The sequence below is a fragment of the Colwellia sp. 1_MG-2023 genome (assembly GCF_030546755.1).
In the GTDB taxonomy this organism is placed as follows: domain Bacteria; phylum Pseudomonadota; class Gammaproteobacteria; order Enterobacterales; family Alteromonadaceae; genus Thalassotalea_H.
Genome location: NZ_JAUOPE010000014.1, coordinates 1 through 115,343, shown reverse-complemented (window position 1 = coordinate 115,343; position 115,343 = coordinate 1). Strand labels below are relative to the sequence as shown.

Here is a 115,343-nt window from a genome sequence, read left to right as displayed (position 1 = left end):
TAACATTAACGGGCTCAGCACCAGTAACTGTCGTGTTAGAAATAGCTAGTGTAAGTGTAATTTCATCAGTAGTAGTACCTGTATCATTGTCAGCGGCACCACCTGAACTAAGGCTGCCATCTCCGCCACCACAGCCGATGAGACCAATGAAAAACATAATGAAACTTAAGCGTCTAAATAGCGCCATAAAAGCATCTCCCTGATGATGTTTTTGTTGTAAGCACCTTAATATTAACCGAAAAAAAACAAAAAGGTCACTAACTTATTAAAAAAAGCTTTTCTTCCGAGGTTTTTAATCCACCAAATAGCTGATAACCTTATGACTGAAACACTTATTAACTTTATAAAAAATTATAAAAATATGACAAATAAACATACTTCAAGTTTAACGACACGCATTGTTATCGGCATGGTGTCAGGGATCCTACTCGGTTTTTTATTACAACAATTGATGCCAAACGGCTCTGACTTTGTAATACCACTTTATATTTTTGATTTATCACTTCGATCGCTCTTTGTTGATGGTATTTTTAATGTTGGCGGGCAAATATTTGTTGCTAGTTTAAAAATGCTTGTCGTGCCTTTAGTGTTTGTTTCACTAATTTGTGGTACTTGTTCTTTAAAGGACACTTCAAAGCTTGGCAGAATTGGTGGTAAAGCAATTGCTTTATATTTAATTACAACGGCTATTGCGATCAGTTTTGCCATGAGTTTGGCATTATTATTAAGTCCAGGTGATGGGGTTAATATGACAGCTAACACCACGTTTGCAGCGAAAGAAGCGCCTTCTCTGGCTCAAGTTTTCATTCAAATGTTTCCTAGCAATCCTTTTGCTGCTTTTGCTCAAGGCAATATGTTACAGGTAATTGTCTTTGCTTTATTATTTGGTATTGCCATTGCACTTTCTGGTGCTGCTGGTGAACGTATTTCTAAATTATTTGAAGACTTGAACGTTGTCATTATGCGCTTAGTAACCATTTTGATGAATTTAGCGCCTTATGGGGTTTTCTGTTTATTAGCAAAATTATTTACCGATCTTGATATCAGCACGATTAAAAACCTTGGTATGTACTTTGGGGTGGTATTTTTTGCTTTAGTAATTCACGGCACGATTACGTATTCAGTGATATTGAAATTATTCACAGGACTTAATCCGGTTATCTTTATCAAGAAAATGCGCGATGCTATTTTATTTGCATTTTCTACCTCAAGCAGTAATGCCACGATTCCGGTAACAATGGAAACCGCCACGAAAAAAATGGGTGTTGATAACTCGATTGCATCATTTACCGTGCCATTAGGCGCTACCATTAATATGGACGGTACGGCGATTATGCAAGGTGTTGCAACTGTCTTTATTGCGCAAGTATTTAATGTTGATTTATCGCTTTCTGATTTTCTGATGGTAATTTTAACCGCAACGTTAGCTTCTATTGGTACAGCAGGTGTTCCTGGCGTTGGGTTAATTATGTTGGCCATGGTTCTCGAGCAAGTTGGTTTACCGGTTGAAGGTATTGCCATTATTATCGGGGTTGACCGTTTATTAGATATGACAAGGACTGCGGTCAATGTTACCGGAGATTGTATGGTAACGACTGTTGTAGCTAAATCAGAACAACAATTTAATGAGTCAGTATTTTTAGATGAAAATGCTGGCCAGAAAATTGAAGAAATTGACTTTCAGCAACTGAAAAAAGAGAGTTAATACAAATATCTAAGATGATAAAATAACTGTTATAAATGAAAAAAAGGTGCTTTACGCACCTTTTTTTGTCATAAATGTATGAGCGATGATTTCCTAACTATACAGCTTTCAAACAATTATCTCGTAATGATATAAAGTTTTTCTCTCAAATAACTCACCTTAAATGTTCGCTGCGCAAAGGTTTTATCTGCTAATTCATGCTCTGCGATACATTTAACATTAAAGCCAGTAAATAAACGATTAATGTCTTGCTCAAAGAGTGAAAAAGGTGGGCCTGACAACTCTTCTTGGGGAAATTCTAACGAGATCAAAAACAATCGACTGTGTTGAGTAATAAACGTTGCTAAGTGATCAGCGTATGCTTGCTGCATCGTTTTAGGTAGAGCAATAATGGCTGCACGATCATATATCCAATCAAAGTCAGAAAGTTGCTCTGCTGACAGTTTGAAAAAGTCTCCTTGCAATAAAGTGATATTTTCAAAACTATATTGTTTAAAAGCTGCTTGCGTCTGTGTATCGCTGATTTGAGTTGGCGTGACTTCAATAGACTTTTCTCGAAAGAAATCTCGACAAGCAATATCGCTAAGTTCCGCCCCTACTACGTCAAAATGTTCAGCAAGCCACACCATATCATCAGACTTACCACATAAAGGTACTAAAACGCGTTGTTGTTTTCCCGTTTGACACTCATCTGTTTTTGACGACATCAAAGGCAATAACTGCTGAGAAAGAAAAGGATGTATCGACGTTTGATGAAATCCTAAACTATTTTTTTCCCAGCAAGCATGCCAAAAAGAAGCTTTCATATAATTAAAGTTTAACTTGGAAAAATTCGATTATTTTGCCAAAGTTTTCCTAAAAAACTTTCCGCAGATAGCGATGCTGCTTTCGAAAACTTTTCGGCTAAACCTTTCTTTGTTGCGTATTTTACCGCAATAACTTTACTCGTTTTATTTGCTTGGCATAAATAATCATCGCTAGTAGTCACGACATCCACTAAACCAACCTCTATCGCTTTTTTACCTGACCATGTTTCACCTGTCGCTACTTTCTCAATATCTAACTGCGGGCGGTTTTCACTTACATGTGCTTTGAAAAGCTCGTGCATTTCTTCAATTTCTTCAACAAACTTTTCACGGCCTTCATCAGTGTTTTCACCAAACATGGTTAATGTACGTTTGTATTTTCCAGCCGTTAATTGTTCAAATTCAACATCATTTTTCTTTAAAATTTTATTGAAATTTGGAATTTGAGCAATAACGCCAATTGAACCTAATATAGCAAAAGGTGCAGAAAGTATTTTATCAGCCACACAAGCCATCATATAGCCACCACTGGCAGCAACCTTATCAACCGATACCGTTAGGGGGATTTTTGCTTGGCGAATTCTGTCTAATTGTGACGCGGCTAAGCCATAACAATGCGCCATTCCACCTGCACTTTCTAACCGAATAAACACTTCATCTTTTTCAGTAGCCACTAATAAAATAGCGGTAATTTCTTCACGTAGTGCTGATACTTCTTTTGCATCAATACTGCCATTAAAGTCGATAACGAAAAGTTTAGATTCATGCTCTGGTTCGTTACCATCAGCTTGCTTTTTAGACGCCGCTTTGTCAGCTTTCTCTTTTTCTTTCGCCTGCTTTTTCTCTTGTTTCTCTTTTTCTTTCAATTGCTCTTTCGTTAACAAATGATGGTTCATTTCATCTTCAATATCGTGCAGTTGTTCAGAAATATCCGTGATTTCCAACTCTCCTTTCTTTGCCCCTTGCTTGATGGCCGATGAAGCGATCAAGGCAATAATGGCGGCAAAGGCAAGCACAAAAGTAATGGTTTTCGCAAAAAACAAACCATATTCATATAAAAATTCCAAAGCGACTCTCCAAGGTACGGGTAATTATTTAACAGATAAACGTTTTAACATTTTATTTTATATCTATTAAATGGGGATGAAATTTCATAAAAAAAGCCCTCTAGTTAGAGGGCTTCATAAACATTAACAAAATGCCATTAATCTACTGATATTAATGAACAACTTCTGTATCAGTTACTATGATCATTTGACCATCTGTAGCATAAAATCCGGCCATTTGAGATTGCATCTCTTGAGTCGTACGGCCACTTAATGCTGCATCTGGTGAAGCATCATTCGGTCTTGGGTCTAAAATTGAGCCATGATGACCATTCACAAATCTAACAGCACCCGACCCCATCGTTGTTTCTGAAACGCTAGGTAAGCCAAGTAAGGCAATTGCAGGTTCAGTTCCACCTAATGGTGTAAATGGCGCAGTGTTAGTAACGACTTGGTCCGGCAAGTTATCCATACCATTACCGACTACTTCAAATAATAATGTAGGTGTTTGCGTGGCAGCTAAAGCATTAACATAGTTTATAGGATCACCAGAGCCAGTTACCGTTTGAGCAATTAACGTAAATTGCGCAAAACCAGCTTCTAACGCTCCTTTTTGGCTATCATCTAAACTTGCATAAAAGCCTTCATATACCGCAGATAGTTGATCTTGGGTATAACCTGCTGGAAATTGTGCATCAACAAATGCTTTAAAATCAGCTGAAGATGCATAGGTTAAATTAGACTTCGCTAACGTTGAAAACGCAGGTGAAGACATACCAAAATTCGCTAACATTAATCCCGGCATTGCTAAAACATTACTGGTAATTTTAGTTAATACATCGACTTGAGGCGCTAACGGAGTATTTGCCAATGCTAAAGCATTAATACCGTATATCGCACCTAATGAATGACCTAAGAAATGCACTTTCGAGCTATTAATGTTAATTGGGTTGCCTGAAACATCAACACCACCAAAGAAGTTAAGTCCTAAGCGTAAACCAAAGATATCGAAAGCACTTTGACGAGTGTTATCTCTCATGGTTAACATGCTAGCTAAATTTACATAATGTAACGCGCTGACAGAAGAAGCGCTGATATCATCTTGGCCATTGCCAGTTAAATCAAATCCTCGACTACCATGTAACGGATAATCAATAGCAGCGGTAGCAAAACCATTAATGGATAACATACCAGTTGCTAATAACATCGCTTCTTTTGTTGAAGTAATACCGTGTTGCATAATAACTACAGGCCAACCATCAGCAGGCTCAGCAATAGGATCCATGCCAAAACTTGCTCTAACTGGGTTTACCCAAGCTAAATCAGGTGTAGTCATTTGTACATCAATGGGCATTGAAGCCGTTTGTTTTGGAACTGGATTATATTTAGTTAAGTTACGCTCAGTATCAATACCTAAATCACGTAATCCAGGAGCAGCTAATCCACTTGCCGCAGAAATGGCCATACACATGGCATCTGTTTCACTGATTGGATCCGCAGGGATTGCCGCAGGATTTTGAGCCGCTAATCCTGCTAGCATAGCACCAGAATCACATAAACCTGTCCACCAAGTATTAGTAGGTGCGAGTGGGTTTTCAGCAGATGGTACCCCTAAGTAATAAGGGAGCGTAATACTGCCTTTCATATAATTTGCCGCAGAATATAATGGCACAGCTTCAGCAGGGATTTGACCGGCTAAAACATCAGCAACTGATAAACCTGTATCAGCCATACCAATTGACGGATAAATACCTTGCTGTAAATTATTCGCCATCAAGCTTTTCAAGGTAAAAAGTACGTCTGTTGTTGACTGTGTTGTCATGGCCATAGTGTAAATGATTGAATCATCTTCAACGCCGGCACTGATAACAGCATCTTCATAACTATTAATGACTGCTTGTAAACCACGTTGAGCATCATCACCTAAAGGTTGAGTTGCAGCATCTTGACGCATTAATTCATAATAAGTAGAACCGGCAACAGGATTACCTTCAAGATCTTGTAAACTATTCGTCATAGCAACGAGGTAAGTAGTTGCGCCTTTTAAAGGTTTTAGCGGTACAAAGGCAACATCATTACCGGATGCTTGAGTGATAAAATCTTCTGAAAAAACCAATTCTTTTACGATTTTACACGCTAGACCACGAGAAACCGTAGCACAATCAGCGTCAGTGGCATCGCCTCCCATAATAGCTTCAAAGACTCTTACAGAAGATGAATTTAATGCTGAACTTGGATCCAAAGAAGCGCCATCAGGAAATTCAATACCTAAAACAAATGGTTGTGCGGTAGCCCAGCCATCTAATGCACTGGCAGCAACGAAAGGATCCGAGCCATCGGTGGGATCTTCTACCGGAATTTCTAACGTACCATCTTGCGTTCCTTGAAAAATCAAATCATTAGGTACAGATAAGCCATCAATTCCTAGCGATGGATCAAAAATAACGCGACCTGGAATAACAACAGAAGAACCATTTTCTGCAATTTCATTTTTTACATCTTGAACCGATTCATCATCGCAAGCCGATAACCCTAAGGTTGAGGCAATTGCGAGACTTAGAACTAGTTTATTCATTATTTCTCCCCAGATACTAGTCTTTATTTTTAGTTATTATAGGTGATGATATTGAGCAAGCATCAACTAGTTAGACCAGTTAAACTTAACCCAAGAATTCACTTAGTGCTAGCGGTTTTTTAAAATATTGCTAAATTCTTGGCTATTTTAGGTAATATCATCAACATTTTACTCGTCAGTGTTTATCTCAAAGAGTAGAATACCCCCACTATTTTTTCTATTTATTTTTCTTATGTTTAATTACACACCATCCGAAAATTGCTTACAAAATAAAACTATCTTAGTAACTGGTGCCGGCAGTGGTATTGGCCGACAAGCTGCACTAACTTACGCAACATTAGGCGCGACCGTAATACTATTAGGAAAAACAGTAGAAAAGCTTGAAAATGTTTATGATGAAATAGTGTCACTTGGTGGTGCTGAACCTGCCATCATCCCGTTAGATTTAAAAGGTGCAACTAAGCAAAACTATATTGATATGGCATCAACGATAGCGAATCAATTTGGCAAGCTTGACGGTGCATTATTTAATGCTTCAATGTTAGGAGAACTTACGCCTTATAGCCAAATTCATGAACAAATTTGGCATGATGTAATACAAGTGAATGTCACTGCACAACATTTAATGGCACAAGCATTAATACCAACTTTATTGCTAGCAGATAATGCTTCTTTAGTTTTTACATCATCAGGCGTAGGCAGCAAAGGACGAGCGTTTTGGGGGCCGTATAGTGTCTCTAAATTTGCTACTGAAGGCTTAATGCAAGTCATTGCTGACGAATATGATGAATCAACACTCAGAGTTAATGCAATTAACCCTGGTGCAACTGCTACCCCAATGCGTGCCAGAGCTTATCCTGCTGAAAACCAGGAAACATTATCAACCGCTGAGCAAATAATGCCACTGTATGTATATTTGATGTCAGACGATAGTAAAAGTGTTACTGGCGAAGTACTGAATGCTCAGTAATAAATAAGCGCTTTGACGATAAATTATAAAAAAAACCGACATTACGTCGGTTTTTTAGTTAGTGCATTTTAGTTAGTACATTATTTGCTATTACAAATAATCAACCATTCACTTCTTAACGAAGTTCACGCCTTAAAATTTTACCAACATTACTTTTCGGTAACTCATCCCTAAACTCAACATGTTTCGGTATTTTATAATTGGTTAAATTAATACGACAATGCGCGATAATGTCTTCTTTAGTTAACGACTTATCCTTTAAGACAACATATACTTTTATGACTTCACCACTAATTTCATGCGGAACACCAACTGCAGCAGCTTCCATGACACCTGCATGAGAAACAATAATTTCTTCAATCTCATTTGGAAAGACATTAAAACCGGAAACAATAATCATATCTTTTTTACGATCGACTATCTTAAAAAAGCCATTTTCATCCATAGTGGCAATATCACCCGTTGCCAGCCAGCCATCTTTCAGTATTTCATCAGTCGCTTCTGGACGGTTATAATAGCCAGTCATCACTTGCGGGCCTTTAACCCACATTTCTCCGGGTTCATCAATTCCCGCATCGCTACCATCATCTTTAACAATTCGAATATCTGTTGAAGAAGCAGGTAAACCAATAGTGCCAGTATAATGTTTTTGATTATAAGGACATAAAGTAACCAGAGGAGCACATTCTGTTAAACCATATCCTTCTAGCAATCGTGTATTGGTCACTTCTTCCCATTTTTCAGCAACAGGACGTTGCACTGCCATACCGCCGCCTAACGATACTTTTAAGTAACTAAAATCTAAATCGGCAAAACCTGGCGTATTTAACAAGCCATTAAATAACGTATTTACACCAGTGAGAGCAGTAAATTGATACTTTGATAACTCTTTGATAAAGCCAGGCATATCTCGTGGATTGGTGATAAGTAAATTGGTACCACCCAAAGTAATAAATGTTAAGCAGTTCGCGGTTAAAGCGAAGATATGATAAAGCGGAAGCGCTGTTACGACGAGCTCTTTACCCTCTTCTAATTGTGGCTTGATAGCAGCTTTAGCTTGTTGAAGGTTAGAAACCATATTTCGATGCGTTAACATTGCACCTTTGGAAACACCTGTAGTTCCCCCTGTGTATTGTAAAAATGCTAAATCATCACCCGTAAGTAATACAGGTGTATACGGCAATGCCAACCCTTTACTTAAGACCTCATTAAAACGAACAGTATCAGCCAGTTTGAAACTAGGAACCATTTTTTTTACGTATTTTACGGCAAAATTAACAATCGCACCTTTAACCATGCCTAAGCGATCACCAAGTGAAGTTAAAACAACATGTTCAACAGGCGTTTTATCTATAACTTGCTCGAGCGTATGCGCAAAATTTTCAATGATCAAAATGGCTTTTGTGCCAGAATCTTTTAATTGATGCTCTAATTCTCTTGCTGTGTATAACGGGTTTACATTTACGACCGTTAACCCTGCTAATAAAGCGCCAAAAAGTGCAATGGGATATTGCAAGCAATTAGGCACCATAATGGCAAATTTATCGCCTTTTTTTAGCCCCATCTCTTGTTGTAAATATGCAGCAAAGGCTTTGGCTTGTTGTTCTAATTCAGCGAAAGTGATTTCAGCACCCATATTAATAAAAGCAGGACGGTTTGCGTAAATACCTACATATTTATTAAATAATTCAACTAAAGAAGCATACTTGTCAGGATCTATTTCATGTGGAACTCCTGGTGGGTAACTTTTTTCCAACCAAATTTTATGAGTGGCACTTTGCACTTGCTATCTCCTCTTCGTATTAGCAACTTTAACTCTAGACTGTTTTAGTGAATTTTGTATGAGTTTAGTTTTATCACTTTACAATTTATTATAGTAATTTTGAGTGAGTCTAGAATTTATTATTTTTAAACGCTTGTTTGAATTATGAAGTTTTACTTGAATACTGGCCTAATGTCTATAATTTTTCGACGCTTTCACAACATTCATCAGAAAAACTTAAATATCCTTCTGTTTTTCTAAAAATGACTCAATAAAGCGTGCTGTTTTTTTAGCTTGTTCCATATGAATATGGTGGCCTCCGCTTAATTTATGTGCACTAAATTCTTTAAATAAAGGCGCATAATGTGCCAAGCCCAGCTCAACAAATTCAATCCCTTTATCACCATAGATAAGTTGCACTGGTGTAGAAATATCTTTGATAAATTGTTTTGCTTGAGAAAAAGTTAAACGATAAGGCGAAGTATTTCTTAATCGACTATCAGCCCGCCAAGTGATTCCTTCCTCGTGCGTTATACAACCGCGTTCAACAATTATTTTTGCATCTTGATAACTAAGATCAGAAACACTTCTCCGTGCTGTAATAGCTGATTCGAGATCCGTATGAATGGGTTTTCTTTTGGTTTTCAGTTTAAGCCGACTCAACATTCCTTTACGCAGTTGCTCCGTCGTTTCTTCGGACTTTGCACTAATAAAACCAATAGAATCAATTAAGGTTAAGCTTTTTACTTTTTCAGGGAAGGCTGCAGCAAAAGCAGAAGCTATCATTCCGCCCATCGAATGGGCCACAATATCAACTGACGACCATTGATTAAATTCAAAGAGTAACAACAAGTCATAAACATAGTCGATAAAATGATAATGAGCATCTTGGCCGCGATGGGCTGAATGTCCATGCCCTGGCCAATCAATCGCGATGATTTGATGTTCATTGAGCTCATTCATTAGTGGCACAAAACTAGCCCCGTTATCTAACCAACCATGTAAACACAAAACAATCGGTCGGTTAACCTGTCCTTTCTTTAAACCACAGAGTTCAATTTCTGCCAAAGGATACCTAATTTCTTCAATGGCTTGATTACCTTCGACTGAATTAATTACTGATTGAGTCGGCTTTACTTGTTTAGTCATTAATTACTTTTTTTCGATGAACTTGCCTGCTTAACATTTTTATTAATCGGATAAAAAATAGGTGAGTAATGACGAGGACGAGGCGCATACCAAAGCGAAGGCGTATACCACATTGGTTGATGAGTAACATTTACATCAATTTTTTTGATTTCTTTCCATAAATGTACGTTATTTGCCGTTAACACTGGGTAGTCATATTCGTGCTCGCCAATTTTCCCCGACTCATTTTTAGCAATCGTTCCTACAGCAGTAATGCTTCGCCCTTCTTTATAAATAACAGGGTCAAGAAAACCAGCATAGTAAACTTTAAAACGCCCCTGAGTTTGATCTTTTTGCAATGGACGAGTTGAAGAACTTAATTGAAAATGGACCACTTCAAGCATAGTGTTGTCAGCGTTATTCTCTATTTTAGCAATGACACCACCCCAACGAGCATTATTGCCAAGATGAGCAACATTATTATCTTTCACATCGGTAAAAGTGGTTAAAGCAACACTTTCATCGACTCGTAATGATTCTGGAATATTGACACAGCCAGAAATAAACGTAGCAAGCGATAATACAACTAACAGGTTCTTTAACATAATAACTTCCTTTGAATTTTAACGCGTCTTTTATTAGTTGAATAAAGGTTAACGAATAAAAGAACTAAATAACAAAACAATTAAATACTTTAAAGACAAATATTTTTATCGACGTTTTACTTGGGCTAATTTTAGTACACCAATAACACCTAACATAAACCAAAGACAAACCCATAGAATTTCAGGCATCCCCGTTAATTGTGCTAATGAAGCGCCATCACCTAATGAACGACCATCAATCAAATACCATGGGCTTTTAAGACTATTTAATAAAACGCTACAGCCAATTAATTGCAATAGCATTTGAAAATATTGTAAATTCTCAAGTTTAAACTTTAACACTATTATCATCAATAAAACCGACATAATAGAAAAACTCAGTAAATCTCTGATCCAAAAGATTAACGTTGTTAATAACAGTATCAGTATTAATGCACTAAAAAGCTGCGCAATACGTTGGTGCATTGCCGCAACATAATAAATAGCAACGCCCCAAAACACAGCGCCTGCATAACCAAAAAAGCTTATTAACAACCGACTCCCACCTCTTGTGGTACACAATCCGGCACCATTAGGAAACAGTTGGATATTGATTATACTACCGCCAGTCAATAATGCTGCAATACCATGGCTGATTTCATGAAAATAGCTTTCAAACCATTTTAACGGTAAAGAAATAATAGGAATTTCAACCACAAGGGCAGCAGAAAGGAAAATGATCCAAAAACGATATTGATTAAAAAAAGAAGTTGAGTTTAACTTTTCAGGCATGAAATAAAAGTGAATTAACGCAATACATTACGCATATAAATCAACACCAAAGGTTTCTTGAATACTGTCTCTTTGCGCAATACCACCAACAGATTGATACGCAGAGACTGCCGTTATATTTTGCTGAGAAGGTTGATCATAACCCGCTCGTTGCGACTGTGTGGCTTGGTCTTGTCGAGCATGAGTGTCGGCATTTAACTGTTGGTTTTGTTCCACCAACTCAATGGCGGCTGGATCAATATCCAAACGCTCACTAGGATTATTTTGCTGAGTATTTTGCGAATTTTTTTGACGAGCTTTTTCTTGTTCTTGCTGCACCACTAAACGATCACGCTGTTCATTGACGCGAGTTTGTTGGTCACCGCCTATATTTAAAGCGGTATTTGGGGTAAAAGAACTAGCACTATTAATTTGCATATCTTAAATTTATCAAACTTTCCCAAAAATACAAAATATAATCATAAAATAATGGTTTTATTCTCTACCCGGTAACTTCTTCCAAGAAACCGTATCACGAACATAAACCGGTTGTGCATGTTCAGCGCTCACGGCATTTCCTGCTTGAAACTCCTGTTTAGCAATGGTTAACATCGCGCTGGCATTTGGAAATAAGATCTCAGTAGAATCAGGATTCGTTTTTAACGAAGATAATTCAGCCGGGTATGCATCCCAACCAGAGCCTACTCCATACGCTTGTTGAGTATGCGCTTTTAGATATTCAGCTAAATCTGCCGGCGGTAATACGGTTTCATCAACAACAGCTGTCATCACTCCTTTATCATTGACTTGATAAAAGCCTGCGTATACTTCTGACATTCTGGCATCTATAACCGCAATCACTTCCGTTTGTTGATATTTCTCATAGGCTTGTTGCGCCATTGTTTGTAATGTTGAAACGCCCACAACAGGAAGTTCTGCAGAAAAAGACAAGCCTTGTGCAACACCTACACCAATACGAACGCCGGTGAAACTTCCAGGGCCTCGGCCAAACACCAAGCCATCTAGTTCAGATAATTTAGTCTCGGCTTGTTTTAATAAGCGATCGACCATAGGTAACAAAACAACACTGTGTGATTGTGGGCATAGTTCAAATTCACTATGCAAGTTATTTTCAAGGCTTAACGCAACTGAACATGCTTCTGTGGAAGCATCTATCGCTAAATATTTTGACATACTATTCTTTTTCAATGGTTAAATTTTTTGACGTAAGGGTCGCTAAAAACTGACTCGCTTTTTCAATGTTTCTGCTTCGCCTCATATCCGGTAAGCTTTTTAAAAAAACTTGCCCATAAGGACGGGTTACTAATCTATCGTCACATATTACCATGACACCTTGGTCGGTAACATCACGAATTAACCTTCCTACCCCTTGTTTTAGTGCAATAACCGCTTGAGGTAACTGAATTTCACTAAAGGGATCACCACCTTGACGACGAACATCTTCACTGCGCGCTTGTAACATAGGATCGTCTGGTGAAGCGAAAGGTAATTTATCAATGATCACACAGGTTAATTTATCTCCCCTGACATCAACCCCTTCCCAAAAGCTGGCGGTCGCTAATAATACGGCTGAATCCTTTTCAATAAATTCATCTAGAATTTTGCGCTTACTCATTTGGCCTTGCACAAGGAGAGGATTATCGATGTGCTCAGCTAATATTTCTGCAACTTGGTTTAACATCCGATAACTTGTAAATAATAAAAAACACGCCCCTTGGCTTGCTTCAATTAATGGCATTGCAATATCAGCAAGTGCTTGGGCGCGTTGAGGATGATTCGCAGCAGGTAAGTAACGAGGCACTATCAATTGTGATTGATTCAAGTAATCAAAAGGGCTATCAACCAACAACGTAGTCGCTTGGCCTAAACCCAGTTGATCTGAAAAGTGCTCAAAGCCATCATTTACCGCCAAGGTTGCCGAGGTAAATACCCAACCAGCATTCGAGTCTTTAATATAATCGTTAAACTTGTCTGCGACACTTAATGGCGTTAAATGTAACACAACATGACGACGTGTGGTTTCATACCAAAAACTCATGCCACTCTGTTCTACATTGGCCATTATCTCGTATTTTGACAGTACATTTACCACACGTTCAAAGCAATTATCAATCGCTTCATTACGTGAAACACACAACTTTATTACTTGATATAAAAAATCTAAGTCGGTTTTTAAATTCTTAAAAGCCTTATTAAAGCGAGGTAAGTTAATTTTTTCTCGCCAATTGCCTCGCTCAGGATCATGATTAAATAACAACCTAAATTCTTGTGCCGTTTTTTGGCATTTTTCCGCCGCTTTTCCTAATTGTTTTACGTCAGTAAGTTCGGTATGAAATTGCTGAATAACATCAGAGCATAAATCTAAAATTTGCCGAGTAGAAAACGCTTCGCCAAAATACTCACTGGCAATATCAGGAATTTGGTGTGCTTCATCAAAAATCACCACATCAGCTTTAGGAATTAATTCGCCAAACCCAGTATCTTTTAATGCCATGTCAGCAAAAAACAAGTGATGATTAACGACGACAACATCAGCATCAATTGCTTTTTTTCGAGCATTAATTAAATAGCAATCGTCAATATGCGGACAATCTTTAGCTAAGCAATTATCAACAGTACTTGTTACATAAGGAAAAATTCCAGAATCTTCTGCAACGTTCACTAACTCGCCAATATCACCACTGGTTGTTGAATTGGCCCACTTTCTGACATTAACAAAATCAGCAAGCATCGCCGCATCAAGTTGGCCACGCTCTTTAACATAAAGTTCAAGTCGGTAAAGGCATAAATAATTTGCTCGACCTTTTAATAAAGCAATTTGCGCATTAGTCGCCATTGCTTTTCGAATAAGTGGGATATCTTTATGGAAAAGTTGTTCTTGAAGGTTTTTAGTCCCTGTTGAGACAATAATTTTTTTTTCAGATAATAAGGATGGAATTAAATAAGCGAAAGTTTTCCCCGTTCCTGTGCCTGCTTCTACAATCAAACTCGTTTTATTTTCAATCGCTAATTCAACTTCCATCGCCATATCAATTTGAGCTTGGCGAGGGGAATAGCCATTGAGAATTTTAGCCAATAAGCCAGATTGAGAAAAAGCATGTTCTACAGGAGACATATCGTGAGGTTAACTCATTCGATAAAAATATTTGTCGCCATTATACTGATTCCGACAAAAGTTGCATCGAATAACCTTGCTGTTTTACTTCTTTTAGAGCATCAAGAAGAAAGCTTAACCGCAGACTCCCTTACTTTTAAATTAACCCCGCTTTCAATTAAAAATTGATAAAAATCAGAAAGATTACAATTTTCTACTTGTTGACAGACAATGCCATATTTAATAATCGCCCTTTTGTTACTTTGCAATGCAGCTTGTTGAAGCCAAAATAAGGCCAGCGTTAGGTCTTTCTCCGTTTCAATGCCTTCTAGGTACATTTGTGCTAAACGGATCTGCCCTTTTGGAAAGCCTAATTTTGCTGATTGAGTAAAATATTGAAATGCTTTACTGAAACCTTGCTCGTCGTATGGATCTTCAAAATATGCGACACCAGACAGATATTCTCTTTTACCTAAAATAAAGCTGCTTGAGTTTTCAGCAGGTCTTGAAGGACTGACGAAATTTCCAAATACTTTATTTTGAAAAGGACGTTTTACGAGGTAAATAGCGCCTGTATCTCTTAATGTTTGAATGTCATGATGGGAAAAATTAAATCTTTCCGGTTGAAAATACTCGGTATACCTTAATTGACCAAAACGAATACTATCTGCTGCTTTATGTTTACTTGGAAATAATAAATCACCGTAACGTAAAGTGATCACATCACCAGTAATATCAAAAACTTTAGCAATTCTATATTTTTCTTTGGGTCTTAAACTTTCATTAAATAATCGGAAATCTAAAAAATAAATATCATTAATTTTAGGCGCTGAAATAAACTTATTTGAAAGCGTTTGCTCTTCGTGATGTTGTTGATACTTTGATAAAATCAATGAAGCAATCATGATTACGACAGTAAACTTTAGCAAGCGACTTATGTACGTATTAGAAGAAAATAAATTTTTTGGAGCATAGTTATGCAATAGGTATTTTTTCATTTGGCCGAAAAAATTATCTGTCGATACGTTTGTTTGATGATAAACCAAAGTTACCCAACACCACTATTGCTCAATTAATAACCTAGTAATATCAGTAATTAAATCTAACATCAACAAGTAAATACTAAAACCTTCGTATTTTAGCTAATAATACTCTTCCAGCTAAAAAAACAACTAATAATAAATACAACGAATAAAAGTATGAATTAATAAGTAAGGTTATATACATTTAAATAACGACATGTAAAAAGCTCAGTCGCTAATTCAAACTAGATAAAAATATCAAGGTGTTTGATGTTTTCTTCATCGTCGTCATGCGCTTTTTTGGGGTGCAAAATATCTTGCTTATCCGTGATTACAGATTCTGTAGGAATGATATTTTCGTCAGTAAACTCATCTTCTTCAGCCTTGATTGTCGTTGTCTCATCATTTGAACCCTGTCCCTGCTTTGCTTGCTGACTATCCTGTTTTGAATCATGCTGCTTTTTACCTTTAATAAAATACAAGTCATGATTTTCTACATGATCATGATCTTCTTTTAATTTTTGAGTTTCCGCATCTTTTTTTAACGCTTTCACTCTAAGCTTTTCAGGCTTTATCGGCGTTGGTCTAACTTTTGTTAATACGGTCGTAAAAATATCCACAGAACCCACCTACCCAATTAATAACATTAACGACTCAATTAATCCTTTTTACCTACACCCTATATCGGCAAGTATAATAAATAACTTACTCTTAGACGATAAATTCATAAAACGATCACATTTAACACTTGCCCTAAATTAAAATTACCAGTAATGTAAATAGCAATTAGAAGTAATGACAGCACGAATAAAACAAGTATATTCGTCAAGTCAACATTACAATACAAAGACAACAAACGAGAGTTAAATAATATGAACCTTAACAGCATCCATCATCATCACCATCATACGGATTAGCTGCTCAGGTTTATTCGCTGAGGGGCTATTGACCTTTCAGTGGATTAGTTAGTAAAAATATCAGTTTCTAAACCCCCGAAAGAGTCAAACTCTCTCGGGGGTTTTTCGCATTTTATGGCTTTGAAAATTGTATATACACATATGGTTTTAAAGATTAAAAACAAGTTTTCACAAAATTAGCATTTATATAGGAAGTAGTAACATGACAACCGAAACAAGATTACGTATCGCGATGCAAAAGTCAGGACGCTTAAGCGATGATACCCAAGCCTTATTGAAAAAATGTGGCTTAAAACTTAACGTATCAGATCGTCGTTTACTTGCTCATGTCACCAATTTACCGATAGATATCATGCGAGTACGTAGTTCAGATATTCCCGGTTTAGTGATGGACGGCGTCTGTGATTTAGGTATCGTTGGAGATAATACCTTAGAAGAAACCGCGTTAGAACGAGAATTGATGGGGCAAAAGCACCAATATATTCGCACTACAGGTTTAAACTTCGGCGGCTGTCGCTTATCAATCGCCATGCCTGAAGGCTTCAATTATCAGGGCATACAAAGTTTAGATGGTTTGCGTTTTGCCACTACCTATCCGCAATTATTAAACCGTTTCGCCAAAGCCAATGGCATTAATATTGATTTTTGTTTATTAAAAGGCTCAGTAGAAGTAGCACCACGTGTTGGCTTAGCGGACGGCATTTGTGACTTAGTTTCTACCGGTGCAACTCTTGAAGCTAACGGTTTAGTTGAAGTGGAAGAAATTTTTAAATCAAAAGCTTCGTTGATCCAAACGGCATCAACATTGTCACCTGAAAAACAAAATATTCTCGATACTTTATTACCTCGTATTCAAGGAGTTATGAAAGCGAAAGAAAGTAAATACATCATGCTGCACGCGCCAAAAGATAAAATTGCTGAAGTGAGCGCATTAATGCCAGGTAAAGAAACGCCAACTATTTTACCACTTGCTGGTCGTGATGATTTAGTCGCTGTGCATGTAGTAGCAACTGAAACGTTTTTCTGGGAAACCATGGAAAAACTTAACTCGCTTGGCTGTAACTCAATTTTAGTTATGCCAATAGAAAAAATGATGGGCTAATCGTCACGGTATTGATAGCAGTTAGGAACGGGAAACAATGAAAAACGAAATGATCAACTGGCAGGCCTTATCAAAGCAAGAGCAACAAAATGCGCTTGCCCGTCCTGCCATCAGCGAAAGTAGGTTATTGTCGCAACAAGTTGAAAATATATTATCCAATGTACGCAACAATGGTGATAAAGCACTTTTTGAATTAACTGAAAAGTTTGATGGCGTTAAGCTCAACAAACTATCTGTTAGCCAAGCACAAATTAACGCAGCCAAAAAAGCGTTAACCCCGAAAAGATACCAAGCAATTAAAACGGCTTATGAGCAAATTAGACGATTTCACCAAGCGCAAATCGCAGAAGATATCACGGTAGAAACCACTCCTGGCGTTCGATGTACTTTAAAGACGGAAGCAATTGAAAGTGTTGGTTTATATATTCCAGCTGGTAGCGCACCATTGCCGTCAACGGTATTAATGTTAGGTGTACCAGCACAACTTGCACAATGTCCTCGTACTGTTTTAGTGTGCCCGCCAGATAAGCAAGGAAATTTAGCCAACGAAGTATTAGTGGCTGCTGATTTATGTGAAATAGATGAAATATATAGTGTCGGTGGCGCGCAAGGTTGTGCAGCGTTGGCGTTTGGCACAGAAACGATTCAGGCGGTAAATAAAATATTTGGTCCGGGTAATAAATACGTTACTGAGGCGAAAAAACAACTTTCTCAACAAGTGAACGGGTTTGCTATCGACATGCCTGCCGGCCCTTCTGAAGTGTTAGTGATTGCCGATAAAAACGCCAATGCTGCGTTTGTTGCCGCCGATTTATTGTCTCAAGCCGAGCATGGTCCAGACAGCCAAGTAATATTATTATCTGACAGCCAATCATTGATTGAAGCGGTACAAAGCCAATTACTTGCTCAAGTGGCTATTTTATCTCGTCGCTCAATAGCCGAACAAGCATTAACGCAAAGTCGCTTAATTTTAACAAGTAATTTGGCTGAAGCGGTTGAGGTGTCTAATCTTTATGGTCCTGAACACTTAATTATTCAAACCGAAAATGCACAAGATTTACTGAATAAACTTAGAAATGCAGGCTCTATATTTGTTGGCGCCTACACTCCAGAATCGGCCGGTGATTATGCCAGTGGTACTAATCACGTATTACCAACCTATGGCTATTCCAAAGTTATCTCTAGCTTGTCATTAGCGGATTTTTCTAGGCGCTATACGGTGCAAGAAATCACAAAAACCGGTTTGTCTAATTTAGCAGAATGCATTACCGAGTTAACTGACGCTGAAGGGTTAGACGGTCATAAACGGGCTGTGACTATTCGACTAGAAGAGCAAGGAGCCTAACATGACAATTGCTAAAAAGCTTGCCAGAGAAGAACTGGTTGATATGGTACCATATCAATCTGCACGCCGCTTGTATGCAGGCGGCAGTGAGTTTTCGTCTAAAATTTGGCTCAACGCAAATGAAGCGTCCGGGTCTGGTACTTATCAAGTAAATAGTGACTGTATTAACCGTTACCCAGATTTTCAACCAGACAATTTAATTAATGCCTATAGTGAATATACTGGGCTTAACAATAGTAATATATTAGCAACCCGCGGTGCAGATGAAGGCATTGAATTATTAATCAGAACATTTTGTAAAGCATATCAAGACAGCATTTTAATCTGCCCTCCCACGTATGGCATGTATGCAATAAGTGCTGAAAATCATGGTGCTAACATTATTAAAGTACCGCTAATTGCTGAAACATCGCAACTTGATTTAACGGCATTAAAAGCACAAGTAGGCAAAGTAAAAGTGGTCTTTTTATGTTCGCCTGGTAATCCAACCGGAAATTTATTAACAGAAGATTCGATTAAATCGGCGTTAGATATGTTTGGTGACAGCGCCATTGTGGTAGTGGATGAAGCTTACATCGAATTTAGTCCTGAAAATACGGCAATAAAATGGCTTGAACAATATCCGCAATTAGTGGTGTTAAGAACCCTTTCTAAGGCTTTTGCATTAGCTGGCTTACGTTGTGGTTTTACCTTAGCTAATGCCGATATTATTGAAATGTTAAGTAAAGTAATTGCGCCTTACCCTATTTCTGCACCTGTTGCTGAAATAGCCAGTTCGGTATTATCAGCACAAGGATTAGAACAAGTCAGCATTCGCGTAAAAGAGACCAATCTTTTACGAGAGCAATTATCAACTTGGCTACAAGCACAATCTTGGTGTCAGAAAGTCTATCCAAGCGATGCAAATTTTGTCTTATTTAAGACCACAAACCCCGAGACTAAAGCGTTTATTTTTAACTGCCTCGAGCAACAAGGCATTTTAATTCGCGATCAATCAAAACAGCTACAATTAGCCGATTGCTTACGGATCAGTATCGGCAGTGAACGTGAGTTATCCATTTTAAAGCAAACTATCGCCAACGCGATAAATAACAAATTGAAAGAAGAGAAGTAATCATGGCACTGAATGCTAAAAACCAAAATATATTATTTATCGATCGAGACGGTACGTTAATAGAAGAGCCGATCACAGATAAACAAGTCGATACTCTTGAAAAATTAGTTTTTGAACCTAACGTGGTGCCCGTTTTATTATCATTACAAAAAAAAGGCTATCGTTTAGTCATGGTTTCTAACCAAGATGGTTTAGGAACAGACAGCTACCCACAAGCTGATTTTGATTTACCTCATGATAAAATGATGGATATTTTTTCTTCACAAGGCGTGCAATTTGACGAAGTATTACTTTGTCCTCATTTTGATGAAGATAACTGTAGCTGTCGCAAACCTAAGTTAGGCTTGGTGAGTGATTATTTACAACAAGGAAAAGTAAATTTTGCCAATTCATTTGTCATAGGCGACCGAGATACCGACATGCAACTTGCTGCCAATATGGGCATTCAAGGCATCAAGTATAATCGTGACTCGCTCAATTGGGATGATATCGCAGAGCAATTATTAACCCAATCTCGTACGGCAAATATTGTTAGAACCACAAAAGAAACCGACATTAATGTTGCCGTTAATTTAGATAAAGTTGGTGCAGTAAACATTAAAACTGGTTTGGGATTTTTTGATCACATGCTTGAACAAATCGCGACACACGGTGGCTTTTCAATGGAGATCAGTGTTGATGGCGACTATCACATTGATGAACATCACAGTGTTGAAGACACCGCATTAGCGCTTGGCCAAGCATTAAAAGAAGCACTTGGCGATAAACGTGGCATTGGCCGTTTTGGTTTTGTTTTACCTATGGATGAATGCCGAGCAGAATGTTCTATTGATTTATCTGGTCGTCCATGGCTTGAATTTGACGCGAATTTCACCGATAAAAATGTCGGTCAAATGTCAACGCAAATGGTGTCTCACTTTTTCCGTTCATTAGCTGATTCAATGGCGATAACATTACATTTATCAACCACAGAAGGTAATTGTCATCACCAGGTTGAAAGTTTATTCAAAGTATTTGGTCGTGCTTTACGTCAAGCTATCACGGTAAGTGGTGACGTTTTGCCTAGCTCAAAAGGAACGCTTTAATGGCGAGTGCTGCTATAACACAACAAAATATCGTAATTGTTGATACTGGATGTGCCAACCTTTCATCGGTTAAATTTGCCGTTGAACGTTTAGGTTATCAAACAACAATTACCGACGATGTTTCATTAATTAAACAGGCTGACAAAGTGATTTTCCCTGGTGTAGGTAGTGCTAAACACGCCATGGAAAACATCGTCAAAAAAGGCTTAGTTGAAACGCTCCAGCAATTAACTCAGCCTGTTTTAGGCTTTTGCTTAGGCATGCAATTGATGACCCAATCATCGTCAGAAAACAGTAACGGCGAAACAGTAGAATGCTTAAAGTTAATACCAACCGAAGTAAAACCACTTGATGCACAATCATTACGTTTGCCTCATATGGGTTGGAATACCTTAACTTCGGTGAGCGATCATCCCGTTTTTGCGGGGATCAATGTCGGCGATTATTTTTATTTTGTTCATAGTTTTGCTGCGCCAATAAGCGAATTTACCGTCGCAAGTTGTCATTATGGTTCAGAGTTTTCTGCCGCTATCGCCAAAGATAATTTTATTGGTTGCCAATTTCACCCTGAACGTTCAAGTGAGTTAGGCAGTAAAATAATCAAAAATTTTTTAGCCCTGAAATAAATTATTAAGAGATATAACATTATGATGATCCCAGCAATTGATCTGATAAACGGCGACGTAGTTCGTTTATTTCAAGGTGATTACGCTCAAAAAACCAATTACCAATATACTGTGCAAGAACGTCAACAAACCTACGCGAATTCTGGCGCTACAGTCATGCATTTTGTTGATTTAGACGGCGCAAAAGACAGTACAAAACGTCAACTTGACACTTTAAAAACGGTGGTAAAGCATCCAAGTATGACCATTCAAGTGGGCGGCGGTGTTCGTTGTGAAGACGATGTAAAACAGCTTCTTGATTTAGGCGCCGATCGCGTGGTGATCGGTAGTTTAGCGATAAAACAGCCTGACTTAGTTAGTGAATGGCTAAAAACTTATGGCAGCGACAAAATCGTCTTGGCACTTGATATAAAAATTGATGAACAAGGAAATAAAACCTTGCCTACTCATGGCTGGATAGAAGACAGCGGGGTTAATTTAGAAGACTTATTAGCACAATATCAAGATGCCGGTATTAAACATGTACTGTGTACTGATATCAGTAAAGACGGAACATTAACCGGCACAAATGTCGATTTGTATTATGAAGTTTGTAAAAACTACCCTGATATACAATGGCAAGCTTCCGGTGGCATTGGCAGCTTAGACGATATAAAAGCATTAATTCCCACAGGAGTAAGCGGCGTAATTTTAGGTCGTTCATTACTTGAAGGTAAATTTACCCTTGAGGAGGCAATCGCATGTTGGCCAAACGCATAATACCTTGTCTTGATGTACGAGACGGAAAAGTAGTAAAAGGGGTACAATTTCGTAACCATGAAATCATTGGCGATATCGTGCCACTTGCACAAAAGTATGCTGAAGCAGGTGCAGATGAATTAGTTTTTTACGATATTACGGCAAGTTCGGATGCCCGTGTTGTAGATAAAAGTTGGGTCAGTAGAATTGCAGAAGTGATTGATATTCCCTTTTGTGTCGCCGGCGGTATTAAAACCGAGCAAGATGCCAAAGAAATATTAATGATGGGCGCTGATAAAATATCAATTAACTCTCCTGCCCTTCGTGATCCATCACTGATTTCACGCTTGGCAGATGTCTTTGGACAACAATGTATCGTGGTTGGCATTGATAGCTTTTACGATAAAGAAACTAATGTTTATCAAGTGTATCAATTTACCGGTGATGAGCATAAAACACAGCAAACCAAATGGACCACCTTTGATTGGATCAAAGAAGTTCAAACGCGCGGCGCAGGTGAAATTGTTTTAAACTGTATGAATCAAGACGGTGTCAGACAAGGTTACGACCTTGAGCAATTAACCAAAGCACGTGAAGTATGTAATGTGCCATTAATTGCATCAGGCGGTGCTGGCGAAATACAACATTTTATCGATGTTTTTCAACAAGCCGATGTTGATGGTGCCTTAGCGGCAAGTGTCTTTCATAAAGGTATTATTCCTATGGACATTTTAAAACAAACGTTAAATCAGAATCAGGTAGCAATTAGACTATGTTAGTAACTCAAGAAAACCTTCAAACATTAGCATGGGAAAAAATGGAAAACCTGATCCCTGCTATTATTCAGCATCACAAAACCGGTGCTATTTTAATGCAAGGTTACATGAACCAAGCGTCATTAGCACAAACATTAAGCACAGAAAAAGCGACGTTTTATAGTCGTTCAAAACAAAACTTATGGGTGAAAGGCGAGACGTCAGGTCATTACCTTAACGTTAAACAAGTGCTTGCTGATTGCGATAAAGATAGTTTACTAATTGCTTGTGAGCCTATCGGGCCAAGCTGCCATTTAGGTACAGAGTCATGTTTTCCAGAGCAATCACTCACACAACAAAACTTTTTAAGTCAACTTGAAGAAGTGATAAAAAGCCGTAAAAACGATGCTCCAGAAGACAGCTATACTGCACACCTTTTCTCTCGTGGCACCACTAAAATGGCACAAAAAGTAGGAGAAGAAGGCGTTGAAGTTGCCCTTGCTGCTGTCGCTGAAACCAAAGAAGACTTACTTGGCGAATGTGCTGATTTGTTTTATCACACTTTAGTTCTACTGCAAGATCAAAACATTGATATGGCAGAAGTGATGGAAGTGTTGCAAAAAAGACATCAAAAATAATCCCGCGCTTACATGTAAAACTATTACTCAAAGGCATCTTCTAAAGAATAGGAGATGCCTTTATTTTTTTGCAAGGCTATACTGATATCAATCTATTAATATTTACCTTACATATAACGCATTAATTTAGGCTATTTAATGTTAAAAATCTTCACCTATAAATTGTGTTTTTTTATTCCTTTCTTTGTGCTGCAAAGTCTATTTTTCTCTTATGCAAGTCATGCTGAAAAAGTGACTATTTTCATCCGAGATGATGTCTATTACGATTATGAAAAGTTTGTCGAGGGTAGAGATATCTTATCGATTAAGAACTTTTCAGGTAAAACAATTCGTCGTGATGTCGTTGACATGATAATTGCACAACAAGCTCTGAAAATCGGCGGTTTCGAGCACACTTTTGAATACGTTCCAGGCAAATTAAATTTTCGAAATACCAAGCTTCTCGAAGAAGGAAAATTACTGATCAGCTTTGACTCTTACTGGTTATCTGATGCAGAAAAATTAGCCCACGAGGTTTATATCTCACTGCCCTTAATTAACAAAGGTGAATATATTGCGGGCATCTATACCAATCCAAAAAATAAAGCGGTGCTGGCAATCAAATCACTCGAAGATTTATCTCAATTTACAGCCGTATCCACGCCAAGATGGGCAACTGATTGGAAAACTCTACAAGCATTACCCTTAAAAGACTTAATACGTGAAGATGAATGGCTTAGTCAGGCAAGAATGGTGAACTTAGGTTGGATAGATTTTATGCTAATGGCATTTCATTCAACAGCAGATAAATCCTTTACCATGGATAAAATTCATTTAGTGCCGGTTAAAGATATTGGCATTGAATTAAAAGATAGTCGACACTATGTGATTAGCAAAAAGCACCCACTAGGCGCTGAAGCAACCAAGGCTATCGATATCGGCTTAAAAGTACTAAGAAAAGAAAAACGTATCAGCCGCGCGTATCAACAAGCAGGTTTCTTTGTTGATAAAAATATAATCCATATTTTAAATAAATAACTCCCTTCTAGCCTTAAACGAGAAAGTTTTTCTCTGTACTCGTTTAAATAAATCTCCCTTATTCTTACTTCAAAATGTCACATTTTTATCAAATATAATTGAACTTTCATTAACAAAAATGTAATATACGCGCCCTACTATTTACGGAACTTATTAACGGCTAAGGAATAGCAATGTTTAAATATTGGTCCATTAAAAAATACGGTACAAAATTACTACCTTATTTAGAAAGAAAGTTTGGTAAGCGTGACTTTTATAGTGCGTCTGAGATTAGAACAATTGTGTATACAAAAGATTTTAATCCTAAGTATTTACCACTCGGTTACATATTATTTCTTGATCCTAAAGACGTTCAACAAACATTTTATATCGAATTTCCTCAACTAGATATTAATGAATATAAACAAGAAATATTGAATTATTTAGATAAAAAAAGCTATCAAGGCTATTTGCAAGTTTTACACAACGCAGCATAGCGCTTCACTTTCAAGCTTAATCGTCTATACAAAACACATCAAACATGGTCAAATGATTTTATTTGATCATGTTTTTTTATGTCTATACAAAACTCTTGGCAAGTTAAAACCTTTAAACAATTATCTCTTGATGAATTATATGATGCATTAAAATTACGTATCGATGTATTTGTCGTAGAACAAACCTGCTTTTACCCAGATCTTGATGATCTCGACCGACACCCAGAGACTCGACATATCTTTTTGTATAATGATAAAAATGAAATGATTGCCTATTCTCGAATTTTAGCGCAAGGGGTTTGTTATCAAACATCGCCTGCAATAGGTCGTGTTATTGTTGCAGAGCAAGCAAGAGGTCAAGGAATTGCCCATCAATTGATTCAAAAATCTTTAGAGGTGTGCTCTATGATCTTCCCTAAACAATTAATTAAAATATCAGCGCAAGAACACTTAGCACAATTTTATAACCGTCATGGGTTTATCAGCTGCTCTGAGATGTATTTAGAAGATGGTATTCCACACATATCAATGATAAAAACACCTTAGTATTTACTTAAGAATCAACGAGTAAATACTAAAATGTCGGGAGTTATCAGTTCTTATTAGAGCGTGATGAAAAATCTAATATTTTCAATCGCCAATATTATTATCGCGAGGAAACTCGTCAACATACCTAATTGCCTAAATTTACTAGGGCCTGTTGAGTGAGTGATGCCAATACTATGCAAAATTCTGCCAATAAAAAATGCGGCGCCCACGGCATGTAATAACAATTGAGCACTACCGTTTATTTCAGCACAAGCCAGTAATAAAATCACTATTGGCGTGTATTCGGCAAAATTGCCATGTACTCTAATTGCTTGTGCTAGAGGCTCATGCCCTCCATCCCCTATGCCAGTTTTAAATCGATAGCGAAGTTTAATAATTCGCACCGCTAATACGATATAAAGCAAGCCTAATAATGAAAGATAAAGTCCTGTTATTGTAAGATTTAGCATAAGTTATCCATAAATTTAAAAAGAAAGTAATAGCACTAGTTTACTTAAATTACCCTGATTAATAAGTAATTAAATGTGAAAATTAATGACAAAATGTATTTCAATAGTATTTTCGTTTGAGCATTAAAAAAGCCAGTAATAATCATTACTGGCTTTACAAAATTAGATTAGCAGCTTTTCAAACAATTAAGCTAATTCTTTTGCTAAAAGCGCACTCACTTCTTCAACGGGTTGTGTTCCATCAATCGTTAAATATGAGCAAGCACCTGATGATGCTTCTGCTTGATAATAATCAACCAAAGGTTTAGTTTGTTCGTGGTAAATACCTAAACGCTTACGTACCGTTGCTTCTTCATCATCTGGACGAATAGATAACTCTTCGCCAGTTTCATCATCCTTACCTTCTTCTTTAGGTGGATTATAAACAATGTGATAAACACGACCAGAGCCAGCATGAACACGACGTCCTGCCATACGCTCTACGATAACTTCATCAGGTACATCAAACTCAATAACGCTATCAACGGCAACGCCATTTTCTTTCATCGCATCCGCTTGAGGGATCGTACGAGGAAAACCGTCTAATAAAAATCCTGCTTTACAATCATCTTCTGCAATACGTTCTTTCACTAACCCGATAATTAATTCGTCAGAAACTAATTGACCCGCATCCATCACAGCTTTCGCTTTTTGACCAAGTTCAGTACCCGCTTTAATAGCAGCACGAAGCATATCGCCAGTTGAAATTTGTGGAATACCAAATTTAGCCATTAAAAATTGTGCTTGAGTACCTTTACCAGCGCCCGGAGCACCTAACAAAATTATTCGCATAGAATGTTGCCCTATATGTTTAATATACTTATTTGGCTGTAAAACTACTTATTATGAAGAAAATACTCATGTATTTACCTAATAATTTAACAGCCAAATCAGTATGCTTTATTCTTTTTTTAAAGTTGCCACACTATACATATTCACTTGTTGTCTAACAAGTAGCATTTCAAGGTATACAACAAAAAAGGGGCAAAAAAGCCCCTTTTTTCTACTAAAGTCTAATCAAACATTTGTTTGATTTTTCCATTTAAACGTTTCAACAATTTAAATGGATCCAATAGGTGATTTACTTAGTTAAGCTCAACATTAATTTATTTAAACGAGAAACGAAGCTAGCAGGATCTTTTAAGCTACCGCGCTCAGCTAACATGGCTTGTTCAAATAATACTTCTGTCCATTGCTTGAATTTTTCATCATCTGTTTCATCAGCAACATGTTTTACTAATTCATGCTCAGCATTGATTTCAAAAATAGGTAATGTTTCTGGTACTTCCTGACCTACCGATTGCATTAATTTAATCATTTGGCTACTCATATCATGCTCATCAGCAACAATACAAGCAGGCGAGTCGGTTAAACGTTGTGACAATTTAACGTCTTTTACTTTGCCTTCTAACGATGTTTTAATGCGAGAAACCACTGAATCAAACTCTTGCTCAAGTTTTTCTTGTGCTTCTTTTGTCGCTTCATCTTCCATTTCACCTAAATCTAAACCGCCACGAGTAACTGATTGCAATTGCTTGCCATCAACCTCTGTTAAATGACTCACTAACCATTCATCGATACGGTCAGACATTAATAACACTTCAATGCCTTTCTTGCGGAAAACTTCTAAATGCGGGCTGTTTTTCGCCGCTTCAAAGCTATCAGCAACTACATAATAAATTTTATCCTGGCCTTCTTTCATGCGTTCAATGTATTCAGGAATTGAAACATTTTGTACGGCGGTGTCAGTTTCTGTAGAAGCAAAACGTAATAATTTAGCCACTTGCTCTTTATTAGCGTGATCTTCAGCAGGACCTTCTTTTAATACTTGACCGAATTCATTCCAGAAAATTTGATATTGCTCTTTATCTTTATTACCAAGCTTTTCAAGCATTTTAAGCACACGCTTAGTACAGCCTTTACGAATAGCTTGAGTAATTTTGTTGTCTTGTAAAATTTCACGAGAAACGTTTAACGGTAAATCATTTGAGTCTAATAACCCTTTTACAAAACGTAGGTACGTTGGCATAAACTGTTCAGCGTCATCCATAATAAAAACACGTTGAACAAATAATTTTAAGCCGTGCTGTTTTTCACGGTTGTGCATATCAAATGGCGCTTTACTTGGAATATAAAGCAAAGACGTATATTCAGTTTTCCCTTCGACTTTGTTGTGCTCCCATAAAAGTGGGTCACCAAAATCATGAGAAACATGCTTGTAAAACTCTTTATATTCATCATCAGATACTTCTGACTTTTCACGCGTCCATAATGCTGTTGCTTTGTTAACTGCTTCCCACGTTGCCGGAATAGCTTCACGAGCTTCAACAGCAGGTGTTGTTACATTGCCTTCGTCATCTTTTACTTCTGCAACCGCTTCAACAGCAGGAACTTCAGGTGTTAGCATTTCTACTTTCACTGAAATATGATCAGAGTATTTTGTCACAATAGATTTTAAACGCCAGTCATCCGCATATTCTGACTCTTCTTCTTTTAAGTGAAGAATAATGTCGGTACCGCGGTTCGCTTTTTCTATTTTAGCGGTTGTAAACTCACCTTCACCCGCACTTGTCCACTCAACACCTTCATTGGCAGGTACACCAGCAGCACGAGAACGAACTGTGACATGATCTGCAACAATAAATGCCGAGTAAAAACCAACACCGAATTGCCCAATCAGCTGAGAGTCAGACGCTTGGTCGCCAGAAAGTTGTGAGAAAAACTCAGCGGTACCTGATTTAGCAATCGTGCCTAAGTGCTCAATGATTTGCTCTTGAGTCATACCAATACCGTTATCAGAAATGGTAATAGTATTATTTTCTTTATCACAACTAACACGAACGCGTAAGTCACCATCACCTTCATATAAATCCGCTTGAGATAACGCTTTAAAACGAAGTTTATCAGCAGCATCAGCAGCATTTGACACTAATTCTCGTAAGAAAATTTCTTTATTTGAATATAACGAGTGGATCATCAATTGAAGCAATTGCTTCACTTCAGTTTGAAAACCATGAACTTCTTTTTGGTCTGTGTCTGACATATGTAAAACTTCCTACATTAACTATTTTAAACGATTGGTTAGCGCGAATAAGTTAATAAACGCGTTGATAGTTAACATGTGGGGTTTAGGAAAGTTATTTCAAGGAAAAATTTTTGCTATTTAAGGAATTATTTAAAATTAATGAGGATACAAAGCTTTATGGGACTGTCTAATTTTCTCAACAATATATTCAGGCGTATCTTTACTTAATGCCATACATATTGGCGCTTGATTCATTTCATCAAAAGTATACACTTTTTCTACGGCGTCTTTAGGTAAATCAAGTTCATTTATCATTTGAAAAATAGCCATTTCAGCTTCAACAATCAGATCTACTCTATTTTTAAGTAGCATTAATATATTCGAATCATTGGTTGCAGTTAATTGAAGATTTACCCCTTCTTTCATCCCTTTACTAATGAAAAACTCATGAGGAAAAGTCCCTCTGGTTAAGTTAATCGAATAATTTGCCAGATCACTGGCTGAATTTATTTTTATATCTTCTCGATTTGCCAACTTATACACAGAATGAATTGTGCTTTTGCCTATTGGGCAAATCCAATGAAATAAATTTTCTCGAATTGGCGTGCGAAAAATAGAGTAAATTAAGGTGTTTTTGTGGGTTCTTGCGTAAGAAAAAGCACGTTGCCAAGGATAAAGGTTTATTTCGTAAGGAATATTAGCATCAGCTAAAATAGCTTTGACTAACTCAGTAGAGGTACCAACAATTTCGTTATTTTTATCGAAATAATTAAAGGGAAACCAAGTTTCTGTCACAACAGAGAGTTTAAATTCAGCATCTTTTACTTGTGTGGCATCACCTTTTGCTATGCTGCCTTGAACACACAGCATAAAACAAAGCCCAACAATGATTTTAAAGCACTTTTGTAAAGGGTTATTATTCATATTTATTGGCACTGTGTTCCTTTAGCATTAGTGTATGTGTTGTTGATAAAAAAACTCTCTTACAAGCTTGTTAGTCACTCCTTGATTTTTTAATTCGATCAGCGATTGTTGAAATTGATAAGCTTTGTTGTTTGTCGTTAAAACATATTCCCTATTAACTAAAGATTTATCAGATAGCGGATCAAATGCAGTATTGTATTCCTCCAAAGCAAATTGAGATTTTCTTGAAAAACCAAGATGCAAAACCGTGGGATTTTCATTGATACTATAAACTTTTATATTCTCGTTCGGATTTTGAGCTAAAAAATAATTAATGTTATCTTCATTATAAAAATAAAAGTCGACTTGTTTTTTACTAATTAAATCTACAACTTGTGCTAATGATAAATCGTAACCAGAGCGCATGAATACACCGTATTTTTCACCATCAATAGGCTTAGCTCCATGAGCAATGAGTAAGGTTTTTCCTTTCATTTCTGCTAACGACTTAACAGGTTTCGTATCAACATGAGAAATTATCGCAGATCGACTTTTCAAACCGCTATCAATAAAATGAAGGTACTCTTCTCTTTCATCCGAGTAACCTAATCCTGGATAAAAATCAATTTCACCAGATTTCAACATATGTAAAACACGCTTTTTAGGTGCCCGAATTACTTTAAGCTGACAGCCAATATTAGCTAATGCTTTGCTATATAAAGCATAATAAAGCCCTTCATGGCTTGGTGCTTCAGCAATAAAAGGTAAACGTTCAGAAGTGCGATAGCCCATAACAACTTCACAAGCTTGGCTAGAGGAAATAACGAAAAATAGCAATAAAAGGTAACGCTTTAAAACCATAGACAATATTTTCGATGAATCTTTATATTAAATAATAGAGTAACAGAGCTGAAAGAAAAAGTTCAATAAACAAATATCTTGGAAAAAGTCCGAAAACGTCAAAAATAATCACTTACTTAACACTTTCAATCATCGTTTGTTAAACAATGCAGGCGTTATATTAAAAATGGTAGTTTTTACGTCCAGAAAGCGCATGTGAAAGCGTGTTGCCATCAACAAACTCTAATTCACCGCCAACAGGAACACCGTGGGCGATTCGAGAGATGGCTACTTGGTATTTTTTAGACAATTCAGCAATATAATGTGCCGTCGCCTCGCCCTCTACCGTAGGATTTGTCGCTAAAATAACTTCTTTGAATTGATTTTTAGCAAGCTGAGACTCTAAAATATCAAGCCCCAAATCATCAGGACCTATACCATCTAATGGCGATAAATGTCCCATGAGAATAAAATATAACCCTTGAAACTCTCCGGTTTGTTCTATGGCAATAACATCAGCAGGTGTTTCCACGATACAGAGTTGTTCACTAATTTTTCTTTTTGGGCTTAAACAAATCTCACAAAAATCCGCTTCGGTAAAGGTTCGACATTGTTGGCAATGGCCTATATTATCCATAGCTGAAGCTAAAGATTCTGCTAGTTTTTTACCACCAATTCGATTTCTTTCTAATAAATGAAACGCCATTCGTTGTGCCGACTTAGCACCAACACCAGGCAAACATTTAAAAGAATGGATAAGCTCTTGTACCAAAGGACTAAATTTCATAAATCTCAACAACGCTTGGTAGAAAAGCCGATAGTCTAACTGAGTTTCACAATAATATTAATCATTTTAAATGCTGAATTGGCCTTTAAAGAAAAATTTAATGTGCCAACCACTTCTTCGAAACTAATATGTTATCTTCAATTAATATACTCGCTTCAAACATATCTCCTTTATGAATAACGCCAACGCCTTTTGGTGTTCCTGTCATCACAACATCACCATCCTGCAAAGTCATAAACGTTTGAATTTCTGCTAAAATTTCATCGGGTTTGTACATCATCAATTCCACACCACCTTGTTGTATTATCTGGTTATTGATTTTAAGTTGTACGCACATCGTCGACGCTATATTTTCTATGGCAATAAATTCACTAAATACTGCCGAACCATCAAAAGCTTTAGCTCGTTCCCATGGTAACTTTTTAGCTTTTAATTGACTTTGCAAGGCTCTTTTTGTCAGATCTAACCCTACTCCAACTGCGGAAAAACGCCCCTGTTGATAAACAAAACAAATTTCAGCCTCGTAATGCAATGGCTCTTGGTGACAGGCTGTTAAAGTCGTTGAAATTGCTGAATTCGGCTTTAAAAAAATAACCATTTCATCAGGGATTTCATTGCCTAGTTCAGCGATATGTTCTACATAATTACGTCCTATGCAAACAATTTTACTTGGTACGATAGATTCATTCTCGAGTGAAATATTTTTCATGCGTATTACTTTCATTAATTTAATTTGATTTAGTTTGATTTAGTTTGATTTAGTTTGATTTAGTTTGGGAATCTGTATGGTAGTGAAATAAAAAATAAAGCACACCTATAATATTAAAGTACTGGTTCAGTCACTAAATACTCATTTAGTACTTTAAAAAGCATATTTTGCTCGGTGGGTTTTGGTACCCAAGCATTAAATCCTTTTTGTAAATAAAGTTCAACATCGGTTGTCATTACATTTGCCGTTAAAGCGATAATTGGCGTTAAATTGTCTTGTTCTCTGATCTGTTGACAAGCACTAATACCATCAAGTATCGGCATTTGAATATCCATAAATATTAAATCAGGTGAACACGATTTATGTGATGCTATTGCCTCGACTCCATTACTAGCAACGACAAGATTTGCGTGTGTTGCGGCTAACATTGTTTTTATGATGGTTTGATTGATCCGGTTATCTTCAACAATCAAAATAGTTTTATTTATAAGTGTTGGTGTTTCTAAATCTACGGTATTTTTTGCAACACTTGTTGTTTTTTTCAATGGTAATAAAACCGTAAAAGTACTTCCAAGGCCAATTTCACTGTGCACGCGAATAGTTCCACCCATTAACAGGAGCAACGATTGAACAATAGAAAGTCCGAGCCCTGTGCCACCAAACTTGCGGGTGATAGAAGAGTCTTGTTGTTCAAATCGTGAGAAAAGTGTTTTTTGATTTTCTTCAGTCATACCTATGCCAGTATCGGCTATTTCAATACAAATGTTTGCCGTGTTTTCCACCATTTGCTCATGACAATGAATGGTAATATTACCTTTCTCAGTAAATTTAAATGCATTCGATAATAAATTAATTAAAATTTGCTTAATTCTTATGTCATCTCCAAGCCAATACGGATGTATATTTTCTATCGTCCAAAAAAAATTTAAGCCTTTATCTTGTGGTATGTTTTGCACATTTTGAATGGTCTTTTCAAATAGCTTTGGAAAATCAAAGGGCTTTATGTCTAATGCTAACTTTCCTGCTTCAATTTTAGAAAAATCTAAAATATCATTAATCACTACAAGCAAACTTTCACCAGATGAAATAGCGTTTTCAACGTGATCTTTGCCTTTTTCAGATAAGCTCTCCTGTTTTAGCAATTGTAATGAACCATAAATACCATTTAGCGGTGTTCGAATTTCATGGCTCATGTTTGACAGAAAGTCACTTTTTGCTTTATTGGCGGACTCGGCATTTAATTTTTCGATTTGCAACGCTTTATTTTGTAAAGCGATCATTTCGATATTTTTCGCCAAATCATTATTCGTCTGTTTCAACTCATGGGTTTTACTTTTTACTAAGCTAAATAAACGCTTATTAAAAAACAATACTAAAGCTAAAGAACAAAATAAAAAGGCAATAAAAGATAATAAGTAATAATATATCTGGCGTTCTTCTTCAGCTGACTTCGCCAAATAATCATCAATTAATAATCCTTCAGATGATGCGTTTTGAGGCACCATTTTTAAGGTTCGGTAAATATTAGCAATTCGTTGAAATCTTTCAGGATAAATAGTCCCTATAGGAATCAACTCTGGGCTGATCATGCGAGCGGTATTTCTGGCTTCATATTGCAACTTATCATTCGTTTGTTGGAAATTATATTTACTTTGAATAAGAGCAATGATTTCATCTTGATTTTTCAACGCATATTGCCAGCCTTTAATACTAGCTTCTTTAAAAGCTAATGCTTTTTCAGGAGAGTTTTTAATATATTGCTCACTGGTAAATAAAAGATCGCCATAGAAATCAATGCCATAATTCACGGGATCGATAATATTTACTTTAATGCCTTTATCGGCAAACCATTTCGGCTGATTAGTTAAATAAACAGATAATGCATCCACTTTACCTTCTAATAAAGTTTCATTTTTAAAGCTATGTGGCACATGGGTAAATTGTTCGCTACTAATTCCAAGCATTGAAAACATAGCCGTTAAAGGAGCATCATCAATGCCTTTTTGATACATTACTCGTTTATTAATTAAATCTTCAGGCGATCGAATATCAGAGGATGATAAGGACAAAATAACTAATGGACTGTGTTGAAAGATACTCGCTAACACCACCACTGGGTTACCTTTCATTCGATGTAAAACAATACTTGAATCTGAAATGCCAAAAGTTGCACGCCCCGAAAGCACCTCTTCAACAGGTGATGTTTTTTTATTATGCTCTCTAATCTCTACATCAAAACCTGCTTCCTGATAATATCCCTGCTCAAGGGCGGCATAAAAACCAGCAAACTGAAATTGATATTCCCATTTTAATTGCAATACTACGGGATCGTTTGCAAGGGATTTTAATGAGGAAAAAACCAGTAAAAAAAACACTAAACATTTTGACATGTATACAACTTACCAATCTATTTTGATTATGATGATAATTTAATAATAGAGCACACTATCTATTTTTCATTAATTATTATCATATTAGATGTTATCAAATTAATAATTAATGAACATGATACCACTTCAAATAATGCTACGATAAATGACTAACAATAAATGCCTGATAATCAGATTGACTATAACTTAACAACAACCATAGTAAAACAATGAAATTTCAAAGGTGTCAACTCATTGTTTTATTTACTTTTTTATCTCAAGAAGGGCTTGCTCAGCCCTGTCACACTTTAACTAGATAAAAGTGGATGTAGGAGACTGGCTAGCATCCAAAGGTAAAACTGTCACCATTAAGTCGTGAAAGCAGGTCAGTGATAAAACCATAGAAGGGTTTGATGAATATAATAATCTGTGGTGAAAAAGGGTAAAGTTTCACGCTAGAATTTCACAAGCATGATTGCTATTAAAACTCATCAACTAGCGCTTTTTTTATACCAACGAATTAATTCTTTTTGATCAGCGGGTGCATCAAATCCGTCATGTATTAAACTAGTTGCTTGCTCAGCTAATAATTGTTCTGCTTTATTCTCCACTTTTTCTAGCATGGCGTAAAACTGCAATAACTCTTCTTCAGATAAAACACTTTCTAACTGTTTTGAACGCGCTTCCATCGCTCTAACAACCTGATGATAAATCGTTTTCCCTTTGTCGTTTAACAGTAAGTTTTTAACATTTTTTTTGTGGGAATCCGCTTGGGTTTTAATGAGATCTAATGATAAAAGCTTTTTTACCGCTCGACTTACCGTATAAGAGTCTAAACGTGATTGATAAGCAATATCAGCCGACTTTATCGGCATATAAGAACCAATATTAAGTAACACGCGCATTTCTCTTGGATCAAGCTCAGATAGGTTTCTAATTTTCCAGTCACGATTCAACGCGAGTAAATTACTTACCACCGCTACCCGAAAAGGTAAATGGTTAGAAAGGTCTAACGGATTTTCATTGTCTTTAGTCAATTCAAAGGCTTGACTTCTAGCTGAAGGTTTAATGTTTATCACCTGTTAGTTTATTATGTCTTGGTTATATTCAATGATATATTACGGCACCGTTTCGCCATTTCTTGCTTCGAATAATCGGTACCAATCTTCCCGTGAGTAATCTAAATCGAAGGCCACTTTTGCAGCATCAATTCGAGCGGGTGTTGTTGAACCAATAATCGGAAAAATACCTGCAGGATGTAATAACAGCCACGCTAAAATTATTTGCCAAGGTTCACAATGATATTTTTGCGCTTGTTGATTTAATTCATCTGCTATGCGTTTTTCATCTTCAACCTTAAAGGTATTGCCCCAAGCAGGATAAGCGACACCACCTAATGGGCACCAAGCGATTGGGGTTATTTTATGTTGTTGGCACTGATCTAATGTGCCATCAAGTAGCGTGTCAATGTTATGAATATTAATTTCAACTTGATTAGCCACCAAAGGCATCGACATCACTGAGCGCAATAATTCAACCTGACTTGGTTTAAAGTTACTCACACCAAAATGCTTCACTTTGCCGCTAGCTTTTAAAATAGCAAAAGTTTCAGCAACTTCATGAACATTCATTAAAAAGTCGGGGCGGTGAAGCATAAATAAATCAAGTTGTTCAACACCTAGGCGACCTAACGAGCCATTAACACTTTCTATTATATATTGCTTAGAAAAATCATAACGTGTCGGCGCATAATCACTTTGCTCTTTTTTCGGTCGAATGCCCGCTTTGGAAGTGATCAGAATGTCATCTCTTAAGTTCGGAGATTCTCTTAGTATCTCACCAAATAAACTTTCACACGCGCCGCCGCCATAAATATCAGCATGATCAAAATGATTAAAACCAGCTTCTATAGCACTAAGAATGGCTGCTTTTCCCTTTTTCCGGTCGGCTGAGCTATTATCTCCAGAGATACGCATACAGCCATAAATAAGACGAGAAGAAGTAAATGCTGTATGTTTTAAATGCTTAAATTGCATAATATAACCTTAAGAGAATCCGAGAATTAATGATTAAAATAAGTATTCAACTATTGGTAAATACCTTTGCCATATTAACGTATATCTTTAAGATTTTGCTAATAAATATATCGCATGAAACGATTAAATTAACTATAAGCCATTCATCACTAAATCAAACGATGACTTATCTAAATAATTTGCACGTCGATTTTTCCTTTGTCGAAAAATATATTTATATCATGCCAAGTGAAATAATAACGCTCTCATTTTTATATCGTATACTCATTTTTTTGATTGATAACAAAGATAGTCCTGCACATCACAAGCATAGCTTGATATATTAGTCGCCATTAGAATAAAACACTTTTTAAAAGGCTGTATTGTGGAACATTTTGTTTGGAACATAGATCCCGTTATGCTTGCTCTTGGACCTATTACCATTCATTGGTACGGTGCCATTTTCGCGAGTTCAATTTTTGCTGGTTTGTCTTACATGAAGTGGATATATCAACAAGAAAATCAGAATGTTGAATCCCTCGATAATTTATTAGTCTATGTCGTTATTGGGATTATTGTTGGCGCTCGACTCGGACATTGCTTCTTTTATGAGCCGAGTTATTACTTTGCCAATCCACTCAAAATACTTGCGATCTGGGAAGGCGGTTTAGCAAGTCACGGTGGCGGATTGGGCGCGATTATTGGCAGTTATTTATACACGAAAAAAAATCCACTCAATTTTCTTTGGTTACTCGACCGATTAGCTATAGCAACCGCCCTGTTTGGCATTTTTGTACGCAGCGCCAATTTTGTCAACGCCGAAATAATAGGTAAAGCAACCGATGTGCCTTGGGCGGTTATTTTTCAGCGTGTTGATAATGTTGCCAGACACCCTGCACAACTTTATGAAGCTCTCGCTTACGGTTTAATATTTATTACCTTAACCTTCGTTTATAAGCTGACCAAAGCAAAAACCTATCAAGGTATGTTATTGGGCATGTTTTTGATCATGACCTTTACGGCACGGTTTATTATTGAATTCTTTAAACAACAACAAGCCGCTTACACCATGGAAACATCCTTAAATACCGGACAAATGCTCAGTATTCCGTTTTTCATTGTCGGTGTTGTGTTAGTTATTTGGTCGATAAAAAATAAGGTTAATGGGTAAACATGGCAAAAAAATACTATGTCGTTTGGAAAGGTGCTAAAACGGGTGTGTTTGATAACTGGGCCACGGTGCAAAATTTGACAGCTGGTCGTAGTGATGCTCAATTTATGGGCTTTCCATCTCAAGCCGAAGCAGAGGCTGCTTTTGCTGAAAGTTATACCAAAGCGTTAATGAAGCGCTCATTATCAAAAGCTGGCAGTTCATCGTCTTCAACATCATCTACTGCACCGATAAAAACGAGTTCAGCAAAACCGGCAAGCACTTCCCGAACGGTCAGTAATGATGCTGATATTAACATTTATTGTGATGGCGCTTGTTCACCTAATCCTGGCAAATCAGGCACTGGCATTGCGGTTTATCAACAATCATCACTGATTGAGCTTTGGTACGGTTTATATGAAGCAAATGGTACAAATAATACCGCTGAATTAAACGGCATGCTTGAAGCCTTTAAACTGGCTAAGACGTTTATTAAGCAAGATAAACATGTGCAAGTGTTGTCTGATTCAAAATATTCAATCGACAGCATTACCAAATGGGCGGCTGGTTGGAAGAAAAAAGGCTGGAAAAAAGCCGATGGCCAACCGATTAAAAACCCCGAATTAGTACAAGCGTGTTTTACGCTTTATCAAGAAATTAAAAACAATATCACTATCAAACATGTAAAAGGCCATGCCAACATCGAAGGGAATGAATTGTCTGACAGAATGGCGGTGTTAGGTAGAATGAAGCAAGAGGCTCGTTTAGTAAAATATACTGGCGAATTAAATATTAAAGAAATATTGGCGATGCCGTCTGGTTAAAAATCAAAAAACGGTCAGTATTAACTGACCGTTTTTTGTTGTAAAACTTAGCTAATAGTAATTATTTAATCAGCACTTGCTATGCTTTTAGCAAATTCTCGGGCTTTTTCTAAATCTTCGGGCGTATCAACCCCTTCTACGGGTAAACGAGATTCAGCAACATCAACATGTATTTTTTCACCTTGCCAAAGTACACGAAGCTGTTCAAGCGATTCAACTTGCTCTAACTGACTTGCTGGCCAGTTAACATAGTCTTTAATAAAGCCGGCACGGTAAGCGTAAATACCGATATGTCTTAAGTAAAAATCACCAATATCGGTAATATTGTCATTATTTAAAAATCGTTCACGATCATAAGGAATAGTCGCTCTACTGAAATACAAAGCATAGCCATCTTTATCACATAACACTTTAACCGCATTAGGGTTTAATGCTTCTTCAACATCGTTGATATGCACAGCAAGGGTTGCCATTCGGGCTTGTTGTTGGTTAGTGCGTTGTTGATTAGCTAAGTTTTTAGCCACTTGCGCGATGTTTTCTGAGGGAATAAAAGGCTCATCGCCTTGCACGTTTACAATCACCTGATCATCATCAAATTGATAGTGTTCCATTACTTCGGCTAAACGCTCAGTGCCTGATTGGTGATCAGCACGGGTTTTACAGACTTCGCCACCAAAACGCGTCACAACCTCGGCAACCTCATCATTATCGGTTGCTACTATCACTTTTTTAGCGCCACTTTTTTCTGCTTTTTCGACCACCCATTGGATCATTGGTTTACCTTGGATATCAGCTAATACTTTTCCCGGTAAACGAGATGATTGATAGCGCGCAGGGATCACAACAACAAATGACATAATTATTCCTATTTATAATTGACGAGAAAACGTTTAAACGTTTTCATCTTCGCTCACGCGTCGCGCTTCGCTTTCTAATAACACCGGAATATCCTCAACAATGGCGTACGCTAAACGGTCAAAATTGCAGACTAATTCTTTCTGATCTTTTTTATAATCCAATTTACCTTTGCAAACAGGACACGCTAAAATTTCCATTAACTTAATATCAAAAGCCATTTTTCTTCTCTTTTTATTTGTTCAATTATTTCATTGTTTAAACATTGAATCGTGAAAGATCATTTTCAATATTTAACGTTTAACTTTTCAATCTTGTATACACCATTAAATCGGATTAAGTAACTTCGTCAACTCGGTGATCAGCGTCTCGTTAGCTTGCTCAGAAAAACGTGCCTCAACTGGCAAATACCACCAATTTTCTTGCGCAAAATCAGTACACTTTACCGCATCTTTTTCTGTCATTAATAGCGGTAGTTTAAGATTTTTTTCATCAGGTTCTTTAGCTTGCATTGGCTGATCAATATCGTCAAACAGAGGGTGCTGATACGCTTGATGATCAACAAAACCTTGCTCCTTATTTATCGAAAAACCAAGTTCAGTTAAATAACTAAAAAAACGTTGCGGGTCGCCAATTCCAGCAATCGCATTTACCTTTGGCTGCTCTTTGATAAAAACAGCTAAATCTTTTACTTCACCACTTTTCACATTAACCATGCGATGGGCGGTTAATTGCATAAAGTGTTTAACGGTTTTACTCTTCGTTATACTCTTATTTAACTGATTCGCTAAGTCTTGGTAATCATCACTGTTCACGCCGTTTACGATTATCGCATCTACGCTATTTAATCGTTCTGTGGTTTCACGCAAAGGGCCAGCAGGTAATAACAAGCTATTGCCAAACAAACGTTTGCCATCTACCACTAATAGTTCGTAATCACGTTTTAATCGATAATGTTGCAAACCATCGTCACTAATGATGATTTGACAGCCCTGCTCAATTAAAAGTTTGGCTGCAGCAATACGATCAGCGCCAACGACAACGGGCACCTGGCAGCGTTGGTAAATAAGTATTGGTTCATCGCCAGCTTCAAGTGCGCTACTTTGCTCAGTAAGCAAATAAGGATAGTACGGAGCTTTGCCGCCGTAACCACGACTCAAGACACCAACGTTAATTCCTTGCTTTGAAAGCTGTTCTACCAAATATAACACAACTGGCGTTTTTCCATTACCGCCGACGCCAATATTGCCTACCACAACAACAGGACATTCAAGGCGAATACTTTCTTTGATTCCGAGCGAAAATAACAGACGTCGCAAAGCAGACAATAACCAAAACAGTAAGCTAAGAGGCAACATTAGCGGTACTAACCACCATTTGGCGGCATGACCTTGAAACCACACTTTTTCGATTAAACGCATGAACTGACCATTCGCCTAACTTTCCATTTATTCATTTTCTTAAGCATCTGCAGAGCCAAATTGAAAACGGTGTAGTTGGGCATAAGCCCCCTCTTTTGCAAGTAAGGTTTGATGATCGCCCTGTTCGATAATTTTACCTTGTTCCATTACGATAATTTTATCGGCGCTTTCAATAGTTGATAAACGATGAGCAATCACCAAACAGGTTCGATTTTTTTGCAATTCGGTCAGCGCATCTTGTATATGTCGCTCTGACTCTGTATCTAACGCACTGGTTGCTTCATCTAAAATCAAGAATGGCGCATCACATAACAAGGCACGAGCAATGGCGACACGTTGACGCTGTCCTCCAGATAATAACGCGCCGTTGTCACCTATATTGGTGTCTAGGCCTTGCGGTAAATTGTCAGCAAATTCTAAGACATGCGCTTTTTTCGCCGCCGCGGTTATTTCTGCTAGCGTCGCTTCAGGTTTACCGTAAGCGATATTATTAGCCAAAGTATCGTTGAAAAGAACAACCTGTTGAGACACATAAGCGAATTGTTTGCGTAAATCTTTTAAGCGATAATCAATAATATTGGTGTCATCAATTAATACTCGACCTGATGTTGCATCATAAAAACGCAACAATAATGAACTGGCTGTTGATTTACCGCTACCAGAACGCCCCACCAACGCGATAGTTTCACCCGAATTTGCAGCAAAGTTAATATTAGTTAACGCTGGTTTTTCATCCCCCGGATAAGCAAAATTAACCGCTTCAAAAACTAACTTTCCTTGCGCTTTTTCAATGGCAATAGTGCCACGATCTTTTTCTTTATCTTCATCTAAAAGCGCAAAAATACTTTCAGACGCTGCCATGCCTTTTTGAAATTCGCTATTCACATTGGTTAATAATTTCAGGGGTCTTAGTAACATCGTCATATAAGTTACGACTCCCATAAATACACCGGCAGTTAAGTTTTCAACAAATCCATCAAGATTGGCTAAATAAAGCACAAAGGCTAAGGCAAACGAGGCAATAATTTGGATCAGTGGCACACTGGCGGATTTAGTCGCCACCATTTTCATTTGTTGTTGACGATTGTGTTTATTGATTTGACCAAAGCGTTCATTTTCTCGGGTTTGACCATCAAAAGTCAGTACCACTTTATGACCGTTAAATGTTTGCTCGGCAGCTTTGGTTACTTCCCCCATCGCATTTTGAATATTCTTGCTGACTTTTCGAAAACGACGAGACACAACAGTAACAATAACCGCGATAATCGGGGTTATCACTAAAAAGATCGCAGATAACTGCCAACTTTGCCAAAACATTAACACTAAAAGACCAAAGACAAACGCTCCTTGCTGCACTAGCGTTAAAAGAGATTTACTACTTGCTTGCAGTACTTGCTCGGTATCAAAAGTAAGTTTGGAGATTAGCGTGCCGGTCGAAACTTTATCATGATAAGCCACCGGCATTGACATCACATGCTCAAAAATACTTTGTCTTAGATCGGTAACCACATTATTACCCACCCAAGCTAAACAATAATTACTGAGAAAATGAAAGATGCCGCGAAAAATAAAACACACCACAACAAAAACGGGTGCCCATTTCATAAATTCAGGATTAGCGCCAGATAAACCCTCATCAATTAATGCCGGTAGTTTAGAAAGAAAATAGACATCAATTGAGGCATAACCTAGCATGGAAAAAATAGCAAAAATACCCGCACTTTTATAGGCTTTGGCATAGCCCATTAAACGTTTAAAGTTTTGCCAAGTATTTTCTTGGGCTTGATGATGCTCACCACTCGTGTTTTCTGAGCTTGTATTTTCTGATTTAGTGTCAGCTTGACTCGACATTCAATTCTCAATGACTTAAATATTAATTACTTAGCTATTTTAGCCTTAATTGCTGCTGCAACCAAGGCAAGATTTCGATGGGATAAATAAATTAGTCAAAAAAGTAATGTTAATAATGAAACACCTATTCGACTGAAGAGGAATATTTTATCGCTATTAGCTTTACAGTAAATGATGTTTTGCAACTTTTATTCGCACATCTTAATTCGCAAACCAGAACGGCCAAAGGTCTTGTCGTTGAGTTTTCACCTCTATATTTTCTGGTGTGATAATAAATTGGATCATGCCAAGTTCAGCTGTATTAAAGGTCGTTATATCGTGTTGATGATATCGCTCAACCACTTCTGCAACAGGCATTTTCCAGCGATTTAAGTAACCTGCGCTAAAGACTGCATACATAGGTGAAACCTGTTGAATAAAAGTATTTGATGAGGATGTTTTCGAGCCATGATGCGGCACAATCAAAATATCTGCTTTAAGTATTGTTTGATTCTCCCTCTCCTTTAAAACATATTCGTCAATTAATGTTTGTTCAATTTTTTGAGAAATATCACCCGTTAATAAAACACTGGTTTTACCATCAGATATTTTAATCACGCATGAATCATCATTATCACTGGCTTGAGGAGTATTAGGCCAGAGAAACTCGATCGTTAAATGCTGCCAAATAAGCGTATTTCCCGCCAAGCAGTGAGCACTTTTAATATTGAACTTGGGCTTTTTTAACGCAGCTTTTTTTTGATACTTATTCTGATATTTCTTTTGATATTTGAGCTGTGCTTTATCCTGAGAGTCATTAATAATATTATTGTTATCTGCACTATAACTATCTTTATTGTAATAAAGCTCAGCAACCTTAAACTTATCGGTTAACAAAGATAATCCTCCTGCGTGATCGTTATCATCGTGACTAATTACCAATTTATCAATCCTTTGATAACCTTGGCTGATCAAATACGGCTCTATCACCGCCTCAGCCATTGAAAAACCACTCGGGAAGCTTGCGCCTGTATCGTAAACCATCACTTGATTTTGCTTAACTATATCTGCCCTATTTTGGTCATGAATAAAAAGAGTATTTTTCTTAGCAAGATTAGTTTCAATGATAATCGAAAGTCCTTGACCGACATCCATCACATTAACTTGCCAAGATGCATCTTGCACATCTTGTTTTGCAAAAGAGGTTAATCCCAATATGACAAAAACACTGCAAAAAAGCAGTGCGATCCCCTTATTCATATCAAGAATAAAGAAAAAGAAAATAAAACAGGTAAGCGCAATTAGATAGCACCACTGTATAACCGAAACAGTAATCGTTGCGACTGAAAAATCACTCAGCCAAGTTAAGTATTGCCAAAGTAACGATAAACTTAGCAGTGATGCATCGATAAAAAACCGTGCGATAACCTCACTCACTGGCGCAAAAACAACCGCTAATAAACTTAACGGTATTGAAGTAATACTCATCCAAGGTACAGCGACTAAATTTGCCGGCAATGCTAATAACGACAATTGATGACTAAACTGAACCGTAATAGGCATCATCAAAAATATCAGGCCAATTTGTAGGTAAAACAAAGCCGTTAACCACTGTTTGCTTTTGTTTAACCAACTTTTTTCTGTGACTTGCTGCTTAGAAAAAACCCGACGAAAACGCCATAACAACACAAAAATGGTACAAACGGCATATAAAGATAACCAGAAACTACTTGAAAATAAGCTAAAAGGAGTAAAAAGGATGATGAAAAAAATTGTCAGGAGAATTAACCGTGTAACACTGAACTTAATCCCTATCGCTTTGGCTGCCCAATAAAACAAAAGCATGATTAATGCCCGTGAGGTAGGCACAGAAAAGCCCGCTAAATAACTATAAAATAATACCAAGATTAACGTCAGAGAAATAACGATAACTTGATGATTGCTCAGTAACGCTTGTTGTTTCAACTTTCCAGGAAGTAATAAACTTAAAGGTAAAATAGTGATTAGCCAGCTAAAAAGTAGATAACCTCCGCCCGCTACTAGGCCTAAATGTAAACCAGAGATTGCAATAAGGTGTTGAGTGGCGGTATTTTTTAAGACATGCCAATGACTTTTGTTGAGTTGACTTCGTTCACCAAACATTAATGCTAAAGCAATCGGCGATAGTTCATGCGCCGGCATCAGCGCCGTTATTTTTTGATACAGCAGATGACGGAGCGAAATACTATTTTCGAGCAAAATATTGTTATTAACATTCGCATTATTCGTGAATAGTGTTTTAGCCTGCTTAGATTTCTGAACAAAATTAGTCTTAGGCAAAGATACAGGTATAGATGTAGTTTTAACATTTCCTTTATCGTTCAACACATAACCCGTGGCAACCAAATGGTTTTTCCGTAACCAGCTTTGATAACTAAATCCACCGCTATTTGCTAACCCATGTGCCGGCTTTAACCGAACCTTGAATTGCCATTGTTGCCCTTGAACCAAATAGTTAACCTGTTGATGAGCTGAGCTTTTCCATGCCAGTCTTACGCTCTGCTCACCTTCTAGCTTTTCGTCATTCACATGAGAAATATCAAAGTTAAAGCGCTGTGTGTTATTACTAAGTCGAGGAATGGTCGAGATCTTGCCCTTAACAATTAATGCAGCGCTAGCACTATTTACTTTTGTCGGTGTAAAACTAAATTTTGCTTCTTGGTATATAGCGCCGTGATACAATAACCACGCACCGCCCAATAAAAATCCCGTATATTTACGCGTTTTGGGCCAGCAAAATAGTGCGCTTGCAAAAACTAAACTCAAAACAACGCAAAATATAGTTGGCACTGTTGTCAAAAACAGTGACAATAGCGCACCAAGAAAAAATGTGATTAACCACCAATCCATAGTGATTGCTTTCCATAATTTGTGAGTGTATGCCTAAAAAATTCATTAAAAAATTTATGCCTGATCACCATACAATCAAAAACAATAAGCATTTACAGATTTTTGGCGATCTACTTCACAACGGAAATTTATGGCATTTAAACAGACGTTCAGTCGCTAAAGCTTTTGCTGTCGGTTTATTCTTTGCATTTATTCCGGTGCCTTTTCAAATGGTTTTATCAGCAGGCATAGCCATTATAGTACATGCAAACTTGCCGCTTTCAATTGCCATCGTTTGGATCACTAACCCATTGACAATGCCGGCAATTTTTTATTTTTGCTACCTGGTAGGCACTTGGATACTTGGTGCATCAGAAAAAGCCTTTGTTTTTGAAGCTAGCTGGCAATGGCTCGTTGATAGCGTTTCCACTATTGGTCCCGCTTTTATCTTAGGCTGTGGTGTATTAGCTACAGTATTTTCAATTATTGGCTACTTTGGTATTCATGCGCTTTGGCGTTATTCAGTAGTTAAAGAATGGAAAAAACGACTGACTCGAAAAGTGACCAAGTAATATAAAAATCCAGCAGTTCAAAAATCCTAATAATAAAAGAATCCAAGTAAGTCCCATCATAATTTAACTGAAGTGATTAATGTTGTGTTGTTAACACGCTTTCGCCTTCTTTTAAATTCTCACATGTATCGTCTTACCTGCAATAAAAAACCATCAACCATTGTTATTTTATCTACTTTTCACAATGGGAAAACCTCACCTTTATCCTGATCTAAACACCCAAATGTAAAAATTCAGTTAAATTATATTGTATACAATTTAAAAATATAGTAATTTATCGGCAGTACATTTATTAAACAAATTAATTTTTCGATATCTGTTTACAAAGATAACTCGATAGAAGATGTACTTAATAACTATAAAAAAATAGAAGGTTAAATGATGATAAATAAAATAATGTTAGCAACGAGTCTCTTGCTAGTTGGTGCAAATACCAATGCAAGCCAAGTGAATAAGCCGCCACAAAAAGCACCTCAAATCGCGCAGCATCACCATGGGATTCATGAAAAAATAAACGAGAAAGCACCGACTAAAAAGTCAAAATATCAAGTTGAGCCCCATAAATTTAAACCAATAGATAGCCCCCCTCACCATTATAAAAACAATACATCGCAAGATAATCTTAAAGCTAATCAAACAGCAAACGCTACAGGCTGTGATTTAAGTCAGTTTTCAACAAGTAACAGTAATAACTTAATCTCTCAGCTCAAAAGCCAAGGGGTAAATTGCGTTAATGATCTGTTTACAGCGTCTGAAAACATCCAAATGAATGCTTTTACATCAGAGAATATGGTGGCCGTTGCCAACCATGTAAAAACATTATCTGATAACTATAATGGCGGCGGTGATGCTGATATTGAAGCCTTGTTTTTATATCTACGTGCCGGTTATTACGTAGAATTTTATAACGACAACGTCACGTTAGCCTCTTGGGTGACTGCTTCGGTAAAAGATGCAATCGATGCATTTGTTAACAATGCTAATTTTTATCAAAACAATGACGCCCATGGTAAAACGCTTTCTGAAGTAATTATCACCATGGATAGCTCTGAGCAGCAGGATGTTTATTTACCGGTTGTGAAAGAATGGTTGGCTCGTTGGGATCAATCCTACGCGGATAAATGGTATATGCGTGGCGCGGTCAATGGCATTTTTACTATTTTGTTTCGCGGCCAATATAATAACAACTTTACCAACTTAGTAGCGAATGACAGTGAATTAGTGACTTTGCTAAAAGATTTTGTTTTACAAGAATGGATGGTTAATAGCGATGCTGAATATTTAGCTGCGAATGCCGCACGAGAGTTAGGTCGATTAAAAATGTATAACGGCACGATTCAAACCAATGTCAACACAGCTCTATCGGCAGTATTTAATGCTAATTACCAACTTTATGGCTATGGCGATGCAATTTGGTTAGGCGCTGCTGATACTGCAACCTATTATGGCGATTGTAGTAGTTTTAATATTTGTGGCTATATTGATCAACTTGAAGCACAAGCATTGTCACAATTGCACGTTTGTAGTCCGACAATAAAAATTCGTTCGCAAAACTTAACAAGCATTCAACAAACTTCTGCTTGTCAAACCATGGCCGCCGAAGAAAGCTTTTTCCACAGCAGTTTACAAACTAACAATACGCCGATTCCCGGAGACAACAATTCGCAGCTTCAAGTAAATATTTTTGATAGCTCAAATGATTATGGAAAATACGCCGGTCATTTATTTGGCATCAACACTAACAACGGTGGTATGTATTTAGAAGGCGATCCTTCAAATGTGAATAATATTCCCAACTTTATTGCATACGAAGCCAGTTACGCAGAGCCTGACCATTATGTGTGGAATTTAGAACACGAATATGTGCATTACCTTGACGGTCGTTTTGATTTATATGGTGATTTTTCAACGCCAACGGAAGACGTTGTTTGGTGGTCTGAAGGTATTGCTGAATATATTTCAAAACAAAACAATAACCCAGCGGCTATCGATACCATTTTTGATGGTTCAACTTATAGCTTAGCACAAGTGTTTGCCACCAATTACGACGGTTTTGATCAAGACAGAATTTATCGCTGGGGTTATTTAGCCGTTCGCTTTATGTTTGAAAATCATTTTACCGAAGTTAAAGCAATGATAGCAGAAACCAGAGCAGGAAATTGGAGTGCGTACAAAAATAGAATCAATACTTGGGCGGCAAACTACAGTATTGAATTTACCAACTGGACACAAGGGTTAAGCAATAACCCAAGCGATAATATAGCACCAACCGCATCATCTAATGGCGCATACAGTGGCACAGTTAATCAATCAATCGACTTTTCAAGCCAAGGCTCAACAGATACAGACGGTACCATTGACAGTTATTTATGGAACTTTGGTGACGGCTCAACAAGTACTTTAGCTAATCCTAGCCATAGTTATAGCAGTATTGGTAATTATACCGTTTCACTGACCGTTACTGATAATAATGGTGCAGCACATACTGACTCAACAACGGCAGCAATCACCGATAGTAATACCAGTAATGTGTTAATTAATAAAGCGTGGTTAAATATTTCAGGTGACGAAGGATCAGAATCACTTTTCACCATTAATGTACCTGCCGGTGCTACCAGCTTACGTTTTGATACATCAGGCGGAACAGGTGATGCCGATATGTATGTGAAATTTGGCAGCGCGCCTACGACGTCAGATTATGACTGTCGACCATATCAAGGCGGTAATTTAGAAAGCTGTATCATGGATAACACACAATCAGGCATTTATTACGTAATGATCCGTGGCTACAATGCTTATCAAACCTATTTAATGGCAAGCTTTGAAGCACCAAGCACCACGACTATTATTGATGCCTGTGCGACGCAATCGCCTATCACCAGCGGTAGAGTTGAAGCAGATCAAGCCGTGTGTTTAGGTAATGCAGCAAATATCTGGTTAAGTGTGAGTGATGTTAATGCCCACAACAGTATCGCAATTATCACCGGTCATGGCAGAAATAATTTAGATATTGAGTTTAGTAATACCGGCTGGCCAAATGGTACTAATAACGATGGCGCTTCAGCAAACCCAGGTAACAACGAATGTATTTATTTAACGAATTTAACACAATACTGGGGATATATTAAAGTTTCGGGTGATGCTGAAAATGCATCTTTAGTCGTGCGATACGATACCAGTGGTTGTCAGTAAAACGGTTCAGTTATTAGTCTAAAGTTAACTTAACCACCTAGTAACTTAGTAACTTGATCAGTAAAGCCATATTCACTCACCCAGCTCTTTGAGGAATATGGCTTTTTCTTTCTTAAAGCGAACGCAATTAGGTGAAATGAATTAAAGTTGGCCAAGCACTTGCGCAGGATCTACTTTCGTGGCACGCCATGCCGGATAAAGTGTCGCAATAAAAGTCAAAAATAATGCCGTTGAAATAGTAACAACCACATCACTTTGATTGACATAAGTAGGTAAGAAGTCGATAAAATAAACATCACCTGATAAGAATTTTACGCCGATAAAGTTTTCAATCGCCGTCGAGAATTCGGTTAAATTTTTAGCTAAATAGACTCCTAAACCACCACCGACAACACAACCAAGTAAACCATTGGTAATGCCTTGTAAAATAAACGTTAACATAATGGTAGATGAACTTGCCCCCATGGTTTTTAAGATAGCAATATCACTTTTTTTCTCATTTACCGACATGATCAAAGTTGAAACGATATTAAAACTCGCCACCGCTATCACCAAAACTAACACCACAAACATCACCATACGAACCAATTGAATATCGTTATATAAATGACCTTGCGTGCGTGTCCAATCATAAATATATAAATAACTATCAAGGGTATAAGCAACATTTCGTGCGATTAGTGGCGCATTAAAAACATCATTCACTTTCAACCGAATGCCTTGTACTTCTCCTTGTTGAAAATGAAGAATATCACTGGCTAGTTTTAAAGACACATAGGCTTGATTACTGTCTATTTCACCACCAAATTTAAACACTCCTACGATAGTTAAATTTCGTTTTGTTAGCGCACTAATTTGTTGATTCGTTTGCTTACCCCGTTTTAATGGAGGCAAAAGCATTTGTACGGTATCACCAAGCTCAAGATTTAGCTTTTTAGCGATTCCTGCGCCTATCACTACGCTGTTTTCTTGGTTTAAATCTTGCCAATTGCCTTCAGAAATATAATCACCAATACTTGAAACGGTTAATTCTAGTTGCGGATCTACCCCTCTTAATTCTAACCCTTTTAAATTAGCTCCTTTTTGCATCATGCCTTGCATTTTGATCACAGGTGCTGCGCCAATTACTTCAGGGTTTTTATTAATTTGCTCAATAACGGCTTGCCAATCTTCCATCGGCTCATTCACAGAAATTAATTCACTGTGCGGCACGATAGAGAGTAGATGCTGAGCCAATACTCTCTCAAAACCGTTCATGGCGGAAAGCACTAAAATTAAAATCATAACACCTAAAGTAATGCCAAGTGTTGACGAGGCTGAAATAAACGAGGTAAAGCCTTTACCTTGTCGATTGGCAATATATCTTACCCCTAAAAAAACACTTAACGGCTTAAACATTATTCGCTATCCGCTAATGGTTTAAGTTGGCCGTGATCGAGTTGCAGTTGACGATCCATTTTTGCCGCTAAGGTTAAATCATGAGTAACAATAACAAAACTGGTTTGTACTGTATTATTAAGCTCTTTTAATAACTGATAAATTTGCTCAGCCGTATCAAAATCTAAATTACCTGTGGGTTCATCTGCCAGAACTAAGGCTGGCTCTGTAACCAGTGCTCTGGCAATAGCAACGCGTTGCCTTTCTCCACCAGATAATTCAGCAGGACGATGATGACTACGATGCGCCAAGCCAACTTTTTCCAACATAGTGTTCGCTAAAGCTTGTGCGGTTTTAACACTATCTCCTCTAATTAATAAAGGCATAGCGACATTTTCAAGGGCAGAAAACTCCATCATTAAATGATGAAACTGATAAATAAAGCCAATATGCTGATTGCGAAAAGCCGCTTTTTCTTTATCCGAAAGCTGGTGAATATTAATATCATTAATAAATACCTCACCAGAGGTAGGAGTATCTAAACCTCCCGCTAAATGTAAAAAGGTACTTTTACCACAACCTGAACTGCCTACAATTGCCAGTAATTCACCTTTTTTAACCGTTAAATCAAGACCATGTAAAACAGGTGTTTCTACTTTCCCTTGGAAATAGGATTTTCTTAATTGATTACAATGTAAACCATTACTCATTACGAAGTACCTCGGCAGGTTGAGTATTTGACGCTCGAAACGCCGGATATAAAGTCGCTAAAAAACTCATTAACAATGCTGAACAAGCAATAATAATGACATGATTAACTTGTAAATCTACGGGTAATGCTTGTGAAGTATACCCCGCCCCTAACACATTCATATCTAGAAACGATAGTAAGGTATTTAAATTCAAGGTGATGAAGACTCCCGCTATCGTACCTAAGGCAACACCCCAGACTCCATTGATAACCCCTTGACTGATAAATATTTTGACGATGCCAGCTCTGTTCATGCCAAAGGTTTGTAATATTGCAATTTCACCTTGTTTATCAATGACCACCATCACTAACGCAGAAACAATATTAAATGCAGCCACAGCGATGATTAAACTTAACATCAACCACATCATATTTTTCTCCATTTTAACGGCAGAAAATAACACCCCTTGGCTCTCATTCCAGATTGTGAAATTAAACTGACTTAACGAAGGGGGAATATTATTGACCACTTGTTTCGCCCGAAACGCATCATCTAAATATAACCTTAACTGGCTGATTTCATCAGCTTTCTTTCGTAATAATTTCGCCAAATCACGGCCATGGACATATACCACACTATCATCCACTTGTGAGCCGATATTAAACAAGCCAACTACAGTAAAGGTGCGTTGCACAGGAATGCGCCCCATGGGAGTAAACGTGGTTTTATTCGGTAAAACAACCCTTATTTTATCGCCAAAAACTACGCCTAACTTACGCGCTAAAGCTTGACCAATTACCACAGAATAAGGGGATTTTTCTAACGATAAAAAATCGCCAGTAATCATACTTTGACTAACAAGGTTTTGATTTTCTTGCTTAGGAAAAACACCTTGTACTTTCACACCTTGTAATGTGCTATTCGATAAAACTAACGCTTCATTTTCAATAATAGGGGTGACACGTTCAACATGAGGAAGGATTGACAGTTGCTGTTTAACGGTTTGCCATTGCTTAATGGGCTGATTATCTTGTTTATCACTAACAATAACATGGGGCACTATACCTAAAATTCGTTTTTTAAGTTCGCCTTCAAAACCATTCATCACCGAAACAACCGTGATAAGTGCTGCAACGCCAAGTAAAATACCAATAATTGAAAAAAAGGTAATAAAGGAAACGAAACCAGAAGGATTTCTGCTTCTACTATAACGAAGACCAATAAAAAAACTAACAGGATGAAACATTGAGTAATCTTTTACTTTATTAACGTTGTGTTTTTAATACAAATTTTTAATTGCAAAAGCATATCACAAACCAACATTCATTAACGAATTATTCGTTTGATGAGATTAATAAAACCATTGGCGTTAACGCAGGCGATGCGATGCATATTGGGCCTTAGCAACAAAAAATAGCTAACTGATTGTTAAATCGATAAAACCATAAAAATGCCAGTAAAGTTACTGGCATTTTTTGATTCACTTAAACTCAGAACTCAGAACTGAGACCTGAGACCTAAGAACTGAATCTAAATTAATTTATCAAGCAGTTACAGTTACACTTCCACTTACAGATAGACAGTTATTCTAAACGACTTAAGCCAGGAATATCAGCAAGATCAAAGTCATCTATTTGCTCAGGAGATGAAAACTTATTGATATAGGTTTCATACACTTTTGAATGAACAAAGATATCGAATAAATCAGGATCTAAACAATTTCTTTTCACCATATTTCCCATAATAGTTAAACATTCGCTCACTTGTTTCGCTTTCTTATAAGGTCTATCTGCTGAAGAAAGTGCCTCAAAGATATCGGCTAACGCCATTATTCTTGCCGGAACCGATAATTGCTCTTTGGTTAAACCTCTAGGGTAACCTTTGCCATCCATGGTTTCATGATGACCTAGTGCATATTCAGCAACATTTTGCATATGTTTTGGAAATGGCAAGCCTTCTAAAATATCAAGGGTTACATCCATATGTCGTTGAATAACTAAACGTTCTTCGGTATTTAATGTGCCACGTTTAATACGCAAATTATAACTTTCATCTTCAGTTAATAACGGCTGTAGAACGCCGTTAATACGAATATTATATTGCTTTGCAATTGTTAAAATCCGCGCTTCATCTTCATCGTGTAAAAATTCGCCGCCAATGTTGACCCTCTGTAAAAATTCTCGATCACTATTAAGTTGTTCTTGCTCTGAGGTTTGTGCTTGTTCTAATGCCTTTAATAGCTCAGCATTACCTTCTTTCAAAGCAGTAATCATTTGTTGTTGATATTTGATATCAATGTCACGGCTAACAATTTCAAGCTTTGCCAAAACATAATCAATTCGATCAAATATCGCCTGCAGTTTCGTTGATTTATCAATGACATGATCGGGTGTCGCCACTTTTCCACAATCATGAAGCCAGCCCGCAATACCAAGCTGATACATTTCATTTTCAGAAAACCTTACCGATGCCAGTGGACCTACGGTTTCTTCATGTACGGCTTTAGCAAACATTAAGGTTAATTCAGGAACTCGTTTACAATGCTCCCCAGTATGTGGCGATTTTTCATCAATGACTCTGGCAAGCGTTTGGATAAAGGATTGGAAGAGATCTTCTAGATTTTCTACTAATGATTTATTTGTTAAGGCAATCGCGCCAACCGAAGCAAATGAAAGGCATTGGTGTTCAATCTCTTCTGAAAATGGCACGATACCATCTTCATTTTGTGCGTTAATTAACTGAATAACACCAACAATTTCATTGGCATGGTCTTTTAATGGAAACGTCAGCATCGATTGAGTGCGATAGCCAGTTTCTTTATCCATTTTTCTTGCAGCACTAAAATCAAACGGTAAGGTATCGTACACGTCGGCAATATTAATAACCTTACCACTAGTTACTGCATTGACCACCATAGCGGAAGAATTGGGCTTACCATCTATCATTAACGGGATACCAGCAAAATTGACAGGATTATTAGAACTACCGCCTAAATGTAATCCTAGCGTGTTATTTATCACCGTTTGAAACTCTAATGTTTCATTACCATTAACTAGATAAATAGTACCCGCATCAGCATTAGACACATCAATAGCTGCTAATAAAATTTTCTCAAGCAGCAAATGTGTATCTTTTTCGCCATTAAGTTGTACACAAATATCAACTAACTGTTCATGGGCTGATTGATATTGATTCTTCTTTATCATGAATAACTCGCTATTTCGTTAGATGGCTATAGGTGCCATCCCACTCATTGTTCAAAGTACTTTGCTTCAATTCTGCAATCCTATTGATATAAATATCATATAATTTGCTTGATAACAGTCGTTGATTTTGTAGCTCGGTAAATATATTTATTGCTGTGTCCCATTCTTGGGCCAAATATGCTTGAATGCCTTCGTGATGTTTTTCGACAGTTAAACACATTTCTTTACTTTGTTGTTCTTTCGCACCGATAGGTTCATAAATAGTCGTCGGTTTTTGTTTACCTTTTACTCTGATTGTATCAACCTGTCGGCACAGCATACCTTGCTTAACTACAGCCTGATAGGTTTGCTCAGAAATTAAAATGCTAACCCCATAAAATTTGGTTAATGACTCTATTCGAGAACCTAAATTAACCTCATCACCTAATACAGTATAGGCTTTTCTGTAAGTAGAACCCATATCGCCTACTATCATGTCACCAGTACTAACGCCAACGCCAATATTTATGGCTGGCCAACCACGTGTTTTAAACTTCTTAGACATGGCTTGTGTAGTAGCTATCATCGCCAGTGCGGTATCCACAGCATGTACTTCATGTTGTTCATCATCAAGCGGAGCATTCCAAAAAGCCATCACCATATCGCCAACATATTTATCAATAGTACCTTGTTTTTCAAAAATAATTCGGGTGTTTTCAGAAAGGTATTCGTTAATAAATTCACTGAGCTCATCAGGACTAAAATTTTCTGATAATTGAGTAAAGTCTCGAATATCAGCAAATAAAACTGACATAACACGACGCTCTGGCGTTAATGAAATGCCCTTTCCGGTTGCTAATAACTTATCAATATAGGCAGGTGGAACATATTGATCAAACACCCCTTTAATATGTTTACGACGATAGTTTTCAAGAAAAAAACCAACGCTACCAAAATATAAAGTTAACCAAATAATAATAAGCAGTATTTGAGATTGCGGTAAACTAACTTTAAAAAAGAACCATAATGACCAATTCAATGCCAAATGCGTAAATAACGCGGCAAAGCAAATATAAAAAATGCGCATTGGCCCTTGGTTATTCATTAAAAATGATAATACTAAGCCAGTGATAAACAACAATATAAATTGGATAGCTAAAGTGGTATCTGGCTCAACGGGAATAATTTCAGGGTGCATTAACCCTTCAAAAACATTGGCATGCACTTCAACTCCAGGATACTGGATACCAACCGAAGTTGCTCTAAGATCAGCCAGACCTATCGCCGATGTACCGATAAACGCTACCGCGCCTTCAAGTTTTTCAGTTGGTACACGATTTTCAATAACGTCAGTAGCTGAAATATAAGTAAAACTCTTTTGAGCCCCTTTAAAGGGGATCAGTATTTGGCCTTTTTCATTGGTTGGGATTTTATGCTCACCGAAACTCAACGATTGCAGCCAATAATGATTATTGTTCAACTCACTTTCAGTGTTGATTTGATCACTTAAGGTATACACCCTAGCCGCCTCTAGTGCGAGTGATGGATATAATTTACCTTGGTATTGAATCACTAAGGAAGCTTTACGAATAAAGCCATCACTTTCGGGCACAGAATTAATAAAGCCTGAGCCAGAAGCATTTTTGTTTAGTACATCAATATTTTTTAACACTTTATTAAATTGAGCAATATCACTGACTGCATTTTTCGGAAACTCCCAAACAATGTTACTCGATAAGTTTTCAGTTTGTTCAATATCCTGCGAGTCTGTTATATCCGGTGAGTTTGTTGTTTTTTCATCATCAAACATCATACCAAGCACAACTTCTGCATTAGTTATTGCGTTTGAAAGCTTTAAATCGGCATCGACACTGGGTTTTAAAGAAGTGATTTTTTCAACAAAGGGAGAATTTAAATCGTGATTATTCGCAATAATAAGATCAACAGGATTATCTTCTGGTTCAGGAAAAACAATATCGAACGCAACAACCACTACGCCACTAGCCATTAAATTATCAACTAACTGACTAATTTTACTGCGGCTCCATGGATAGCGACCCTGCTCAGCTAAACTCTTTTCATCGATATCAATAATAATGACATTTTCATCAAACTTGCGCGGTGTCTCAGGCAAAGTAGCCAGTAGTCTAATATCGTATAAAATACCTTCAATTCGTTGAAAAAACTCTTGCACATCTTTTACAGCAATAAAGCCTAAACTGATCACGATGAGAGTAATAATTAGTCCGTTTAGAAAATGCTTATATCCCTTATTGGCAATCATAAAATATTGGATAACTCAACTTGAGTGCCTTCACGAGCAAATTCTATCACTAATTGATCTTGATATTGTGCTCGAAGTGTTGCTTCAAGTGTGATTAACTCTTGATCACTTCTCTCTGGATCATGACTGATAAAGTAAAGACGTTTTACTTTTGCTTGCAGCGCCAATTCAATGACTTGTTCAACCGTACTATGTCCCCACCCTTGTTTTAATGGCATATCTGTTTCAAGGTATTGCGCATCGTGAATAAGTACATCCGCTTGCTCGATAAATTCTAGCCACGCTTGCCAGCTTGTAATCGCCGGTTTAATGGGCGAAAGTTCATTATCGGTAACATAGGCCACTTTCTGATTATCAGCATATAAACAATAAGCAGTTCCGCCATCAGGGTGAGATAACGGCTGAGTAGTGATTTCAAATGATGCTAGCGAAAATGATTTTTGTTTTGAAAGTTCTGTGTTTAATTGAATATTTGAAGGTAAATCTTGATACTTTACCGGATGAGTAGAGCCAGACATTTGAGTGAGAATAGCATCTTTATCATCAAAATCGACATTACCTGCAACAATAGATATAGCACGATCTTTTTGATAAATAGGTAAAAAGTATGGAAAACCTTGAATATGATCCCAATGATTATGAGTTAACAAAATATTGATATCATCAGAGGTTTTCATTAACTTTTTACCTAAAGCCACTATACCAGTACCAGAATCTAAAATGAGTGAGTCACCTTTTTCTGAGCAAACATAAACGCAAGACGTATGTCCTCCTAAAATGATAAAGTCTTCACCTGATACAGGTGTAGATCCTCTAACGCCATAAAAAGTAATATTCATACCATTCCTTCGACTAGATACCTATATCGTTGCTCAATTACGTTATCCAAAAATATTACAAGGATACAACAACAAAAGTTACTGTTGCCGTTGATGTACCAGCACTTGGGTTATTACTATCATAAACCTCATAAACAAAACTATCTGTGCCTAAAAACCCGAAATTAGGCTTGTATTCAAAGTAACCACTTTTATCAAGTTTGGTAAGTTCGCCATATTTTACATTGGTTACTGGCGTTTCATTGACAACCAAATAACCATTTTCAGGAACAAAATCATTTTCTAATACATTACCTGAAGAACTGCCAGTACCTAAAAGGCTCACGACGGTATAGCTATCATCAATAGCCACAGGAGGTTCAATGCTGTTTAGTACACTGATTGACACTGTTGCTTGTGAAGTTGCGCCTTCAGGATCTTGAATTTGATACGTGAAGCGATCTGTACCGTCAAAGTTCAACTTCGGAGTATAAACAAATGTACCGTCAGTACTTAAGTCTAAGCTACCACTTGAAACATCGGTTATAGGCGTAGTTATAACGGTTAATATATCTCCATCTTCATCTTTGTCATTTTCTAAAACTGACTCGCCTTTAAGGATCTTATTCTCATCAATCACGAAACTATCATTACTGGCGATGGGGGCAATATTAGTGGAAATAATAGTGATATTAACGTTTGCTTTTGCCATGCCACCTTGACCATCATTAACTTCATAAACAAAGCTATCTTTACCGTTAACGGTAGGCGTTGGTTTATAGGTTATCTCACCATTATTGTTTAAAATTAAACTGCCATTTTCAACGTCTGAAATTGGTGTGGTAGTAAGAGATAAGGTGTCATTATCAATATCTGTATCGTTTAGTAAGACATTAAAATTTTCTAACTTATCATTTTCATTGACTTGGATGTTGTCATCAACAGCAACGGGCAAGTCATTAATCGCATTAATTTTCAGGCTAACACTCGCTTGATCAAAGCCCCCTTGTCCATCACTAATACTATAAGTAAAACTATCTTCACCATTAAAGTTACTTTCAGGAATATAGGTAAAAGTACCATCAGAAAATAATGACAAATATCCATGACTCACTTCACTTACGGGTGTTGTTTGTAACGTTAAGGTATCATTATCTTCATCAGTATCATTTGCTAACACTGATAAGCCATCCAATTGGGAATCTTCGTTTAAATTAAAACTATCATTCACGGCGATAGGATCATGGTTTATGACAATCGTCGTATTTACCGTAACTAAGACATTTGCTGTTGCGGTTAACCCTTCAGGATCAGCAATGGTGTAAGTAATGTTCGCAACACCTGAGTAATCATCTTGAGGTTGAAACACTAACTTTTTATCGACGATAGAAACACTACCGATATCAACAGAAGCGCTTTCAATAGTCAATTGACCATTTTCTAAATCCAAATCATTGGCTAATACATCAATAGTGACTGATGTCCCTTGTTCTGTAGAAGCAAAATCATCCACCGCGATAGGCGCGTCATTTTTAGCACTAACTGTTAAGGTCACTTGAGCCTGACTCGTTAACTGACTTTCGTTAATAATTTGATAGGTAAAAGTATCCACCCCGTGAAAGTTAGCTATTGGGGTATATTCAAAACTACCATCTTGGTGAAGTATCACCGCCCCGTTACTCGGCAAATGAATTGCGATGGGCTCAACGGTAATTACGCCACCATCTGGATCCGAGTCATTGGCTAATAAACCTTGTTCTGCGCTGATATTTAAAGCGCTGTCTTCCTCAAGTTGGTAAACATCTTCACTGGCAATCGGCGCATCAGGTTGCGATAAAATATTAATAGTTACCGTTGCTTGCGCTGTTTTAGTTGTGGCGCTGGTTATTTGATAATGAAACTGATCTATTCCCACATAATTATTATCAGGAATATAAGTAAAAGTGCCATCTAACGATAAGTTTAATTGTCCATGTTGTGGCTCTGAAATTAGTACTTCGTCTAATTCAAACTCGAAACCATTTGGCTCTGTATCATTGCCTAATATGCCATTCGCTGTGGTATCAACAACCAGTGTAATATCTTCATTGGTTTGGTAACTATCATTCTGTGCCACTGGCGATGCAAATTCAGCAGATGATAAAATAGTGACTGTTGCGGTATGTGTACCTTCTTGTCCATCAGATACTTGATAAACAAAACTATCATTAAGATCAAAGTCGCTATGAGCGACGTAAGTAAAACTACCATCAACATTAAGATTAAGACCACCAAACTCTGGCTCTGTGATCAGCACACTTTCAACGGCTAAATTGTCACCATCAATATCACTATCGTTACTTAAAACACCTGGGCTACTTACAGAAATATTATTATTTGCTGATAAGGTATAAACATCATTAACGGCAACAGGAAGATCATTAACGGGATTAATCGTTAACGTAACTAAGGCCTCACTTTCTAGGCCTTGATCATCAATAATCATATAACGAAACGAATCATTACCAAAAAAATTGTCTCTAGGGGTATAAGTAAACACTCCTGAGTCTGCTAATTGCAATGAACCATTACTTGGTTGCGTTGAAATTTCGGCTGTTAGTTCACTTCCTTCAGGATCTTCATCGTTAATTAACAAATTTTCTGAAAAATCTTGATCTTCATTTAATTGATATACGTCTGCCCTTGCAATTGGGGGTAAGTTCACTTCAACCACATTGCTAGGAATGACTAAAGGTGACGTCATGCCACTTTCACCACCACTATTAATCGCAGTAATGATCACATAATATGGCTTAGTATCGTCTTGATCAGTAATTTGAATATTAGTCGCCGTTTGTGACAAAAACTGTACACCATTAGCTAAATCAAGCACATTTTCTCGATTAAGGTCTGCGTCAGTCGCTACATAAATATTATAACGTTGAGCGGAATTAGCTTGTCCCCAAGTTAATGAAATATTTCCATTTTCTCTAACAGCACTTAACGATGGAATAATAATAGGTTGCCAATTAACGCTCAGTGTATCGGCTAACGTTTCATTGTTTTGACTATCCTTGACTATTAATTCAACTCGCAACTCTCCCGATTGTTCACCGGAAAGTTGAGGATTTAAGCCTGTTACAGTAATTTCTGAGTTTTCAATACAAGTATCAGTACATAAAGTAAATGAACGATTGATTTTAGGTAAATACAAAGAAAGTTGCGTGATGCCGTCTGGATCTTGAGCGGTGACCCCTAATGTTAAGTTTCCGATAACAGACGCCGAGCCCGAAGCACTTCTAATGCTACCTTGAGCATTTGCAAAGCTAGTTTTTACGACTGCACTTTTAGTTAACGCTCGTCCTTCTACTTGTTGTTTTATCGGTTTGTCCTGTCCTGACATACCAGCTAATGACACGGTATTTAGTGATTCGTCAGGTGCTACTGTTACCGGTGTTTCAGGTTGAATGTTATTTTCTTGCGCGGTTTCAGACGAGCCACCACAGCCTACTAAACAAACTAAAGATGTAAGGGTAATGATACTTAATGTACGCATAAAGCTACCTCTTTTTCAGCTCCAATCAAACGATAAAATCGTAATTGAATATTCATATTTATGGTTTTATCTTAAACGTGCCATCAGCGTTGACACTAGCATCATCAATTTCAGATAAATTGAAATTCCCTAATACTTCTTCAAGTCCATTTGAAAAGGCAGCGGAAATACTACCATGCGCTTTGTTATTGCCATGTGAAGCATAATTAATCCCTAACGAAAGTTGGTCAATATTAATCAAACCAGAAAACGTCGCTAACCATTCACCTTGAGCATCATTAAAACTTAACGTCCCACCAGGTACTGAGGCATTATCAAAATCAATCGTCATATTCATTTGAAAGCCACTGGTATCGCCAACAGATGAATTTATCGAGCTTTCAATAACTTGATCAAAAGTCACCGAGCCACTGCGTTGACTAATTAAATCAGCAATAGACTCATCACTAATCGCTTGTAATGTTTCCTCTTGATACACTGAAGCATCAAAATCAATATTGGCAACCTCTTCTGTTTCAACGAGCGAAGCTTGTTCTTCGCTTTGTGCTGAATTTTCACTAATCGCTTCTACTTCATCGCTAACAAAACCTTTTGATAAAACGACTGGCGCTTGAGTTAGTGTCGTTACTTGGCCGGATAAATCAACAGATGCGAAAGCAAAATCTTCCGTTTCACCAAGCGATAAAACTTGATCACTCCCGGTTAAATTCACGTCAATATTACCGCTATAAACACCAAAAAATACTTTTTCATCAACCACTTCAACCACAAAATGTGTACCGCGAATACCAATACTTCCAACCGGAGTTTTTACTTGATAGTCACCACCTTTTGCTTTAATTAAACCACTGATCGAGCGCAAACCACCGTTAACTAACTCGAGTGTTGCTGAACCTTGTTCCGTTTTATCATCGTAATGGTAACTGCTGATCAACACTTTTGTGTTCTCTTTCAAGGTAAGTAAACCGCCATCTGTCATATTAAACTGAGCTTTACTTAATTTACCTGTGGTAATTTCATCAACATCAAAGATTTCTGAACGACGTTTAAGGGCGCGAGCATCGGTGCCATTTTCGATCGCGAGTACTTCTCCTTTAGCAAGAATAGTTTTGCCTGCAACACTTGCGTAACTAGGTGATACTGCACTGAAAATCAGCGCGATTAACAGCATAGATGTTATTTTTTCTGCCATAGCCACCTTGGGCTGGATTACCTTGGTTTGATTCATATTACTTTTAAACATATTCACTCCCCTAGAAACTCATCGTTGCTGACAAATTTATGTCTGAACGTCGATAAGAAAACAAATCTAAGTTACTGTTTTTATCCTGCACATTGACAGATAACCGATACGAAAAAGTTTTTGACATTTGATATTGTAAAAAAGATGACGCTAACCATACATCATCTTCTCGTTGTGCTAAGTAATAAGGATGTTGACCTCGATATTCTTGTCTTTGATAACTCACATTCATTGACGCTAGCCATTGCGAATTTAATAACCATAAACTGCTTAATGAAATCATATCAATAGTTCGACTATTACTATCAACCTTACCGTCTTCTTCAAGCCTCTCTATACTCACTGAATAACGAGAATTGCTATGATAATAATGACTTGTAAGACCAACCGAATAATCGTCGGTATCTAATAACTCTTGCTGCTGATTACTGGTTTTTCTCAGCATTAATCGACCACCCAGCATCCAACTATCAGATAATTTCGCTTGCACACCAGTTAATACCGAAGATTGAAGACGATAATATTCACCATCAAACCAAAGTGGCGTAATCTGACCTCCAATATTAAAATCAAAAGCATCAAATGATTGAATATATTGCACGCCAACTTGAGCGGTTAACCGATTATAATCAGTTTCATTGGCAAATTGTTGCGCATTAATTTGTGTATTAATATTAATCTTTGAAGTTTGAGTTAAGGCGGTTGTACTTTGTAATTGATAATTTAACTTTAGATATTCATCACTTAATTCGCGGCTATTTTCATCTAAATTTACATAATCATTTAAAAACGGAAGAAAAATTCTTTCTTCACTTGTCCCTGCATTAATATTGCCATCGTAACCAATATTGGCCGATAATTGATGTTTGATACGACTGGCTTGCTGAGTTAATTTATTTTCGGTGCTCGTACATAAATCACGCGTTAGTTTTTGTAAATTAGTGGGAATATTTGGGCGTGATAATATGCTCTTACATTGTTCTAATGCGGCTTGATAATTTGAAGATTGATAATACGCTTTAGTCAAATAGAGTTTTGCATCTAGCCAGTTTGGCTTATTGGCTACCACACGTTCAAAAGCAAAAACACTGACATCTACTTGATTACTTTCTAAAGCAGCAATACCTAAAAAAAAGTCAAATTCAGGATCGCCTAAATAATCATCTTGATAAGTTTTAGCGAGTGACAGAACATTTGCATAATTTTTCTTATCTACTTCTGTTTTTAACTTATTGAGTAAATCTTTCTCATTGTAATTATTCGCCTGAATAACAAGTGAAAAAGGGATAAGAGCGGTGGTTACTAAACCATATATATTCATTCGAAACCCTGTCTAATTTTTAATTTTAAACGACTTAAATTAAAACTATGTAACTAGTCAACCATGAAAACTTTCATTATAACATACAGCCTCTAAACAAGAATATTGAAAAACATTAAAGATTTTCCGTCAGTTATTCACTGACAAGACAGTACAATAGAAGCTAATTTAATATAAATTTAGATAAAAAACTAATTTATTACTTGATAAAAACTTTACCGCCGATGATTTTATATGCGCCAACCCCACGAATCATTACCTCTCTGGCAAATAATTGTTGGCAATGAGGACAATGGCAAACTCTGTCAGTATAATCAGTGACAATACGTTCTTTGAAACATTTCACTAAGGTTCCCTTTCCGCCTTTTCGATATTTATACAGTAAGGTTTTACATTCCCGACAGAAAACATCGACGGTGCGAGTTGGGCCTTTTTTATTCGGTTTAGCCATGTTAATTAATGCATAAAAACACACCTAAACAATAAATTGTTTAGGTGTGATAAATGAAGAAAAGGAAAAATTAAAAGAATATTAATAGCCGATTGCTTGTCCGTCTTTACGAGACTCTGATGCCCCATAATACACTTTTTCTTTTTCATCCCACATTATAGCTTGATATCCACCATAACCGCCGCGGTCAAAACCAATTTTATGGCCTTTATCCATTAAAGCACGAATGGTTTGATAAGGGATATCTGACTCGATCATTAATTCACCACGACTAGTCAATTGATCGCCGTTAAGCTGGGTAGGCTCAGTCGAACCATAATGTTGCCAGCGAGTTGCATCTCCAGCTTCTTGTAAGTTCATGCCAAAATCAACAATATTAGTGATAATTTGCACATGTCCTTGAGGCTGCATTGCCCCTCCCATTAAACCAAAACTAATAAAGGGTTTGTCGTCTTTCATCACGAACGCAGGGATAATTGTATGAAACGGGCGTTTATTCGGGGCATAAACATTGGCATGATTTTCATCTAGCGAAAATAACTGCCCTCTGTCTTGAAAAACAAAACCTAAGCCTGGCACCACAACACCAGATCCCATTCCGCGATAATTACTTTGGATCAAAGAAACCATATTGCCTTCACTATCAGCTGTGGTTAAATAGATAGTGTCTCCTTGATACATAGCAGGGTTGCCAGCATCAACGCGCTTAGCCGCTTTGCTACTAATGAGTTTATTACGTTCAATAGCGTATTCTTTGTTAATTAAGCCTTTAAGCGGAATATCAACAAAATCAGGATCGGCATAAAATTTAGCTCTATCTTCAAAGACGAGCTTTTTAGCTTCGGTCATCACATGTAAAGTTTCAGGCGTTAAAAAACCCATAGCAGGTAAATCATAAAGCTCTAAAATATTTAACATTTGTAGCGCAGCAATACCTTGACCATTCGGGGGTAATTCAAAAACATCATATCCACGATAATTCGTTGAAACAGGTTCTACCCAAGTTGAGGTGTGTGAAGCAAAATCATCAAAACGTAAATAGCCACCATTGGCTTTCATAAAGGTATCAATACTTTTAGCAATATCACCTTGATAAAAGGCATCTCTGCCCTGCTCGGCAATCATTGACAACGTATTAGCAAGTTCAGGGTTTTTAAATATTTGCCCTTTTCTAGGCGCTTCACCATCTATGGTGAATGTTTTGCTAAAACTACCAACTTGGGGAGATAAACGAGGCACACTTAAACGCCAATAATGTGCGATTAACTCTGACACAGGAAAACCGTTATTCGCATAATCAATCGCTGGCTTTAAGATATCCTTCATTGGCATTTGACCAAATTTATTATGCAGTTCAAACCAGCCATCAACGGTGCCAGGCACTGAAATAGGCAATACGCCGTAAGGAGGAATAGTATCTCTATCAAGCGCGTTAATTTCTGACTTTAACTGTTTTAAACTTAATAACTTAGGAGAGCGACCACTAGCATTTAGACCATAAAGTTTTTGAGATTTTGCATGCCAAACAATTGCATATAAGTCACCACCAATACCGTTACCGGTAGGCTCCATTAAGCCTAACGCGGCGTTCGCAGCAATTGCAGCATCAATAGCATTACCACCTTTCTTTAACACATCGATACCAATTTGACTCGCCAAGGGCTGACTCGTCGCCACCATACCATGTTGAGCAATCACCTCAGAACGAGTTGCAAACGTTTTTCCGGTGACTCTATCAGCATTCGCCATAACATTTGCTATCGGGAGCAAGCTACAAATTGAGAGGGAGAAAAGTACCCGTGTTATTGTTTTATTTATTGTGCGTTTTCTCATTAGTTAGTTCACCTGTTTGTTTAAATTCAAGCTATAAACTTAAAGGGTTAAGTTAAGGTATAAGTTAAGTATGCAGTAAATTTTTACCCTATCAATTTACCTTATAAATCTCTCGATATTATGTAAAGCGGCTTCATCTTATAAATAGTGGCTTTCATCGGATAATAGCTTGATGAACCGTAAGAAAAATTATAGCGTAAGCAATATTAGTCAGATAAAAATCAATGCTAGGAAGACAAAATGACAATAAGTAAAAGAAAGTTTCTCAAGCTAAGCACAGCGGCAATTTCCACCCTATCAATAGGAAACGTAGTAACCGCTTCCCCTTTCAGCACAACCAGTCAAGCTAGTAGTGAAAATTCAAATAAAACGCTATCCAATATTACGGGCTCTGTTTCCCCTATTACTGTTAAAGAGCGTTTAACGCGTATCAAAAAAGCACAACAGTTAATGAAAGAGCATAATATCTCCGCAATGGTTATAGAGCCTGGGGCAACGATGGACTATTTTGCCGGTATTCAGTGGTGGCGAAGCGAACGTCTTACCGCCTTAGTGATCCCACAAGTAGGTGATATCGCCGTTGTTTGCCCATTTTTTGAAGAACCTAGTATTCGTGAAACTTTAGCCGTTGGTGACGACGTACGAGTATGGCAAGAACACGAAAGTCCATTTGAACGCGTCAAACAAATTCTTACCGATAGAAAGATAAAAACGGGTAATGTCGCTTTTGAGCATTCAGTGAGATATTTTGTTTTACAAGGTGTTATGTCGTTATTACCCGCCATGAAAGATGTGAGTGCAGATGCGATTACTCGTGGTTGTCGAATGATCAAAAGTGATCATGAACTGCAATTAATGCACAAAGCGAATGAAATCACGCTTGCCGCTTATGCTCACGTTTGGAAGCATCTTGAACTAGGCATGACCCAAGCGGATGTTAAAGCGTTAATGCAAACTGCACAAGCAAGCTTGGGCGGCAGTGGAATTTGGAATATGGCATTATTTAACCAAGCCAGCGCTTACCCTCATGGTACTAAACAAAAACAAACATTAACCGAAGGTTCGGTTGTCCTCATGGATTGTGGCTGTAGTGTTCATGGTTATCAATCAGATATCAGTAGAACCTTTGTTTTTGGTGAGGCAAACGCAGAACAAAAGAAAATATGGCAAACGGTAAGAAAAGGACAAAGCATTGCATTTGAAACAGCCCAACTTGGCACATCTGCAGGTTTAGTTGATGATGCTGTTCGACAATATTATGAATCTTTAGGTTTAGGGCCTGATTATAAATTACCCGGTTTATCACATAGAACAGGTCATGGCATAGGCATGAAAGGCCATGAAGGGATCAACTTTGTTCACGGCGAACAAACTAAATTAGCAAAAGGCATGTGTTTTTCTAATGAACCAGGCATTTATCTACCTGAGAAGTTTGGCGTGAGACTTGAAGATTGTTTGTATATGACAGCAAAAGGCCCGCAATGGTTTACCATTCCACCAGATTCTCTTGATGCGCCAATTGGTAAGCTTGCTCAACTACAAACACTCTGATAAAAGTAATTTAAGCACATGACATATATTTAATTATGTCATGTGTTTTTTCTCAGCAAAACAATTAATAACAACAGATATACAGCTAAGCCTCAACAAGTTATCGTACATACCTCTATCTGTACTAGCTCAGACTTGTTCTCCTTGATTACTGGCTTAATCAGTAAATATATAGTGCAGCACATAATTAGCCATATAAGTTTTTCTTAAACTTTCGCTCACTAAACGAAGTAAGTTGGCCTGTAGCAAAACAACTCAGTTCTCCCTTATATGCTTTACATGAAACATCTACCCTAGCGTCATCATGAAAGGCGTTGATAAAAGCGTCCTCAACATAAACTAAAATTTCTTTATTTAATTTTCGCTTAAATTTGAAACTACAGTTGTAACCTACTTTTTTGCTACAAACTAAAGACGAGCGATAGCTTCTTGGAAAATAGAATCGTTTACTCTTTTTAGGGAAAAATGCTTGATCATAAGATACCTCAATGGTTTCAATTGCAGCATTTTCGTATAGATTGTGCTTTCTCGAATTAGGGAACACATGTTTAGTCTCACATTTTAAATTCAACTCCGTAATTTTCTCTAAAAAAATAAGCGCTGCTTGACTACTAATTATTCTTTGGGCTAACGTTATACTCTCACCTACATCATCTGACCAAGAAAAATAAAAACCACTATTTTCATCAGTAATTTCACTATCTGTACTGTTATCGAGGTATTCAAGAATGGTTGCCATTGAAGCTGAAGCAACAACTATACCTTGCTTGTCTAATAACAGAAAATCCATTTGTAATAAGCTTTGGTTTGATAAATCCGCAATACCTAACCCAAAATATTTACTAAATAAGCCCCCAGTTCGGCCTTTACCGGCAATCCCTTTATCAAACCCTGAAGTCTGACCTATTACAATGTTATCCCAATTGCTTTTCTGTGCTGCTTGCGTTGTGTAAGTTAAGTGATTCGGCAAGAAAAAGCCCATATTGACAACCTGTACTTTACTTTCTTGAGTTATCTCAAATAATGCTGATGTAAATATACCTGTTAATCCATTTGGAACATTGTCGTTGTTAGAACTATTTTGTAATAGCCCAACGGCTATGTTTTTAGTTTGAGTAATGTTTGCACTCTTTAATGCTTCATTAGCACATGCTACTTGTTTATTAATGGAATTAATTAAATACACATGTGATTTAGGAATATAGTTATTAAAGCTCCTTTCATTTGTAAAACCAGAAACAGGACAAAACACTAAGAACAAACACAATAAAACAGCAAACTGACTAACATTCATAAACCACCCCGTTCTTATTCACAAATTACGATGACATCTCTTGCGACCATATTTATTTGAGTGTTAACAGCAATACCATTATTTTCTTGGCTACCAACATTCACATTGCAAGTTCCATCCTTAGATCTCTTCCCAATTAGTTCCTTATTTTTTCGAATACCTTTAGATTTAACGCTCATTTTTGCCTTGATTCTTGCTAACTTAGCGTCAATTTTAGATTTTTGTTTGATTACCTCCTTTGCCTCTATGGCTACTGAAGCTGAAGTGAGTACGAGTGCAAGTGAAAAAATAATCAAATGTTTCATGTCAAGCTCCAAAATTCAAAGGCGCTTGAGGATTCAAGCGCCAATTTATAATTAATCTATGGTAGAAATATGTACCTTAGAGCTAATGCCAGTGCCAATATTAGAAACAACTAAATTACCATCTATATTGACTGTAGCCTTTGTATTTCCTTTGATGTTGCTATCCTTAATTGACGCTAAAGTGACATCACTTTTTATGCCTGTTCCAATATTTGAATGGACATAATTGCCATCAATATTTGTATTTAAGGTAGTATTTCCTTTGATTTTACTGTCAGAAATAGTAGATATTGTATTGGTAGACTTTAATCCTGTGCCAATATTGGAAGTAATAAAATTACCATCGATATTTGTTTCAAGTTTAGTATTACCTTTTATCTCTGAGGCAACTGCACCATGAGCAGTCAAAACAGCTAAAAGCACGCCTTGTATAATTTTCATAGTAAATACCTTCTTTTGGTTCACAGCAACATCGCTGTTATCTTCAGTAAAAGGTAACCAGAAAACTATTTCCACCTTTTTTTGACATGTCCTATAAAATAAAGACAATATAGATAAGTACTAGAAAAATTATAAATAACATCAATAAATTTAATTTTTATGGACAGAAATAAAACTTAAGAGAAATACAACAAAGATAAATATAAATCGATTTAATTCAATTACTTAAAGGTGCTTTATGTCTAATACTTTAGGACACGATAACTATGAAGAACTTAGAAGGCGTGTTGATCTTGTGATTTCTTCATTTATCCAAGAATTTTTTCTCAGGAAAGAAAATCAGAACATTCACCCTGTCGAATTGTTAAATAAGATAATGATCTTATGTCAGCATCCGCTCACATTCGCAATTCATAACAAAAAGAAGGGAGAAATAAAAACATATATAGACAGTGACCAACACGGTAAACAATTGAATAAAGAAGCGAGTAAACTGGCTGAGAAATCAGGCACCGCCTTTGCTATTTTCGCTTTACCCAATAGCATTTGCGAATATGAACTTATTGTCTTTCAGATTTATCAATCGAAGAAAACAAAAGAGCTACAGTTCATCCATGTTAGTCCTATTCAAGGCGGTAATCTCAGAGAAAGTACAGAAAGGATCCGAGAGTTAATCAATATATTTTTCACTTACTTCACATTTCACAACACTCAGATCAAAGGAATTTCCGATGAGTTTAGCAGATCTGTCCATGAAGGAATTGAACAGCACTTCAATTCTATAATCAGTGACTATCCCCAATACAACACGGAGACAAATGTCACATTCAGTGAAGGTCAGCTAGCAAAGATAAATCAAAACATTCTAAAGTCAGCATATTCTGAAAAAGTAAGAAATTTTTCTAAAAAAGTTAAAAAGCTCAACGAAAGTAAATCGATATCAAACTTACCAAACATTGTTTTTTACCAAAAACAAATAAAAGGACCTAAGTCAAAGCCTAGAACTATTGGTAACCAAACTCACCAAGCGTTTAAAGGTTATCCTTTCGACACTAGAATCGTTGCAAGTGACGAACAATTTCGAGATTTACGTAGTTATCTAATTCACTTTAGGCAAGGGTTTAAGAACAAAGGAGCCTCATTTTTTCCATTAAATAAAATCAAGAGCTACCCTGATTTAAGCAGCAAAGATACAAAAGAATTTGCGCAAAAATATGACAAATTATTTTTAGATATATTATGCGATAAACACACGGTACACCCTGATACCGGTGAAATATTAAATGGCTTCCCTGATGGTGGAGTTAAAAACTTACTAGACCTTTATCTAAAAGATACAAGTAATAATGCTAGAAGCTTTGCAGATCCGGTTCTTTCGACTGGTTTAATACACATTAGATATCCATTTTCAGACGCTTCTCCTTTTCAAAATTACTCATTAAATGACTCTGACAGATGTTCAATAGGCTTACTTCAGTTAGTTATACAACATTACATTTTTGAAGGTTTATCTCCTGGCACCGATGACCGAGAAAAAACATCCTTAGCTTTAATAACTTTCCCCATTTTTATCTCCGGAAAAGTTCCAATGACTGCGAGTCACATCTTACAAGTGGAAGATGGAAACGAATCAGATCTCGATTCAGGAATTTGGGATCACGCTTTTTATCTAACTCAATTCTTATCTAAAGAAATAAAGTCTAATCTTCGAAAAAACTATTGGCAGGCTTATCTAGATCAAATTAAACACATAATACAAAATGCAATTCTTAGCTTGTTCAACTCAAGGCAGGAAGAGCAAAGTAATGAGCAAATTTTTGAAGTCACTAATCTCATAAATTATGAGCTAGAAGGACTGTGCTACTTGTTTCCATTTTTCAAAGTCATGTTAACTCCAACGGATGACCTAATAAACGCAAATCTAAAATTTGCAAACATAGGCTTTAATATTACCTCTTCTCAAAATTCTATTTTCTTTGATGCTTCAATAGGCGATCCATATTACGCAAACCGAGAAAATGCTGAAAAAGCAGTGACTAAAGCAATAGAAGAACAATTATTAAAATTAAGTACAACAATAAAACAAAGACTATTTTTTAATATTGGCATTGATTCAACGATCAATCCATATGCCTTTATAACTAAGGCATTCATAGACTCTATGGAATTGGGGCTTGCTCAAAAGCTTGCGTTTGAAAAACTAAAAGAAGAATGGTGTTATGAAAATAACCGCACATATTCATATCAACCAGAAGAAGAATTAAGAGAATTTGCACTTAAACTTACTTTTAGCAAGAGATTAAAAGTTCTTGATTATATTAATAAAGCTTGGTGTGGTTTAGAGGCTCTTCCAAAATATAAAAAAACGCCAGAAATAAAAACCCCCCTTGAACACTTGGAAAAGCACTATGGCACTTTTCTTAGCTATTTCAACAATGAAGGACAAGATTATATCTATTGGGATGAACTAGGTAAAATTGATAGTCAATTTCAAGGCGCATTACGAAAACACTTCGAAAGGCTTAACCTTGATAAGCAGATTTACATAAAACCAAAAAGTACGAAGAATAAATATATCGAAATCACACCTTCTGAAAACTGAAATGAGTAATTAAAGTAACGTAATAAAAAAAGCTAACTCTTGAGCATATAAAAAATGCAGAGATGATGGATGATGGATGAACTATCTAGGCGATTGAAGCTATAGACAGCTAATGATGCTTATTGACCAACTGAGTATTAGCAAAATTGCTTATGAAAAGCGTCCTGAATTTATTAAGCAAATAACTAGCTTTCTATTGCAATTTTCAGAACACTTGTACAAATAAGTAAAATAACGCTAGTAACAAACCGCTTGGTTGGTTAGAATGTTTTTATCGAATGATGAGGTTTTCGATATGAGAGATGCAGAACAAACACGTCAAAAAATATTAGAAGTTAGTGCCGATGAAATCCATCACAATGGATTCACCGCTACCAGTCTTTCTATCATCCTAAAACGCTGTAATATTTCTAAAGGCTGTTTATATCACCATTTCGAAAATAAAATGGAATTAGGTTATGCCGTATTTGAAGAAATATACACGCCGATGTTTTTATCGATGTGGGCACCAGCAGTTGAAACAGATGATCCCATTGAAAGCCTGTGCGACTTCTTTGAAAACATGTCGAATGAAATGAGCTGTGACGAAGTCATTTGTGGCTGCCCTCTCAATAACCTTTGCCAAGAAATGTCAGGTATCGATGAAGGTTTCCGTTTAAGAATTCTCAATATGCAACAACAACTCAATCATTTAATTGCCGTTAACCTACAACGTGTTGCAAGCCAATTAAGAGATGAACTCGATTTCAACCAAGTGGCGTATTTCATTGTTTCTTGCTTTCATGGTTCCACAAGCTTGAGTAAAAGTGCAAAAAATAAAGAACTATCGAGTAAAGTTAATGCCGAGCTTTGCCGCTACATCAGGCAATTAAAAAAGTAAAATCAATCAATCTTATTCTCCCATCATCTCATTGATATGCTATTTACGAATAATAAAGTAGCAATTAAATATTAAAAAAACATTTACAGACCGAGTGGTCGGTATGTAGAATACCTCATATTAACTCTTTGCTATTTCGAAGGTCATCCTGTGAAAAAATTTACGGCTCTACTAATTCTATTTTTAGCTTTCAATCTACAAGCAGCTAATCAATTACCATTATCGCCCTATCAAGAAATTAAATCGGTCGGTGACCGGTTATTTGGTCGCATTGCGAGTAGCCAGCAAGAATTAAAAAAGTTTCCAGAATTAATGCGTGAAATTGTTGAACAAGAGTTAATCCCTTCGGTGGATTATAAATATGCCTCGTTTAAAATATTAGGTAAGCACTTAAAAAGTTCAACAAAAGAACAGCGACAGAAGTTTACCCAATCGATGCGCCATTATTTAATAAGAACGTATGCTTCAGCTTTAAATCAATATAATAATCAAAAGGTTATATATGAAAAAGGCAATGTAAAAAGTTCAGATAAAATGGCATCTGTTAATGCAAGAATTGTCGATAACAACAAACCTGATATTCACCTGACTTTTCAAATGCGTAAAAATAAAAAGACAGGTCAATGGAAAGCCTACGATTTAATCGTCGAAGGCATTTCGTTATTAAGCAGTAAACAAGCCGAATTTAAAGGAAGAATCGCCAAATATGGTATTGACCAAGTCACACTAGAATTAGCGTCAATTACTAAGTAGCTTTTTAACGGTGTTTAAACAGTTAAACATGGCTACATTGGTTAAATTTTACCTAATAAAAAGCCCACAATTTATATTGTGGGCAACGATATACGGATAAATAATCCCTGTAAATTAAAATGCATGAAAGAACTTAAAATTTAACTCGAATGCCAGCACGATAACTACGTCCCCAACTAGAAATGTAATCAACAAACCCTTTATCACCATCGATATATTGAACAAAATCAGGATCTAACAGGTTATTCCCATCAAAAGTAATACTAACATTTTCATTAATTTCGTAGCTTGCACTTAAATCAAGTGCACCCCATTCATCAACTTCTAAAGTTTCTACCGCAGCTTCCGCCCAGCTTGGCATTTTAGGGCTCCATACGGTGCCTAAACTGTATTCTGAACGATAATTATAGGCAAGATTCACCATTAAACCGTGTTTTTCATAGAAAGCGACAATATTATATTGATGTTCTGATAACCCTTTAAAAGGTAATTCATTATTATCAGCATCATATTGCCCTGATGTTGAGTTATTAAAAGTATAGTTGGCTGAAACTCCAAAGCCTGCAAAAGACTCAGGAAGAAATTCATCAAAGGTTTGCAACCAATTAATTTCATAGCCACGAATTCGCGAAGAATTTTCATCATCATTATAAGGACTAGTAACTTCAAACGATTGCCCTGCTATGGTTTGTTGGCTTGGTTGATAATCGACAAAACCATGCAACTCTTTATAAAATGTCGCAAAATTTAATGTTCCCGAATCGCTATAATACCATTCAATCGCCGTATCAAACTGTTCCGCATAGTAAGGCTCTAACCCTGGATCATTCTGATATAAACCATTTTTAAGCGTAGTTTCGTCTTGCCAAATCGATGTTACTGGCGATAAATTAGTTAATGGAGGACGGGACATTGCTTCAGATAAAGCAACTCGAAATACCACTTCATCGGTTAATGAAATTTTAAAGTTCATGCTTGGTAATAACTTATCATAATCACCATTGAACTCTACATAACCGGTTGCTTTATGTGCTTCGGTAATAACACCATTTGCATCAAAAGCAATATTTGCTGGGTTTTGCGAATAGCCCCATGACTCAACATCCGTTTGAATATAACGTAAACCTAAATCAAGCATATAAGGCAAGCCAAACATTTCATCTTCAATAATCACTTCAACATAAGCGTGAATGGTTTCTTCTTTTACCCCATAGGTATTCCCCCCTTCTAATGATGGACGAGGCACAAGATATTCTTCGAAAGCTTCATTATCAAGTGAACGGTAATAATCAAACAAGCCATCAATATTTATACCTGCCCATGAATCAGGTAAATTAGCGCCAGAGCCTCCCATAAAATTACTGAAAGAGCTTGGGTTTAATGCTGAAGCAGGTAAAGGTCCCCACATAGGGTTGCCATTAATCGTGATCATTTCACTGGCGGGGGCATCTATGATGCTAAAATCATCAGATGTATAGGCACTTGCATTTTTTTGATTCCAAAAGGTTTTACCTTTATCTTGCATGTTATAACCAGTACCAAATAATATTTGCGAAATAATACTTTCATTAGGCTCATAGCTGCCGTCAAAAACTAATCGAGCAGTTTTGTCTTTTACTTTATCGCCCTGTAAACGTGTATACCAAGCACCATAATCGATATGTTCATCAAGTACCGTGTCACCAAAAGTAATATCGGGAACTTGCTCGCCGTTATCCCAATTCATGGTTAATGTATCGATTGCCGTTCGAACGACAATCCAACTTTCCTCTGCAGATGCATCTTCGGCTTCTGAGTAAGCGGCATCAAAATTAAAGTTAAAATTATCAAATACGTAATTAACATTTATCCCTAGTTGATAAGTATCACTTTCTCTTGGGTGTTGATCTTCTAATAATTCAGCAATAGCAGGAGAGTCCATATTTCCAGGCTCACCAATTGTAATACTATTGCCTAAGCCATTTTCGCCTATCGTTATATTTTGAATATTATCGCGGTTGGTTCCTTCAAAGAGCGCTAAGGAAATCATATGGCCGGTAGAGACAATTTCATACTTGGTGTAAAGCGCATCGAAATTAATGTCAAGATCAGCGGTTGGCCGCCATTGAAGCCCTAACGTACCACCTGTTCGCTGGCGGTCGTCAGTACTAACGGTGATATTTGGCCAATTGGGAAAACGTACAGTTTCTTCAGGATCTGACCCTGGAACAAGATCATTCATACTCCATTCACCCCAACCCCATTGAGCTGAATGGCTATCGAATCGTGTTTTTGACTCTGTGTGATTCATCGTAAACAACACACCGAACTCTTCATTAGCAAAGGTATCACTGATCAGAAAAGAAGCTTGTGGGCTTGTTTGCTCAGAACGTTCATTATAATAGCCCTCTACAGAGCCTGCTATGGTGCTGCCAATATCTAATGGCTTGAGCGTTTCAATATTAATTATCGCACCTATGCCGCCTTCTGAAAGATGTGCCGCTTGAGTTTTGTTCACTTGAATACCGCCGATAAGTTCAGAGGCGATTAAGTCATAATTAAAATCACGACCTACGGTTTCAGAAGCGATTTTACGTCCATTAAGCGTGGTTACATTGTAGTCTCCGGTTAATCCGCGAATGGTCACTTTCTGCCCTTCCCCATGAACACGAGAAACACTTACCCCTGGTATACGTTGCATCGCTTCTGCAACATTTGAGTCAGGAAATTTACCAATATCTTCAGCAACAAGCACATCAATCACATTATTTGACATTTTTTTAATTTCTTGGGCTTCTTTTAAACTACTTAATACGCCCGTGACTTGAATGACTTCAATTTCTTCTTCTGTACTTGTATCTTTTTCTGTCGCAAAGGCTGTAGCCGAAGTAGCTAAAGCTGCACTTATCGCATATGCAAGGTATTTAGGTTTCATGTTTTCTAGTCCTATATTTGTCAGCATTGTATTGTTATTTTGTTAGCATCAAGGCAAATAAAGTTATATTTGGAATATTTGCTGGTTAATATATAGCGCTAGTTGAATTTGCTTAGCTTCCTAAAAAAGTGCTAGTTCTTATTATTTAATAATCTTTACTTCACCATAAATTGCCATTTACTTTATGAATAGTGGCTTCAAAGCAATCATCCTGAAAATATACATTTAATTCCCATAATCTAGTATTTGGTTTGTTTTTATAGAAAATTTAACGTAATTTCAATCATGCTATAAAGAAGGAAATAATGATGAATGATTGGGTAAATAGAATTGTATTTAATGAAAATAGTCCTCTAGAAATACAAGGACAAGAGCATAATTTTGGCTTTCAAAGGCATAAGCCTGAGATAATGGAATATAGCCATTGGCATGGCCATATTGAAATTAATTATTTATTTAATTGCTCAGCAGACTATTTAATCAATGGTAAGAAAATCAGTGTCCCGGAAGGAAGAATGATCATTTTCTGGGCTTCAATTCCTCATCAAATGATTGCTTCTAAAGGAGTAGGTGAAATGGTAAATATTTATATTCCACTACAAGCCTTTTTATCCTGGAAGTTACCGAATAAATTTATTGATGAGATTCTTAACGGTGAGGTATTAGTTGCTGATCGACTACACCCAACCGATCACCCACTAACATTTATGTGGGAGAATGACCTATCGAAAAACCAAGAATCACTAAAATTACAAGTAGTTGATGAAATTCGAAACAGAATTCGGCGAATGTCGCTTGAAACATACAGTTTATTTAATCTTTCAAATAATGATAAAAAATTAGATCGAAAATCGTTAGTCAGTGGTTTACCTCATATACACACGATTTTAAAATTTATAGCGGACAATTACGATCAAAAAATCACCATAGAGAATGTTGCACAACATACGGGCTTGCATCCAAATTATGCGATGAAGTTATTTAATCAAGTGATGAAAATATCGATAAAACAATACACTAACAAATTACGTTTACAGCATGCGCAAGCCTTATTAATTGATACGAATAAAGCAGTATTAAATATAGCGTTAGAAGCTGGCTTTGGCTCTGTAAGTCGTTTTTATGATATTTTTCATCGAGAATTTAATATGACACCGTTACAGTTTAGGCAAAATGCTTTTAACGCTAAGCTCAGTGCCTAATCAGTGAAATAAAATAAATTATCGCACCAATAAAAAGTGTTTTTTAGGAGTTTATTGTTTATTTATAGTAAGTTTTTTTAACAAGTAAGTGCTTCAATATAACCAATCTGCATTCTGTGCAATCAACTTTGAGGTATTTGATTTGTTAAGACTTATAATATTAATCACATCTTTTTCATTACTGGCAGCTTGTTCTAGTGGTGAACAAACAGCGGAAAGCACAGCTACTAAAGAAAGTGCACAAAAGTCACTAGAAAGTTTAGCTAATACCTTAGCGGATCGTTGGCAGCTATCTGAAAATGCAATTCACTGGCAAGTCAAAGATAGTCATGAAGACCACTTAGAGTTTAGCGGCGAGCAAATCTCGGCAATTATTTATTATGGAAGTGATGAGCACGGTAATTTATCACTAAACCGTAAATTAGTTTGGCCGATGCTTCGCACCATTCCTAATGACACACATGCAAGTTTAATTCATGATTTTCCTCTCGCTATATCACCCACTATTGCGATTAATGGTCAAATCATCGAGCAAGAACAACTAAAGCAAGTAAAATTTGATGGTGTGCTTACTTTAACAAGTGATATTGGGCAAGAAGTTACGTTAACACGCATCTTATCGCCTAGCACGACGAAGCCTGTGATGATCGAACAATTACAATTAATTAATCACGGCAACAAACCTATTACGATAGATAGTAAAACACTGAATTACTCGGTAAAAACAGCTGCCGATAAAGGTGTATATGGTGTTTATACTATTACCGCTAAAAGCGATGGTGTAACGAAAGTAGAATTAGCAAAAGCTGAATCTGTCAATATTACCGTGCAATATGTTGCCACTAAATCAGGACAACCCAATGAATTTAATGGCACACAAGAAATTGTAAAACGTCAGTTATATGTCGCCAGTTTACAAGAAAATCTTCAGCTGATTACGCCCGATCCTATTATCAATAAGATGTTCGATTTTGCCAAACTACGCTCAGCCGAAAGTATTTTTAGAACAAAAGGCGGGTTAATGCACGCTCCTGGAGGCGGCCGTTATTACGCGGCAATTTGGGCGAATGACCAAGCCGAATATATCAATCCTTTTTTCCCCTTTTTAGGAGATGATACGGGTAATGAATCAGCGATAAATAGCTTCAGACATTTTGCACGCTTCATGAACGATGAAGGAAAATGGATCCCTTCATCCATTATTGCTGAAGGCGATGATATTTGGGATGGTGCCGGCGATCGTGGTGATTGTGCAATGATCGCTTATGGCGCTAGCCGGTATGCCTTAGCCAAAGCAGATAAAGCTCAAGCTAAAGAACTGTTACCCCTCATTGACTGGTGCATTACTTATAGCTTTAACAAACAAACCAAAGATGGCGTTATTGCTTCGGATAGTGATGAATTAGAAGGTCGTTTTCCATCAGGTGATGTTAATTTAAGTACAAATATGCTGACTTATGGCGCATTAATTTCATCTGCTCATTTAAATATTGAACTGGGTCGTAATGCTATTGCAGAAGATTATCAACAACGAGCGTTAGCATTGCGTAGCGATATTGAAGGTTATTTCGGTGCCAATGTACAAGGTTATGACACTTATCAATATTATGAGGGAAATGACAAACTTAGAGCATGGATTGCCTTGCCATTAACCTTTGGAATTTTCGACCGTAAACAAGGCACATTAGATGCTTTATTGTCTGATAAACTTTGGAGTGCCGACGGCATCTATAGTGAAGCAGGCAATAAAACATTTTGGGATCGGGCAACCTTGTATGCTTTCAGAGGTATTTTTTCTGCCCAAGAAACCGATACTGCAATGCGTTATTTTAAATATTATTCGCGCAAGCGTTTATTAGGTGAACATGTGCCTTATGCAGTAGAAGCTTGGCCAGAAGGAAATCAACGGCATTTATCGGCAGAAAGTTCATTATATGCGCGGGTTGTAACGGAAGGCATTTTTGGTATTGAACCTACAGGTTTCAAACGCTTTAATTTAGCACCTTACCTACCAAGTGGTTGGAATAATATGTGTTTAAACAACATTAGAGCATTTGACGAAAACTTTGATGTTTGCGTTCAACGCTCAGAAGATAAATTTATTATCTCAATTAATCAAGATAATGGTCACACAAAAGAAATTAAGTGGGATGGCTTATCGCCAATAACATATAGTTTTTAATGTTTAACTATTTTTGTTTCGTCCAACAATAAAGGGTGATTTTACTCACCCTTTGATTTTCAGGTAATAATACTATGTTCACTGCGCTTCAACGCATGCTTGTTACGGTGTGCTTTTTCATGGGGTTTGCCCATGCCGACAGTTATCAGTTAAGTTCACCCGATGGTAAATTAGCGTTAATCGTAAATATCAAACAAAAAATATCCTATTCACTGTCATTAAATAAAACCCCTATTATTAACGATTCATTTGCTGAACTTAATTTTAGAAATGATGATCTCACCACTAAGTTAGCGGTTGTCAGTCTTGATAGAAATACCGTCAACCGTGTGTTAACACCACACGTAAAGCAAAAATCGCAAAAGATTACTGAACACTATAATGAAATAGTTTTAAGGTTAAACGATAAAAAAAGCATCACTTTCCGATTATATAATCAAGGTTTAGCTTATCGTTTCTCGACAACAAAATCAGGGGTTATAGAAGTGACCAATGAAGTTGTAGCAGTGAATTTTGCAAAAAACCACCAGGTTTTATTTCCTGAAGAAACAAGCTTTATCTCCCATAACGAACGCTTATATTTACCCAAACAATTGCAAGACATAAGTGATGAACAATTTGCTAGTTTACCACTATTAGTTGATGCTGAGATTGCGAAAGTCGTATTTACAGAAACCGCTTTACGCGATTACCCAGGCATGTGGATTAAAGGATCTAACGATAACGCTTTACATGGCACTTTTCCGAAAAGCGTTTTACAAAGTGAACCTAAAAAAGGCTCAGATCGTAACGAAAAAATTATTTCACGTGCCAATTATTTAGCGAAAAGTCAGTTAAAAAATGGTCGAGATTTTCCTTGGCGTGTTTTTGCGGTTGGACAAAATGATGCTGATTTACTAACCAATCAACTCTCTTATTTATTAGCTGATGAACTAGCGATAGACCCCTCATGGATAAAGCCAGGTAAAGTCGCTTGGGATTGGTGGAACGCTAATAATCTATATAACGTTAATTTTAAGGCCGGAATAAATACTCAAACCTACAAATACTATATTGATTTTGCGGCCAAATATGGCCTTGAATATATCATCTTAGATGAAGGCTGGCATCACTTAGACGATGTGTTAAATATAAAAAATGAAATTGATGTCAAAGAAATTATTGCCTACGGTAAGACAAAAAACGTGGAAGTAATTTTATGGGTAATTTGGAAAACCTTAGAAAATAACTTAGACCATGCCCTGGACGAATTTGCTAAATGGGGTGCTGCAGGCATAAAAGTCGATTTTATGCAGCGTGATGATCAAACTATGGTGCAATATTATTGGAAAGTAGCTGAAAAAGCAGCGAAACATAAATTACTGGTTAATTTTCATGGTTCATATAAACCTGCCGGTTTAAGAAGAACTTTTCCTAATGTTATTACCCGTGAAGGGGTAAGAGGATTAGAGCACAATAAATGGGCTGATTACATCACGGCAGAGCACAACCTGACTTTGCCTTTTATTCGACAGTTAGCCGGTCCTATGGACTATACTCCAGGAGCAATGATAAATAGTCAGCCAGAGAATTTTCGAATAATCTTTAATCGCCCAATGAGTAAAACCACTCGAGTGCATCAAATGGCGATGTATGTCATTTTTGAATCACCGTTACAAATGTTAGCCGACAGTCCATCTAATTATTTAAAAGAACACGAAACAACAAACTTTATTAGTAAAATACCAACTGTTTGGGATGAAACAAGCGTACTCTCAGCAAAGCTGTCCGATCATATTATTATCGCTAGACGATTAAACGATGAATGGTTTATTGGCGTTATGGGAAATGGTCAAGAACGAGAATTTTCCATCACCCTTTCTTTCTTAAGCCATAGTGATTACCAAATGGAAAGTTTTGCAGACGGAATTAATGCCGATACCTTTGCCAGTGATTATCAAACCAAAACTCAACTCGTAAATAGCAAGAGTAAAATCAAAATCAAACTCGCCCCTAATGGTGGCTGGGTTGCTCGTTTAACTAAACAAGATTAAATGAGCTAGTTAAATGAATAAAGTTAAGCAAACAAGTAATCGCGACATTTGAATAACAGAAATGAAACCATATGGTGATGAATGAATGTAAAGCACAATAAATTTACACAAGCACTAATAGCAGCGGCTGCCCTGCTGATCCCGGTATTGTATGGTTTAGTGATCCGCCCGCTGTTTTTAAATCAGCCTGCGTTGCCGTTAGAAATTGTATTTTTATGTGCGGCTATTGTTGCGATTAACCAGTTATTTATTTTAGGATTTAGTTGGATTGAAATACAACAGGCAATCGCGGCCAAACTTAGCCAAGCTATCCCGACACTCTTATTGTTATTTGCAATTGGTTTATTAATTGGTAGTTGGATTATTTCTGGCACGATTCCCATGTTAATTTACTACGCATTAAAAATAATTTCTGTTGATCATATCTACTTTATCGCCTTTATCGCGCCGATATTTTTCTCTTTATGCACAGGAACGTCTTGGGGTTCGATTGCCACGATAGGTTTAGTTTTGATAACGGTTGCGAATGTCATCAACGCAGATTTAGCGATAGTAACAGGAGCAATAGTTGGCGGCGCATATTTTGGTGATAAAATGTCACCATTATCCGATACCACAAATATTGCCGCAATGGTGGTCAACGTTGATTTATATCAGCATATCCATTCGATGATGTTTACCACACTCCCTTCCGCAATGTTGGCAGGGTTAAGTTTTTTTATCCTTGATTTTATCTATCCAGCACAACTAGATTTAGTAGCATTAACGAATTCCGCGAGCAATGACATTACTTCCGCCCCAAGTATTGACATCTTATCGCAAACTTTACAGGGAATATCAGCACTATTCTCTTTTCATTGGTTACTTTTATTACCACCTATGATTATTTTAATAGGCTCAATAAAACATAAACCACCGCTGCCAGTACTAGTTTTATCCTCTATTTGCGCATGCTTATTAGCCTTTATACTACAAGCATTTAGTGTTAATGATATCATTCAAACCATCTACAAAGGATTTGACATTTCCATGGCAGATCCTAATAAGCTTGCCGCATTACCGCCGCATATTGGCGTATTATTTAATCGTGGCGGCTTATACGCCTTAAATGAACCTATTATTATTACCATTTTAGTTTTTATTTATGTCGGCTCCATCGACTGTATAAATGCGATACCAACAATTATCAATCGCTTGCTCTCACGTATTAAACGCTCTTCTTCTTTAGTGGTTACCTCTTTATTTGCTTCTGCTATTACAAACTCGATGACCTCTAGTCAATATGCAAACAGTTTTATCGTCGGTGAAGCGTTTAGCCATAAATATGACCAATTTAACATATCTAGAAAAGTACTTTCGCGTTCTTTAGAAGATACCGGCACTATGATCGAAAGTCTGATCCCCTGGAGTACAACGGCAGTATTTATTTACGCGACCTTAGGTATTTCAGTTCAAGAGTATTGGCATTGGCAATTATTATCTTTAATAAATATTCCGTTGGCATTTATTTTTGCCTTCTTGGGTATCGCATGGTTTAAGGAAACAACTGTTCATGGAAAATAAATATCACCATCAAACATTAATGAATTGTGATAAAACCACCGCAACTAAAATAAGTGATCCTTATGGCGCGGTTATCTCCCCAATCTATCAAAACTCATTATTTACCTTTGAAAACTGGGAAGCTATTGAAACGGCTTTTAATGACAAAATTAATAATGCTATTTATACACGAGGAAAAAACCCGACCGTTGCATTAGTAGAAGAAAAAATAGCCACATTAGCCCACGGAGAAAAAGCGAAATTACTAGCTTCTGGTATGGCTGCCGTTTCTGCCGGCATGTTGCACTTTTTATCAGCAAACGATCATATTATTACCTTAAATAATATTTATGGTCCTTCAATCAGTTTAATTAATGATTTTTTAATTCCTAAAATGAATATTGAAGTGAGTTATGTCAGTGGTACTGATATTGACGAAATTGCTGCAAAAATAAAACCCAATACCAAACTAATCTATTTAGAAAGCCCATCTTCTGTGGTGTTCTCACTACAAGATTTAGCGAAAATATCTGCCTTAGCGAAACAACATGATATTGCCACGGCGATAGATAATACTTGGGCAACGCCCTTGTTCCAAAAACCATTAAATCTAGGAATCGATTTAGAAATTCACTCTTGTTCAAAATATCTTGGCGGACATAGTGATATTGTTTCTGGCATATTGATCGGCAGTGAAAAATTAATCAATGCAATTCATGTTCGAGAATATGAGCTTCTAGGAGCAAAAATGGCACCAATGGAAGCATGGTTTCTGTTAAGAAGTTTACGAACATTAGATTTACGTATGGAACGTCATCAAAAAAGTGCCTTAAAAATCGCACAATTTTTAGAGCGTCATCCTAAAGTTGCCAAAGTAAATTACCCAGGTTTAACAAGTTTTCCTCAATATAAATTAGCAAAACAACAAATGTCAGGTTTTAGTGGTTTGATGAGCTTTCAACTGAAAACTACAGATTTAACACAAATTAAAACCTTCTTTAATGGACTTAACTTATTTCAAATCGGCGTAAGCTGGGGAGGACACGAAAGTTTAATTTATGCGCCTGCAATAAGTGGCTTGAAAGAACAAAATCCTGAACAGTTCAAAAAAATGGCCATTTCATTGAATGATATGCGCATATCAATTGGTTTAGAAAATGTAGAAGATTTAATAGCTGATTTAACGGAATCGTTAGCATTGATATAAACACTTTACCGCTTTAAATACTTTTAAAACAAAAGCGTGGTGTATGGGATATCAATAAAAAGAATGGCCGTGAAGGAGAGATTCGAATGCCATGCGAGGATGGTACTGTCGCAAATAGTCCATAATTTCAAGATATTTAATTTTCAGTCTAAAACTAAAAAGGACAGTTTTACGCTGAAAATGATCCAGTGATGAACCAAATATGAATTGATATTAATTTAGATAGCTAGACAGAATTTCATAAACTCGAACTGCCTCTTATGTTCCTGTCGAGAATACCCGCCTTACTCTATAAATTATCTGAATTAAATAGTAAGTGTTGAACTTGATAAGCTTAATTCTTGATGAATTAGGGTCTTACTACTAACTCACTTTCGCCCCCCAAAGCGAGTTACAAGAATTTAAATTGCACCTTATCGCTGTAAAAAACGTTACTTTTGATTATTACAGATATTTGGAAAAACGTGCCCCGACCCAAAAGATAAGCTAATTTACATAATAAACTTAATTCATTGTTATTAAAGTGATTTAAGTTTATTCACTTGAAAGCAAGACAACGGATTAATGTTAGAAACCACCCACAGATTCAAGCAGTTTCTAACATAGTTGGGTTCACCGGTGATTTATTGTTTATTACAGTTTTCAATTTTTACAATCTATAAAACTGATTTAAAATTTATATCCAAAGTTTAACGTAATAAATGGTGTAGTTTCAATTTCTCCTCTATCGGCGAACCAATGATATTCATCAGCTCTAGTAAAACCAAAACCAGCCCCCATGACAAAACCATTATTTTCAAATCCGTTATGATGGTAATCATAAGTCAAAAACATAAAACCGTCTTCGGCCTGAATACTTTCTTTGCCAACCACAAAGCCGTATGTATGTTTTTTTTCATCGCTAAATGTAGTTTGGGCGCCCAATGCAAAACCTACAGCACCAATTGCCGCATAGTATTTGGTGGATGTTGTTTTGTAACCTAGTTGAGCTCCAATAATGCCACCGTATTGATGGCCTATTCCAATCGTAGTTTCATACTCGCCAGCAGTAGATATAAACGGAATTAAAGCTAAAATAAATAGTGTTTTTTTCATAGAAAATCCATTTGATACAAATTGATAAATTAACTATCAATAAATCTTGAAGGTGTACAAATGTATCTCTATGACGGTCAAATAAAGGTAAAATGTTGCACTTTTTCTTAACCCCGTTCAAGCCTTACCTCTTTACTGCTAATAGCAAAGTAATAATTACTTAGTATTTTTTATATTGACTAATATTATTCACCTTTTGTTCACTTTCAGCTTGATATCTTTACCTTCACTTTACTTAATAAACAAATTTAAAGGAAGAATATGAAATCTATAGCGTCAACTCTCTCAATCATTGCGTTATCTTTAGGTGGGCTTTCAGCTAATGCTTCGCAAGATTATGACTTTTTGCAAGCACATGGAATCGTCAAATCGGAATACTCAGATATCGACCAATTTGGGTTAACTGGTTTTGAAGTGCGTACTAGCAAACGTTGGCAAAACGTGTTTGGTGAACTCCGCTACCGCGATCTTAATGATACAAAAGATGGTATTAAGCTCGAAGAAAACCGCTGGAGTGCAAGTTTGGGTTACATCATCCCGTTTTCTGAACATATACATTTCGATGTACGTGCAAACTACGGTAACATTGAGGCTAAATTAAGCAATAACAATGGCCACACTGGTTTTGATGTTGACTATTACGGTGGTAGTGGCTTTATTCATTACACTGTTGCTCAAGATATAAACTTATACGCTGGATTGGAAGTTCAAAACACAAAAGATGCCCCAAATCAAAAAGCCTATCACCTTGGTGGTAACTATGCTTTTGGTAAACTATCTCTAGGTACTGAGTACGTTAAATATTCTGACTCTGATGCACTCAGTTTATTTTTACGATACGCTTTCTAGGCACATGAAAGCGAACATAAATAGGTTCGCTTTTCCTTTCGATAAATAATGCATTTTTCTATGCGCTTTGGCGTTAAATCAAAAATTGATTTATCGCCAAAGCGTAATTAAGTCAGAAGATATTATTTACTTAGTAAAAACTGAACAACCAAAATTAGTGTTTAAATTGTTGATTTGTAGAAATCGATAATGCCTTTCAGTATCTGAATCACTTTGTTGATTAAATCCCTAAAGCGAGCAATATCAATATTCCGATATGTAGACAACGTCTTTACCGCATAATCTCTTATGGGCGCTAATCGTTTAATACCAATACAAAATTATATTTTTACTAGACATATAGCGCTTCATTAGGGCAACAACTGACTACTTTCAGGTTTTGCTAATTGTTGTTTTAGTATACTCATCATCACCTTAACTTGACGATTGGATGCAAATAATACTTCAGAGGGTTCATTTCGAATCGCTGCATTTGCTTGAAGGAAAATAGCACCATAATCGATCTCCATCGTTGGCTCACCATACAATGTTTTAAAACTCGATATAAATGTTTGCTTTTCTTCTTTTGGAAATAAGATCCATACGATATCTAACTGATCGTCTTGAAAGACTAATTCAACATTTCTTGCCTGTCCGCCATACATAAAGCCTGAGCAATTAATTTGAGTTTGTGACGTTTTAGCTAACGGGGCAGTGATAGGGGTTATATTTTGAATTTCAATGGATAAACATTCTTTATCTATTTCCCCCCTAACTTCCTCTAATGTACTACCAAAAGAAAACTGCACCGGTTTAATAAATGTATTTTCATCGGCATGTGCACCTATCATAATCGATAAAAGGGGGATAAAAGCTAATTTTCTAATCATATTTCTAAATTCTCCATGTGGGTAATAGTACTCAATAATTGAGTTAAAATACTTGATACTTTTTTTGTAGCCTTTGCCATATGCTAGTTACTATGATTCGTGCGGCTGGGTAAGTTTCTCGATCACTTCATTTAGCACATTATCTACGCCTAATGAGTAACTTTCCCAATCATGTTTTATCAGTTTATCTGGTTGTACTCCTTCAGTTATCACTTCTTGAATTCGGAACAATCGTTTTGAATAGGTAATACGCAGCTTAGAATTTGGCAAAACAAATTCCCCCATGTCTTGATAGCCAGTTGGGTTTGAACCCGTTGGCGTACCTACCACTTGTGCATTAAGTAACTGACGGAAAAGTGCGGCGTTACTTGCCCCCGCAGAGAAAGTTACCCCACTTGTAAGTACATACACCCCATTTTTCCAATCTATGCTATCAACAAGGTTTAAGGCGTTCGCTAACACCAAGCCAATATATAGGTCTCCTCCGCCATTGTTTCGTAAATCAATGATTAATTGTTGACTTTGATTTTGCGTTGTAAACTCAATTAATTTTTCAACAAAACCCACCATCTCTTCGAAACTAGGATAATTATCAAAACGAATGTAAGTTGCTTTCGTATCTTCAATGTTTGTATACCATAGGTAATCAAAGTCAGTATTTTTAGGTTTTTCAACCGCTGAACTGTGAATGCTTAAGTGTTCGAATCGCTGCTGAGCTATTTCACTATTAAGTAAAGCTTTCAATGTTAAACTAAGCTTTTTACCTTCGGCTGTTACCAACCCAAAGACCGCTTCTTGAGAAGACTGAGTAATTTTCAACGCGTAAAGTAGCTCACTAATAGGCATATAGTTACCAATGCGAACCACTTCAGAGTGAGAGTTTTCAACATATTGAGCTACATTAGAAAGCTTTCTCTCTATCTCATCGATGTTTATTCCATCTATACTTTCTAATCTCGCCCCCAATAATTCCTTTTTATCTGTTGATACTTTCACGACGCGCCATTTGTTACTGATTTTTTTTACCGATATTGGAAATGTTGGTGTTTGCCAATTTGCGAAAGAAACAGCAGTATGTCCATCACCAATTTTTCGCGTCAGTCGCATAAGTTTTAAAGCAACTTCCCAATCCGACAATTCCTCGATTGATTCACTAATAGTATTGAGTTTGCTCTCAAAGCTTGGTTTATCGATTTGATGATATAAATCAATATGATTACTTTCTAATGCTTGTTGGTAGAGAGCCAAATCAGACTGCCATTGCTCCTTTCGCGTGTTCTGTGCGAAAGCAATACTTGATATAAAAACTAAACCAATTATGAATTTACTTTTCATTTTCGACGCTCCTTTGTATGTAAGATAATATTTTAATTGGTGCCAAAATTGACTGTTTAACTTGGCTAGTTTGGTTGAATGTGCCTGCCAGGTAGACATCTAAACGAGGGCAATAAAACATAAACGAAGATGTGCTTCCTGTGTGACCAATAATGGATAAGTCTGGTCCTGAAGAAAATCGTTCACTTATAAGTACTTTTCGTAAGCCAAAACCATAATAAATACCTTTGCTTTCTGGAACCCATACTTGCATTTTGTTTAAAGTGTTTTGACTGAGAAAATTATTCCCGTAAAGCGCTAGTTGAAACCTATTGAGATCTTTAGCGGTAGACACTAACCCTCCTCCGGCCCAATCTAAACTTAAGCTTTTGAATGTCGATATTTCCACGTTATCAACATAAATGTTAGTCATTCTAGATGTTGGTAAAATAGGCTTAGCGCGCAAATGCATGTATGTATGACTCATGTTAAGAGGCATAAAAATCTCTTGCTTAAAAAAATCATGCAAGTGCATTCCACTCACACGTTCTATTATCAAACCTAGTAAAATATAGCCTGTATCACTATATCGATAACCTGTTCCTGGTTTAAAAAGTGGCTTCATTCGCTGTTTTGCTATATTCAATATCTCCTTTGGCGTCCAAAGCTTTTCTGTATTTGAAAACAATAAGGCCATCGCATTAGCACTGCCATCGATAGTTTTTCCCTCAAAGTAGTCGGGAAGTCCTGATGTATGTTGCAGAAGGTGCGCAATAGTTATTTCATGAGAATAATCTTTGCCTTGAAAGAAATGTATTCCACTGACAACTTCATCAGGTAAATATTTGCTTATTTTATCGCTTAGGTTTAAACGACCTTGCTCGTATAGCATGGCAATAGCCGTTGCCGTAAATGTTTTACCAATACTTGCAACATAAAACGAACTAGCTTTAGATACCTTATCGCTGCTTTCTAACGCTCCAGTTGCAAAGCTAAAATCAATATGCTTTGAAGGCGAATATACTGCCCATGTTGCACTGCGAATGTTTGAATTTGCCATTGTTTCAGTAAAAAGCGTTTGTATTTCATCTTGAAGAGATCTCCAGCCACTCGCTTCAATAGATAGTGTAAATAGGAGACCAAAAACAAGAGTAATAAAAGCGTTCATACATTATCTCCCGCAATTTATGTATGGTTTGAAAGTGTGCAAAGCACACAACCTGTAATACCTTTTCTCATTTTCATTTTCTCGTCACGAGTATCTGTATCAAGCGCATAATCGCCTTCCTTGGCATATTTATTTGGCAGAAATTGCCAACACTATTCTAATTACCAATCGAAATTCTAATTTGTTTATCGATATCTTTATTCTTCAAGTAGAGAATTTAATACGACTTGAACCAACTCATCGGTTTGCTCCATACATTCAACATGTCCATTGCAATTAAAGAAGGTTGTCACTGTCGTGTCTATTTCTTGAATATATATATTTGATGTTTTATATCCTGCTTCTTCACCACCATGGTGGTATAAGGTGAAATCGCCAGATATGTTTTTAAACATACCTAAACCAACATAAAACTGACTCGTTGCATCCACTAAGTTAACGCTATCTTCACCTAGCAATAATTCTCGAATGTCGTCATTTACAATTGTATCGTCAGTCATGATTGCTCTTATAAGCGTAGATAAGTCTGTTACTGTCGTTGCAAGTGGTGCATCTGCTACCCCCACGTTTTCATAAAATGGTTTAGTATTAATAATTTCACCGTCATCATTTACATAGCCAGAAATGATGTCACCTAAACTTTTCTCATGACCAAGATAGAAAGTGTCGTTAAGTCCTAGTGGCTCAATGATACGATTTCGCATTGCTATATGATGATGTTCACCAAGTACTTCATCTAAAATTAAACCTGCTAATAAGTAACCCGTATTCGAATAGTTAAACCCCTCTCCAGGTTTGAAGTATGCCGGACGATTTAACGCAAACTGCAATGCATAAGCATCCGTTTTGAGCGTTTCAACATCAGTAAAGCCAGTTTCAAACCACTCATCTGAAGTGCGATCATCTAGGTAATCGTAAACACCTGAAGTATGGTTTAGCAGTTGACGTAACGTCATTTGTTCACTGTATTCAATTTGAGAGATTAATGATTCAGGTAACCAAGTATCAATCGTGTTATCAATGTCTAACAGGTTATCTTGATGTAATAGCGCAACTAAAAGCGCAGTCGCTTTTTTACCCGCACTACCAGCCGGCATAGCATGGTAAGTTTGCATACTTTCCTGCGTTTCTGTATCCGCTAATCCAGCCGCCCCTAAAAACGTAGTTTCAGGCCCATCAATTGATAAAATAATACCCGGTACATCACTGTTGATAGCTTCATCAAGAAGCTTTTGGTAATCAAAGTCTTGTACTATAGGAGTTGGTTGTGGAGTAGTGCTAGCATTTGAGCTTGATCCCGAACCACCACAAGCTGAAAGTATTGCAACGCTCACCAACGGCAACAATAATTTAATTTTTAAGAAGTTATTAGTCGTCATGTTAAAATCCTTTATATCTATTTATGAAAAAGCACGTAAACGAGAAGTTAAGACTTGATTAACTTGCTCTCGCCAACATTTAGGGGCTAGTATTTCAGGTTAAAGGTCAAACAAAGGTGAAATCACATGACTTTTAGAGATTGAACACTCAATGCAGAAAAGTAAACGACAATATTGAATACCACCTCGCGGATAAATTTGTCATTCAACTTTAGAAATACTTAGATAACTTCAACGAATCTGCTTTTGATAAACGACCATTCCTAAACGATTTTTCGACCCAAATTAGCAATATGTTTTAAATGATGAAAGGACCAATCGGCTAAAGTAAAATCGAAATGGTATGCAATTGCTTTATTTTGAAGAAAAAAAACTTTATGGTAAATACTTATACTTCTTCACCGTTAAATCACCTCATAATGGTTATATTGGCCTCAATCTTAAAAAGAAAGGATGATCCATGAAGAACAAAATGACCGCTTTATTAATTGAAGATAATCAAGCTATTGCGAAGCAAATTGTTAGCTTCCTTGAAGGTCATGGATGGACTGTTGATTATGCATCTACTGGAAAAATGGGAATAGAACTAGCGGTAAGTTTAAATTTCGATGTCATAATCTTAGATTTAAACCTACCTGATATTGATGGCCTAAGTGTTTGTAAAGCGATAAAACAAGAGGCTAACATAAACCTTCCTATCTTAATGCTGACAGCAAGAGACTCTTTTGAAGATAAGCACAAAGGTTTTAACTTAGGGGCTGATGACTACGTTACCAAACCATTCGACTTAAGGGAGCTTGCTTTACGATGTGATGCTTTATCTCGCCGCACTCAACTTCATGAAGAGCACATCATTAATTGCGGCCAATTATCAATAGATAGCAGAGCTCATCAAGCAACCTGGCATGATCAAAAAATAAAACTGACTAAAGTTGGCTTTATTATATTGAAAAAGTTAGCAAGCGAATATCCTTACCCAGTCAGTCGTTCTGACATTATAGATCAAGTGTGGGGAGACGAACCACCGGAAAGCAATGCACTTAAATCTCACATATATACTCTCAGAAAGTCCTTTGATGAAGTCGGTATGAGGAATATTTTATGTACTATCAGTAATATCGGATATCAATTAAAGGGTTTAGATGATTAAATTAAGAAAACTAAACAGTCGTCTCCTGATTGCATTTTCGGTCCTATCAACCGTAGTTTGTTTGTTTTTTATTCAATTTTCATTACTACTTGTTGAGCAAACGAAGGAAAATACTTTTCATCAAATTCTGGTCTCTGAAGCAGTCAAAATCGAGCAAGCACATATCATTAGCGGTGAAATAAAAATCATTGATAGTTCGATTATTAAGATCTACCAAAATGAAGAAGAATTACTTGCTATACTGCCAGACCAGGCGAGTTCACTTATAAATTATAACGGTGCGCTACTAAATATTGAGCCATATTTAGTTTTAAGACATGAACTCACACCTTTGATGCCAATTTGGCTCGTCATCAACAAAAACACCCTTGATAGCGTGACTAATGTTACCGATTATATGATGTTGTTTTTATACAGCATAGTTGCTGGTGTTATTTTGCTCACCTTCCTTAGCTCTTGGTACTTGGCAAAGCTTTTATCTTTACCTATACAAAGACTTACTGAAAGCATCGTTGAAAAGAAGCAATCTGCTCACGCTGAGCTTTATGGTCGTAACAGAAGTGACGAAATTGGCACTTTATCGAGATCTTTTGAAGAAGCATTTAATGAACTAGAACAGGTACTTAAGCGGGAACAAAACTTCACGCGCGATGTTAGCCATGAATTAAGAACGCCCATTACACTGATAAAAAACACCTTGTCATTGAGTAATCATAAACCCATCGACAAAAGTCAAGCAGATATATTGCAGCAAGCATCTCAGGAATTAGAACAAACGGTTGAAGTACTACTAGCACTCGCCAGACAAGAGAATTTAATATTTGAGCCTTGTCTTATTTTACCTATCATAGAGAAGACCATATTATCTATCTATAACAGTTATCCTCAGCTCGTTTTCGATGTAAATATTGACCTCAGCTTAAAATTAGAAGTTGTTGGCAACCCTTACTTAATAAGCCTGCTTTGCCAAAACTTAGTCAACAACGGCTTTTATCACGGCGCAGGCGGCAGCATGGTTGTCTACTCACAAGATAATGCCATAATTTTTGAAAACAGTATTACCAAAGATAAAGCCCGTCCTTATTATCAAGGACTAGGCCATGGCCAATACTTAGTAACACGTATTGCTGAAGAAATGAACTGGGGTATTGAAATAGAGCAATCCATTGACTCATATAAGGTTATACTCACACCGTTAATAGAAAATAACTGAGCAGACTAACGAATTTAGATGTTTTGAGTATCCTTGCGTAATAGCAAAATGCTTATCGCTAAAAACCAAAATATTTGAAGTAAACCAAAGATCGCGCCTATTTCGGCTAAAGGAGGGTACAGTGTTAACATTCCGATAGCCGCAATAATAAAGCCCATAATTATCAATGATTTTGGAAATCTATTTTGATAGTGCAAACAACTATTCATGAAAATAACCCAAATGGCTCCAACCCACTCAACACCCTCGCCAAGCCCCATCTGAACATTATAAATTTGCCGCCACGCCTCTGAAATATTGTTAGTTCCGTTGCTATTATTGGTAAATATAAACTCAATCGACAATATAGCAATTAAGCCACATGCCAAAATGTAGCAAGCCCATAAGTAACTAACTAACGAAGACATTTGTTCTAGAAAACTATGTTCACCTGTTCGCTGTGCTAATAACGAACGACTCAGAGCCAGTAATGAAACACCGAAAACAACGTACACAACAAAATACCACACTTGCATGAGTAACTTGTGCTTCATAAAGACAACTAAACGCTGTTCAGCATTTTGATTAAAGTCAGGTACAATAAGGAGAACCACTGCTAGGCCAATAATAAAGCACAAAGCACAAACCATTGCAGCAATTGCACCTTGGCGTTCTTTTGTCATCTCCTATCCTTTGTATATCCTGAGCTGAACTCAGTATTAAACCGTGTATTCAAAACTAAGCCACTAAAACTTGCTACAAACTTTCATAAGCGTACTATATTTCTTCGAGATATTTAACTGTTGTAAAGGTAGAATTTAACTAGTTAGTACATTGGAGGTTTTATTAGTTTAAATATCGAGTTCAAAATACCAAAGAAAAAATTATCAACCGAATTTAAACGTGAATGCGTAGAAATAGTTTTTAGTCACTTTTATTAGCATAAAGATGCAACTGCCATAATAGATGTTTGAATATCATCAATTCAACGTCGGGAGACTCAGTACAGATAAGAACAACATGGTATTCCTCCAAACATAATGCATAACACCAGATCAAATACGTATTCAAGAATTAGATAACTCGTGAAACAGTTAAAAAGTGACAATCAACGGTTAAAAAAGCCTTGCGATGATTACTTAAACCTATAAGCACCCTACTGCTAATGGAAACCAAGTAACCTTTAGAACGATTAAGCAGTTACCTACAGTGTTTCCTGTGACTACCCCCTGCAAAGTGATGAAAGTCAGCCGCAGTGCTTATTACGCATGGCAGAAAAAGCCAGCTAAAGTCATCACTGCTGAGCAACTGAATTTATATCAAAAGGCAAAGCACTTCTTTGTAAAAAAGCAGAAATAGGTTTGGTGGAAGTCAACGATTTGCATACAAGATAATCACCAAACGCAAACACAGTGAATGGATTCCCCTGTGAAAAAATTAACTAACACTCATTTTGATTTCACCCCAATTTTACCCTAGATCACATACCCTTTAATTACTAAAACCGACTGCTCAAATCATAATTAATCTTTAGTGTGGATTCAAAATGAAAAAACTAGTTTTTCTACTAACGTTTTTATTTGCTAGTGGCTGTACAACTATTACTAAACAACAAGAACCCAATGGTCAATTTGCTCAAGTAACTTTTTATCGAACAAACCAGTTGCAAGGCAGTGTTTCTGATACCTATATCGGATGGAACGGAAAATATTACTATACGCTTTCTACTGGCGATCAAGTGACCACTAAAGTACCAGTTGGTTTTATAGACTTAAATGTGAAAAGCAAGGTGGATGTAGCTAATGAACTTCCGTTAGAGATCAAACCAAATCAGCGCTATTGCGTTAGTGTGGAAGTGAACCCTGAAAACATCATCTTAATCAATTGGCTTGTACCTGGATATCAGTTAACAAGCATTCCATGTCCTAACGAAAATATGAGCTAAAGCTTATTTGTAATTAATCAACTGAATAGAAAGGGTAAACTGTGAAAATTAGAAATTATTTAGTTATTGGGACATTGTCTCTAATTCTTAGCGCTTGTGGTGGTTCGTCTCGTTCTTCAGATGCTCAAGGAGCTCCTATACAAGGTGATTCGATTCTAGAAAAGTATCAAGGAACTTGGATATCACCTGCCTATGGCAAAGGTTTAATAATAAAGGATAGCCAAATTACTTTATTTGATTATACAAATGACTATTGTTTCATTGATCAAGTACTAAATGAATTAGAGGAAGTTGAGATAGCTGCAGCTTTAGCACTGCAAAATAACGATTCAGAACTAGAGCAAAAGCTTGGATACGGTGCTAATGGTATTTACGCTCCTGGAATGATATACAACAAAGAGCTGTCAGTGCCAATAGCTTGTGAACAAGGGTTTATGCCACAGGTGGGAAATAACGATTATAGTGAAAACTATGAGCGAGATCTTTCTTATTTTTATCAAACATTTAAAGAGCTATCTGTTTCAATTGAGTTACAGCAACTAGATTGGGAAGATATGTATATTTCGGCTCAACAATTATTAGCACAAGAGCCTACTGAGATAACGTTAATCCAAGCCTTAGTTGAGATGATTAAACCATTAAAGGATGGTCATACTGGTTTAGGAGATGAATTAGAGATCAGCTATCCCAACAAACCTTATTATACTAGTTTATTTCTAAATGAATTTCTTGAGCTTAATGAAATTGATAAAATAACAAACTCAACTCAAGAGCAGGCTGCGATTGACTATATAATTGAACAAAATGATCTGATAAATCAAATTATTGTAAACTATGCTCGTAATGAATCAGACATTACTATTAGTGGCAATGAAAATTTAATGTGGTTTCAACTTGATGGCATTGGTTATTTGCAAATAGCTGGCATGGCAGGGTTTACAAATGGAGATGATGATGAACAGGAATTATCAGTATTAGAAGCGTCACTTGAGGAGGCACTAAATGATTTGCAATACACTAATGGGTTAATTATTGATATTCGCCGCAACTTTGGCGGTCATGATTTTATTTCATTGGCGATTGCAAGCAGGTTTACAGATCAGGAAATATTCGCTTATCAAAAGCAAGCGCGTTTAGGAAGTGCAAGAACACCATTACAAGAAGTGCATATATCACCGCGAGGCGACTTTCAATACGTAAACCCTATTGTTTTATTGACTAGTGCCAGCACGTTAAGTGCTGCTGAAGTATTCACTATGACAATGAAAAATTTACCGCATGTCACTTTGATGGGGGAAACAACCCAAGGTGAATTTTCAGATGTGTTAGAAAAAAGGCTTCCATCAGGTCTAAAGTTTGGTCTATCAAATGAATACTATTTAACATCCGAGGGTACTTGGCTAGAGGGGCAAGGAATAAGTGTTGATATAGAGCTCCCTGCTTTTGTCCAATCAGAACGAATAGCTCAAATGGATTTAATGCTAGAAGCTGCTTTTGAGTTACTTTCCAATCGTTAAGTCATTATATTTAATAAAAATAACATTTTAAATGTGAGGTTCATATTGTAGTAACACAAAACGCAGTAGTGATAAATTTAACTATTTTTAACTGAACTTCCTCATATTTTCAGCCAAAAACTCTTTACTAATACCTGAGAATTTTTTAAAACTGATAATTGTTGAATGACAAGGTAGAGCGAGCACCGCCTAACTCTGCCTATTTAACAGTTATTGCCATTATGTTTCTCAATAACTATTCATACAAAACACAACCCTATTCCCAAACTGCCTTTTTTCTTCGAGCTTAAAGTGTAGTGTCGATATAAAGTTGAAAGTACACATTCGCACTCTAATGGTGAAATACTGCAATCATTGTATTCAAAGATAATAGAAGTATACGCGGGTTGTTAGAAACATTTGTTTTAGACCATGTTTAATAGCAATGCTGGCTAAGTTATTTAACTATTCGACAAGTATCTTTATGATTTTAAGTATATTCACACCACTTGATAAGAAACTACAAACATATTTTATGATTTTATATTAACTTAACGTAAGAGCAGGTTTTGGCTTATCAATATACGGATTTGATTTGAATATATTAGTCTTCAAAATCACCTCGTTAAGTGGCATAGGTTTGTAAAAGTAATATCCCTGAATCAATAGCTCTTTATATGGATGAAAAAAGTTAAACTGCTTTTCATGCTCGACTCCTTCAACAACTACTTCTAACTTTAGTTTGTTTGCTAAAACCATAATTGTTTCAACAATTATGCAAGCATCAGGACTATCAGGCAGAGGAGTGATGAAAGACCGATCTATTTTTAGTGTATCTATAGGCAATTTTTGCAAGTGACTCAAAGATGAGTAGCCAGTACCAAAGTCATCAATAGACACATTGACGCCTAGCTTTTTAAGCTCATTTAGTTGATAAATTGCAAGTTCCATGTTTCTTGCAATGCTACTTTCGGTTATTTCTAATGAGATGAGTTCCCCTGGTAAATTATATTTTGTCAGTATACTACTAATAAATACAACCAAGTTTTCATCTGTAAGTTGATTGGGTGACAAATTAATCGCCATCCTAATATTTTGATTATAGCTTTCATAGATTATACTGAAATCTTTAATTGCTAATTCGATAATATAACGACCCAATTTATTCATTAAATTGAACTGTTCTGCAATATTAATGAATGTATCAGGGGAAACGAAACTACCATTAAGATTCCATCGGCATAAAGCTTCTAGCTTTACAATTATTCCCGTTTTTGCATCAATAATAGGTTGATAGTAAAGTTGAACTTTACCTTCATCTATTGCCTTTTCGAGGTGCTCCTTTAAAAAAACCTTATGTTCAAGCTCTTCTTTTAATGACTTATCAAAAAAAGAAAACTGATTCTTTCCTTGAGTTTTTGCCCGAAACAAAGCTAAGTCTGCACTTAAAAGCAATTCTTCAACATTACTTCCATCTTGTGGGTAAATACAGGCACCAATACTAGTTGATGTTCGGTATGCACAACCACACAATATTATCGGCTGCTTAATAGAAAATAATATCTTCTCAATCGTGTGTGATAGTGTGCTGATAGGATCATGAATAAGCAGCACAAACTCATCACCGCCAAACCGACTTATATCAGACTCTAGTACTGCAAATAATTTTAACCTACCAGCAATGATTGAGAGTAATTCGTCACCGACGCTATGCCCCAATGTGTCGTTAATAATTTTAAAGTTATCGATATCAAGGAATAAAACGAAAAAACTCGAATCTGTTTTATCCGCATTTTTTATACAATAATCAATAGAATGAAATAAAGACCTTTTATTTGGAAGGGATGTCAATGGGTCATAATAAGCAAGTGATTTCAATTCTGCTCTTGAACTTCTTAGCTCTTTCAATAAAATTTTCGCTTTAGTGATTTGACGATTATGGCTGATTAGTTGTTTTTGGGTAAAAATGGCTATACATGAGAAAAAGATAATTAATGAAGATGCCATAAATAGACCATAATATATGGGTGAATATACTTCTTTTTGAACATTATCAAGACTATTATCTGGAATAAACACGGCTGACAACATCCCTAACTCATGTGTAATAAAAACAGATGTTGCGACAGTAATGCATATAAATATCGCTGTAAGCTGGCTCCTTTTACCTTTCTTCGAGTAATACACACATAATGAAAAACAGAAAGTAAACGATGCCAATAAGGCCGCTATCACGGAAGCAATAAAATAGTCATACTGATAAATAATTCTAGCGCGAATTAATATCGCTTCCATCCCAAAATAGTGCATAACTATAATTCCCAAACTTAAAACAAATGGGGAGACAAGCCTAAAAGCGAATTTATCCGAAGATAATAGATGTAATGAGATTATTGAGCTGAAAATAACGGCAAAAAGAGTATAGGAGGTAATAGCTAAATCAAAATCATAGGGTATTGGAAGTTTCATCGCTAACATTGCATAAAAGTGCATGCACCAAATGCCACTTCCTAAACAACTCCCAGCGATAAATAAGTGAACTATTTTAACAATACCATGCTCAGAGTTTATAACTGAATAATAAGAGTCTATGCAAGCTTTAGCAGCTAGCATAGTTATAAAAAAGGCAACAACGACTATATTTATATTACTTATTTCGTGTGGAAGTTGCGCATTAAAAAAAGAAGGAAAGTCAGTTGCAGTGTTATTTATTGGCAAAGATATCATAATATTTTATTTTTATTTTAATGATTTAAACAGTAGCACCCATACGCATCATGTATTACGTATGCGCCCATAAAAGCACCTTCAATACTCTTTTTTGCAAACCTAGTTACAAAACTGTTACTTGTAGAGCAAAACGCACCTGCCGAATATGGTCCCAGATAGGTAAGTTCTCCACGGCTGTTAAAAATAACAATTGATGGAGATGAAGGAATCAATTTATTGATATCAGGAAAATCTTCAACTGACAGGTATTGAATTACAGATTCATTTTTTAAAAACAGTTCATTTAGCTCAATAATATGCCTTGAAGTAACAGTATTGCAGCCACATTTACTGCTTTGAATGTGAAAAACTGCATTGTTCGTTACAGCAAAGTTTTTCTTAAAGTAATCTTCAACTTTTCTATCAAACTTAATTTGTGAAGAATTTATGGCAAGGGTTGCATCTGGATCAAAAAGCTGTAACTTGCCATATTTAAGGTAATATAAGCCTGTACTACCTGCAATTAACCACATAAAAAATAGTAGCCAGACTTTATCTAAAGCTTTACTCATATAACGAATTTATTTAATTCTAAATCGAGCTTATTAGTACTTGATGTAAGCACTGACGTTTGTGAAACTACCCCTTCAAGATTCCGCATCTCTTTTGCTGACAGTTCATATATTTCACACGCTGACTGACTTATTATTTGGCTAACATTCGCTTGCTCTTCTGTTGTTGTTGCTACAGATATCACATTATCATTTAAAGTTTGAATACTCTCACTTGCGCGATCTATTAACGAACAAGCGATATTTGAAACATCTTTAACTTCATCCAGCAACTCTAAACACTCAACCATTTGTATGACAGATCTACTCGCACTTTCAACAAGGTTGGAGGTTGTTGTTGATATTTTTTCAGCGTTCAATTTAGATTTCATGGCAAGCTGTCTAACTTCATCTGCCACTATCGCAAAACCTCGGCCATACTCTCCGGCACGAGCCGATTCTATTGCAGCATTTAGCGCTAACAAATTGGTTTGTTCTGCAATAGCAGAAATTGAATTCATCATTGATGTTATGTAATTACAATCTTCATTTAGTTTTTGTAAGTCTTGGTTTGTTGAATCTAACTTTTCATCCAGACGAGCGATAAATAGACTAGTACTTACAATACCTTCTTTAGCCGAGTTAGATTTTAAAATGGCGTCACTGGAAATTTCAGCTGAATTATTAGCTCTTGAGGCAACATCAGTAATTGAAGCACTCATTTCTTCAATTGAAACAGTAATCTGCTCAACTTCAAGATTACTTTGCTGTTTCAGTTTTTCTGCTTCAGTAGACATTTCGCCGACCTGAGAAGAAATACACTTGACGCCCTCCCCCATTCTATTCACTTCATTTAATGTTTCAGAAAACATTCTTAATAATAAATTGAAACTTTTAACGTCTTCGCCGTTATATGTATTCTTTGCTCTCATATTTAAATATATTTTATTTTCATCTTTAAGCAGTTGACTAATGGTGTTTGTAATTTCAAATGAAGAAAATGCTTCAATAAAACTCTGTCTTGCAATAAATGCTAAAACCGTCGCTTCAACAACAGCGAATGCTGCATGTATTAATAAAATGGAAACAGTGACATGGTCTTCCTCAAAAATATAAACGGGTTGCCCATAAAATTGAAGAATAAAAAAGCCTACATGATGTAAAGCGATAGTTAGTGCTGCACTGAGGAACACAGTCCAATCCCTGTAGTAACTAAGTACGGCCATCACAGCAAATAGTTCAAAATGTATTTCCGTCAACCCTTGCACTTGATGAATATGCAATGCTGTAAACAACATAATTGCTATAGCAATAGTGTGACGTGTTAATTTGTGATGTGGTTTATATTTGATATAGATTAACGGCAAAAATAATATAACCACGCCTAAGGCTATAGTCATATCCCATGCATTTTGAACATAAGCGAGTACTAAGGTATAAACAAATTGAACAAGTAGAACCCACTTAAACGTGATATTTGCTTTATAGGTCCAAGGGTAATTTTCATCTATATTACTCATTTAAATGTTCCCGCTTTCTTTGCCAACTTATCAAAATATGATGTTATTTCCTTTTGCCCATACAAAGGTGCATTCATATCAGCAGACATGAGAGATAGAAAGAATTCAATCGGACCAAATATCTTTGTAGGTATGAAAAGCTTGCCAACTATTAAAGTAAGCCTCCTAAAAAAGTTTGGTATATATACAATTTTTATTGGCTTTCTTAGAGCATTAAACGCTAATTCAGCCAACTCTTTCTGAGTGTAAGAAACCGGGCCTCCTATATTAAGCTCTTGGAATAAGTCCTTTTCTAATGAAATAAGCTCTATCATTTCTTTTGCTAAATCAGAGCCATGAATAGGGTTGATAGAACAACCACCATCGCCAAAGAGATACACCTTTCCCTTTAAAGCCATATCAAAAAAGTCAGCCATATCAGAGAAAAAACCTGTCGGCCTAACAATGCAATATTCCAAACCTGATTTTTTAACTTCTTGAACAAACTTTTCTTTTGCTGCACATAATGCTGTTTTTTTGAAATGCTCTCCCTTATACACGGACACATAAATGACTTTTTTTACTCCTGCTTTTTTTGCTTCTTCAAGCACATTCAAATTGGCCTGATAATCTACATTCATGTAACTGAAACCGTCTTGCTGTCGGGTTATTCCTAAACACGAAATAAGTACATCTGTTTGAGTTAACACTCCTGCTAAAGTATCCACATTCAGAAAATCTACTTTTTTTACCTTTAGCGACTCAATGCCATTGATCTTATTAAAGCTCCTAACCAATGCTGTTGTATTGTAACCTTGAGAAATTAATTCTCTAACAACGTATTTACCCAAATAGCCTGTAGCACCTACTACAGTTACATTTGTTTTACTTTTTTCCACAGCTACTTTCCTATGAAGAGTAAATTTGTTGAGTTAAAAATCATTAGTTGCTTCATTCTTTACAAATCCTCAACTTCTTAACGACATTGAAATATATGACTTAATTATCCTGAATTTAGTCGACCTTGTATGTATGGTGATTGCATGTATATGTATGATTTTGTATATGCGTGTATGGGTTTGTATAAATGCTTGATTACAATGAAAAAATATTGATATAAGTATTAATAACCAACATCCTAAAACAGTTTTGATTAGCCGGTATTTCAAAATTGAAATATGCGGGGTGAAAAATTTTTATAACACTCAAAGGCGAAAGTTATGTTAATTGGAAACACCAAAAGTACATACTTAAATACACAACAACAAAAAGTAAAAGATAACAATGATTCTGAAATAAAGAAAAATGAGTTTCAATGAGAAGAGTTTATTGTAGATGAGTCTAAATTTTTAATGTCTGAGAATAAATCTACAGAATTTACTGAAGTAGAGTTTGGTAACAATAGTATTTCAATGGCAACCCCTGAGTTACTGGCAAAATTTGGTGAACAGATAAATCCTTGGATTGGTATTAGTCATAGAGCTTTTAAAGAAATAGTTGAAGATTCAAAAACAGTAATTGAAAATGAAATCTCAAACTATAATAAGTTTTTAAGTGTGGCTGAGACATATATTGCAGAGCTAAAAAAAATGGATAAGACAAACTCCTTAAATGTAAAAATAGATACTGCAGGTTTTGTAAAAATATCAACTAAAAAATCTGCCTATGCGCCGGGTTCTAACGTTTCAACAGATGAAATACACCGTAATAAAGTCAAAATGCAGCAATGGGTTAAAGAAAATGAAGAACTCATTAGAGAAACGACAAAAATAGGAAGAAAATACGCCCTAGCAAAAAGCGTTAATGATTATGAAAAAGCTACGGGTATAAATCATAAAAATTTACACACATTAAAACCAAGAATAACAAAAGGATCTCCATCTGATTTTATTAATCAGGCAAAAGAGGACTCAATAAGAGAGATTGAGTACCTGAGTAAAATGGGCCGATATGCATCTTGGAAATTCGCAACCTCGCCTTTAAGTTATAAAGTCATAGATAATATGGGTAATCCAAGTTTTGCACCTCACTCAGAAGGCCAGCGACCAGCTCTTTTGCCTAACATGAATGATAATTAACTAATCAATGCTGACAGCGCCGAGTTATTTATTTTAAGAATATGATGTAGAGTTAGCTATGAATTCACATTTAAAAGTAGAGAAAGATTAAATTTATGTGTTTCTTGTATTAGTTAATATCATAGCCAGTGGCGGACTTTCAACAGGTTAAATTGTAGCATTAAAAAATTAGCTTTTTCTTTTTAGTAGCTTTCCTTACTTAATTCGGCGAGCCTGATTAATGCTTTTAATCTGTGCCCCTGCGTTGGGTGCGCAAAACTTAACCGAAAGTAATTAGAGAATTTATCAGCCGAAGTAAATAGTCGGCCCGGCGTTATTACTATACCCTCAGCTATCGCCTTATTATAAAGTGAAAAGGTATCTACCCCCTTGGGTAACTCCATCCAAATAGCCAGCCCGCCTTCGGGAACAGTAAATTTTACTGGTATGTTCCAATGGTTGGTGACTTCTTTAATTAATTGATCTCGTTGTTTTACTAGGGTTCTACGATATTGATAAAGATGGCGTTCAAAATGTCCTTCTGCTAAAAACGAAGTGAGTCCATGTTGGATAGCCTGACTGCTAGACAATTGATAGACCAATTTCATCTGGGCAATTTTTTTATAGTGTTTATTGGTCACTATCCAGCCAATACGAAGGTCGCGCGATAATGATTTTGAAAATGAGCTACATAGAATGACATTGTCTTGCATGTCATATCGTTTAAGCGGTTCAACATTTGAATGAAAGCTTAAATCACCATAAATATCATCTTCAATTAAAGTGATATTTTCTTCATTCGCAACAGTGACAATCGCTTGTTTTTCTAATGAGGGAATCAGTGCTCCTGTTGGCGTGGAAAAATTTGCTGTTATCACGCATGCTTTAATATGCCACTGTTTACTAGCTGCTCTTAGTGCCTCTGCCGTTACCCCTTGGGTATAGCTGCTAGGTAACTCGACAACTTTTAATTTAAGTTGTTGTAATAATTGCAATACACCATAAAAAGCCGGACTCTCAATCGCCACGATATCGCCAGCCTGACAGATCGTTGTTAGCGCCAAAAATATACTGTTTTGGCAACCCGAAGTAATACAAATGTCATCTGCCGAAATATCGACGCGTCGTTTTCGATAATGTTTGCTAATTTGATGGCGCAACGCCAGGCTTCCAGATGGCGCGGAATAATACAGCGAATTTTCGTGCACCGTTTGCCTTAATGCTCGATTAATGTGTCTGTTGAGCAATAATAAATGACTTGGTGTCTGGGAGTTATTTAAATGTTGTGGGGCTATATCAAAGGCGGCGCCCCGTTCCATAATATCGTAAAACACCTCCGGCAAATCAACCTTGGTTGGCTTGCTAATACCTTGAATTTCCGGATTAATGTGTTGAATATTTTTACGGGCTGCCACGTAATAGCCAGATTTTGGCTTTACATAGATAAGATCCATCGCTTCTAAAACGTACAGCGCTTTTTGTACGGAAATCTTTGACACATTAAAGTTGTTCGCCAGTACACGAATTGAAGGAAGTTTCTCGTTTATTTGCCAGTTGTTTTCATCAATCTGAGATTTTAACGTTTTGGCAAGCTGCTGGTATTTAAATTGTTGCATACGTTAATCACAATCTATCTGTACCTATATTAATTTATTTTATTGTATCTATAAAACACAGATTATCAATTTAAACTTGTCTCCGTGAACACTTTATCGGAGCAGCCCTGTGGATTCGTCATATTTATCAAAAGAAAATCTTATTTATAAAACTCTCGCGAGTAACGATAAAATTTATATTCGAGAGCAAAAAGGATTATTTCAGCGTATTCGGCGGAGTTTGAATTTTTTCTTAATGGCTATTTTTGCGCTAGTTCCTTTTATTAAATATAACAGCTCGCAGGCGGTATATTTCGATCTTCAGCAGCAACAGTTCCATTTTTTTGCACTGACTCTGTTTCCACAAGATTTATTAATTGTTTGTTTTATCTTCGTGTTTTCTGCATTTCTATTATTTTATATCACCAAGCTTTTCGGTCGTGTTTGGTGTGGTTTTACCTGCCCGCAAACCGTGTGGATGCTTATATTTAATTGGGTAGAACGAAGAATTGAAGGTAGCCATAGTCATAGTAAATCGCTTGATTCCCAGCCATTTACGGCCAAAAAGTTAGTCAAAAAGTCGGTAAAACACTTAATTTGGGCAGCAATTTCACTGCTCACCGCATTAGTGTTTATTTCTTATTTTGTTCCGGTCGAACAGCTTTATATGCCATTTTTTACCATGCAATCATCGTCACTTACTGTTTCTTGGGTACTGTTTTTTGCAGTATGTACTTATATAAACGCCGGTTGGATCAGAGAAAAGATGTGCCAGCACATGTGTCCGTATGCCCGTTTTCAATCGGCAATGTTTGATAAATCTACCAAGTTAGTCAGCTACGATCAGCAACGTGGTGAAAACCGTGGTAGAAGAAAGCGCTTACAAGAAAAACGTGAGGACATGGGAGATTGCGTAAACTGCAATTTATGCGTGCAAGTTTGTCCTGTCGGCATAGATATACGAAATGGTTTACAGTATGAATGCATCAATTGTGCTTTGTGTGTTGATGCCTGTGATATGATCATGGAAAAATTTAATTACCAGAAAGGGCTTATTGCCTTTACCAGTGAACAAACACCGTTCAATGGCTGGAAGCGACATGCTGGCTATGGGAGTTTTATTGCCATAACTCTAATGGCAATAATTGTATGGGGGCAAACTTGGCAAGACTTTGAAGTTAATATTATCCGTGATCGACAAGCACTTTATCGTGTCAATCAAGAGGGTAAAATAGAAAACTCATTTATCATTAAAATTAGAAATAAGTCGAGCCAAAGCAAACAATATAAAATTGAATTAGCTGGACTAGACAGTGCAAAAATTATCGGAGCATCTCAAGTTGAGGTGTTTCCACACGAATTGAGAACAATCTCTATTGTCGTATCGGTTGATAACCCGTTAATCGATAAAAAAAATGATATCAGTTTTGAAATAGTAGATGAAAGCTCAAAAAGCCAGATAGTCAAACACAACTCCTTTTATAGTGGTGAGCGAGGGTGGTAAGAGGCTTAACTTGATCAATGTCTAATTACACTGAAAAGTAACTCATATGGAATTTTTTGTAGTAGCTCAGGCCTGATCTGACAGTTACCCGGTGTTTAACGGTGTTTTGTCAGCTTAGATTTGATCTAAATTCTTTTCAGCCTAATTCGGTTTACCATCAATTTATGTTTCTAGAGGAGTACGGCAAGAGTTTATCATTCAACATATCTGCAACTGTGATCGGCGTTTTGGTAGTATAGAGTTTTGTAAAGGCCATTTTGCTGCAGGTGTCAACGAAGGTTTATTGGTAAAACCGACCAACACCTATGAAGTTACCAACATAAAACGTATATTGTGAACCAAGATAATCAGGGGGAGCTGTTTCTATTTCGCCACAAGATTCATCATCATGCTTTTTCTTTTCAAGTGCAGAAACTTGAGCATTGGCTAGAATAATGTCATCTTTGGCTACTTTTTTTCAAGGACTTTAAGTCGCTTCTTGAAATTTTCTAAGTCATGGCGAAGCCAGATTAAGCGGACACCACTACCCTAGACAAAGCCGCCTTGCTTACGCAGTTCGTTACTTGTTTTGTTTGACCGTGGGCTGGTTGATCGACAGCATACTCCATCTCTGTTTTTTCAGTTGCTTTGTCAACTCGGTTTTTTATATTGGGTGTTCTTCGATCTTTATTGATAAGGGCATCAATACCACCATCATCTACAAGCTCTTGATAACGGTAAAACATGTCTTGCGATAAGCCCATAACTTTGCATGCATTAGAAACGTTTCCTAATTCTTCGACTAGATTAATCAAGCCTACTTTGTGTTTAATAATTAATTGATTGTGAGTATGTAACATGAAAGTTACCTCTTTTTGTTTAAATTAAAGATTCGACACTTTTAATAAAAACGGGTAACTCTCAAATTTTCAAGATGATGTATAAGATCTAATCTGAACTATTACAAATCACGCTATTGCAATGCATTTTCCCAAGCATCACCAACAAACATATATCCTTTATTTCTTATAGTAATAATGCCTTTCGGGCTTTTACCGTTGTCACCAAGCTTTTTTCTCAACGTACCTATTTTGATATCAATTGATCTATCTAATCCATCGTAATCTATACCTCTGATAGTGTTTAGTAAGTTGTCTCTAGAAATCACTTTATTTACGTTCTGGGCAAAATAATTTAAAAGGTCGTACTCACTTGTTGTTAGTGGAACATCCATGCCGGCTAACTTAACGTTTCTCGAGGAAAAATTTAATTCAAGGTCGCCAAACTTCATTAAGTTAAAATCTGTTAGGTTAAACTTATTCGACACATTATTAGCTCTTCTCAACAGCATTCTAATTCGAGCAAGTAATACACGAGGGTGAATGGGCTTCGTATAGAAATCATCAGCCCCCATTTCAATTCCTGCAACATGGTCCATGTCATCACAACTAGTGGTGAGTACCAGTAGTTTTCCTTGGAACTTACCACTTAACTTACGACCAACGTCAAAACCATCAACTTTTGGAAGTATTAAATCAAGGATCACAATATCCGGCTGTCTTTTGAGAATTTCATCAACAGCCAAAGAGCCATCATGACACATAATAACTTGATACCTGTAAGGTTCTAAAAACCGTTTAATTTGGTGACATAATTTTACATCACCATCAACTAAATATATTGTTTTCATAAGTTATATTAAATAGTCGCAATCAACTGAGCCAATAGGTTAATTACAAAATAACCTTTTAATTTATAGCTCGATTAAGAAAATTAACAAAAAGTGTAATTCAATATTAACTTCTCAGAACTTGTGTTATTAAAAATCAGAGTAGCCTTGAATGTGCTTCGTTTTAAACTTTTTACAATCAGATTTAAGTTTGCAAATATTAAATGCAGCTGGCTTTGAAGCCATTGTCAGCCAGTCTTCTTCAGATAAAAAGTTTGCGTCAATTCCATTAATTGATTCGATTTCATCACCTTGTTTTAAGCCACTAGCTTTTGCAGGAAGATCTGGATATACATACCTCACAAATAAGTTACCGTTAGTAAGCTTTCTTATATCAAGACCTGCTAAGTTAAACTTAGTTGCATAGGTTTTTTCTTTGTCCTCTTGAATAACAAAGTTATTATTATGATAATCAATAATCGTTACATATTGGTTCATAAGAGCACTACCAATAACCCACCAATCATCTTCATCATCACTTTTTATCAAGTTAGTTTTAACATTTGTGAAGATAGCATCACCAATTTGGATATTTGGAAGCGTTATTCTTTCATGAAGCGCCACACCACTCATACCAAAATCAGCTGCCCTAACTTTTGTTTCAGGTAAAGTGATGTCGTTATTTCTAGGGTATGCAGAACTAAGCTTAAGGTAATGACGACTACCTGTATCGATGATCACTTTTTTTTCTACAAATTCAGTTTCATTGAACTTAACTATTGCAGGTATGCTTAACTTTGAAAAACTCACATCAAAAGGAACAACAGAGTCTGTTGATTTTGGCTTGTATCCTTCTGATGATATTGTGATCTTCGACACTTTTTTATCAAAGATCCAACTAAAGTGTTTCATTAAATCATGGCCTAATACACCATCAAATATGGCTTCTTTATCATTCAAATAATATTGACTTGTGGAAATAGGAATATAGGCAACCTTTACGTTATTAAAAGTAACTTCACCAATATCTAATGAGTTCAACTCTGTCTGGTATGCTGGTGTGTTTTCACCGTCACCCCAGCCCTGAATGGATAAATCGAAACCTTTTTTGTTAGCTACACTTTTTCCTATTTCAGTATCAAACACCATAGAAAATGAAGCTCCGGTATCAATTAAAAATAATAACTCGGTATTGTCATTTGCTTTAACTTTAATATAAGGTTTTTCTCCAATATAAAAAGCGTCTAATATCTGCTGCTTTTTATTTGAAGGCCACTTAGGAACTAAATCGTTATTGGCTCTCATCATTCGCAATACATTGGCTACCGAGCATCCATTTAATGATGTGACTGTAATCAAAAGCACACAAATAATAGCTATATAATATTTCATGTTTTTACCCTAATATATTCAGTAAAGCTAATAGCTGAACGGTTCGAATGAACTCAAAAGATATCAGCTCAACCAAGGCATGTGTTGCTATTGTTGTTTTACTAATTTCTTGTTTGAAAGTGTGCGATATTTCTAAAAGTTGAGCTTTTGCAACACTATAACCTTGATTGGTGTATGTATTTAAAATACGGACGCTATTTTCTTCTGCTGTAGGTTGGCGCTCTACAGGTTCATACCCTAAGGCTTTAATAGTTTCTTCCGCTAAATCCCACACAGACCATGGGTTTTGACCGGTTATTAATTTATTGTCTACAACAACATTATTTAAATATCTTGCTCCTTTTACAAAATTAGCTCCCTGCTCTTGAAGTTTCGATTGTAATAAAAATGGAAAAATGTCCGCAGCATTCGGGATAAAGAACAATTCTTCTTCATTGGTAAACGATGCAATTTTTTTATTTTTTACTAAGTATTCTCCATTATCTAACTTTACATTCACTAAAGCCGCTGGGCCATGACACACTGCTGAAATAGTTTTATTTTGATCCCAAAAATGTCTAACAATTCGTTGTATGAGTTTATTTTCAGGGAAGTCAAACATTGTTCCCTTCCCACCAACAAAGTACACACCTGAATATTGATCTAATTTAATATCATCAATTTTTAATGTTTTTTTTACTTTTGACATAGCTTTTGAATCATTTAAAAATGCATAATCAAAAGCTCCCATATCATCGTCATCCCTTATCATTGGAGCCTCTCCACCTTGGGGGCTTGCAACATCAACACTAAAACCGTTAGCTAGAAAAACATAGTAAGCTCTTGATAATTCAGTTAATTCATATCCAATTTCTTTTTTATTACTATCCATAGTATTAGTGCTTGTTACGATGGCAAGAATCTTACCTCTTGACTCTGTTACACCCTGTGAAATGTAATCAATTTGATTTGCCTTTTGCCTTGAATGATCTATTGAAAGTTCATCTCCTAGTAAGCTAATAATCCAGCCAATAATAATAGCTATAGATATGATTAAAACTAAGAAGCTATAAGTAATTTTTTTTATCATGTTTTTATCTCCTTTGATTAAAAGGAATTTAACATTCACATGGTCAAATTAAGGTAAATTGTAACTACTTCTTTATTGATATAAGTTCAGGTGGGATAGATAGAACAACAAGGTATTGCTGATAAAGGCTTTCAGGTTTATATGATAGCTTAATGCCAGAAGGTACATTGTTTGTATAGTGATCTGATTATTACCAGGAGAAATGTTAATTGTGTTTTCACTATGAAGTACAGTATTTCCAGTAATATGTATTATATAAGGAGCAATAATTGAGCATTCAATACCAATACACGAATCTACTCCCGCAGTGAGGTTTACAGCGATTCCTATTATCTCATCATGCAAATCAAACACTGACTGTTCGATATTTAGCCAACCAACTACGCTGTCAAAGTTAATAGACACTTTGACATCCTGCTTTTTTATCACCATGAGTGAATAAAATTAACTCTTTTTTAAAGAAATAAACAATTTATTTCAAATTTTAGCCTTTTTTGCATATCAATAAACAAAGGCTTATATATACTTATAGTTTATATCTTTTATAGCAGTCCACGTTCATTAACGAGTTAAATCATCGACGTAATAATTAATATATTCATGAATATAGTGACACCTTCAATGCAGGCAAGCATTAGAGGCTGGATATAAAGATCATGTATTTAGTATCTAACAATAACCCCACACTTCGTAAAATGGGTGCAGTTGCCGCAATCATTTGCTCAGTATGTTATATCATCGGACTATATACTCTCATCTATATTGCACCAGATCTAAATCAACTACCTGCAGGACGGCTTAAAGTTATTGATGAATATGGCAACTTACTATATCTTTGGTATTTCACCGTTTACGGTGTTGTTGGCCTTAGTGTATTATTCGTAAACCATGCATTGTTACAACCGCATAGTAGCCTACCAAGTATATTAACTATCCTGACGTCTCTTGTTGCCTATTTATCAGCAAGTTACTTATTCATTATTTGCAGTATAGAAATACTATCAAATGTCTTTTTGCTTTCGCAGTATTATGGAGAAGCTACAAAACGAAATGAGTTAACTACACAAATTTATTCAGTACTCATTCGTTTACGAACATACACAGAATGGAGCTTAGATGTGTGGCTAATTTTAGTAAATTATCTGCTATTTCGAGCTAAGAAAAAAAACGTATATCTCCCCATTTTGGGTATATGTATAGGGGTCGTTGGTATTCTTATTCTCCACCCTTCTCTACAACCCTATGCCTTATATTATGTTGCAGCTATTGCGACATGGTTTATGCTCGTTGGCATCCAACTTTTATCATCAAAGCGTTCATTTAGGTAATGTTACATAAATAAAGGTGACATACTTTATTTTTCAATAGGTAAATATGTATTTACCATGCTAATACGAATGCCAGAAAATGCATTTAATTGATAAGATCTTTTAATCAAGAACACAAGTTGAATTAATGTCAGAATAAATAAACATTATAATTACTAACATGAGTACTCTTCAGATAGGCTATTGGACAGTAGTTGGGTATTGTGTGGATAGATGTTGTTTAGACTCGAAAAAACCTGCAAACTATTGATTATATTAAAATAATGGCGGTGACGGAGAGATTCGAACTCTCGAAAGGTTGCCCTTTACACACTTTCCAGGCGTGCTCCTTCAGCCACTCGGACACGTCACCTATATTAATTATTTTGAAGAGTTTTTTAGTGTTCTTCTCACTTAAGTTAGTTGGCTGAGCACGCTAGGCGTGATATTCACCTTGGAAGCCACTCGCTCTCAACAGTCAAGGTCACCTTTATAAAACCTTTCATTATGTTAGCGTGTTAATTATCACGTTTATTGCTTAGCGTTAACAAGCTGCGCTATGTTAGGCAATACTCAGTGATTTAGCAATAAAAACTAAAGCTAAGTCTTTTAATTGCCTAAGATTTAAACGTTTTCAGAAAGATTTGTTATTTACGTAGACTTGCTGAAAATTCTAACATGCGATTTGTCGATCTAAGTGCACCTTCACGTAAAGACATATCAACAAACACTTCTTTGCCTTTTGCGTCAATAAGCGCTTCCTCAATCGCTTTTAAGCCATTCATCGCCATCCAAGGACAATGTGCACAGCTGCGACATGTTGCTCCTTCACCAGCCGTAGGCGCTTCGAAAAACTCTTTATCAGGACATAACTGCTGCATTTTGTAAAATATGCCACGATCAGTTGCCACGATAAATTTTTTATTCGGTAACTCTTGTGCGGCTTTAATTAATTGACTGGTTGAACCAACCGAATCAGCTAATTCAATTATTTCAGCAGGTGATTCAGGATGTACTAAGATAGCAGCATCTGGATGCAGAGCTTTCATGTCTTCTAGCGCTTTGGTTTTAAATTCGTCATGAACAATACAGGCCCCTTGCCACATGATCATGTCGGCACCTGTTTGCTTCTGTATGTAGTTGCCTAAATGACGGTCTGGTCCCCAAAGGATCTTCTCGCCTTGCTCTTCTAAGTGTTCAACAATTTCAAGGGCACATGAAGACGTAACAATCCAATCAGCTCTCGCTTTTACAGCGGTAGATGTATTGGCATAAACCACCACAGTACGATCAGGGTGTTGATCACAAAACTCGCTAAATTCTTTTATCGGGCAACCTAAATCTAATGAACAAGTCGCTTCTAAGGTTGGCATTACTACCGTTTTTTCCGGCGTTAAAACTTTGGCTGTTTCGCCCATAAATTTAACACCAGCAATAATTAAAGTTTGTGCTGGATGTTGATTACCAAAGCGTGCCATTTCTAAAGAATCGGCAACACAGCCACCAGTTTCTTCTGCTAATGCTTGAATGATGGGATCAGTATAATAATGAGCAATCAAAACAGCATTTTTTTCAATGAGTAATTGTTTAATGCGTGCTTTGTATTGTGCTTGTTCATCTTCAGTAAGACGAGCAGGCTTTGCTGGGAAAGTGAATTCGAATTCTACCGCTAAATTGCTTTGCGCCATTATTTACTCTGTTAAACTCCAAGAAAAATCGCGGGAATTATACGTGAATAACGGGCAAATGTGTACCTACAAATAGCAAGGTAAAGTCAAAATTGATATTAATATAGAATAGAAAATAAGAACTAAAAAGTGGTCGGTCGTGAAGGATTTATGTCGTACATCCTGTACTCTACCCTGCGGGTCGCGCAAGCGCGTGCAAAATTGTTCCCGACAATTTTGTGAACCTTCGACACTTCATTTTGATATAGCGTTAAAAGCCTTGGCTTTTCATTCTAAGTTATTAAACTGAAATTTAGGTGTCTGAGAAAGTGGTCGGTCGTGAAGGATTTGAACCTTCGACACTTCATTTGGGTATAGCGTTAAAAGCCTTGGCTTTTCATTCTAAGTTATTAAACTTAAATTTAGGTGTCTGAGAAAGTGGTCGGTCGTGAAGGATTTATGTCGTACATCCTGTACTCTACCCTGCGGGTCGCGCAAGCGCGTGCAAAATTGTTCCCGACAATTTTGTGAACCTTCGACACTTCATTT

The 115,343-nt window shown here is 36.5% G+C and carries 94 protein-coding genes, 1 tRNA gene and 1 pseudogene (1 of these 96 running past the window's edge); 35 read left to right on the top strand and 61 right to left on the bottom strand.

Going from position 1 to position 115,343, the window contains the following annotated elements:
* Window positions 1-187 carry the 5' end (the start) of a hypothetical protein gene (locus tag Q4493_RS15140; protein ID WP_303454369.1) on the bottom strand. It extends 2,390 nt beyond the left edge of the window, so the window shows 187 of its 2,577 coding nt (coding positions 1-187); its start codon is at window positions 185-187; the stop codon falls past the left edge of the window.
* Between the two features lie 174 nt (window positions 188-361).
* Here Q4493_RS15140 and Q4493_RS15135 point away from each other — a divergent pair, with 174 nt between their 5' ends.
* Entirely contained in the window at window positions 362-1,705 is a 1,344-nt protein-coding gene (locus Q4493_RS15135) for a dicarboxylate/amino acid:cation symporter (protein ID WP_303454367.1), read from the top strand.
* Window positions 1,706-1,821: 116 nt separating this feature from the next.
* Here the strand turns inward: Q4493_RS15135 and Q4493_RS15130 are convergent, their stop codons facing one another.
* From Q4493_RS15130 to Q4493_RS15120, 3 genes are all read right to left on the bottom strand, one after another.
* Entirely contained in the window at window positions 1,822-2,511 is a 690-nt protein-coding gene (locus Q4493_RS15130; protein ID WP_303454365.1) for a hypothetical protein, read from the bottom strand.
* A gap of 11 nt (window positions 2,512-2,522) precedes the next feature.
* On the bottom strand, window positions 2,523-3,578 hold the full coding sequence (gene sohB / locus Q4493_RS15125; RefSeq protein ID WP_303454363.1) for a protease SohB: 1,056 nt from the start codon (window positions 3,576-3,578) through the stop codon (window positions 2,523-2,525).
* A 151-nt stretch (window positions 3,579-3,729) separates the two neighbouring features.
* Window positions 3,730-6,132, bottom strand: coding sequence for a VolA/Pla-1 family phospholipase (locus Q4493_RS15120; protein ID WP_303454361.1), 2,403 nt, complete (start codon window positions 6,130-6,132; stop codon window positions 3,730-3,732).
* A gap of 232 nt (window positions 6,133-6,364) precedes the next feature.
* Here Q4493_RS15120 and Q4493_RS15115 point away from each other — a divergent pair, with 232 nt between their 5' ends.
* On the top strand, window positions 6,365-7,102 hold the full coding sequence (locus Q4493_RS15115; RefSeq protein WP_303454359.1) for a YciK family oxidoreductase: 738 nt from the start codon (window positions 6,365-6,367) through the stop codon (window positions 7,100-7,102).
* Window positions 7,103-7,217: 115 nt separating this feature from the next.
* Here Q4493_RS15115 and fadD read toward each other — a convergent pair whose 3' ends face one another.
* From fadD to Q4493_RS15070, 9 genes are all read right to left on the bottom strand, one after another.
* Window positions 7,218-8,885 (bottom strand): long-chain-fatty-acid--CoA ligase FadD, encoded by a 1,668-nt coding sequence (fadD, locus tag Q4493_RS15110; RefSeq protein WP_303454357.1) that lies wholly within the window; start codon window positions 8,883-8,885, stop codon window positions 7,218-7,220.
* Between the two features lie 216 nt (window positions 8,886-9,101).
* Window positions 9,102-10,013, bottom strand: a complete 912-nt coding sequence (locus Q4493_RS15105; RefSeq protein WP_303454354.1) for an alpha/beta fold hydrolase — start codon at window positions 10,011-10,013, stop codon at window positions 9,102-9,104.
* Window positions 10,013-10,597 carry a Slp family lipoprotein gene (locus Q4493_RS15100; protein ID WP_303454352.1) on the bottom strand — a complete coding sequence of 195 codons (585 nt, stop codon included), beginning with the start codon at window positions 10,595-10,597 and terminating at the stop codon, window positions 10,013-10,015. Before Q4493_RS15100 ends, Q4493_RS15105 begins: the two co-directional genes overlap by 1 nt.
* 105 nt (window positions 10,598-10,702) lie before the next feature.
* Entirely contained in the window at window positions 10,703-11,368 is a 666-nt protein-coding gene (locus tag Q4493_RS15095; protein ID WP_303454350.1) for a M50 family metallopeptidase, read from the bottom strand.
* A 27-nt stretch (window positions 11,369-11,395) separates the two neighbouring features.
* Complete coding sequence (locus tag Q4493_RS15090) at window positions 11,396-11,785, bottom strand: hypothetical protein (RefSeq protein ID WP_303454348.1); 390 nt, start codon at window positions 11,783-11,785, stop codon at window positions 11,396-11,398.
* Between the two features lie 57 nt (window positions 11,786-11,842).
* The gene (gene tsaB, locus Q4493_RS15085; RefSeq protein WP_303454346.1) at window positions 11,843-12,541 is read right to left on the bottom strand and encodes a tRNA (adenosine(37)-N6)-threonylcarbamoyltransferase complex dimerization subunit type 1 TsaB; all 699 of its coding nucleotides are present in this window, start codon (window positions 12,539-12,541) and stop codon (window positions 11,843-11,845) included.
* A gap of 1 nt (window position 12,542) precedes the next feature.
* A complete protein-coding gene (locus Q4493_RS15080) occupies window positions 12,543-14,483 on the bottom strand; it encodes an ATP-dependent DNA helicase (protein WP_303454344.1) in 1,941 nt (646 codons plus the stop codon).
* Between the two features lie 101 nt (window positions 14,484-14,584).
* Window positions 14,585-15,367, bottom strand: coding sequence for a tetratricopeptide repeat protein (locus Q4493_RS15075; RefSeq protein WP_303454342.1), 783 nt, complete (start codon window positions 15,365-15,367; stop codon window positions 14,585-14,587).
* A 362-nt stretch (window positions 15,368-15,729) separates the two neighbouring features.
* A complete protein-coding gene (locus Q4493_RS15070) occupies window positions 15,730-16,104 on the bottom strand; it encodes a hypothetical protein (protein WP_303454340.1) in 375 nt (124 codons plus the stop codon).
* A gap of 499 nt (window positions 16,105-16,603) precedes the next feature.
* Between Q4493_RS15070 and hisG the strand changes: the two genes are divergently transcribed.
* From hisG to Q4493_RS15015, 11 genes are all read left to right on the top strand, one after another.
* Window positions 16,604-17,503 carry an ATP phosphoribosyltransferase gene (gene hisG, locus Q4493_RS15065; RefSeq protein ID WP_303454335.1) on the top strand — a complete coding sequence of 300 codons (900 nt, stop codon included), beginning with the start codon at window positions 16,604-16,606 and terminating at the stop codon, window positions 17,501-17,503.
* Window positions 17,504-17,540: 37 nt separating this feature from the next.
* A complete protein-coding gene (gene hisD / locus Q4493_RS15060; protein ID WP_303454332.1) occupies window positions 17,541-18,848 on the top strand; it encodes a histidinol dehydrogenase in 1,308 nt (435 codons plus the stop codon).
* A gap of 1 nt (window position 18,849) precedes the next feature.
* Window positions 18,850-19,962 carry a histidinol-phosphate transaminase gene (gene hisC / locus Q4493_RS15055; RefSeq protein WP_303454329.1) on the top strand — a complete coding sequence of 371 codons (1,113 nt, stop codon included), beginning with the start codon at window positions 18,850-18,852 and terminating at the stop codon, window positions 19,960-19,962.
* A gap of 2 nt (window positions 19,963-19,964) precedes the next feature.
* Window positions 19,965-21,047 (top strand): bifunctional histidinol-phosphatase/imidazoleglycerol-phosphate dehydratase HisB, encoded by a 1,083-nt coding sequence (gene hisB / locus Q4493_RS15050; RefSeq protein ID WP_303454326.1) that lies wholly within the window; start codon window positions 19,965-19,967, stop codon window positions 21,045-21,047.
* Window positions 21,047-21,673 (top strand): imidazole glycerol phosphate synthase subunit HisH, encoded by a 627-nt coding sequence (gene hisH / locus Q4493_RS15045; RefSeq protein ID WP_303454323.1) that lies wholly within the window; start codon window positions 21,047-21,049, stop codon window positions 21,671-21,673. The genes hisB and hisH overlap by 1 nt, the downstream gene beginning before the upstream one ends.
* Window positions 21,674-21,694: 21 nt before the next feature.
* Complete coding sequence (gene hisA / locus Q4493_RS15040; protein ID WP_303454320.1) at window positions 21,695-22,432, top strand: 1-(5-phosphoribosyl)-5-[(5-phosphoribosylamino)methylideneamino]imidazole-4-carboxamide isomerase; 738 nt, start codon at window positions 21,695-21,697, stop codon at window positions 22,430-22,432.
* Window positions 22,414-23,190 (top strand): imidazole glycerol phosphate synthase subunit HisF, encoded by a 777-nt coding sequence (hisF, locus tag Q4493_RS15035; protein WP_303454318.1) that lies wholly within the window; start codon window positions 22,414-22,416, stop codon window positions 23,188-23,190. The genes hisA and hisF overlap by 19 nt, the downstream gene beginning before the upstream one ends.
* Window positions 23,184-23,804, top strand: coding sequence for a bifunctional phosphoribosyl-AMP cyclohydrolase/phosphoribosyl-ATP diphosphatase HisIE (hisIE, locus tag Q4493_RS15030; RefSeq protein ID WP_303454315.1), 621 nt, complete (start codon window positions 23,184-23,186; stop codon window positions 23,802-23,804). The genes hisF and hisIE overlap by 7 nt, the downstream gene beginning before the upstream one ends.
* 138 nt (window positions 23,805-23,942) lie before the next feature.
* On the top strand, window positions 23,943-24,821 hold the full coding sequence (locus Q4493_RS15025; RefSeq protein ID WP_303454312.1) for a hypothetical protein: 879 nt from the start codon (window positions 23,943-23,945) through the stop codon (window positions 24,819-24,821).
* A gap of 173 nt (window positions 24,822-24,994) precedes the next feature.
* Window positions 24,995-25,297: a hypothetical protein gene (locus tag Q4493_RS15020; protein WP_303454309.1), complete on the top strand. Its 303-nt coding sequence runs from the start codon at window positions 24,995-24,997 to the stop codon at window positions 25,295-25,297.
* A 78-nt stretch (window positions 25,298-25,375) separates the two neighbouring features.
* Window positions 25,376-25,843: a GNAT family N-acetyltransferase gene (locus Q4493_RS15015; protein WP_303454306.1), complete on the top strand. Its 468-nt coding sequence runs from the start codon at window positions 25,376-25,378 to the stop codon at window positions 25,841-25,843.
* A 56-nt stretch (window positions 25,844-25,899) separates the two neighbouring features.
* Here Q4493_RS15015 and Q4493_RS15010 read toward each other — a convergent pair whose 3' ends face one another.
* The 10 genes from Q4493_RS15010 to Q4493_RS14965 form a co-directional block, all read right to left on the bottom strand.
* Window positions 25,900-26,295, bottom strand: a complete 396-nt coding sequence (locus tag Q4493_RS15010; protein WP_303454305.1) for an MAPEG family protein — start codon at window positions 26,293-26,295, stop codon at window positions 25,900-25,902.
* Window positions 26,296-26,481: 186 nt separating this feature from the next.
* On the bottom strand, window positions 26,482-27,126 hold the full coding sequence (adk, locus tag Q4493_RS15005; protein ID WP_303454303.1) for an adenylate kinase: 645 nt from the start codon (window positions 27,124-27,126) through the stop codon (window positions 26,482-26,484).
* Between the two features lie 289 nt (window positions 27,127-27,415).
* Window positions 27,416-29,377 carry a molecular chaperone HtpG gene (gene htpG, locus Q4493_RS15000; protein WP_303454301.1) on the bottom strand — a complete coding sequence of 654 codons (1,962 nt, stop codon included), beginning with the start codon at window positions 29,375-29,377 and terminating at the stop codon, window positions 27,416-27,418.
* Window positions 29,378-29,515: 138 nt separating this feature from the next.
* Window positions 29,516-30,295, bottom strand: a complete 780-nt coding sequence (locus Q4493_RS14995) for an ABC transporter substrate-binding protein (protein ID WP_303454299.1) — start codon at window positions 30,293-30,295, stop codon at window positions 29,516-29,518.
* Between the two features lie 15 nt (window positions 30,296-30,310).
* Entirely contained in the window at window positions 30,311-31,054 is a 744-nt protein-coding gene (locus Q4493_RS14990) for an ABC transporter substrate-binding protein (protein ID WP_303454297.1), read from the bottom strand.
* A 229-nt stretch (window positions 31,055-31,283) separates the two neighbouring features.
* Window positions 31,284-31,889 (bottom strand): recombination mediator RecR, encoded by a 606-nt coding sequence (gene recR, locus Q4493_RS14985; protein ID WP_303454294.1) that lies wholly within the window; start codon window positions 31,887-31,889, stop codon window positions 31,284-31,286.
* A 97-nt stretch (window positions 31,890-31,986) separates the two neighbouring features.
* The gene (locus tag Q4493_RS14980; RefSeq protein WP_303454291.1) at window positions 31,987-32,598 is read right to left on the bottom strand and encodes a fumarylacetoacetate hydrolase family protein; all 612 of its coding nucleotides are present in this window, start codon (window positions 32,596-32,598) and stop codon (window positions 31,987-31,989) included.
* A 113-nt stretch (window positions 32,599-32,711) separates the two neighbouring features.
* Window positions 32,712-34,988, bottom strand: coding sequence for an ABC transporter substrate-binding protein (locus tag Q4493_RS14975; protein ID WP_303454288.1), 2,277 nt, complete (start codon window positions 34,986-34,988; stop codon window positions 32,712-32,714).
* 470 nt (window positions 34,989-35,458) lie between these two features.
* Window positions 35,459-36,046: a MarR family winged helix-turn-helix transcriptional regulator gene (locus tag Q4493_RS14970; RefSeq protein ID WP_303454285.1), complete on the bottom strand. Its 588-nt coding sequence runs from the start codon at window positions 36,044-36,046 to the stop codon at window positions 35,459-35,461.
* A gap of 39 nt (window positions 36,047-36,085) precedes the next feature.
* Window positions 36,086-37,003, bottom strand: coding sequence for an aldo/keto reductase family oxidoreductase (locus tag Q4493_RS14965; RefSeq protein WP_303454283.1), 918 nt, complete (start codon window positions 37,001-37,003; stop codon window positions 36,086-36,088).
* A gap of 364 nt (window positions 37,004-37,367) precedes the next feature.
* Between Q4493_RS14965 and lgt the strand changes: the two genes are divergently transcribed.
* Together lgt and Q4493_RS14955 are read left to right on the top strand one after the other, a co-directional pair.
* Window positions 37,368-38,153 (top strand): prolipoprotein diacylglyceryl transferase, encoded by a 786-nt coding sequence (gene lgt / locus Q4493_RS14960; protein WP_303454280.1) that lies wholly within the window; start codon window positions 37,368-37,370, stop codon window positions 38,151-38,153.
* Window positions 38,154-38,155: 2 nt separating this feature from the next.
* Window positions 38,156-38,956 (top strand): ribonuclease H family protein, encoded by an 801-nt coding sequence (locus Q4493_RS14955; RefSeq protein WP_303454278.1) that lies wholly within the window; start codon window positions 38,156-38,158, stop codon window positions 38,954-38,956.
* Window positions 38,957-39,021: 65 nt separating this feature from the next.
* Here Q4493_RS14955 and kdsB read toward each other — a convergent pair whose 3' ends face one another.
* From kdsB to Q4493_RS14930, 5 genes are all read right to left on the bottom strand, one after another.
* Window positions 39,022-39,813 (bottom strand): 3-deoxy-manno-octulosonate cytidylyltransferase, encoded by a 792-nt coding sequence (kdsB, locus tag Q4493_RS14950; protein ID WP_303454276.1) that lies wholly within the window; start codon window positions 39,811-39,813, stop codon window positions 39,022-39,024.
* A 33-nt stretch (window positions 39,814-39,846) separates the two neighbouring features.
* Window positions 39,847-40,032: a Trm112 family protein gene (locus Q4493_RS14945; protein WP_303454273.1), complete on the bottom strand. Its 186-nt coding sequence runs from the start codon at window positions 40,030-40,032 to the stop codon at window positions 39,847-39,849.
* Window positions 40,033-40,137: 105 nt separating this feature from the next.
* Window positions 40,138-41,232 carry a tetraacyldisaccharide 4'-kinase gene (gene lpxK / locus Q4493_RS14940; protein ID WP_303454270.1) on the bottom strand — a complete coding sequence of 365 codons (1,095 nt, stop codon included), beginning with the start codon at window positions 41,230-41,232 and terminating at the stop codon, window positions 40,138-40,140.
* Window positions 41,233-41,271: 39 nt separating this feature from the next.
* Window positions 41,272-42,978 (bottom strand): lipid A export permease/ATP-binding protein MsbA, encoded by a 1,707-nt coding sequence (msbA, locus tag Q4493_RS14935; RefSeq protein WP_303454378.1) that lies wholly within the window; start codon window positions 42,976-42,978, stop codon window positions 41,272-41,274.
* Between the two features lie 306 nt (window positions 42,979-43,284).
* Window positions 43,285-45,951 (bottom strand): DNA internalization-related competence protein ComEC/Rec2, encoded by a 2,667-nt coding sequence (locus Q4493_RS14930; RefSeq protein ID WP_303454268.1) that lies wholly within the window; start codon window positions 45,949-45,951, stop codon window positions 43,285-43,287.
* A gap of 29 nt (window positions 45,952-45,980) precedes the next feature.
* Here Q4493_RS14930 and Q4493_RS14925 point away from each other — a divergent pair, with 29 nt between their 5' ends.
* Both Q4493_RS14925 and Q4493_RS14920 read left to right on the top strand, forming a co-directional pair.
* Window positions 45,981-46,502 carry a DUF2062 domain-containing protein gene (locus Q4493_RS14925; RefSeq protein ID WP_303454266.1) on the top strand — a complete coding sequence of 174 codons (522 nt, stop codon included), beginning with the start codon at window positions 45,981-45,983 and terminating at the stop codon, window positions 46,500-46,502.
* A 381-nt stretch (window positions 46,503-46,883) separates the two neighbouring features.
* Entirely contained in the window at window positions 46,884-49,694 is a 2,811-nt protein-coding gene (locus tag Q4493_RS14920; RefSeq protein ID WP_368506789.1) for a collagenase, read from the top strand.
* Window positions 49,695-49,835: 141 nt separating this feature from the next.
* Here Q4493_RS14920 and lolE read toward each other — a convergent pair whose 3' ends face one another.
* The 11 genes from lolE to ggt all read right to left on the bottom strand — a co-directional run bounded on the left by lolE (window position 49,836) and on the right by ggt (window position 66,349).
* Complete coding sequence (gene lolE / locus Q4493_RS14915; protein WP_303454260.1) at window positions 49,836-51,092, bottom strand: lipoprotein-releasing ABC transporter permease subunit LolE; 1,257 nt, start codon at window positions 51,090-51,092, stop codon at window positions 49,836-49,838.
* A complete protein-coding gene (gene lolD / locus Q4493_RS14910; protein WP_303454258.1) occupies window positions 51,092-51,781 on the bottom strand; it encodes a lipoprotein-releasing ABC transporter ATP-binding protein LolD in 690 nt (229 codons plus the stop codon). The genes lolE and lolD overlap by 1 nt, the downstream gene beginning before the upstream one ends.
* Window positions 51,774-53,009 (bottom strand): lipoprotein-releasing ABC transporter permease subunit, encoded by a 1,236-nt coding sequence (locus Q4493_RS14905; protein WP_303454256.1) that lies wholly within the window; start codon window positions 53,007-53,009, stop codon window positions 51,774-51,776. The genes lolD and Q4493_RS14905 overlap by 8 nt, the downstream gene beginning before the upstream one ends.
* Window positions 53,010-53,346: 337 nt before the next feature.
* Entirely contained in the window at window positions 53,347-54,969 is a 1,623-nt protein-coding gene (locus Q4493_RS14900) for an HD domain-containing phosphohydrolase (RefSeq protein ID WP_303454254.1), read from the bottom strand.
* A 10-nt stretch (window positions 54,970-54,979) separates the two neighbouring features.
* Window positions 54,980-57,232, bottom strand: coding sequence for a CHASE2 domain-containing protein (locus tag Q4493_RS14895; RefSeq protein ID WP_303454251.1), 2,253 nt, complete (start codon window positions 57,230-57,232; stop codon window positions 54,980-54,982).
* Window positions 57,229-58,071, bottom strand: coding sequence for an MBL fold metallo-hydrolase (locus Q4493_RS14890; RefSeq protein WP_303454248.1), 843 nt, complete (start codon window positions 58,069-58,071; stop codon window positions 57,229-57,231). Before Q4493_RS14890 ends, Q4493_RS14895 begins: the two co-directional genes overlap by 4 nt.
* Window positions 58,072-58,126: 55 nt before the next feature.
* The gene (locus tag Q4493_RS14885; RefSeq protein ID WP_303454245.1) at window positions 58,127-61,585 is read right to left on the bottom strand and encodes an Ig-like domain-containing protein; all 3,459 of its coding nucleotides are present in this window, start codon (window positions 61,583-61,585) and stop codon (window positions 58,127-58,129) included.
* Window positions 61,586-61,643: 58 nt separating this feature from the next.
* Window positions 61,644-62,828 carry a FecR family protein gene (locus tag Q4493_RS14880; RefSeq protein WP_303454242.1) on the bottom strand — a complete coding sequence of 395 codons (1,185 nt, stop codon included), beginning with the start codon at window positions 62,826-62,828 and terminating at the stop codon, window positions 61,644-61,646.
* A gap of 10 nt (window positions 62,829-62,838) precedes the next feature.
* Complete coding sequence (locus Q4493_RS14875; RefSeq protein ID WP_303454239.1) at window positions 62,839-64,149, bottom strand: lipopolysaccharide assembly protein LapB; 1,311 nt, start codon at window positions 64,147-64,149, stop codon at window positions 62,839-62,841.
* 199 nt (window positions 64,150-64,348) lie between these two features.
* Entirely contained in the window at window positions 64,349-64,600 is a 252-nt protein-coding gene (locus tag Q4493_RS14870; RefSeq protein WP_303454234.1) for a hypothetical protein, read from the bottom strand.
* 81 nt (window positions 64,601-64,681) lie between these two features.
* On the bottom strand, window positions 64,682-66,349 hold the full coding sequence (ggt, locus tag Q4493_RS14865; RefSeq protein ID WP_303454377.1) for a gamma-glutamyltransferase: 1,668 nt from the start codon (window positions 66,347-66,349) through the stop codon (window positions 64,682-64,684).
* 324 nt (window positions 66,350-66,673) lie between these two features.
* Here ggt and Q4493_RS14860 point away from each other — a divergent pair, with 324 nt between their 5' ends.
* Window positions 66,674-67,984: a Xaa-Pro peptidase family protein gene (locus Q4493_RS14860; RefSeq protein WP_303454231.1), complete on the top strand. Its 1,311-nt coding sequence runs from the start codon at window positions 66,674-66,676 to the stop codon at window positions 67,982-67,984.
* 187 nt (window positions 67,985-68,171) lie between these two features.
* Here the strand turns inward: Q4493_RS14860 and Q4493_RS14855 are convergent, their stop codons facing one another.
* The 3 genes from Q4493_RS14855 to Q4493_RS14845 are packed head-to-tail and all read right to left on the bottom strand — an operon-like array spanning window position 68,172 to window position 70,024.
* The gene (locus tag Q4493_RS14855) at window positions 68,172-69,278 is read right to left on the bottom strand and encodes a hypothetical protein (protein ID WP_303454229.1); all 1,107 of its coding nucleotides are present in this window, start codon (window positions 69,276-69,278) and stop codon (window positions 68,172-68,174) included.
* 14 nt (window positions 69,279-69,292) lie between these two features.
* A complete protein-coding gene (locus Q4493_RS14850; protein ID WP_303454227.1) occupies window positions 69,293-69,583 on the bottom strand; it encodes a hypothetical protein in 291 nt (96 codons plus the stop codon).
* 51 nt (window positions 69,584-69,634) lie between these two features.
* Complete coding sequence (locus Q4493_RS14845) at window positions 69,635-70,024, bottom strand: hypothetical protein (protein ID WP_303454224.1); 390 nt, start codon at window positions 70,022-70,024, stop codon at window positions 69,635-69,637.
* A 238-nt stretch (window positions 70,025-70,262) separates the two neighbouring features.
* On the opposite strand from Q4493_RS14845, the gene Q4493_RS14840 reads away from it, so the two are divergent.
* The 3 genes from Q4493_RS14840 to Q4493_RS14830 all read left to right on the top strand — a co-directional run bounded on the left by Q4493_RS14840 (window position 70,263) and on the right by Q4493_RS14830 (window position 74,259).
* Window positions 70,263-72,626, top strand: a complete 2,364-nt coding sequence (locus Q4493_RS14840) for a hypothetical protein (RefSeq protein WP_303454221.1) — start codon at window positions 70,263-70,265, stop codon at window positions 72,624-72,626.
* Window positions 72,627-72,921: 295 nt separating this feature from the next.
* Window positions 72,922-73,506 (top strand): TetR/AcrR family transcriptional regulator, encoded by a 585-nt coding sequence (locus Q4493_RS14835; RefSeq protein ID WP_303454218.1) that lies wholly within the window; start codon window positions 72,922-72,924, stop codon window positions 73,504-73,506.
* 150 nt (window positions 73,507-73,656) lie between these two features.
* Window positions 73,657-74,259 (top strand): phospholipid-binding protein MlaC, encoded by a 603-nt coding sequence (locus tag Q4493_RS14830; RefSeq protein WP_303454216.1) that lies wholly within the window; start codon window positions 73,657-73,659, stop codon window positions 74,257-74,259.
* A gap of 133 nt (window positions 74,260-74,392) precedes the next feature.
* Here Q4493_RS14830 and Q4493_RS14825 read toward each other — a convergent pair whose 3' ends face one another.
* Window positions 74,393-77,173: a TonB-dependent receptor gene (locus Q4493_RS14825; protein WP_303454214.1), complete on the bottom strand. Its 2,781-nt coding sequence runs from the start codon at window positions 77,171-77,173 to the stop codon at window positions 74,393-74,395.
* A gap of 308 nt (window positions 77,174-77,481) precedes the next feature.
* On the opposite strand from Q4493_RS14825, the gene Q4493_RS14820 reads away from it, so the two are divergent.
* The 5 genes from Q4493_RS14820 to Q4493_RS14800 all read left to right on the top strand — a co-directional run bounded on the left by Q4493_RS14820 (window position 77,482) and on the right by Q4493_RS14800 (window position 85,339).
* Window positions 77,482-78,375 (top strand): AraC family transcriptional regulator, encoded by an 894-nt coding sequence (locus Q4493_RS14820; RefSeq protein ID WP_303454211.1) that lies wholly within the window; start codon window positions 77,482-77,484, stop codon window positions 78,373-78,375.
* 142 nt (window positions 78,376-78,517) lie between these two features.
* The gene (locus Q4493_RS14815) at window positions 78,518-80,557 is read left to right on the top strand and encodes a hypothetical protein (RefSeq protein WP_303454208.1); all 2,040 of its coding nucleotides are present in this window, start codon (window positions 78,518-78,520) and stop codon (window positions 80,555-80,557) included.
* Window positions 80,558-80,631: 74 nt separating this feature from the next.
* Window positions 80,632-82,590 carry a glycoside hydrolase family 97 protein gene (locus Q4493_RS14810; RefSeq protein ID WP_303454206.1) on the top strand — a complete coding sequence of 653 codons (1,959 nt, stop codon included), beginning with the start codon at window positions 80,632-80,634 and terminating at the stop codon, window positions 82,588-82,590.
* A gap of 81 nt (window positions 82,591-82,671) precedes the next feature.
* Window positions 82,672-84,153, top strand: coding sequence for a Na+/H+ antiporter NhaC family protein (locus Q4493_RS14805; RefSeq protein WP_303454204.1), 1,482 nt, complete (start codon window positions 82,672-82,674; stop codon window positions 84,151-84,153).
* Window positions 84,143-85,339, top strand: a complete 1,197-nt coding sequence (locus Q4493_RS14800; protein ID WP_303454201.1) for a PLP-dependent aspartate aminotransferase family protein — start codon at window positions 84,143-84,145, stop codon at window positions 85,337-85,339. Before Q4493_RS14805 ends, Q4493_RS14800 begins: the two co-directional genes overlap by 11 nt.
* A 669-nt stretch (window positions 85,340-86,008) precedes the next feature.
* Here the strand turns inward: Q4493_RS14800 and Q4493_RS14795 are convergent.
* Window positions 86,009-86,434: a hypothetical protein gene (locus Q4493_RS14795; RefSeq protein WP_303454199.1), complete on the bottom strand. Its 426-nt coding sequence runs from the start codon at window positions 86,432-86,434 to the stop codon at window positions 86,009-86,011.
* A gap of 261 nt (window positions 86,435-86,695) precedes the next feature.
* On the opposite strand from Q4493_RS14795, the gene Q4493_RS14790 reads away from it, so the two are divergent.
* Window positions 86,696-87,283: a porin gene (locus Q4493_RS14790; protein WP_303454197.1), complete on the top strand. Its 588-nt coding sequence runs from the start codon at window positions 86,696-86,698 to the stop codon at window positions 87,281-87,283.
* A gap of 350 nt (window positions 87,284-87,633) precedes the next feature.
* Here the strand turns inward: Q4493_RS14790 and Q4493_RS14785 are convergent, their stop codons facing one another.
* The 4 genes from Q4493_RS14785 to Q4493_RS14770 form a co-directional block, all read right to left on the bottom strand.
* Window positions 87,634-88,152, bottom strand: coding sequence for a hypothetical protein (locus tag Q4493_RS14785; RefSeq protein WP_303454195.1), 519 nt, complete (start codon window positions 88,150-88,152; stop codon window positions 87,634-87,636).
* Window positions 88,153-88,242: 90 nt separating this feature from the next.
* Window positions 88,243-89,487, bottom strand: a complete 1,245-nt coding sequence (locus tag Q4493_RS14780) for a S41 family peptidase (protein ID WP_303454192.1) — start codon at window positions 89,485-89,487, stop codon at window positions 88,243-88,245.
* Complete coding sequence (locus tag Q4493_RS14775; RefSeq protein WP_303454188.1) at window positions 89,477-90,634, bottom strand: serine hydrolase; 1,158 nt, start codon at window positions 90,632-90,634, stop codon at window positions 89,477-89,479. The genes Q4493_RS14780 and Q4493_RS14775 overlap by 11 nt, the downstream gene beginning before the upstream one ends.
* Before the next feature lie 197 nt (window positions 90,635-90,831).
* Window positions 90,832-92,013 carry a serine hydrolase gene (locus Q4493_RS14770; protein WP_303454185.1) on the bottom strand — a complete coding sequence of 394 codons (1,182 nt, stop codon included), beginning with the start codon at window positions 92,011-92,013 and terminating at the stop codon, window positions 90,832-90,834.
* 460 nt (window positions 92,014-92,473) lie between these two features.
* On the opposite strand from Q4493_RS14770, the gene Q4493_RS14765 reads away from it, so the two are divergent.
* Together Q4493_RS14765 and Q4493_RS14760 are read left to right on the top strand one after the other, a co-directional pair.
* Window positions 92,474-93,163 (top strand): response regulator transcription factor, encoded by a 690-nt coding sequence (locus tag Q4493_RS14765; RefSeq protein WP_303454182.1) that lies wholly within the window; start codon window positions 92,474-92,476, stop codon window positions 93,161-93,163.
* Entirely contained in the window at window positions 93,156-94,376 is a 1,221-nt protein-coding gene (locus Q4493_RS14760; RefSeq protein ID WP_303454180.1) for a HAMP domain-containing sensor histidine kinase, read from the top strand. The genes Q4493_RS14765 and Q4493_RS14760 overlap by 8 nt, the downstream gene beginning before the upstream one ends.
* Window positions 94,377-94,390: 14 nt before the next feature.
* On the opposite strand, the gene Q4493_RS14755 is transcribed toward Q4493_RS14760, so the two are convergent.
* Complete coding sequence (locus tag Q4493_RS14755; protein ID WP_303454178.1) at window positions 94,391-95,038, bottom strand: hypothetical protein; 648 nt, start codon at window positions 95,036-95,038, stop codon at window positions 94,391-94,393.
* Between the two features lie 535 nt (window positions 95,039-95,573).
* Between Q4493_RS14755 and Q4493_RS14750 the strand changes: the two genes are divergently transcribed.
* The 3 genes from Q4493_RS14750 to Q4493_RS14740 all read left to right on the top strand — a co-directional run bounded on the left by Q4493_RS14750 (window position 95,574) and on the right by Q4493_RS14740 (window position 97,817).
* Complete coding sequence (locus Q4493_RS14750) at window positions 95,574-95,714, top strand: hypothetical protein (RefSeq protein ID WP_303454176.1); 141 nt, start codon at window positions 95,574-95,576, stop codon at window positions 95,712-95,714.
* Between the two features lie 187 nt (window positions 95,715-95,901).
* On the top strand, window positions 95,902-96,300 hold the full coding sequence (locus Q4493_RS14745) for a hypothetical protein (RefSeq protein ID WP_303454174.1): 399 nt from the start codon (window positions 95,902-95,904) through the stop codon (window positions 96,298-96,300).
* Window positions 96,301-96,341: 41 nt separating this feature from the next.
* A complete protein-coding gene (locus Q4493_RS14740) occupies window positions 96,342-97,817 on the top strand; it encodes a S41 family peptidase (protein ID WP_303454172.1) in 1,476 nt (491 codons plus the stop codon).
* A 525-nt stretch (window positions 97,818-98,342) separates the two neighbouring features.
* Here Q4493_RS14740 and Q4493_RS14735 read toward each other — a convergent pair.
* The 4 genes from Q4493_RS14735 to Q4493_RS14720 are packed head-to-tail and all read right to left on the bottom strand — an operon-like array spanning window position 98,343 to window position 103,454.
* Entirely contained in the window at window positions 98,343-100,523 is a 2,181-nt protein-coding gene (locus Q4493_RS14735; protein ID WP_303454170.1) for an EAL domain-containing protein, read from the bottom strand.
* Window positions 100,524-100,540: 17 nt separating this feature from the next.
* Entirely contained in the window at window positions 100,541-101,077 is a 537-nt protein-coding gene (locus Q4493_RS14730) for a DUF6436 domain-containing protein (RefSeq protein WP_303454168.1), read from the bottom strand.
* The gene (locus Q4493_RS14725; protein WP_303454165.1) at window positions 101,074-102,576 is read right to left on the bottom strand and encodes a methyl-accepting chemotaxis protein; all 1,503 of its coding nucleotides are present in this window, start codon (window positions 102,574-102,576) and stop codon (window positions 101,074-101,076) included. The genes Q4493_RS14730 and Q4493_RS14725 overlap by 4 nt, the downstream gene beginning before the upstream one ends.
* Window positions 102,573-103,454: an SDR family oxidoreductase gene (locus Q4493_RS14720; RefSeq protein WP_303454163.1), complete on the bottom strand. Its 882-nt coding sequence runs from the start codon at window positions 103,452-103,454 to the stop codon at window positions 102,573-102,575. The genes Q4493_RS14725 and Q4493_RS14720 overlap by 4 nt, the downstream gene beginning before the upstream one ends.
* A gap of 453 nt (window positions 103,455-103,907) precedes the next feature.
* Here Q4493_RS14720 and Q4493_RS14715 point away from each other — a divergent pair, with 453 nt between their 5' ends.
* Window positions 103,908-104,633 carry a hypothetical protein gene (locus Q4493_RS14715; RefSeq protein WP_303454161.1) on the top strand — a complete coding sequence of 242 codons (726 nt, stop codon included), beginning with the start codon at window positions 103,908-103,910 and terminating at the stop codon, window positions 104,631-104,633.
* Window positions 104,634-104,815: 182 nt separating this feature from the next.
* On the opposite strand, the gene Q4493_RS14710 is transcribed toward Q4493_RS14715, so the two are convergent.
* Window positions 104,816-106,228, bottom strand: a complete 1,413-nt coding sequence (locus Q4493_RS14710; RefSeq protein WP_303454159.1) for a PLP-dependent aminotransferase family protein — start codon at window positions 106,226-106,228, stop codon at window positions 104,816-104,818.
* Between the two features lie 109 nt (window positions 106,229-106,337).
* Between Q4493_RS14710 and ccoG the strand changes: the two genes are divergently transcribed.
* On the top strand, window positions 106,338-107,711 hold the full coding sequence (ccoG, locus tag Q4493_RS14705; RefSeq protein WP_303454156.1) for a cytochrome c oxidase accessory protein CcoG: 1,374 nt from the start codon (window positions 106,338-106,340) through the stop codon (window positions 107,709-107,711).
* A 178-nt stretch (window positions 107,712-107,889) separates the two neighbouring features.
* Here the strand turns inward: ccoG and Q4493_RS14700 are convergent.
* The 5 genes and pseudogenes from Q4493_RS14700 to Q4493_RS14680 form a co-directional block, all read right to left on the bottom strand.
* Window positions 107,890-108,550, bottom strand: a pseudogene (locus Q4493_RS14700) (helix-turn-helix domain-containing protein); the annotation flags it as partial.
* A 113-nt stretch (window positions 108,551-108,663) separates the two neighbouring features.
* Entirely contained in the window at window positions 108,664-109,380 is a 717-nt protein-coding gene (locus Q4493_RS14695; RefSeq protein ID WP_303454153.1) for a response regulator transcription factor, read from the bottom strand.
* A gap of 129 nt (window positions 109,381-109,509) precedes the next feature.
* Window positions 109,510-110,751: an aspartyl protease family protein gene (locus tag Q4493_RS14690; RefSeq protein ID WP_303454152.1), complete on the bottom strand. Its 1,242-nt coding sequence runs from the start codon at window positions 110,749-110,751 to the stop codon at window positions 109,510-109,512.
* A 4-nt stretch (window positions 110,752-110,755) separates the two neighbouring features.
* Window positions 110,756-111,820 carry a type 1 glutamine amidotransferase domain-containing protein gene (locus Q4493_RS14685; protein ID WP_303454150.1) on the bottom strand — a complete coding sequence of 355 codons (1,065 nt, stop codon included), beginning with the start codon at window positions 111,818-111,820 and terminating at the stop codon, window positions 110,756-110,758.
* Window positions 111,821-111,892: 72 nt separating this feature from the next.
* Window positions 111,893-112,225 (bottom strand): hypothetical protein, encoded by a 333-nt coding sequence (locus Q4493_RS14680; RefSeq protein ID WP_303454149.1) that lies wholly within the window; start codon window positions 112,223-112,225, stop codon window positions 111,893-111,895.
* A 251-nt stretch (window positions 112,226-112,476) separates the two neighbouring features.
* On the opposite strand from Q4493_RS14680, the gene Q4493_RS14675 reads away from it, so the two are divergent.
* Window positions 112,477-113,148 (top strand): hypothetical protein, encoded by a 672-nt coding sequence (locus Q4493_RS14675; protein ID WP_303454147.1) that lies wholly within the window; start codon window positions 112,477-112,479, stop codon window positions 113,146-113,148.
* A gap of 264 nt (window positions 113,149-113,412) precedes the next feature.
* Here Q4493_RS14675 and Q4493_RS14670 read toward each other — a convergent pair.
* Window positions 113,413-113,500 (bottom strand) — tRNA-Ser (locus tag Q4493_RS14670).
* A 274-nt stretch (window positions 113,501-113,774) separates the two neighbouring features.
* Window positions 113,775-114,815: a quinolinate synthase NadA gene (gene nadA / locus Q4493_RS14665; RefSeq protein WP_303454144.1), complete on the bottom strand. Its 1,041-nt coding sequence runs from the start codon at window positions 114,813-114,815 to the stop codon at window positions 113,775-113,777.
* Between the last annotated feature and the right edge of the window lie 528 nt (window positions 114,816-115,343).

Coding starts and splice junctions, on each gene's coding strand:
- Q4493_RS15135 (WP_303454367.1), top strand. CDS start 362: ATGACAAATAAACATACTTCAAGTTTAACGACACGCATTGTTATCGGC.
- Q4493_RS15130 (WP_303454365.1), bottom strand. CDS start 2,511: ATGAAAGCTTCTTTTTGGCATGCTTGCTGGGAAAAAAATAGTTTAGGA.
- Q4493_RS15120 (WP_303454361.1), bottom strand. CDS start 6,132: ATGAATAAACTAGTTCTAAGTCTCGCAATTGCCTCAACCTTAGGGTTA.
- Q4493_RS15115 (WP_303454359.1), top strand. CDS start 6,365: ATGTTTAATTACACACCATCCGAAAATTGCTTACAAAATAAAACTATC.
- Q4493_RS15105 (WP_303454354.1), bottom strand. CDS start 10,013: ATGACTAAACAAGTAAAGCCGACTCAATCAGTAATTAATTCAGTCGAA.
- Q4493_RS15100 (WP_303454352.1), bottom strand. CDS start 10,597: ATGTTAAAGAACCTGTTAGTTGTATTATCGCTTGCTACGTTTATTTCT.
- Q4493_RS15095 (WP_303454350.1), bottom strand. CDS start 11,368: ATGCCTGAAAAGTTAAACTCAACTTCTTTTTTTAATCAATATCGTTTT.
- Q4493_RS15090 (WP_303454348.1), bottom strand. CDS start 11,785: ATGCAAATTAATAGTGCTAGTTCTTTTACCCCAAATACCGCTTTAAAT.
- tsaB (WP_303454346.1), bottom strand. CDS start 12,541: ATGTCAAAATATTTAGCGATAGATGCTTCCACAGAAGCATGTTCAGTT.
- Q4493_RS15080 (WP_303454344.1), bottom strand. CDS start 14,483: ATGTCTCCTGTAGAACATGCTTTTTCTCAATCTGGCTTATTGGCTAAA.
- Q4493_RS15075 (WP_303454342.1), bottom strand. CDS start 15,367: ATGATTGCTTCATTGATTTTATCAAAGTATCAACAACATCACGAAGAG.
- hisG (WP_303454335.1), top strand. CDS start 16,604: ATGACAACCGAAACAAGATTACGTATCGCGATGCAAAAGTCAGGACGC.
- hisD (WP_303454332.1), top strand. CDS start 17,541: ATGAAAAACGAAATGATCAACTGGCAGGCCTTATCAAAGCAAGAGCAA.
- hisC (WP_303454329.1), top strand. CDS start 18,850: ATGACAATTGCTAAAAAGCTTGCCAGAGAAGAACTGGTTGATATGGTA.
- hisB (WP_303454326.1), top strand. CDS start 19,965: ATGGCACTGAATGCTAAAAACCAAAATATATTATTTATCGATCGAGAC.
- hisH (WP_303454323.1), top strand. CDS start 21,047: ATGGCGAGTGCTGCTATAACACAACAAAATATCGTAATTGTTGATACT.
- hisA (WP_303454320.1), top strand. CDS start 21,695: ATGATGATCCCAGCAATTGATCTGATAAACGGCGACGTAGTTCGTTTA.
- hisF (WP_303454318.1), top strand. CDS start 22,414: ATGTTGGCCAAACGCATAATACCTTGTCTTGATGTACGAGACGGAAAA.
- hisIE (WP_303454315.1), top strand. CDS start 23,184: ATGTTAGTAACTCAAGAAAACCTTCAAACATTAGCATGGGAAAAAATG.
- Q4493_RS15025 (WP_303454312.1), top strand. CDS start 23,943: ATGTTAAAAATCTTCACCTATAAATTGTGTTTTTTTATTCCTTTCTTT.
- Q4493_RS15020 (WP_303454309.1), top strand. CDS start 24,995: ATGTTTAAATATTGGTCCATTAAAAAATACGGTACAAAATTACTACCT.
- Q4493_RS15015 (WP_303454306.1), top strand. CDS start 25,376: ATGTCTATACAAAACTCTTGGCAAGTTAAAACCTTTAAACAATTATCT.
- Q4493_RS15010 (WP_303454305.1), bottom strand. CDS start 26,295: ATGCTAAATCTTACAATAACAGGACTTTATCTTTCATTATTAGGCTTG.
- adk (WP_303454303.1), bottom strand. CDS start 27,126: ATGCGAATAATTTTGTTAGGTGCTCCGGGCGCTGGTAAAGGTACTCAA.
- htpG (WP_303454301.1), bottom strand. CDS start 29,377: ATGTCAGACACAGACCAAAAAGAAGTTCATGGTTTTCAAACTGAAGTG.
- Q4493_RS14990 (WP_303454297.1), bottom strand. CDS start 31,054: ATGGGCTATCGCACTTCTGAACGTTTACCTTTTATTGCTGAAGCACCA.
- recR (WP_303454294.1), bottom strand. CDS start 31,889: ATGAAATTTAGTCCTTTGGTACAAGAGCTTATCCATTCTTTTAAATGT.
- Q4493_RS14980 (WP_303454291.1), bottom strand. CDS start 32,598: ATGAAAAATATTTCACTCGAGAATGAATCTATCGTACCAAGTAAAATT.
- Q4493_RS14975 (WP_303454288.1), bottom strand. CDS start 34,988: ATGTCAAAATGTTTAGTGTTTTTTTTACTGGTTTTTTCCTCATTAAAA.
- Q4493_RS14965 (WP_303454283.1), bottom strand. CDS start 37,003: ATGCAATTTAAGCATTTAAAACATACAGCATTTACTTCTTCTCGTCTT.
- Q4493_RS14955 (WP_303454278.1), top strand. CDS start 38,156: ATGGCAAAAAAATACTATGTCGTTTGGAAAGGTGCTAAAACGGGTGTG.
- kdsB (WP_303454276.1), bottom strand. CDS start 39,813: ATGTCATTTGTTGTTGTGATCCCTGCGCGCTATCAATCATCTCGTTTA.
- Q4493_RS14945 (WP_303454273.1), bottom strand. CDS start 40,032: ATGGCTTTTGATATTAAGTTAATGGAAATTTTAGCGTGTCCTGTTTGC.
- lpxK (WP_303454270.1), bottom strand. CDS start 41,232: ATGCGTTTAATCGAAAAAGTGTGGTTTCAAGGTCATGCCGCCAAATGG.
- msbA (WP_303454378.1), bottom strand. CDS start 42,978: ATGGGCTATGCCAAAGCCTATAAAAGTGCGGGTATTTTTGCTATTTTT.
- Q4493_RS14930 (WP_303454268.1), bottom strand. CDS start 45,951: ATGGATTGGTGGTTAATCACATTTTTTCTTGGTGCGCTATTGTCACTG.
- Q4493_RS14925 (WP_303454266.1), top strand. CDS start 45,981: ATGCCTAAAAAATTCATTAAAAAATTTATGCCTGATCACCATACAATC.
- Q4493_RS14920 (WP_368506789.1), top strand. CDS start 46,884: ATGATAAATAAAATAATGTTAGCAACGAGTCTCTTGCTAGTTGGTGCA.
- lolE (WP_303454260.1), bottom strand. CDS start 51,092: ATGTTTAAGCCGTTAAGTGTTTTTTTAGGGGTAAGATATATTGCCAAT.
- lolD (WP_303454258.1), bottom strand. CDS start 51,781: ATGAGTAATGGTTTACATTGTAATCAATTAAGAAAATCCTATTTCCAA.
- Q4493_RS14905 (WP_303454256.1), bottom strand. CDS start 53,009: ATGTTTCATCCTGTTAGTTTTTTTATTGGTCTTCGTTATAGTAGAAGC.
- Q4493_RS14900 (WP_303454254.1), bottom strand. CDS start 54,969: ATGATAAAGAAGAATCAATATCAATCAGCCCATGAACAGTTAGTTGAT.
- Q4493_RS14895 (WP_303454251.1), bottom strand. CDS start 57,232: ATGATTGCCAATAAGGGATATAAGCATTTTCTAAACGGACTAATTATT.
- Q4493_RS14890 (WP_303454248.1), bottom strand. CDS start 58,071: ATGAATATTACTTTTTATGGCGTTAGAGGATCTACACCTGTATCAGGT.
- Q4493_RS14885 (WP_303454245.1), bottom strand. CDS start 61,585: ATGCGTACATTAAGTATCATTACCCTTACATCTTTAGTTTGTTTAGTA.
- Q4493_RS14880 (WP_303454242.1), bottom strand. CDS start 62,828: ATGTTTAAAAGTAATATGAATCAAACCAAGGTAATCCAGCCCAAGGTG.
- Q4493_RS14875 (WP_303454239.1), bottom strand. CDS start 64,149: ATGAATATATATGGTTTAGTAACCACCGCTCTTATCCCTTTTTCACTT.
- Q4493_RS14870 (WP_303454234.1), bottom strand. CDS start 64,600: ATGGCTAAACCGAATAAAAAAGGCCCAACTCGCACCGTCGATGTTTTC.
- ggt (WP_303454377.1), bottom strand. CDS start 66,349: ATGGCGAATGCTGATAGAGTCACCGGAAAAACGTTTGCAACTCGTTCT.
- Q4493_RS14860 (WP_303454231.1), top strand. CDS start 66,674: ATGACAATAAGTAAAAGAAAGTTTCTCAAGCTAAGCACAGCGGCAATT.
- Q4493_RS14855 (WP_303454229.1), bottom strand. CDS start 69,278: ATGAATGTTAGTCAGTTTGCTGTTTTATTGTGTTTGTTCTTAGTGTTT.
- Q4493_RS14850 (WP_303454227.1), bottom strand. CDS start 69,583: ATGAAACATTTGATTATTTTTTCACTTGCACTCGTACTCACTTCAGCT.
- Q4493_RS14845 (WP_303454224.1), bottom strand. CDS start 70,024: ATGAAAATTATACAAGGCGTGCTTTTAGCTGTTTTGACTGCTCATGGT.
- Q4493_RS14840 (WP_303454221.1), top strand. CDS start 70,263: ATGTCTAATACTTTAGGACACGATAACTATGAAGAACTTAGAAGGCGT.
- Q4493_RS14835 (WP_303454218.1), top strand. CDS start 72,922: ATGAGAGATGCAGAACAAACACGTCAAAAAATATTAGAAGTTAGTGCC.
- Q4493_RS14825 (WP_303454214.1), bottom strand. CDS start 77,173: ATGAAACCTAAATACCTTGCATATGCGATAAGTGCAGCTTTAGCTACT.
- Q4493_RS14820 (WP_303454211.1), top strand. CDS start 77,482: ATGAATGATTGGGTAAATAGAATTGTATTTAATGAAAATAGTCCTCTA.
- Q4493_RS14810 (WP_303454206.1), top strand. CDS start 80,632: ATGTTCACTGCGCTTCAACGCATGCTTGTTACGGTGTGCTTTTTCATG.
- Q4493_RS14805 (WP_303454204.1), top strand. CDS start 82,672: ATGAATGTAAAGCACAATAAATTTACACAAGCACTAATAGCAGCGGCT.
- Q4493_RS14800 (WP_303454201.1), top strand. CDS start 84,143: ATGGAAAATAAATATCACCATCAAACATTAATGAATTGTGATAAAACC.
- Q4493_RS14795 (WP_303454199.1), bottom strand. CDS start 86,434: ATGAAAAAAACACTATTTATTTTAGCTTTAATTCCGTTTATATCTACT.
- Q4493_RS14790 (WP_303454197.1), top strand. CDS start 86,696: ATGAAATCTATAGCGTCAACTCTCTCAATCATTGCGTTATCTTTAGGT.
- Q4493_RS14785 (WP_303454195.1), bottom strand. CDS start 88,152: ATGATTAGAAAATTAGCTTTTATCCCCCTTTTATCGATTATGATAGGT.
- Q4493_RS14780 (WP_303454192.1), bottom strand. CDS start 89,487: ATGAAAAGTAAATTCATAATTGGTTTAGTTTTTATATCAAGTATTGCT.
- Q4493_RS14775 (WP_303454188.1), bottom strand. CDS start 90,634: ATGAACGCTTTTATTACTCTTGTTTTTGGTCTCCTATTTACACTATCT.
- Q4493_RS14770 (WP_303454185.1), bottom strand. CDS start 92,013: ATGACGACTAATAACTTCTTAAAAATTAAATTATTGTTGCCGTTGGTG.
- Q4493_RS14765 (WP_303454182.1), top strand. CDS start 92,474: ATGAAGAACAAAATGACCGCTTTATTAATTGAAGATAATCAAGCTATT.
- Q4493_RS14760 (WP_303454180.1), top strand. CDS start 93,156: ATGATTAAATTAAGAAAACTAAACAGTCGTCTCCTGATTGCATTTTCG.
- Q4493_RS14755 (WP_303454178.1), bottom strand. CDS start 95,038: ATGACAAAAGAACGCCAAGGTGCAATTGCTGCAATGGTTTGTGCTTTG.
- Q4493_RS14745 (WP_303454174.1), top strand. CDS start 95,902: ATGAAAAAACTAGTTTTTCTACTAACGTTTTTATTTGCTAGTGGCTGT.
- Q4493_RS14735 (WP_303454170.1), bottom strand. CDS start 100,523: ATGATATCTTTGCCAATAAATAACACTGCAACTGACTTTCCTTCTTTT.
- Q4493_RS14730 (WP_303454168.1), bottom strand. CDS start 101,077: ATGAGTAAAGCTTTAGATAAAGTCTGGCTACTATTTTTTATGTGGTTA.
- Q4493_RS14725 (WP_303454165.1), bottom strand. CDS start 102,576: ATGAGTAATATAGATGAAAATTACCCTTGGACCTATAAAGCAAATATC.
- Q4493_RS14715 (WP_303454161.1), top strand. CDS start 103,908: ATGTCTGAGAATAAATCTACAGAATTTACTGAAGTAGAGTTTGGTAAC.
- Q4493_RS14710 (WP_303454159.1), bottom strand. CDS start 106,228: ATGCAACAATTTAAATACCAGCAGCTTGCCAAAACGTTAAAATCTCAG.
- Q4493_RS14695 (WP_303454153.1), bottom strand. CDS start 109,380: ATGAAAACAATATATTTAGTTGATGGTGATGTAAAATTATGTCACCAA.
- Q4493_RS14690 (WP_303454152.1), bottom strand. CDS start 110,751: ATGAAATATTATATAGCTATTATTTGTGTGCTTTTGATTACAGTCACA.
- Q4493_RS14685 (WP_303454150.1), bottom strand. CDS start 111,820: ATGATAAAAAAAATTACTTATAGCTTCTTAGTTTTAATCATATCTATA.
- Q4493_RS14675 (WP_303454147.1), top strand. CDS start 112,477: ATGTATTTAGTATCTAACAATAACCCCACACTTCGTAAAATGGGTGCA.
- nadA (WP_303454144.1), bottom strand. CDS start 114,815: ATGGCGCAAAGCAATTTAGCGGTAGAATTCGAATTCACTTTCCCAGCA.